Source organism: Photobacterium obscurum (assembly GCF_026191635.1).
Classification (GTDB): Bacteria; Pseudomonadota; Gammaproteobacteria; order Enterobacterales; family Vibrionaceae; genus Photobacterium; species Photobacterium obscurum.
Genome location: NZ_JAKRRW010000012.1, coordinates 1 through 115,343, shown reverse-complemented (window position 1 = coordinate 115,343; position 115,343 = coordinate 1). Strand labels below are relative to the sequence as shown.

107 protein-coding genes (1 of these 107 running past the window's edge) are annotated in these 115,343 nt (G+C 44.8%); 65 read left to right on the top strand and 42 right to left on the bottom strand.

Annotated elements, in window-relative coordinates; translation table 11 throughout:
• On the bottom strand, positions 1-762 hold the 5' portion of the coding sequence (locus tag MD588_RS15675) for a Preprotein translocase subunit SecY (RefSeq protein WP_265698355.1). Its footprint begins 291 nt before the window's first position; only the first 762 of its 1,053 coding nucleotides appear in the window; its start codon is at positions 760-762; its stop codon lies beyond the left edge, outside the window.
• Between the two features lie 415 nt (positions 763-1,177).
• Here MD588_RS15675 and MD588_RS15670 point away from each other — a divergent pair, with 415 nt between their 5' ends.
• The gene (locus MD588_RS15670) at positions 1,178-1,630 is read left to right on the top strand and encodes an acyl-CoA thioesterase (protein WP_265698354.1); all 453 of its coding nucleotides are present in this window, start codon (positions 1,178-1,180) and stop codon (positions 1,628-1,630) included.
• Between the two features lie 182 nt (positions 1,631-1,812).
• On the opposite strand, the gene MD588_RS15665 is transcribed toward MD588_RS15670, so the two are convergent.
• Entirely contained in the window at positions 1,813-3,321 is a 1,509-nt protein-coding gene (locus MD588_RS15665; protein WP_265698353.1) for a hypothetical protein, read from the bottom strand.
• Between the two features lie 405 nt (positions 3,322-3,726).
• Between MD588_RS15665 and MD588_RS15660 the strand changes: the two genes are divergently transcribed.
• The 8 genes from MD588_RS15660 to MD588_RS15625 all read left to right on the top strand — a co-directional run bounded on the left by MD588_RS15660 (position 3,727) and on the right by MD588_RS15625 (position 10,794).
• Complete coding sequence (locus MD588_RS15660) at positions 3,727-4,380, top strand: hypothetical protein (RefSeq protein WP_407676581.1); 654 nt, start codon at positions 3,727-3,729, stop codon at positions 4,378-4,380.
• A gap of 10 nt (positions 4,381-4,390) precedes the next feature.
• On the top strand, positions 4,391-5,089 hold the full coding sequence (locus MD588_RS15655) for an ABC transporter ATP-binding protein (RefSeq protein ID WP_265698352.1): 699 nt from the start codon (positions 4,391-4,393) through the stop codon (positions 5,087-5,089).
• Entirely contained in the window at positions 5,077-6,378 is a 1,302-nt protein-coding gene (locus MD588_RS15650; protein WP_407676580.1) for an ABC transporter permease, read from the top strand. Before MD588_RS15655 ends, MD588_RS15650 begins: the two co-directional genes overlap by 13 nt.
• The gene (locus MD588_RS15645) at positions 6,371-7,162 is read left to right on the top strand and encodes an outer membrane lipoprotein-sorting protein (RefSeq protein ID WP_407676579.1); all 792 of its coding nucleotides are present in this window, start codon (positions 6,371-6,373) and stop codon (positions 7,160-7,162) included. The genes MD588_RS15650 and MD588_RS15645 overlap by 8 nt, the downstream gene beginning before the upstream one ends.
• Position 7,163: 1 nt before the next feature.
• Entirely contained in the window at positions 7,164-8,462 is a 1,299-nt protein-coding gene (locus MD588_RS15640; protein WP_265698351.1) for a hypothetical protein, read from the top strand.
• A complete protein-coding gene (locus tag MD588_RS15635) occupies positions 8,462-9,532 on the top strand; it encodes a sensor histidine kinase (protein ID WP_265698350.1) in 1,071 nt (356 codons plus the stop codon). The genes MD588_RS15640 and MD588_RS15635 overlap by 1 nt, the downstream gene beginning before the upstream one ends.
• On the top strand, positions 9,525-10,340 hold the full coding sequence (locus MD588_RS15630; RefSeq protein WP_265698349.1) for a LytR/AlgR family response regulator transcription factor: 816 nt from the start codon (positions 9,525-9,527) through the stop codon (positions 10,338-10,340). Before MD588_RS15635 ends, MD588_RS15630 begins: the two co-directional genes overlap by 8 nt.
• A 205-nt stretch (positions 10,341-10,545) precedes the next feature.
• Positions 10,546-10,794 carry a hypothetical protein gene (locus MD588_RS15625; RefSeq protein ID WP_265698347.1) on the top strand — a complete coding sequence of 83 codons (249 nt, stop codon included), beginning with the start codon at positions 10,546-10,548 and terminating at the stop codon, positions 10,792-10,794.
• Positions 10,795-10,875: 81 nt separating this feature from the next.
• On the opposite strand, the gene MD588_RS15620 is transcribed toward MD588_RS15625, so the two are convergent.
• From MD588_RS15620 to MD588_RS15590, 7 genes are all read right to left on the bottom strand, one after another.
• Entirely contained in the window at positions 10,876-12,219 is a 1,344-nt protein-coding gene (locus MD588_RS15620; RefSeq protein WP_265698346.1) for a TldD/PmbA family protein, read from the bottom strand.
• The gene (locus MD588_RS15615; protein ID WP_265698345.1) at positions 12,219-13,604 is read right to left on the bottom strand and encodes a TldD/PmbA family protein; all 1,386 of its coding nucleotides are present in this window, start codon (positions 13,602-13,604) and stop codon (positions 12,219-12,221) included. Before MD588_RS15615 ends, MD588_RS15620 begins: the two co-directional genes overlap by 1 nt.
• A 128-nt stretch (positions 13,605-13,732) precedes the next feature.
• The gene (locus MD588_RS15610) at positions 13,733-14,716 is read right to left on the bottom strand and encodes a CobW family GTP-binding protein (protein ID WP_265698344.1); all 984 of its coding nucleotides are present in this window, start codon (positions 14,714-14,716) and stop codon (positions 13,733-13,735) included.
• 204 nt (positions 14,717-14,920) lie between these two features.
• On the bottom strand, positions 14,921-16,960 hold the full coding sequence (locus MD588_RS15605) for an acetoacetate--CoA ligase (RefSeq protein ID WP_265698342.1): 2,040 nt from the start codon (positions 16,958-16,960) through the stop codon (positions 14,921-14,923).
• A gap of 3 nt (positions 16,961-16,963) precedes the next feature.
• Entirely contained in the window at positions 16,964-17,587 is a 624-nt protein-coding gene (gene maiA, locus MD588_RS15600; protein WP_265698340.1) for a maleylacetoacetate isomerase, read from the bottom strand.
• Positions 17,588-17,597: 10 nt separating this feature from the next.
• Positions 17,598-18,620 (bottom strand): fumarylacetoacetate hydrolase family protein, encoded by a 1,023-nt coding sequence (locus tag MD588_RS15595; RefSeq protein ID WP_265698338.1) that lies wholly within the window; start codon positions 18,618-18,620, stop codon positions 17,598-17,600.
• A gap of 54 nt (positions 18,621-18,674) precedes the next feature.
• The gene (locus tag MD588_RS15590) at positions 18,675-19,835 is read right to left on the bottom strand and encodes a homogentisate 1,2-dioxygenase (RefSeq protein ID WP_265698337.1); all 1,161 of its coding nucleotides are present in this window, start codon (positions 19,833-19,835) and stop codon (positions 18,675-18,677) included.
• Positions 19,836-20,218: 383 nt separating this feature from the next.
• Here MD588_RS15590 and phhA point away from each other — a divergent pair, with 383 nt between their 5' ends.
• The 5 genes from phhA to MD588_RS15565 all read left to right on the top strand — a co-directional run bounded on the left by phhA (position 20,219) and on the right by MD588_RS15565 (position 25,517).
• Positions 20,219-21,031, top strand: a complete 813-nt coding sequence (gene phhA / locus MD588_RS15585; protein ID WP_265698335.1) for a phenylalanine 4-monooxygenase — start codon at positions 20,219-20,221, stop codon at positions 21,029-21,031.
• Positions 21,024-21,374, top strand: coding sequence for a 4a-hydroxytetrahydrobiopterin dehydratase (locus MD588_RS15580; RefSeq protein WP_265698334.1), 351 nt, complete (start codon positions 21,024-21,026; stop codon positions 21,372-21,374). The genes phhA and MD588_RS15580 overlap by 8 nt, the downstream gene beginning before the upstream one ends.
• 535 nt (positions 21,375-21,909) lie before the next feature.
• Entirely contained in the window at positions 21,910-23,223 is a 1,314-nt protein-coding gene (locus tag MD588_RS15575) for a paraquat-inducible protein A (RefSeq protein WP_265698333.1), read from the top strand.
• Positions 23,224-23,256: 33 nt separating this feature from the next.
• Positions 23,257-24,903: an intermembrane transport protein PqiB gene (gene pqiB, locus MD588_RS15570; RefSeq protein ID WP_265698332.1), complete on the top strand. Its 1,647-nt coding sequence runs from the start codon at positions 23,257-23,259 to the stop codon at positions 24,901-24,903.
• Positions 24,903-25,517, top strand: coding sequence for a PqiC family protein (locus MD588_RS15565; protein WP_265698331.1), 615 nt, complete (start codon positions 24,903-24,905; stop codon positions 25,515-25,517). The genes pqiB and MD588_RS15565 overlap by 1 nt, the downstream gene beginning before the upstream one ends.
• A gap of 134 nt (positions 25,518-25,651) precedes the next feature.
• Here the strand turns inward: MD588_RS15565 and MD588_RS15560 are convergent, their stop codons facing one another.
• Positions 25,652-26,647: an NADP-dependent oxidoreductase gene (locus MD588_RS15560; protein WP_265698330.1), complete on the bottom strand. Its 996-nt coding sequence runs from the start codon at positions 26,645-26,647 to the stop codon at positions 25,652-25,654.
• Between the two features lie 195 nt (positions 26,648-26,842).
• Here MD588_RS15560 and MD588_RS15555 point away from each other — a divergent pair, with 195 nt between their 5' ends.
• The gene (locus MD588_RS15555; protein WP_265698329.1) at positions 26,843-27,265 is read left to right on the top strand and encodes a MarR family winged helix-turn-helix transcriptional regulator; all 423 of its coding nucleotides are present in this window, start codon (positions 26,843-26,845) and stop codon (positions 27,263-27,265) included.
• Between the two features lie 97 nt (positions 27,266-27,362).
• Here MD588_RS15555 and MD588_RS15550 read toward each other — a convergent pair whose 3' ends face one another.
• Positions 27,363-27,578 (bottom strand): acetyltransferase, encoded by a 216-nt coding sequence (locus MD588_RS15550; protein WP_265698327.1) that lies wholly within the window; start codon positions 27,576-27,578, stop codon positions 27,363-27,365.
• 225 nt (positions 27,579-27,803) lie between these two features.
• Between MD588_RS15550 and MD588_RS15545 the strand changes: the two genes are divergently transcribed.
• Positions 27,804-28,709, top strand: coding sequence for an ROK family protein (locus MD588_RS15545; RefSeq protein ID WP_265698326.1), 906 nt, complete (start codon positions 27,804-27,806; stop codon positions 28,707-28,709).
• A 78-nt stretch (positions 28,710-28,787) separates the two neighbouring features.
• Here MD588_RS15545 and MD588_RS15540 read toward each other — a convergent pair whose 3' ends face one another.
• Both MD588_RS15540 and MD588_RS15535 read right to left on the bottom strand, forming a co-directional pair.
• Entirely contained in the window at positions 28,788-29,840 is a 1,053-nt protein-coding gene (locus tag MD588_RS15540; RefSeq protein ID WP_265698325.1) for a porin, read from the bottom strand.
• A gap of 4 nt (positions 29,841-29,844) precedes the next feature.
• Positions 29,845-30,327, bottom strand: a complete 483-nt coding sequence (locus MD588_RS15535; protein ID WP_265698324.1) for a hypothetical protein — start codon at positions 30,325-30,327, stop codon at positions 29,845-29,847.
• Positions 30,328-30,430: 103 nt separating this feature from the next.
• On the opposite strand from MD588_RS15535, the gene MD588_RS15530 reads away from it, so the two are divergent.
• A complete protein-coding gene (locus MD588_RS15530) occupies positions 30,431-33,109 on the top strand; it encodes a hybrid sensor histidine kinase/response regulator (protein WP_265698323.1) in 2,679 nt (892 codons plus the stop codon).
• A gap of 759 nt (positions 33,110-33,868) precedes the next feature.
• On the opposite strand, the gene MD588_RS15525 is transcribed toward MD588_RS15530, so the two are convergent.
• Both MD588_RS15525 and ylqF read right to left on the bottom strand, forming a co-directional pair.
• A complete protein-coding gene (locus MD588_RS15525) occupies positions 33,869-35,029 on the bottom strand; it encodes an MFS transporter (RefSeq protein ID WP_265698322.1) in 1,161 nt (386 codons plus the stop codon).
• A 924-nt stretch (positions 35,030-35,953) separates the two neighbouring features.
• Positions 35,954-36,910 carry a ribosome biogenesis GTPase YlqF gene (ylqF, locus tag MD588_RS15520; protein WP_265698321.1) on the bottom strand — a complete coding sequence of 319 codons (957 nt, stop codon included), beginning with the start codon at positions 36,908-36,910 and terminating at the stop codon, positions 35,954-35,956.
• A 415-nt stretch (positions 36,911-37,325) separates the two neighbouring features.
• Here ylqF and MD588_RS15515 point away from each other — a divergent pair, with 415 nt between their 5' ends.
• The gene (locus tag MD588_RS15515; protein ID WP_265698320.1) at positions 37,326-38,072 is read left to right on the top strand and encodes a hypothetical protein; all 747 of its coding nucleotides are present in this window, start codon (positions 37,326-37,328) and stop codon (positions 38,070-38,072) included.
• A gap of 397 nt (positions 38,073-38,469) precedes the next feature.
• Positions 38,470-40,524 (top strand): ATP-binding response regulator, encoded by a 2,055-nt coding sequence (locus MD588_RS15510; RefSeq protein WP_265698319.1) that lies wholly within the window; start codon positions 38,470-38,472, stop codon positions 40,522-40,524.
• A gap of 52 nt (positions 40,525-40,576) precedes the next feature.
• Here the strand turns inward: MD588_RS15510 and MD588_RS15505 are convergent, their stop codons facing one another.
• A complete protein-coding gene (locus MD588_RS15505) occupies positions 40,577-40,726 on the bottom strand; it encodes a hypothetical protein (RefSeq protein ID WP_265698317.1) in 150 nt (49 codons plus the stop codon).
• A 113-nt stretch (positions 40,727-40,839) separates the two neighbouring features.
• Complete coding sequence (locus tag MD588_RS15500; protein WP_265698316.1) at positions 40,840-41,841, bottom strand: YdcF family protein; 1,002 nt, start codon at positions 41,839-41,841, stop codon at positions 40,840-40,842.
• Positions 41,842-42,030: 189 nt separating this feature from the next.
• On the opposite strand from MD588_RS15500, the gene MD588_RS15495 reads away from it, so the two are divergent.
• On the top strand, positions 42,031-42,429 hold the full coding sequence (locus tag MD588_RS15495) for a VOC family protein (protein WP_265698314.1): 399 nt from the start codon (positions 42,031-42,033) through the stop codon (positions 42,427-42,429).
• A gap of 112 nt (positions 42,430-42,541) precedes the next feature.
• Here the strand turns inward: MD588_RS15495 and MD588_RS15490 are convergent, their stop codons facing one another.
• Positions 42,542-44,194 (bottom strand): AMP-binding protein, encoded by a 1,653-nt coding sequence (locus MD588_RS15490; protein WP_265698312.1) that lies wholly within the window; start codon positions 44,192-44,194, stop codon positions 42,542-42,544.
• A 597-nt stretch (positions 44,195-44,791) separates the two neighbouring features.
• Here MD588_RS15490 and MD588_RS15485 point away from each other — a divergent pair.
• Both MD588_RS15485 and MD588_RS15480 read left to right on the top strand, forming a co-directional pair.
• The gene (locus MD588_RS15485; protein ID WP_265698311.1) at positions 44,792-45,253 is read left to right on the top strand and encodes a TetR family transcriptional regulator; all 462 of its coding nucleotides are present in this window, start codon (positions 44,792-44,794) and stop codon (positions 45,251-45,253) included.
• 231 nt (positions 45,254-45,484) lie between these two features.
• Positions 45,485-45,676, top strand: a complete 192-nt coding sequence (locus tag MD588_RS15480; RefSeq protein ID WP_265698310.1) for a YtxH domain-containing protein — start codon at positions 45,485-45,487, stop codon at positions 45,674-45,676.
• Positions 45,677-45,792: 116 nt separating this feature from the next.
• Here MD588_RS15480 and sstT read toward each other — a convergent pair whose 3' ends face one another.
• From sstT to MD588_RS15445, 7 genes are all read right to left on the bottom strand, one after another.
• Positions 45,793-47,034, bottom strand: a complete 1,242-nt coding sequence (gene sstT, locus MD588_RS15475; protein ID WP_265698309.1) for a serine/threonine transporter SstT — start codon at positions 47,032-47,034, stop codon at positions 45,793-45,795.
• A gap of 292 nt (positions 47,035-47,326) precedes the next feature.
• Positions 47,327-49,048 carry a BatD family protein gene (locus MD588_RS15470; RefSeq protein ID WP_265698308.1) on the bottom strand — a complete coding sequence of 574 codons (1,722 nt, stop codon included), beginning with the start codon at positions 49,046-49,048 and terminating at the stop codon, positions 47,327-47,329.
• 8 nt (positions 49,049-49,056) lie between these two features.
• Entirely contained in the window at positions 49,057-50,916 is a 1,860-nt protein-coding gene (locus tag MD588_RS15465; protein ID WP_265698306.1) for a vWA domain-containing protein, read from the bottom strand.
• A complete protein-coding gene (locus tag MD588_RS15460; protein WP_265698305.1) occupies positions 50,909-51,874 on the bottom strand; it encodes a vWA domain-containing protein in 966 nt (321 codons plus the stop codon). The genes MD588_RS15465 and MD588_RS15460 overlap by 8 nt, the downstream gene beginning before the upstream one ends.
• Positions 51,867-52,394, bottom strand: a complete 528-nt coding sequence (locus MD588_RS15455; protein ID WP_265698304.1) for a DUF4381 domain-containing protein — start codon at positions 52,392-52,394, stop codon at positions 51,867-51,869. Before MD588_RS15455 ends, MD588_RS15460 begins: the two co-directional genes overlap by 8 nt.
• Entirely contained in the window at positions 52,387-53,328 is a 942-nt protein-coding gene (locus tag MD588_RS15450) for a DUF58 domain-containing protein (RefSeq protein ID WP_265698303.1), read from the bottom strand. Before MD588_RS15450 ends, MD588_RS15455 begins: the two co-directional genes overlap by 8 nt.
• On the bottom strand, positions 53,325-54,281 hold the full coding sequence (locus tag MD588_RS15445; RefSeq protein ID WP_265698302.1) for an AAA family ATPase: 957 nt from the start codon (positions 54,279-54,281) through the stop codon (positions 53,325-53,327). Before MD588_RS15445 ends, MD588_RS15450 begins: the two co-directional genes overlap by 4 nt.
• A gap of 522 nt (positions 54,282-54,803) precedes the next feature.
• Here MD588_RS15445 and urtA point away from each other — a divergent pair.
• The 22 genes from urtA (at position 54,804) to MD588_RS15335 (ending at position 76,510) form a co-directional block, all read left to right on the top strand.
• Positions 54,804-56,093 (top strand): urea ABC transporter substrate-binding protein, encoded by a 1,290-nt coding sequence (gene urtA, locus MD588_RS15440; protein WP_407676578.1) that lies wholly within the window; start codon positions 54,804-54,806, stop codon positions 56,091-56,093.
• An 80-nt stretch (positions 56,094-56,173) separates the two neighbouring features.
• The gene (urtB, locus tag MD588_RS15435; protein ID WP_265698301.1) at positions 56,174-57,847 is read left to right on the top strand and encodes an urea ABC transporter permease subunit UrtB; all 1,674 of its coding nucleotides are present in this window, start codon (positions 56,174-56,176) and stop codon (positions 57,845-57,847) included.
• Positions 57,848-57,850: 3 nt separating this feature from the next.
• Entirely contained in the window at positions 57,851-58,999 is a 1,149-nt protein-coding gene (urtC, locus tag MD588_RS15430; protein ID WP_265698300.1) for an urea ABC transporter permease subunit UrtC, read from the top strand.
• Positions 58,996-59,925: an urea ABC transporter ATP-binding protein UrtD gene (gene urtD / locus MD588_RS15425; RefSeq protein ID WP_265698299.1), complete on the top strand. Its 930-nt coding sequence runs from the start codon at positions 58,996-58,998 to the stop codon at positions 59,923-59,925. Before urtC ends, urtD begins: the two co-directional genes overlap by 4 nt.
• A gap of 2 nt (positions 59,926-59,927) precedes the next feature.
• Entirely contained in the window at positions 59,928-60,623 is a 696-nt protein-coding gene (urtE, locus tag MD588_RS15420; protein WP_265698298.1) for an urea ABC transporter ATP-binding subunit UrtE, read from the top strand.
• Positions 60,620-61,582, top strand: a complete 963-nt coding sequence (locus tag MD588_RS15415) for an urease accessory protein UreD (RefSeq protein WP_265698297.1) — start codon at positions 60,620-60,622, stop codon at positions 61,580-61,582. Before urtE ends, MD588_RS15415 begins: the two co-directional genes overlap by 4 nt.
• 34 nt (positions 61,583-61,616) lie before the next feature.
• Positions 61,617-61,919: an urease subunit gamma gene (gene ureA / locus MD588_RS15410; RefSeq protein WP_265698295.1), complete on the top strand. Its 303-nt coding sequence runs from the start codon at positions 61,617-61,619 to the stop codon at positions 61,917-61,919.
• Between the two features lie 8 nt (positions 61,920-61,927).
• Positions 61,928-62,317, top strand: a complete 390-nt coding sequence (locus MD588_RS15405; RefSeq protein ID WP_265698294.1) for an urease subunit beta — start codon at positions 61,928-61,930, stop codon at positions 62,315-62,317.
• The gene (gene ureC / locus MD588_RS15400) at positions 62,318-64,021 is read left to right on the top strand and encodes an urease subunit alpha (RefSeq protein WP_265698293.1); all 1,704 of its coding nucleotides are present in this window, start codon (positions 62,318-62,320) and stop codon (positions 64,019-64,021) included. It begins immediately after the preceding gene.
• A gap of 10 nt (positions 64,022-64,031) precedes the next feature.
• Positions 64,032-64,586: an urease accessory protein UreE gene (ureE, locus tag MD588_RS15395; protein ID WP_265698292.1), complete on the top strand. Its 555-nt coding sequence runs from the start codon at positions 64,032-64,034 to the stop codon at positions 64,584-64,586.
• A gap of 51 nt (positions 64,587-64,637) precedes the next feature.
• On the top strand, positions 64,638-65,258 hold the full coding sequence (locus tag MD588_RS15390; RefSeq protein ID WP_265698291.1) for a HupE/UreJ family protein: 621 nt from the start codon (positions 64,638-64,640) through the stop codon (positions 65,256-65,258).
• 50 nt (positions 65,259-65,308) lie between these two features.
• Positions 65,309-65,974 carry an urease accessory protein UreF gene (locus tag MD588_RS15385; RefSeq protein WP_265698401.1) on the top strand — a complete coding sequence of 222 codons (666 nt, stop codon included), beginning with the start codon at positions 65,309-65,311 and terminating at the stop codon, positions 65,972-65,974.
• Positions 65,975-65,984: 10 nt separating this feature from the next.
• The gene (ureG, locus tag MD588_RS15380) at positions 65,985-66,605 is read left to right on the top strand and encodes an urease accessory protein UreG (RefSeq protein WP_265698289.1); all 621 of its coding nucleotides are present in this window, start codon (positions 65,985-65,987) and stop codon (positions 66,603-66,605) included.
• A 616-nt stretch (positions 66,606-67,221) separates the two neighbouring features.
• Positions 67,222-67,962 carry an SDR family oxidoreductase gene (locus MD588_RS15375; RefSeq protein ID WP_265698287.1) on the top strand — a complete coding sequence of 247 codons (741 nt, stop codon included), beginning with the start codon at positions 67,222-67,224 and terminating at the stop codon, positions 67,960-67,962.
• A gap of 36 nt (positions 67,963-67,998) precedes the next feature.
• On the top strand, positions 67,999-69,207 hold the full coding sequence (locus MD588_RS15370; RefSeq protein WP_265698286.1) for an acetyl-CoA C-acetyltransferase: 1,209 nt from the start codon (positions 67,999-68,001) through the stop codon (positions 69,205-69,207).
• 83 nt (positions 69,208-69,290) lie between these two features.
• Positions 69,291-69,638, top strand: coding sequence for a phasin family protein (locus tag MD588_RS15365; RefSeq protein WP_265698284.1), 348 nt, complete (start codon positions 69,291-69,293; stop codon positions 69,636-69,638).
• 68 nt (positions 69,639-69,706) lie between these two features.
• The gene (phaC, locus tag MD588_RS15360; protein WP_265698399.1) at positions 69,707-71,527 is read left to right on the top strand and encodes a class I poly(R)-hydroxyalkanoic acid synthase; all 1,821 of its coding nucleotides are present in this window, start codon (positions 69,707-69,709) and stop codon (positions 71,525-71,527) included.
• Between the two features lie 257 nt (positions 71,528-71,784).
• Positions 71,785-72,672 (top strand): sugar phosphate isomerase/epimerase family protein, encoded by an 888-nt coding sequence (locus MD588_RS15355; RefSeq protein ID WP_265698283.1) that lies wholly within the window; start codon positions 71,785-71,787, stop codon positions 72,670-72,672.
• 179 nt (positions 72,673-72,851) lie between these two features.
• A complete protein-coding gene (locus MD588_RS15350) occupies positions 72,852-73,730 on the top strand; it encodes a DMT family transporter (RefSeq protein WP_265698281.1) in 879 nt (292 codons plus the stop codon).
• Positions 73,731-73,874: 144 nt separating this feature from the next.
• The gene (locus MD588_RS15345; protein WP_265698280.1) at positions 73,875-74,291 is read left to right on the top strand and encodes a universal stress protein; all 417 of its coding nucleotides are present in this window, start codon (positions 73,875-73,877) and stop codon (positions 74,289-74,291) included.
• 229 nt (positions 74,292-74,520) lie between these two features.
• Positions 74,521-75,789 carry an amidohydrolase family protein gene (locus MD588_RS15340; protein WP_265698279.1) on the top strand — a complete coding sequence of 423 codons (1,269 nt, stop codon included), beginning with the start codon at positions 74,521-74,523 and terminating at the stop codon, positions 75,787-75,789.
• A gap of 388 nt (positions 75,790-76,177) precedes the next feature.
• Positions 76,178-76,510, top strand: coding sequence for a DUF3332 family protein (locus MD588_RS15335; protein ID WP_265698278.1), 333 nt, complete (start codon positions 76,178-76,180; stop codon positions 76,508-76,510).
• A 353-nt stretch (positions 76,511-76,863) separates the two neighbouring features.
• On the opposite strand, the gene MD588_RS15330 is transcribed toward MD588_RS15335, so the two are convergent.
• The 6 genes from MD588_RS15330 to MD588_RS26145 form a co-directional block, all read right to left on the bottom strand.
• The gene (locus MD588_RS15330) at positions 76,864-77,862 is read right to left on the bottom strand and encodes a DUF4382 domain-containing protein (RefSeq protein ID WP_265698277.1); all 999 of its coding nucleotides are present in this window, start codon (positions 77,860-77,862) and stop codon (positions 76,864-76,866) included.
• Between the two features lie 138 nt (positions 77,863-78,000).
• Complete coding sequence (locus MD588_RS15325; protein WP_265698275.1) at positions 78,001-78,312, bottom strand: hypothetical protein; 312 nt, start codon at positions 78,310-78,312, stop codon at positions 78,001-78,003.
• A gap of 59 nt (positions 78,313-78,371) precedes the next feature.
• Complete coding sequence (locus MD588_RS15320; protein ID WP_265698273.1) at positions 78,372-78,905, bottom strand: GNAT family N-acetyltransferase; 534 nt, start codon at positions 78,903-78,905, stop codon at positions 78,372-78,374.
• A 31-nt stretch (positions 78,906-78,936) separates the two neighbouring features.
• Complete coding sequence (locus tag MD588_RS15315; RefSeq protein WP_265698272.1) at positions 78,937-79,734, bottom strand: class I SAM-dependent methyltransferase; 798 nt, start codon at positions 79,732-79,734, stop codon at positions 78,937-78,939.
• Between the two features lie 104 nt (positions 79,735-79,838).
• A complete protein-coding gene (locus MD588_RS15310) occupies positions 79,839-80,288 on the bottom strand; it encodes a DUF6232 family protein (RefSeq protein ID WP_265698271.1) in 450 nt (149 codons plus the stop codon).
• An 865-nt stretch (positions 80,289-81,153) separates the two neighbouring features.
• Positions 81,154-81,450: a DUF6404 family protein gene (locus tag MD588_RS26145; RefSeq protein WP_407676577.1), complete on the bottom strand. Its 297-nt coding sequence runs from the start codon at positions 81,448-81,450 to the stop codon at positions 81,154-81,156.
• A gap of 283 nt (positions 81,451-81,733) precedes the next feature.
• On the opposite strand from MD588_RS26145, the gene MD588_RS15305 reads away from it, so the two are divergent.
• On the top strand, positions 81,734-81,943 hold the full coding sequence (locus tag MD588_RS15305; protein ID WP_265698270.1) for a hypothetical protein: 210 nt from the start codon (positions 81,734-81,736) through the stop codon (positions 81,941-81,943).
• 49 nt (positions 81,944-81,992) lie between these two features.
• Here MD588_RS15305 and MD588_RS15300 read toward each other — a convergent pair whose 3' ends face one another.
• The 4 genes from MD588_RS15300 to MD588_RS15285 form a co-directional block, all read right to left on the bottom strand.
• Positions 81,993-83,999, bottom strand: coding sequence for a cation:proton antiporter (locus tag MD588_RS15300; RefSeq protein WP_265698268.1), 2,007 nt, complete (start codon positions 83,997-83,999; stop codon positions 81,993-81,995).
• A gap of 224 nt (positions 84,000-84,223) precedes the next feature.
• Complete coding sequence (locus MD588_RS15295) at positions 84,224-84,796, bottom strand: ester cyclase (RefSeq protein WP_265698267.1); 573 nt, start codon at positions 84,794-84,796, stop codon at positions 84,224-84,226.
• A 32-nt stretch (positions 84,797-84,828) separates the two neighbouring features.
• Complete coding sequence (locus tag MD588_RS15290) at positions 84,829-85,356, bottom strand: cytochrome b (RefSeq protein WP_265698266.1); 528 nt, start codon at positions 85,354-85,356, stop codon at positions 84,829-84,831.
• A 34-nt stretch (positions 85,357-85,390) separates the two neighbouring features.
• Entirely contained in the window at positions 85,391-85,999 is a 609-nt protein-coding gene (locus MD588_RS15285; RefSeq protein WP_265698265.1) for a short chain dehydrogenase, read from the bottom strand.
• Positions 86,000-86,102: 103 nt separating this feature from the next.
• Between MD588_RS15285 and MD588_RS15280 the strand changes: the two genes are divergently transcribed.
• Together MD588_RS15280 and MD588_RS15275 are read left to right on the top strand one after the other, a co-directional pair.
• The gene (locus MD588_RS15280) at positions 86,103-87,008 is read left to right on the top strand and encodes a LysR family transcriptional regulator (protein ID WP_265698263.1); all 906 of its coding nucleotides are present in this window, start codon (positions 86,103-86,105) and stop codon (positions 87,006-87,008) included.
• Between the two features lie 230 nt (positions 87,009-87,238).
• On the top strand, positions 87,239-91,612 hold the full coding sequence (locus MD588_RS15275) for a GlyGly-CTERM sorting domain-containing protein (RefSeq protein ID WP_265698262.1): 4,374 nt from the start codon (positions 87,239-87,241) through the stop codon (positions 91,610-91,612).
• A 97-nt stretch (positions 91,613-91,709) separates the two neighbouring features.
• Here MD588_RS15275 and MD588_RS15270 read toward each other — a convergent pair whose 3' ends face one another.
• Entirely contained in the window at positions 91,710-92,093 is a 384-nt protein-coding gene (locus MD588_RS15270) for a carboxymuconolactone decarboxylase family protein (RefSeq protein WP_265698260.1), read from the bottom strand.
• Positions 92,094-92,220: 127 nt separating this feature from the next.
• Positions 92,221-92,853 carry an HD-GYP domain-containing protein gene (locus tag MD588_RS15265; protein WP_265698258.1) on the bottom strand — a complete coding sequence of 211 codons (633 nt, stop codon included), beginning with the start codon at positions 92,851-92,853 and terminating at the stop codon, positions 92,221-92,223.
• Positions 92,854-93,374: 521 nt separating this feature from the next.
• Here MD588_RS15265 and MD588_RS15260 point away from each other — a divergent pair.
• Positions 93,375-94,994: a methyl-accepting chemotaxis protein gene (locus MD588_RS15260; RefSeq protein WP_265698257.1), complete on the top strand. Its 1,620-nt coding sequence runs from the start codon at positions 93,375-93,377 to the stop codon at positions 94,992-94,994.
• 116 nt (positions 94,995-95,110) lie between these two features.
• Here the strand turns inward: MD588_RS15260 and MD588_RS15255 are convergent, their stop codons facing one another.
• Complete coding sequence (locus MD588_RS15255; RefSeq protein ID WP_265698256.1) at positions 95,111-95,416, bottom strand: panthothenate synthetase; 306 nt, start codon at positions 95,414-95,416, stop codon at positions 95,111-95,113.
• Positions 95,417-95,848: 432 nt separating this feature from the next.
• On the opposite strand from MD588_RS15255, the gene MD588_RS15250 reads away from it, so the two are divergent.
• The 3 genes from MD588_RS15250 (at position 95,849) to MD588_RS15240 (ending at position 99,519) form a co-directional block, all read left to right on the top strand.
• Positions 95,849-98,122: a peptidase U32 family protein gene (locus tag MD588_RS15250; protein ID WP_265698255.1), complete on the top strand. Its 2,274-nt coding sequence runs from the start codon at positions 95,849-95,851 to the stop codon at positions 98,120-98,122.
• A 334-nt stretch (positions 98,123-98,456) separates the two neighbouring features.
• A complete protein-coding gene (locus tag MD588_RS15245) occupies positions 98,457-99,005 on the top strand; it encodes a TFIIB-type zinc ribbon-containing protein (protein ID WP_265698254.1) in 549 nt (182 codons plus the stop codon).
• A gap of 166 nt (positions 99,006-99,171) precedes the next feature.
• Positions 99,172-99,519 (top strand): RidA family protein, encoded by a 348-nt coding sequence (locus MD588_RS15240; protein ID WP_265698253.1) that lies wholly within the window; start codon positions 99,172-99,174, stop codon positions 99,517-99,519.
• Positions 99,520-99,591: 72 nt separating this feature from the next.
• Here MD588_RS15240 and MD588_RS15235 read toward each other — a convergent pair whose 3' ends face one another.
• Entirely contained in the window at positions 99,592-100,083 is a 492-nt protein-coding gene (locus MD588_RS15235; RefSeq protein WP_265698251.1) for a MarR family winged helix-turn-helix transcriptional regulator, read from the bottom strand.
• Between the two features lie 92 nt (positions 100,084-100,175).
• Between MD588_RS15235 and MD588_RS15230 the strand changes: the two genes are divergently transcribed.
• The 4 genes from MD588_RS15230 (at position 100,176) to MD588_RS26140 (ending at position 104,185) form a co-directional block, all read left to right on the top strand.
• On the top strand, positions 100,176-101,390 hold the full coding sequence (locus MD588_RS15230; RefSeq protein WP_265698249.1) for a multidrug effflux MFS transporter: 1,215 nt from the start codon (positions 100,176-100,178) through the stop codon (positions 101,388-101,390).
• A gap of 115 nt (positions 101,391-101,505) precedes the next feature.
• The gene (locus MD588_RS15225; RefSeq protein ID WP_407676582.1) at positions 101,506-102,672 is read left to right on the top strand and encodes an HlyD family secretion protein; all 1,167 of its coding nucleotides are present in this window, start codon (positions 101,506-101,508) and stop codon (positions 102,670-102,672) included.
• Positions 102,662-103,726: a DUF2955 domain-containing protein gene (locus tag MD588_RS15220; protein ID WP_265698246.1), complete on the top strand. Its 1,065-nt coding sequence runs from the start codon at positions 102,662-102,664 to the stop codon at positions 103,724-103,726. The genes MD588_RS15225 and MD588_RS15220 overlap by 11 nt, the downstream gene beginning before the upstream one ends.
• A 21-nt stretch (positions 103,727-103,747) precedes the next feature.
• The gene (locus MD588_RS26140; RefSeq protein WP_407676576.1) at positions 103,748-104,185 is read left to right on the top strand and encodes a DUF1496 domain-containing protein; all 438 of its coding nucleotides are present in this window, start codon (positions 103,748-103,750) and stop codon (positions 104,183-104,185) included.
• Positions 104,186-104,333: 148 nt separating this feature from the next.
• Here MD588_RS26140 and MD588_RS15215 read toward each other — a convergent pair whose 3' ends face one another.
• From MD588_RS15215 to MD588_RS15205, 3 genes are all read right to left on the bottom strand, one after another.
• Entirely contained in the window at positions 104,334-104,498 is a 165-nt protein-coding gene (locus tag MD588_RS15215) for a hypothetical protein (RefSeq protein ID WP_265698244.1), read from the bottom strand.
• A 371-nt stretch (positions 104,499-104,869) separates the two neighbouring features.
• The gene (locus MD588_RS15210; protein WP_265698243.1) at positions 104,870-105,169 is read right to left on the bottom strand and encodes a YfcZ/YiiS family protein; all 300 of its coding nucleotides are present in this window, start codon (positions 105,167-105,169) and stop codon (positions 104,870-104,872) included.
• A gap of 213 nt (positions 105,170-105,382) precedes the next feature.
• Entirely contained in the window at positions 105,383-107,311 is a 1,929-nt protein-coding gene (locus MD588_RS15205; protein ID WP_265698242.1) for a RecQ family ATP-dependent DNA helicase, read from the bottom strand.
• A 363-nt stretch (positions 107,312-107,674) separates the two neighbouring features.
• Between MD588_RS15205 and MD588_RS15200 the strand changes: the two genes are divergently transcribed.
• The 10 genes from MD588_RS15200 to MD588_RS15155 all read left to right on the top strand — a co-directional run bounded on the left by MD588_RS15200 (position 107,675) and on the right by MD588_RS15155 (position 115,073).
• Positions 107,675-108,619 (top strand): SPFH domain-containing protein, encoded by a 945-nt coding sequence (locus MD588_RS15200; protein WP_265698241.1) that lies wholly within the window; start codon positions 107,675-107,677, stop codon positions 108,617-108,619.
• Positions 108,616-109,068 (top strand): NfeD family protein, encoded by a 453-nt coding sequence (locus tag MD588_RS15195; RefSeq protein WP_265698240.1) that lies wholly within the window; start codon positions 108,616-108,618, stop codon positions 109,066-109,068. Before MD588_RS15200 ends, MD588_RS15195 begins: the two co-directional genes overlap by 4 nt.
• Before the next feature lie 461 nt (positions 109,069-109,529).
• Complete coding sequence (locus tag MD588_RS15190) at positions 109,530-110,060, top strand: GNAT family N-acetyltransferase (RefSeq protein WP_265698239.1); 531 nt, start codon at positions 109,530-109,532, stop codon at positions 110,058-110,060.
• Positions 110,061-110,184: 124 nt separating this feature from the next.
• The gene (locus tag MD588_RS15185; RefSeq protein WP_265698238.1) at positions 110,185-110,553 is read left to right on the top strand and encodes a MerR family transcriptional regulator; all 369 of its coding nucleotides are present in this window, start codon (positions 110,185-110,187) and stop codon (positions 110,551-110,553) included.
• A gap of 20 nt (positions 110,554-110,573) precedes the next feature.
• On the top strand, positions 110,574-111,053 hold the full coding sequence (locus tag MD588_RS15180; protein WP_265698237.1) for a methyltransferase family protein: 480 nt from the start codon (positions 110,574-110,576) through the stop codon (positions 111,051-111,053).
• 266 nt (positions 111,054-111,319) lie between these two features.
• The gene (locus MD588_RS15175; protein ID WP_265698236.1) at positions 111,320-111,787 is read left to right on the top strand and encodes an OsmC family protein; all 468 of its coding nucleotides are present in this window, start codon (positions 111,320-111,322) and stop codon (positions 111,785-111,787) included.
• Between the two features lie 138 nt (positions 111,788-111,925).
• Positions 111,926-112,339, top strand: coding sequence for an NUDIX hydrolase (locus MD588_RS15170; RefSeq protein WP_265698235.1), 414 nt, complete (start codon positions 111,926-111,928; stop codon positions 112,337-112,339).
• A 210-nt stretch (positions 112,340-112,549) separates the two neighbouring features.
• A complete protein-coding gene (locus MD588_RS15165) occupies positions 112,550-112,912 on the top strand; it encodes a DUF6404 family protein (protein WP_265698234.1) in 363 nt (120 codons plus the stop codon).
• Positions 112,913-113,129: 217 nt separating this feature from the next.
• Complete coding sequence (locus tag MD588_RS15160; protein ID WP_265698233.1) at positions 113,130-114,038, top strand: DMT family transporter; 909 nt, start codon at positions 113,130-113,132, stop codon at positions 114,036-114,038.
• A gap of 198 nt (positions 114,039-114,236) precedes the next feature.
• Complete coding sequence (locus tag MD588_RS15155; protein ID WP_265698232.1) at positions 114,237-115,073, top strand: alpha/beta hydrolase family protein; 837 nt, start codon at positions 114,237-114,239, stop codon at positions 115,071-115,073.
• Positions 115,074-115,343: the final 270 nt, after the last annotated feature.

The following is a 115,343-nucleotide window of genomic DNA, read 5'->3' as shown; positions in this document are numbered from 1 at the left end:
GGTAGCCGAGAACGCATTTATGGTGATTGGGTTCATGCTACGAAACTGGTTCCGGAAGCGTAGCTCCTCGCCGATCAAGCCAACAAAGAATGCGGCGAAGAAATCTAGCAGCACGGATAAGAAAACAACCAGGCCTAGCTGCGCAGTCTGGGTCTGTACATTGAGTGACTTAGCCAAGCTGTCGATAAGGCCAATGACCGAGCCCTGGCTGACAACTGGCAGGCTATCGCGTTCGGTAGCCAGATCTTGCTGTTGTTGACGTAGCTTGTCGTTTTCTCGCTGGATACGGGTTACCCCCGTAGCAATCCGCTCCATCTGAATGTATTTTTCGGCCGCAACATTGTTTAGTTCAATTTGTTTCTCGATTGCTTCGATCTGCATGTTGTAACTATTGATCTTACTCTGCTGAACATTGACATGGCTCTGCGCCTTGTTGGTTGCGCTGTTTATGCCACCGACTGAGCCACCAATTGAGATCGCTGCGAGAACCGCATAGAAGGCAAATGCCGAGAAAGCACCGGTATAGTTTCGACGAGCCCGGCGCTCACCAAATTCATACCAGGCAAAAAACTTACCCAGTTCAAAAATGACAGCCAGGCCACCAAAGAGAAGCTGCATAACCGGATTTTCGTCAATCGACAAAAACAGTAGCAGAGAGAAAATGATTGAAGCAAAAATGGATGCACCCGTGAAGCTGTATACCGTCCACATCGCAAATGACCCTTTCGGGTACCGTACCGGTAAATTTTCGTTGTAAAGCATAAAATTGGTTCTGTTTCTATGAGCCATCAGGTTCATAATTTCAGCTTGTCGGTATATGCCGCCAAGCGATAAAAAAAGGTGGCTAAGGATACCCTAAAATAGCCCCTGTTCCCTTATAAAATAAGGCGCTTAGCGATTTCTCGGCGGAAATTTACACGGCGCTTTCATAACTGGAGAAATCTTGACCAGTTCTAGACGGGGCTAAAATGCAAAACGTCGCTAGCGTGCTACAAGGTGGCCTATGGATATGTGGAGTTGGCGGGCTTTTCTGGTGAAGTGAAGCGGAGAACAAACATTGATTTTTGCCAAATTACGATCCCAGGTCTAGATTAAATACTCTAGGCCGCTATTCATTTGTCGGGGAGAGCATATTGATTTTGGCGGCAATATTTTACACCTATAGCAAGGAGCACAGATGAAAGAGCTTTTAAATGAGTATCCAGTGATCACCAAGGTGCCGGTTGCCTGGGGTGAGATGGATGCGTTTAATCATGTCAATAATGTGGTGTATTTCCGCTATTTTGAAACGGCTCGAATAGAATATTTTCGTGAAGTTGCCTTGATGGAAGAAATGCATAAAACGGGAGTAGGGCCAGTATTGAGTGAAACCAGTTGTTGCTATAAGTTACCGGTTACTTTTCCTGATACGCTTTATATCGGCAGTCGTGTTTCTGAGCTAAAAGATGATCGTTTTACGATGGAATACGCAATTGTGAGCCAAAAGCTTGGCGCAGTAGCCACAACAGGCACGGCGAAGGTTGTAATGTTTGATTTTAATACGAACCAAAAAGCGACTCTGTCGCAGCTTCTTGTTGATAGCATCCAGGCTATAGAAGCCCGCACAATAGTACAGCAGGAAATGGTTTAACCGACGGCCTAAACGGCAGCTTGAGCTGTCGTTTTGTACTATACCCAAGCATCTTGAGGCAGTTTGGGGATATCAGCAAATCGCCCTTCGAGTAAGCTGGTATTCTCCTACAGCCATAATTATATGCTAGCAAAGGAAATTTACGAATTAATCAATAAGGCTTAACTATAAGCCTATTGCTGTCATTTAAATACTTGTGATTTTATCTGCCTCAATTCATCTCGTTTTTCTGCAGATGTTTCAAGAAAAATAGAGGTATTGATTACTTTTTTAAATCGATCGTCATTTATATCTAATTTGTTTAATGACAAGCAGGTCGCGTGTAATAATTCGCTAGACAATGGGTATTGTTTATAATGATTGAAGATATCGTCTGCATTATTGCATGCTAAAATCGTTTTAATTTGTGATTTTACTTCTTTTTCTAATGTATCGAATGTTTTTGAAATATTATCTTTCTGCAGCTGACTAATCGCCTCTAGATTGTCATCTAACGTAATTTTTTTAGCGTAACTGTTTCTTCCAAGCAGGGAAAACATCAACGAATAAACAACGGCTTCTTTAGGTGATATGTCTGTATCTTCTAAAGAGCGGATTTCGCGTACTATTAATTCACTTGCCGCATAGGATTTTCCCGCCAACAATATTGGCATAATAGACAGTACGAAACCCGTTTGTTTTGAATGGTTTTGACTTATTTTTTTTGTGATATTTATCTTGATTCGCTTGTTGCTTAACACTTTTACAAAAAGCTTTCTCAGTAATTTTGGTTGGTATAAACTTCGGTTTGATGCTGATATAATTAGGTCTAAAATAGCATCTTTCCGTGCTAAAATATATTGATTTAGAATGTCAATAGAGTGGCTAGACTTATTTTTTGCCAGCAGTTCAAAGATGAAGTCAGGCTCTGTTTCACACAGCTTACTTGGATCTGTCTTTAAAAAATATGCCAGTGATTTTTCTGGTGACTTAGCTATGTGATACTTACTCAGCGTATGGTTTGCCCGGAACGACCAGGGGTTTGTTTTTAATAATTCTGCGGAGTATACAAGACCACGTTGGGAGCGGGTGTCCTCGACAAAGTAGTGTGTTAACTCAGTCAATAAACTAATTTTATTTGTCTTCTTATAGAGAGCTTCAAGGAGTGCAATATTGTACTTTCTTTCAATGTAATCTTTGAATATAAGTTTAACCAGACGGTGATCGGATATAAACTTAATAACAATCTGCAAATACAGTTTTTCCGTTATCTCTAGCTTTTCCAATTTGTTTGCCAGTAAACGCCTTGCTTTTAGTTTATTATAGAGAGGTGAAAATTTATTTTTAAAATCTCTTAACTGATAGCTATCATCTAAAATCAGATCGTATCCTTGTTCTACAAGGAAGTTTAATGACTGAGTATTCAATATTTTTGGAATTGCAACGATAATGGTTCTGAGGTTATCAGCGAGAGTTTTGTTTTTATATACACTATTAATGTTGTGATATATCTCTTTAATATATTCTTCAGAGCCAGCAACGAACATCAGCTGGATAGAGTGATGTTCTAAAAGGTGAATAACATCCCCTTTGCGGTTTGAGTGATAGGCTTCTACTTTGCATAGAGCATTCAAGCTGCTTCGCATCAGCAACCCAGCTGATTTATTTTCATAGCAAAACAGTGTTACTAGTCTCTCATTTGGCTCTTGCATATTTTTTAGTTATATCTTGTTGGATCGTTATGGTAGTTGCCTTAATTTATCATGATAATCCAATCATAAAAATATACTAGCTTAATATATTTACTATATGACTTTGAGTGCATTGCTATTTATATCTTATCTTGCGATGACCATCTTAAGAAGGGGATAAAATGATTGGACTGAGGCGATGAAACTCAGGCTTTAAGTATTTATCGATGAGTATTCAAACACTCCACGCCACCTCATGCCCGATTTCGCTCAAGGCGTAATAGGCAGTCTTCTAAAGAGTAAGACAATTCAGTCGCAATTTTCCCTTATTCGCGCACCTAAGTTGCAATTTATCGCAATGTGAATTTTCACCAAATCATCTTGTTTATTCTTGTCGTCATACCCAAACAATTGGAGAGACAGACAATGAAAAAGAAGATTACTTACAGGCTACAGGTTGTATTGTTCAGCATGCTCTTGCTTGCTCCTGCCTTTGTGCTAGCCACTCCATTAGAAGAGATGATCAGCCAGTATAATCAAGCGGCTGCCGGGGATAAAACCAAAGTTGATACGGTTTATCAACAACTAGAGAGCCTCATTGAAAGGGAAGGGGCTAAGCCCGTCACATTAGCCTATTTAGGTAGCGCCGAAACATTAAAGGGCCGTGATGCCTGGATGCCCTGGACGGCGATGAAATATGTCGAGCAGGGGTTGGCAAAAATAGATAAAGGGCTCAACCTACTCGCTGCTAATCCCATTCCGCTGCAAGAGCAACAGGTACTGCAAGGGGTGCCGGAATCCTATCTGACTCAGGCCATTTCAGCGTCTACATACACTTTGCTACCTGATATGTTTAACCGCTTCGAGCGTGGTTACGATATCTACCTTTCCTTGTTAGCCCAACCGGAGTTTTCGCAGGCGCCATTTGCAGCGACTGCTTGGATATACGGCTATGCCATCGAGGCGGCTATTCGGGCTGAAGATTTGCCTCAGGCTAAAACGTGGCTAGCCGTAATGGAGCGCAATGATGCAAACCATCCCCTAACACAGAAAGCCCGTGTATCAATCACTGAGGCCTAGGGAGAAAGGTATGATTCAGTTCTCTATGATTCAGAAGCGTTATTTGTTGGGAAAACAGGACGTTCATGCCTTAAACGGAGTGTCAGGCTCTGTCGGGCGTGGGGAAATGGTGGCACTGTGCGGGCCGTCAGGTTCAGGGAAAAGTACTTTGCTGAATGTACTTGGCTTGCTGGATATGGACTATCAGGGGGAAGTGCTATTTGGCCCCAACCCATCATCAATGCAACCGGCTCCGAAGACTCCTTTGGAAGCAGCTGCATTTCGCCGAGTCCAGCTAGGCTTCGTGTTTCAAAAGTTCAATCTCGTGCCGGTGATGACGGCGTTGGAAAACGTCGCTTATCCGTTGCATCTCAATGGGCTTACCAAGCAAGAACAACAGCGTCAGGCCAAACAAATGCTGGAAAAGGTTGGCCTTGGGAAGTATATCGACCATCGACCGGATCACCTATCTGGGGGACAGCAGCAACGGGTGGCGATTGCCCGGGCACTGGTGCATCAGCCAAGTTTGGTGATTGCCGATGAGCCGACTGCCAGTTTGGACAGCCAGACCGCCAATGGGGTAATCGACATCATGAAGGAGCTTGGTCACGAACAGGGAACAACGTTTATCGTAGCGACCCATGATCCTCGTATGGCCGAACATTGCGACCGAACAATCGAATTACTGGACGGGAAGATCCTGCAGGAGGCAATGAGATGGGTAAGTTAGAACTTGGTAAATTAGGGAGCGGTAACCTGACAGACCTGGTTATGCCATACCACCTCAAATTAGCATGGCTGAATCTACTACGAAACGGGCGACGTAGTCTGTTGTCCGTCATGATCATAGCCATTGCCATCTTTGCTTTGACGTCTGCAGGCGGGTTTGGCTTGTACACCTATGAATCACTTGAAGAGTCAACCGCCAGAGAGACGGGTCATATTACCCTGAGCCAACCGGGATACTTCGAAAAAGACGAGGAGATGCCGCTGAGCAATGGTTTGAGTCATACCCGAGCCATGATTAACGTGCTCATGAAAAACGACGATGTTCGTGCCGTTCAGCCACGGGTGTATTTTAGTGGACTGATTTCCAATGGCAGTAAATCGACGATTTTTACCGGTACAGGTGTCAACGACCGAGAGTTTGACCTCAAAGGCCCTTTTTTGGGTATGCGAGAAGGCAAAACATTATCTGATATCACATCAAGCCGCTACGATCCGCTGGAGCCGGAAGTGATGTTGGGTGCTGATTTGGCGAGAAATATGGATGTTGAGGTGGGGGACTGGATAACCTTATTAGTAACAACCAGTGATGGTGCGCTGAACGCGGTCGACTTTAAGGTTCATGGGACTTACTCAACAGGTGTCCCGGAGTTAGATAAGCGCCAGCTTTATATTCAAATCCAGTCAGCGCAAGAGTTACTGGCATCAGACAAAGTCAGCACTTTATCGGTTTTTTTGTATAGCACGGATCAGACTGAAGCCCTGTTGTCGGTTATTGATAGCCAACTCATGGCGATGGACTCTGAGCAGTTGATTGAGCTGACTCCCTGGCAAGACCGTGCGTTTTTCTATACCAGCGTGAAGAGCTTGTATAACCGCATATTCGGCATCATGGGAGCGGTTATGGGGTTGGTCGTGTTCGTTTCCCTGTTTAATACCATGACCATGTCGGTGACCGAGCGAACCCGGGAGATTGGAACCTTATCTGCGCTAGGCAGCTACCCGAGAGAGATTGTTGGTGGATTTATGCTGGAGTCGGGGCTTTTGGCGGTGATCGGTTCGGTGATTGGCGGATTGATGACGCTAGCAACGACATTGCTGCTGATGGTGGTTGAAATTAACATGCCACCACCACCGGGGCATGCTGAAGGTTATCCTATTCATGTTTATTTTTCATTACCGCTTGTGACGTATGCCACTGGCAGCGTACTCATCATTTGCCTGCTTGCTGCTTATTTCTCTGCGCGAAAAGGAACGAACAGATCCATTACGGAGGCACTCTCTTATGTATAAATGGTTTGTATGTAATAGGAAACGGATTCAACAAGCAGTGTTGATGGTTTTGCTGGGGTTATTGGCCGGTAATGTTAATGCACAACCGGAAAAGACAGTTGGCGAGATTTTAAAACGTGCAGATCAGTATCGTTTGGATGCAGATGCTGCAAAAGTCGTGTCACAGGTGTTGCTGTATGAAAACGGTGAGCTTGATAAAACCCGCAAATATAATGTTTATACCCGTCCTAATCGTGAATCGCTAGTGGTGTTCAAGTCGCAGGTGGAGGCAGGACAGAAAATGCTGATGCTGGGTGATAACTACTGGCTGCTGATGCCGAAAAGTCGTCGTCCGATCCGCATTACACCGATGCAAAAGCTGCTGGGAGAAGCATCGGTTGGCGACATATCGACTTTAACCTGGAGTGAGGACTACCAAGGCCAATGGGTTAAGGAAACAAAATTGCAGCTACCATCGACGGAGAGCCTGAACACTATTCAGCTGGAACTAACGGCCAAAACGTCTGGGGCCAGCTATCAGCGGATAGAGCTTTGGCTTGAGCAGGGCAGTGACTTCCCGATTAAGGCAAACTTGTACCTACGTTCTGGAAAATTAGCAAAAGAAGCGTGGTTTACCAAAGGGCTGCGAGATTCACTCACTGGGGTCGTCTCAATGACATTGCTAGACCGAATTCAGCCCAATAAGAAAACCGTGATTGAGTATCAGGAGATTGTACCGATGGCGCTGGAGGCGAAGTTCTATAACCCGGCCTATTTGTCACGAAATAGTGTATCGGAGCTTTAGCATGCGCCGAGTCACTGTATTCCTGTTAGCAAGCTTACTTCTGCCGAGGTTGGTCGATGCCAACCAACTGGAAGCCAATTGGGACTGGATGGTTAGCCTCGAGCATCAAAAGTTAAAGAGCAGTTTGTATTTTCCGGATAGCCAGAATGAAAATGAGAAGTCGATAAATGCGCTGTTGGATGTTGAGCTTCGCTACCTTGAGTGGCTCGGTGTACTGGCTCTGAAAGGCAACAATCTCTACTCCAGCCAACCAGATAACGACAGTGAAGCAGAGCTGGTGGTTAAAGAGTTGTTTTGGCAGGGTACGGCATCATTTTTAGATGTGGATCTCGATATTACGTTGGGAAAGGTAAGAGTTGATTGGGGTGTCGGCTATGGTTATCGCCCGCTGGATATTATCAAGCCTTATCGAAGAAACCCGATTGGTATCCAAGTCGAGGAAGGGGCGGGAGTAGTATCAGTTTCTTATTTTGATTATTGCTTTGATGATTGCTGGTGGAACACCGGTGAGTGGACGCTGATCTATGCTGATTCGTCCTGGGTATCGCAACAAGGCTCCGAACTGGAACAAAGCAGTGAACAGCAGGGTATTGGTATCAGGCGTTATTGGCTGGCGGGTGACAGTGAGTGGCAGGGGATCGGCTATTATGATGATGTCCGGCGCGGTTTGCTGGGCGGAAGTTGGGTTACGGTTCTGGACGAGGCCTGGGAGTTACATGCTTCAGCAATATACCAAAACAAGTATGAGAGTTTTACGATCCCAGATTCGCTACTCGAGCCAGTACAGCGAGATAAACAGAGCGATGGAGCTCAAGGTTTAGTCGGGCTGACATGGGCACATGAATCAGGGCAGAGTGTTGTGCTGGAATATTGGTACGACAGTCGTAGCTGGAGCAAGACCGAATGGGAACAAGCCTACCTGCGCGTGACCCAACTAAAAGCGGAAAGTATGGCCGATGGGCTGAGATATTCGCATGCCCAGGGTTACCAAGCGGCGAATTTAGTCAGCCATAATGTGATGTTTCACTGGACGCTCGACAGAAGTGCCTGGCAGCAATGGAGCTGGTCACAAAATATGGCATGGCTGCATGAGCTAACGCCAACCTTGGACGTGCTGTATTCCCCCCAAGATAACGGCATGATTGCCACACAGTGGCTTAACTATTCTGCGGTTGATACGGGCGCTGTGCAGTTCGATGTCGAAATTGCTGCCCGTTTTGTGACTGGAGACAAGCAGTCGGCCTACCGAAGCTTGGCCGATAACTGTATGATTTTATTAAATCTTAAAGGACGATTCTAATGGGGCAGATAGAGTATTCAGGCAATGCTTTTCATTGGTTAAGAACGGTAGGGGTGACCAGCGTTTTTTGTGTGGTTATCGCCGTCGCAACGAATTTTGTGTGGCCGGACAATTTCTATGACGATCTGATAATTAGCTTTGGCTATGGGTTCAGTGCAATAGTATCGGCCCGTTTGCTTAGCCATTTTTTTCCCGGTATGACCTTTCGTCAGGTCAACATTTTATCAGTGTCGGCGGCAATGCTCTTCGGCACGATAAATGCGTTTTATTGGTTAAGTGACTATGAGCACTTTCAGTCTTTTACCCAGATGAAACCGGTAATTTTATTGGCACTGATTTTTACTGTCGTCTGTTTTTATTACTTTTATGCCTACGAGCAAAAATTGGTTGCCCAACAAGAGATGGAGCAAGCAAAGCGCAAACAGTCGGAGCAGGAAAAAGCGCTGGCTTTAAGTCAGTTGCAGCAGCTACAAAGCCAGATTGAACCCCACTTCTTGTTCAATACCTTGGCAAACTCCATTGCATTGATAGATCAAGAGCCCGCGAAAGCCAAACGGATGTTAGAGCGTCTCACCGACCTGCTGCGTACTAATCTGCATAGAAACCGCGAAAGCCTAACTACCCTGGAAGAAGAGGTGGCGTTGATATCGGCTTACCTTGATATACAGCAAATTCGTTTAGGTGACAGGCTGAGTTATCAGGTAACCAATAATGGTGTAAACCTGTTTCAGTGTATCCCGCCGTTACTTCTTCAGCCATTGGTTGAAAATGCCGTTTACTATGGTATTGAGCCTAAAGGCGATGGTGGGCATATCGAACTACGCATCGAAGAGAACGACAGTGAGCTATTACTACAGGTAATCGATAACGGATACGGGATCCAGCCGGAAATGTCCTCTGGCGGGCATGGCTTGGGTTTGGAGAATATCCGATCAAGATTGGCAGCTCTGTTTGATAAGAAAGCCAGCCTGACAATAAAAGAGCCTGCTGCGGGGGGCGTTACCGCCACTATCATATTGCCAAAGGCACAACTCAATACGCTGTTAAAACAAGGAGAACATGATGGGTGAATTTGCTAAGGCCGTGATTGCAGATGATGAACCTATTCTTCGTCATCACCTTAGCCGCGCCTTGGCAGATGTGTGGCCAGAACTTGAAATTGTTGCCGCAGCGGGCAATGGCATCGATGCACTTGATGCTATTACCACTCATCAGCCGGATGTCGTTTTCCTCGATATTCGTATGCCGGAGCTTGATGGGATGGCTGTCGCCAAGGCACTGTCAAAGTTAGAGAAGAGTCCACATATTATTTTCACGACAGCTTATAGAGAATATGCGATTAATGCTTTCGAGCAAAACGCACTCGATTATCTGCTTAAGCCGTTATCGGAGCGAAGGCTAGAACAGGCGTGTGATAAGGTTAAAGCTCGATTGGCGGAACATGCAGGCCAACATATGGCCTCAACTTTTCAAGGGCACGATCAGCTTGGTAGTTTGATCCAGCAGATTAACCAGCTTTCTCAACCGAAGCCTGTTGAGTATCTGAACTGGGTAAAAGCGAGCAAGGGTGATGATATCTATCTGATTTCAGTATCAGATATCCTCTACTTCAAAGCAGAGGACAAATATGTCTCTGTATTTAAGAAAAACGATGGTGCGCCGGGTGGGGCTGATGAATATATTATCCGCAGTGCGCTAAAGGGGTTGGTGCAGCAGCTCAATCCGGATCATTTCTGGCAGATCCATCGCTCAACGATTGTAAATGTCGCCGCTATTGACAAGGTGCATAAGGATTTCACGGGGCGGTTCTCTGTGTTGATTGGGGCGAATAAGCTGCCTGTCAGCCGTAGTGCCCAGTCGTTGTTCAAAGGCATCTGAGTCATCCATACCCACGACTGAACCAGATTGGTATTAGACCAAGATATCCGCGCTTTGTTACTTATAAGTTCATGAACCATCCGTTCCTACGGGCATTGAAGGATTTTGCTATTACGAATTAAAGATGATCATATGATTATCCTAATTGATATAGCAGGCTGTTTGTTCCTCACTATACTTTTAGGTAGTAGATGGTGGAGGGGATATGTTTATCGCGATTCAACATGAGATCACCGACCCGGAATTATTCTGGCAGAAAGCGAGCGGAGCATTAACGCACCCGCCAGTAGGTATGCGTCTGCATTCGACTATGATCAGTGAGCACCAAAAGCTGTGCCAATGCATGTGGGAAGCGGAGTCTATCGATATGGTTCGAGAGTTTCTTGAACCGGAGTTGGCAAATTCATGTGTGAATACTTACTATCAAATTGATCCCGATAGAGCGATAGGTTAACCCTTTCAGATGAAAATACGGATATAAAAGTGGCGAGCAATAATGCTCGCCATTTTTATACTTTTATCTAGGTTCTACCTTCTATTTCCCCGCAATACTCAGTTTGTTAAAGCGGATCTGAGGGGCAAAGAAATCACGTTCGTAGTCGTGGGACAGTGTATTGCCAACCGCATCGATCTCTTTCAATAACTGGTAGAAGTTTCCGGCAACCGTAATGCCGCGAACGGGCTGAATACGCTTACCATCACGGCACAGGAACCCACTGGCTCCAAACGAGAAGTCACCGCTGACGGCATCGGCGCCAGAATGCACTCCTTGCAACTCAACCAGCTCCAAGTATTCACCGGCTGTGATTTCGGCTTCAGAGCTGGTTCCGGTCGCAATGACAGTATGGCGTGATGAGACCCCAAGGCCGCCTTTAGCAGAGCGGGAAGCATTGGCTGTATTGTCGATCCCGAAGAAACTTGCGGTGTGGCTGTTGTGTAGCAGGCTTTGCAGCTGACCTTCACCGATAAGGATAGTGTCGCGAGTCGCATAACCTTCGCTGTCGAATGCCTTAATTGCTGAGCCACCTTCAATGAATGCGGTGTCAGAGACAGTCAGTAGTGGGCTGGCAACTTGGGTATGAAGCGAATCGCGCCATGGGTTAATCCCTTTCATTGCCGACTGACCGGATAGGCACATACCGAATGCACCAAACAGGCTGCTCAGACAGCTCAGATCAAAAATAACCGAATAGCTACCGGTAGCAACAGGTGAACCATCAAGTAAAGCTTTGGCGATATCGTAACCATGGTTGATACAATATGTCGGATCTAGCTCATCGAAACGACGACCTGATGACATACCCCCATGCATGGCTTGCTTGTCGTCTTGCTCATACAGGGTATAGGCATAACAGTATAGCGAGCGCTCCTGATGCTGACACAGGGTTCCTTGGGTATTGGCGAGAATAACTTGGCTGTCTGACTCACCGAAGCCATTGTAAGGTGCCGATTTTGCGTGGGGTTTTGCGACTACGCCACTTTCCAGAGCCAACGCGAGCTCAATTTTGTCATCGACAGTCGCTTCATCTTGCTGATAAATTTCCGCCTCATCTGTCTTCAGGTGGCTGTTTACACAGCTAATGGTTTGGTGCTCGTCCTGTTTGGTGTAAAGGGCATTTTGCAGCGCCTGTTCGACCATGGTATCCAAGCTGGCGGATTCTAGTGATTCAGAGTAGCTGGTTGCGATGCGCTGGTCTTTGACGACACGAACGCCAATTACTTGCCCTGAGGTGACTTTGTATTCGTCAAGCTCGCCGGCGTTGGCTTTCAACGAGAAGTTATTGCTGCAGTTGGCAATAACATCGGCTTCAGCCCCCGCGGCTTTAACGCGCTCCAGAACTTGCTCAATTGCTTGTTGAAGTGTGTTTTGATCAGCCATTAGTTGCCACCTCCCACTAGAATATTGTCGACCTTCAGCGCCGGTTGGCCCACGGTTGTTGGGACAGAGCCGCTGACTGAGCCGCACATACCGGCAGCTAGTGCAAAGTCTTTGCCGACCATGCTGATTTCTTTCAGTACTTTCGGACCGGTACTGATGAGAGTGGCTGATTTCAGCGGCTTGGTTATTTGCCCGTTTTCGATCAGGTATGCTTCCTGTACGGCAAAGTTAAATTCTCCCGTACCTGGCTGAACGGAACCGCCACCCATTTTTTTGGCATAGATCCCGCGTTCAACGCTGCTTATCATCTCGTCGAGTGAGCTGTCACCCGGTTCGATAAAGGTATTACGCATGCGTGATGTTGGTGCATATTTATAGGACTCACGGCGGCCAGAGCCTGTCGGTGCATAACCTGTTTTCAGTGAGCCCATATGGTCAACCATAAAGCCGGTTAACTTACCGTCTTTGATAAGTTGAGTGCGTTGGGTTTCCATCCCTTCATCATCAATGTTGATTGAGCCCCATTCGTTGGCCATGGTGCCGTCATCGACCGCATTGACTACTGTGTTGGCAATCATTTCACCCATTTTATCGTGGAACACCGAGGCTTTCTTCGCGACCGAGGTGGTTTCAAGCAAGTGTCCGCATGCTTCATGGAAAATAACGCCACCAAAGCCGTTACCAATAATGACGGGCATTTCTCCAGACGGACAGTTATCGGCAAACAGCTTGACCATCGCCTGCTTGGCAACATGCTGGCCTAGTTCACGGGCATTAAGGTGGGTATTGAATTCCCAACCGGTTAACGCACCAGGTGCTTCGAAACCGGTAGACTGCTCACTGCCATTCTGGGCAATGGCTGTTGCGGCTACGCGGGTATAGTGACGGGTATCGCCGATATGCAGGCCGTTAGAGTTAAAGATTTCTACTTGCTGCTCACGTTGCAAGATGCGGCCAATAAACTGCGAGATCTTCTCGTCTTCACCGCGGGCCGATTTATCGGTTTCTTTCAGGAAGGCGATTTTTGCTTCAAGGTTGGCACCCTGGGCCAATGGCAACTGACACTGGTGTTTGCTGGCGTAGCGGCTAAGGTTCAACGCGGCGGCATTGGCAATCTGATCACGTTTGTCCTTGGCTGCAAGCAGGCTCGTTACACGCTTGAGCTCTTCTTCGTCGGTACTGTTGGTGTAGCCATAAAGCACTTTATAGCCGAAGAAAAGACGAACACCGATACCGAAGTCGATACCAGAGTTTACTTTATCGATATCGCCAGAGATAAGTTCAACGGAACTGGACTGGTGATGCTCAACAAATAATTCAGCAAAGTCAGCACCAAGAAATAGCGCATGATCTATGACTGCTTTCGCAGTAGCAGGGTTTAGCATACTTGCTCCTTGCTTTGGATTAAGCCCACAGAGAATAGTTTTCTCGATGGGCAAATTAGTACTGTTTGACAGTATCTTCTTTCCCAAATTTATTTTTAGCACGAAATTCAGGATGTTGAGAGGTTAACTTACTGGCCGCTTGATGCCAGTGAGCATAGAATTTGCTCCAGTTCGTCCCACGGCAGCAATTCTTTATCAATCACTTCAATTCGTGACTCAAAGCCCTCAAGCGACAGCTCGTTAACCGTAACCACTTGGTTGACAACATTGAAGGCAAAGCAGCCACGTTCTGTATTGACGACGGCCTTGACGCGCTGGGCGTTGATGTTTGAAAACAGAGTGAATAGCTTTGAAAAATCAAAAATTTGGTCGGCTGCGAAGAACCAGCCGCAGCTGCGGTAACCTTGACCACTGTTTTCTTTGCGTACGAAGGTTTCGCCCGGTGCCAGCTCAAAGCCCGGAAGCGGGGCGGCCTCATCACTCTCATGGTGGTGATGGCTATGTTCAGCCTGTCGCTCGATACGTTCTATATCTAGCCAGCTTAGCTCTAGTTCACCTTGCTCGACTTTGCCAATTTCGACCTTTGCCGGTTCGCATTGCTCGACATAGGTTTCAAACGCCAGAATATCGTAGTCAACGCATTCGTCTATCTTGTTCGCAACCACCACATCGGCCAGCGCCAATTGATCCTGGAAGTTCTGGTTGTCGGTATACAGGGTGTCGGCGAAGTGGCGAGGATCAACCACCGTGATGGTTGCCTTCAGGTCGATATAGTTACGGTAGGTATCTGAAGTGAGTTTGTTGATGATCTCTTTCGGGTGGCCAAGGCCAGTTGGTTCAAGCAGCAATCGATCCGGTTTTTGCGCCAGCAGGGCATTAATACCGACAGACATCGGTAAACCGGCAACACAGCACATGCACCCCCCTGGCACTTCTTTGACGAGCGCACCTTGCTGATCCAAAATCGCGCCATCAACACCGACATTGCCGAATTCATTGATTAGAATTGCCCATTTTTCGTTTTCTGGTTTGCGGGCCAGCAGGGAAAGAATAGAGGTAGTTTTCCCGGCACCAAGAAATCCGGTGATGATGTTGGTTGGAATGCGCTTCATGTTGGTAACTGTTCTCCTTGTAGCTTAATGAAGGCATGATATACCTAAACCGTTGCAATATGCGAGATTCAGAGCGTCTACTGAACGGCATTTCCAGTTAAAAGGCTAGAAATGACATCTTTTACTCTGTGTTTTTTCAGAAATTGTGCGCGCAGTCATTTTCGAACTGTCGTTATGTGTTGAGTCGTCTATTTTTTCCTGCTTCTACTTTAACTCCGGACGATCTTTATAATTATCTAGCGCCTGTGGGTTTGCCAGTGCCCCAACATTTTTCACGGGTTGATGGTGAACAATATTGCGCACCGCCAGCTCGACCAGTTTGCCCGATTTGGTACGGGGGATATCGCTAACAGATAGGATCACTGCAGGGACATGGCGAGGCGAGCAATGTTGCTTGATTCGCTGACGGATGGTTGCTTTTAGCGGCTCGTCCAGTTTATGGCCATCAGTCAATTGAACAAATAACACTACCCGGACATCATTTTTCCACTTCTGGCCGATCACGACCGAATCGACAATTTGCTTCAGTGGATTCACTTGCCGGTAGATTTCAGCCGTCCCTATTCGAACACCTCCAGGATTAAGTACCGCATCGGAGCGGCCAAAGAAAGTCATCCCACCGGTTTCGCTCAGTGCAACAAAGTCGCCATGATGCCAAGTGTTGGGAAAGGTATTCCAGTAAGCGTTGCAGTAGCGGGTGCCATCTGGGTCATTCCAGAACCCAATTGGCTGGTTGGGGAAGCTGTTGCAGCAAACCAGTTCGCCTTGCTGCTGAAAGATTGGCTTACCAGCATCATCAAAAACCTGGACATCCATGCCGAGCGCTCGTCCCTGACACTCGCCGCGATACACCGGGTTTAACGGATTACCGATGGCAAAACAGCCACATATATCGGTACCTCCGGAAATAGAAGCCAGCTGTAAATCAGGCTTGATGGACTGGTAGACATAGTCAAATTGCTCGGGTGCCAGCACGGAACCGGTTGAAAATAAGGTATTGAGGGATGACAGGCTGAAGCGCGATACCGGCTGATAACCTTGTTTTTCTAGTGCTTCTAGGTATTTTGATGAGGTACCAAACAGGTTGAGCGCCTCCTTTTCTGCCATGTCCCACAGTACATTGCCATCAGGGTAAAAAGGCGAGCCGTCATAAATGACCAGCGTTGCACCTGACGCTAATCCACTCACCATCCAGTTCCACATCATCCAGCCACACGTAGTGAAGTAGAACAACCGATCGCCGAACTTAATATTGCTATGCAGTTGATGTTCTTTCAGATGATTGAGCAAAGTCCCGCCAGTACTGTGAACGATGCACTTTGGCTGTCCGGTTGTGCCTGAAGAGTAGAGAATATAGAGCGGGTGATTAAAGGGAACGCGGGTAAAGGAGAGCTGCTGGGCTGGGTAGCGCTCAAGCAGCTCCGGCCAAGATGACAGAGTGACTGCGGGGTTTTGGCTGAGTTGTGGTTCTACATCTGTCTCTATTCCAACATATGGGATGATCAGAAGCTGCCGGACAGTGGGGAGTTGTGCCAGCATCGCGCTGACATTTTCAAGGCTGTGATGTGTTTTCCCGTTGTAGAAATAGCCATCCGCGAAGATCAGAATTTTGGGTTCCGTCTGGCCAAACCGTTCGACTACGCTATCGACACCGAAATCTGGTGAGGTTGAGGTCCATATCGCGCCCAGCGAGGCGGTGGCTAGCATCGCAACGATAGCTTGAGGAATATTCGGAATGTACGCGGCAACGACATCACCTTGCTTCACCCCGTTGTCGGCCAAAAATGCGGCCACTTGCGAGGTTTGCCGGTAGAGCTGTTGCCAACTCAGGTGCTGCCTTCGGTCAGGGTTCCCTTCGCTATGAAAGATAACAGCATCGGCTGCTGCATGGAGATTCCAGTTATTAAGCAGGTTTTCAGCAAAGTTAAGATTGGCATGAGGAAACCATTGGGTTTCTTTGGCGGGTACCTTGCTGTGTGGAGGGCAGGAGGTAATGGGCTTATGCTTTTCTCCCAGGACTTGGCAGAAGTCCCAGACTAAATCCCAGAATTCGTCACTATGCTCGACAGTCCAGTGATGGAGCTGATTGTAGTCATGAAACAGGGTATTTTTTTTTTCACTCAGCTCGACCATGAACTGGTAAAGCCGGCTGTCATGAATACGATCCTTTTCGGGCATCCACATTATTTGGGGCAGTTGCGTTGCACTTGCCTGAAAAGCTAGGTTATCACGGTTATCTGTCATTACTTATTCCTGATTATCTGGATGCGCTTTGATGAAAGCGTCTAGCCGTTGGCACTGTTGTTCGATATTGAGCAAGATGGGATAGGGGCTGACATCGAATCCGAATCGCCGGGCGTTATAGAGTTGGGGGATCAGGCAGATGTCGGCCATTGTCGGGGAGTCGGCGCAACAGAACCGGTACTTATTTTGACTAAGCAGGGACTCTAGTGTCTGGAAGCCGCGGCTTAGCCAGTGGTAATACCAAACCATTTTTTCATTTTGGTTTACCCCAAATTCAGTGTTGAGGTAGTTCAGTACCCGCAGGTTATTGAGCGGGTGGATATCGCAGGCAATGGCAAGGGCTATCTCCCGGCACTTAGCTTTTTCCCATTTGGATTCTGGGAATATTGAGGGCTCAGGGCAGATATCTTCCAGGTATTCCATAATTGCAATCGACTGCCCCAGTACGCCGTGATCGGTATTCAACCCCGGTACCAAAGCGCTAGGATTGAGAGCGGTATAGTGAGCACTGCTTTGTTCGTTATCCAGCAGCGATACTGGGCACTGTTCGTAGTTGAGGCCTTTGAGGTTAAGCGTAATCCTTACTCGGTATGAGGCCGACGAGCGGTAATAGTCATAGAGTTTCATTCTCTTCCCTTTATACCGGCTTATGTCGATTTAAATCTTCGTCATGATAGCGGTGTTCATAGCGCACCACTTTTTGCTCTATCGCCCCAAAAATTGAATGGCCGTTGTCATCAAACATCTCGATTCTCACCGTGTCGCCAAACTGCATAAACGGGGTTTCGGCAACACCACTGTCAATGATTTCCAGCATCCGGCGCTCGGCCAAGCAGCATGATCCACAGGATCTATCTTTGTTCGATACGGTGCCTGAACCGATAATCGTCCCAGCACTCAAATGGCGGCTTTTCGCGACATGCTGTACCAGTTCGGCAAAGTTGAATGTCATGTCGGTACCTGCGTGAGGGTGGCCAAATAACGTATTGTTATGATGGACGGTCAGGCGATGATGCAGTTTATAGTCGTACCAGCTATTGCTGAGTTCGTCGGGTGTAACTGCGACTGGAGAGAAGGCCGAAGCGGGTTTTGACTGGAAAAAACCGAAGCCTTTGGCCAGTTCAGAGGGGATCAGGTTGCGCAGTGAGACATCATTGACCAGCATTAGCAGCTTGATATGGCCGTGAACTTCTTCAGTCCGGGTGCCCATTGGAACGTCATCAGTAATGATTGCGATTTCACCTTCAAAATCGATGCCCCAGTTTTCATCTGCTACTTCAATATCTTGAGTTGGGGTGAGAAACCCGTCAGACATTCCCTGATAAATTAGCGGCTCTGTCCAAAAGCTTTCTGGCATATCTGCGCCTCGGGCTTTACGAACGAGTTCGACATGGTTGACATAGGCACTGCCGTCCGCCCATTGGTAGGCGCGAGGCAGTGGGGATGCACAGAGCTTAGGATTAAATGGGAATACATCATGGGCAACGCCATCATTGAGGTTGCGGTATAAATGCTGTAAATCAGCTTCTACCTGTTCCCAGTTGTCGAGGGCAAACTGTAGGGTTGGTGCAATGTCATGTGCATGAACGGCTTGGGTTAAATCGCGCGAGACAATAACCAGTTGTCCGTCACGGCCGTGGTTTAAAGAGGCTAGCTTCACTCTCGACTCCTTATTTACATTGTAAATATTTTAATTGACTGATCCCTATTGGTATTATTCGTTGTCACCTACCGGCTGAATGGTTTGTTTATTACTCAGCCATGAATAAACATAGTCTTTGTTTTCAGCGCCCTCAGGTAAATCTGCTATTTCTAATGGCCAACGGGTATCGATCATCACAGCCACTTCGTCGGTTTCCTTTTTGGGGTTTGCCATACTGGTTGCCAGCGCCTTGGGGTGGGGACCGTGCGAAAAGCCACAGGGGTGATGGGTGATCATCCCAGCCTCGATATTATCTCGGCTGAAGAAATTGCCTCTGTGGTAGAACAGTACCTCGTCGTAATCATCATTATTGTGGTAGAAGGGGACTTTCAATGCGCCGGGATCACTTTCAATCGGGCGGGGGACAAAGGTGCAGATCACAAAGCCGTCAGCCACAAAGGTGGTATGTGCAGAGGGCGGCAAGTGATAGCGGTGACTCATCAAGGGCCGTATGTCTCGCCAGTTGAGCTTGAATACGGTCAGGTTTCCCTTCCAGCCTTGGGCATCGAGCGGGTTGTACGGATAGGTGATGGTATTGAGCTGATTACGCGCTTTTAACAACACTTGCCAGCGCTGGTGGCTGCTCTGTTGCGCCAAAAATGCATCATCTATTCGCGCGTACTCCAAAACCGCCGGATCATAAACCGCATGCTGGCCAACCAGGCCGCGCTCTACCATTTGATACCCGCTATTGGTCGCTTCAATCAGTAGCACCGTAACCGGCTCTTCGACTTCAATTCGCCAACTGGTTGCCCGTGGTATGACGATATAGTCGCCGTCACGAAATGGAAGGTGGCCATAATCGCAATACAGCTGGCCGCACCCATGATGAATGAATAGCACCTCGTCACCGTCTCCGTTACGAACTAAGTGATCCATGCTTTGCTGGCTGTTCCAAACCCGCATCTTCAGGTTGTCGTTGAATAGCAATAACGAGGCATCCCAAGGGGTTTTCCCTTGCTGTTCCAGTTTCGTGGTATCAATAGCGCGGGGACGTAAAGGGCCTTCCCACTCTGTCCAGCCTGTAGGGGGATTAGCATGATACATGTGGCTGGCCGGGCCAAAAAAACCTTCTTTCCCGCATTCACGCTCAAACGTGCCATCGGGTAAATCACAGTGTGCCTGCCGGGAAGCCTTTCCCTCGACGATTGGAAACTGAAACCAGTGTCGCATTGTTTTATCCTTAGAGGTCAATATGCTCGGTTAATGCGTTGTTAACTCAATGTATTAACTCTGGCTGACGTCGGGCAAACAAGCAACTAAATCCTGATTTTAATATCATTCGTCATGTTCGGGAAAATTTACATAACTAGCTATTTATCAGGGTGATAGCTTTGATAACCAGAACCAGCCAAATACCTAGGATGAAAAGGCTAACACTGATAACGATGTAAAATTATTGTTACAGCTTTGGGTTTTTGTGATTCTGTTAATGTGGTTCCATACCAACCTGTAAAACACCTAACCTTAATTTAAGACAGAGGGATCCCGGATTATTGACGGGAATAATTGATAACTGCCAGGGCGAGGCAAGTAGATGTTAAATAGGTTGTTTTATGGGTAAGGCGACAAAATATATCTCGAAGAAGCCTGATGAAAATGGCTTTATCGACTGGAGCGATGAAGAGAATCTGGTTTGGCATGATTTGGTGATACGCCAGCTAAACTGTATTGATGGCCGTGCTTGCGATGAGTATATCAAGGGGCTGGATTTACTGGGCTTGCCCCATGATCGCGTCCCTCAACTTGAAGAAATTAACCGGGTATTGCAGAAAAGTACGGGTTGGGAGTGTGTCGAGGTACCGGCACTGATCAACTTTGACCGATTTTTCAGTTTACTTTCTAACAAACAGTTCCCTGTCGCGACTTTTATACGCCATCGTGACGAGTTTGACTATTTGCAGGAGCCGGATTTCTTTCATGAGATATTTGGCCATTGTGCGATGCTAACGAATCCGGCATTTGCCGAGTTTACACATACCTATGGACGGTTGGGGTATGAAGCCAGTAAAGAGGATCGGGTATACCTTGCCCGTTTGTACTGGTTTACTGTTGAGTTTGGGCTGATGCGTAAAAACGGGAACTTGCGAATTTATGGCGGGGGGATTTTATCATCACCCGCTGAAACGGAATATGCGGTTAGCAGTGACAAACCCATCTACCGTCCGTTTGATCCCGTAGACATAATGCGTACGCCTTACCGAATTGACATTATGCAGCCTATTTATTTTGTGATTGATGATATTAAACAGCTCTATGAACTGGCTCAGCAGGACATTATGAACATGGTCCAGGAAGCTAAGTCGCTAGGGTTACATGAACCGGTATATCCACCGAAAGATAAGGAGATTGTAGGGGACTATGTCTGATTTACATGAATTGAAATGCGAAGCCTGCCAAGTAGGCGCTCCAATGGTTACCGAGCGTGAGTTGGTTGAGTTGTCGCAGAGTACGCCTGAATGGGATGTGCATGAGCGTGAGGGTATTAAGCAGCTAGAGCGGATCTATAAATTTAAAAACTTCAAACAGGCATGGGCTTTCACCGATAAAGTGGCCAAATTAGCCGAAGATGAATTTCATCACCCTGCAATAACGTTGGAATGGCGGAAAGTGACGGTCTGTTGGTGGAGTCACTCGGTAAAAGGGTTACACAAAAATGACTTTATCTGTGCAGCTAAAACGGATTTGATTTTTGTATCTATGCAAGACTAAATGGCTTACCCAAACAAGTTCAGGTTGTTCATATGGTTACTTGGGTATATATGACATTGTTTTTAAAAAGCTAAAGGTATTGGGTAAGGTTTATATGGTTATATATAACCATAAGGTTTATATGGTTTATTGGTTTGTTAACTATACTAATCATTAATAGTGTTGCATGTTCATGCTTTCGGATTAGCACTTAAAATAGTTGCTATGAGGATCTAGGTGATTATTGAAGACTATGTACGGAAGTAGTTACATCTGTATTTGTTGTTGTTTTTATATTCATCCATATGAGGATTAGCTCATAAGAGCTTCGTAAGTAACTAGACGTTCACTTTATCTTTCTCATTTTAACCTCCTAATTAGGAGGTTTTCTTTTTTAATCAGTCTATTACGTCTCTCTCAGTTACGCTGTTAGTGGCAATCCTGTTTACGGGCTGAATTCTATCTGTTTGTAATTAGTCGTTTTATCTTAAATACGTTCGGGTATTTGATAGAGCTTTTCTATACTGAATTGAGAGGTGGTTAATAAAGGCTGACGATGAGCGAGCATCAGGACCCCCAGATTCTAGTGGGCTGTGAAGAGTGCGGCCTGGTTGTCGAATTGCCTGTTCTTAATGATGGCCAGAAAGCGTCATGTCCTCGTTGCGGTCATGTGCTGGCAAAACAGATCAGTCAGCCTTTGCAGCGTCCATTGGCGTACGGTGTTGCTTGCCTGATTATGTTGGTGCTAAGCATCAGCTTTCCGTTTATGTCTTTCAGTGTTCAAGGGATAACTCAAGAGATCACTTTGCTTCATGCCGCAGAGATGTTGAGTATCTTTAAAAATAGTTTGCTAGCGGCACTATTATTGTTAACCGTGGTGATCTTACCGGCTATTTATATCTTGACCGTGCTTTATCTATACTGGAATGCGAAAAAGTTAGCTTCGCTTCCGAAGCCATTGACAATAACTCCGTTTGAAAAACGGCTATGTCGTGGAATGTTTCGTATTGAGCCTTGGTTAATGGTTGACGTGTTTCTGATTGGCGTCTTGGTTAGCCTGATTAAGATTGCATCACTGGCGGATGTCGGCCTTGGCATGTCGTTTTGGGCGTTCTGTATCTACACTTTGCTGGTCGTTAAGTGTGTCTCGATGGTTGATCGCACCTGGCTCTGGTTACAGTTTATGCCGATGTATGTATTTCCGGATATTAAGGAGGGCGATAGCCATCACTCCGTTAACCATGTTAGTTGCCATATTTGCTCTCAGCTAAACCCAATGCCTGACAGCCATCATGCACGGTGTGTGCGATGTCATGGCGTTCTACATCCTTATAGTCCGCAGCAGAGCTTGCAACGGTCTTGGGCTTTGCTCATTGCGTCAGCCGTATTTTTTGTTCCCGCTAATTTATACCCGATGATGTTTACCGTGAGCCTTGGAAATTCAGAAGGCTCAACCATTATTGGCGGGGTAGTTTTGCTTTGGAACCTAGGGTCTTATCCTATCGCGGCAGTTATTTTTCTTGCCAGCGTAGTGATTCCGCTGGCGAAAATTTTTGCCCTTTCCTGGCTGTATATTAATGCACACCGTGCGAGCGATGAGCGCCAGGCCATTCAGCGACTACGTTTGTATCGGATGACGGAGCTGATAGGACGCTGGTCCATGATAGATATTTTTGTGGTTGCTATCTTAGTTGCCTTAGTTCAATTACAGAATCTTATGGCAATTTTTCCGGGTCCCGCGGCACTCTCGTTTGCCTGTGTGGTTATTTTGACTATGTTGTCAGCGATGACATTTGATCCCCGTATATTCTGGGCCGATAGCGAGTCTAGTGCACCTTCTGAGTTAGAGGGTATAAAACAACAAAAATAGTCAGTGGTCATCAATCAACAGAGAGCCCCAATTATGAGTGATAACAAGCCGGAAAAGGCGGAAGTACAAGATCTTAAACAGATTTCCTCGATTTGGCTCGTGCCAGTGATTGCTATTGCTATTGGTGTTTGGATGTTGGTTCAGTACGCCGTCAGTAAAGGCCCCGAAATCACCTTAATGTTAGAGACCGCTGAAGGCATTGAAGTCGGTAAAACCGAGGTGAAGGCACTTAACGTGAGGGTTGGGGTGGTTACCGATGTGACTTTGAATGATGATTATACTGCGATCATTGCCACAGCACAGATAGATAAAGATGCCGCCAGGATGTTGAAGGAAGATACCTTGTTCTGGGTTGTAAAACCGAGGATAGGCAAAGAAGGCGTGTCTGGGTTAGAAACGTTATTGTCAGGTGCCTATATCCAGCTTCAACCGGGCGTGAGGAAGAAAGAAAAATTGTCGTTTACGGTGCTTGAGGTGCCACCTGTTGCCCCGCCAGATGCAAAGGGGCTGAGGCTGGTTTTATATCATAATGAAGCCGGCAAATTGGGAGTGGGCGATCCGGTTCTTTATGAAGGTTTTACCGTTGGGCGGGTAGAGAAAGTAACGTTTGATCCAGAGAATAAAAAAGCAAACTATCAACTTTTTATCTTTGAGCCATACGATAGCCTGATCCGCAAGCGTACACGATTTTGGTTGACCTCTGGAGTGGATTTGCAAATGTCAGCCGAAGGCTTCAACCTGAAAATTGGCTCCATTGAATCACTGATCACGGGAGGCGTTAGTTTTCGGGTGCCCAAAGGCAATGAACCCGGCGAGCTGATTACGAAAGAACTGAGCCGGTTTAGGCTGTATAACAACTTGAAACAGGTCAAAGAGCGCTTCTTCGATGAGTATCTCGAATATGTGATGCTGTTTGATGAGTCCGTTCGCGGCCTAAATGCTGGTGCACCGGTGGAGTATCGTGGTATTCGGATTGGTACTGTAAGGAAAGTACCGCTTAGTTTGCCAAGTGAAAGAGATGGCTTCTCTAATAAACAAATTCCGGTTCTTGTGCGAATTGAGTTGGGGCGAATTTATGATCATGTGGATCTTGATAGTTTGCAGCAATTAAAAGTGAACCTCGAGCGAGAGTTCAACGTCGGGCTACGCGCGACGCTGAAAACCGGTAGCCTACTGACCGGCGCATTGCTGGTGGATACTGAGGTCTATCCTGACGAACAGATGCCGGTACTCACCCATTATCAAGATTACGATATCTTCCCGACCAAAGCTGGTGGTTTTGCTCAAATTCAAAAACAGGTGAGCTCTATTTTGACCAAGATAAATAACTTACCCGTAGAAGATACACTGTTGAGCTTGAATAAGAGTCTGGATGCTTCTCAAAAAACACTGTTGGCAGCTGAAAAGGTGGCTAAAGAGCTGACGGTTATACTGGCTCAGAAAGACACGAAAGCCATACCCAGTGAGGTCAGAGACAGTTTGCAGCAGATCCAGCAAACGCTTAATGGTTTTAGCCCAGATGCCGTGCCATACCGTAATTTGGAACAAGCACTATCACGTTTCGAGCAGGTCATGACCGAACTTCAGCCTGTGCTACGCCAATTGAATGAAAAACCAAATTCACTGATATTTTCCGGTGAAAAAGCAAAAGATCCAATTCCTGCCAGGGGAGCTCAATAATGAAGAGGTGGTCTCGATTGTTGACTGATATGTTATTGGCTGCGGTGTTGATGCCAGTAGTGTTGACGGGCTGTAGTAGCCAGCCGGAGGTGGTGAGCCGTACATATATGTTACCTTCTGATGGACAGGGGATTTCCACCATTGCAACCAATCAGCCGTTGTTAGTCGTTAGACCGGTGGAGATGGCAGAGCATTTATCTGGTACTGGCCTGGTTTATCAGCTTAGTGATACTGAAGTTGTACAGGCTCAGCAGAATCTATGGGCAGAAAGTATCGGCAAGCAGTTAACCCGCAGGATAAATTTAGATTTACGCAGCAAACAGAGCCGATACTGGCCTACGGAGTTGACCCCGGCGCTCGAAACCTCGGGGGTACCTCGCTTACAGGTCAAATTCAGCCAGTTCAATGGACATTATTCGGGCTCGGCGAAGGTGAGTGGTGAGTGGCTGTTACTTGATGGGAGCGGAGCTCTCCAGGGCGTTTATCCATTTGTCTTTGAGGTGCCGCTAGCGCAGGAAGGCTATGATGCCCAGGTGAAAGCACTATCCGAAGGCGTTAACCGACTAACATCTCAAATCGCTCAGCAACTGACGCGGCTTCCTACTGAGTCTTAATGAGTTAGACGAAATACTAATCTTGCGGGTAGGCAGAGTAACTATTCAGTTTGGTATGGGGCGGCACTTGCTGTGTTCAGTGAAGAGGGAGCAAAGTGTGCTCCCTAAGCATACTGGTACAAGTTAAGGTCCAATTATAATTTCACCAGCATTTTCCCTTTATTTTTGCCTTCAAATAGGCCGATGAAGGCTTCAGGTGCCTTATCTAAACCGTCATAGACCGTTTCTTCCCACTTGATTTTGCCTTCTGCGATCCACTGACCCATTTGCTGGGCAAACTCTTTATAGTGATCCCAGTGATCAAATACGATAAAGCCCTGTATCTTCAATTTCTTGATGATCACCATGGCTAGATTGCTAGGCCCTGGTTGTGGCTCGGTTGCATTATATTGTGATATCAGACCACATACGGCGATGCGACCGTAGTCGTTCATGTTGTTGAGAGCCGCCTCGAGGTGCTCACCACCCACATTTTCAAAGTAAACATCGATACCCTGAGGGGCCGCTTCAGCAAGCGCATCAGACAGATTGCCTGCAGTTTTATAATTGATGACGGCATCTACACCAAGCTCCTTGAGCAGGGCTTCTTTTTCATCGGAACCGACAGAGCCTACGACAGTACAGCCGTGCATTTTGGCAATTTGACAAGCGACACTACCGACGGCTCCTGACGCTGCAGAGATAAAGACCGTATCAGTTGGCTTTAGCTCTGCAATACGGAACAGACCCGTCCAGGCCGTCATTCCCGGCATTCCCATGATGCCCAGAAAACTTTGTAACGGTAGCAGGGTTGTTGGAATTTGGGTGAGTCCACCACCATTACTGATAAAGTGACTGCGCCAGCCGAACATACTGCTCACATTAGTACCAACGGGAAAGTCAGTGTTACGTGATTCAATGACTTCACCAATGGCACCGCCTTCTAGTGCTTTACCAATTTCGAAAGGAGCAACATAGCTTTTTTGGTCAATCATCCGGCCACGCATATACGGATCAACTGACATCCAAAGGTTTTTTACCAGTACTTCACCATCTTGAAGGTTCGGCAGTTTGCGGTCGACAAACGAAAAGTTATCAGTTGTTGGTGTACCCGACGGGCGTGATGCAAGTTGGATTTCTTGTATGTTCATAATCTTCCTTCCGATGAGACAGTTTATCTGTAGCTCTTTTCTCAACAAAATATTTGCGCGCAAAGCAATTGCGTTTTTACATTAGACTTAGAAATTGGATTTGGCAAGTGATTTGCGTGGTAAAGTTTTGCGCGCTAAATATTTGGCATAAACTGTATTTGAGGTATGATGCACAAGCTAGCCAAAGGAGATCTCATGTCACAGAAGTTGTCAGATAATGTTTGTTTTGCCCTGTATACTGCCACCAATGCGCTTATAAGAGCCTATCGACCATTGCTAGATGAGTTTGATCTCACTTATCCGCAATATATCGTGATGCACTCTTTGTGGTACAACGATGAAGTTAGTCTGACTGAGCTATCACAAGATACCCGGTTAGATCCGGGAACCCTGACGCCGATTGTGAAGCGCTTGGAAGGGAAGTTGCTGCTTACCCGCCAGGTATCTCAAATTGATGAGCGCAAAAAAGTTATCGCACTGACGGAGCTTGGTTTTGAGTTACGGGAAAAAGCTAAAAATTTAAAGCAGCAACTTGAGCAAAAATCCAATATGGATCCTGCCAAAGTTGAGGCGTTGAGGCTGCATTGTTTGGAGCTCACAAAAAACTTACAGCGTTAATTAACTTCTCGCCATCATAATACGCGATGGCGAGAAGTTAATACTACACTGAACAACTATCGCTGATAGATCATATAATTATTCAGTTTGGTATGAGTTATTTATGTTGGAAGCGGTAATAACCATTAACCCAACACTCAGGTAGCCCTTCTCCTGAAGGAAAAGCCAGATCATGCTTGTCTATTGTGACAGGTTCTGCAAGATCCTGCCCTGACTGAAACTGCACTGTAACGTTCTCTGAGAAAGGATTGATCAGTGATGACATATCGACAACGTCCACTAAATCTCCAGTCCGCGCCTCTTTCAAAAACATACCGAGAGTCTCCGTTGAAATTTGACCACTTGACGGTTTAAGTATGGCCGATTTTGTTTTTTTTGCGGTAAATGAAGATGCATCATCAGTAGCAAAGACCTTACTTGCGACTATTTTCTTGTCAAAATCACCTGTTTTGTTGGTGAGCTAACTGAATGACTTACCATCCAGCATTATGATGTCAAAAGATAATTTATCGTTTTTGGATACACCCGTGGAGTTGTTATGAGCCGTTATTATTGGGGCATTGATTTAGGCGGAACAAAGATTGAGTGCGCCGTGATGTCGTATGAAGATGATCAGTGTGTTCTGCGAGAGCGAATTGCTACAGAGGGCGATAAAGGCTACGAGCATGTTCTTCAGCGAATTAAGTTGTTGGTGGATCTGTGCACTGACAAAATAGGAGAGAAGCCAGAGAGTGTGGGTTTTGGTACGCCAGGGACTTTAGACCCTCAAACCGGGTTAATGAAGAACTGTAATTCAACATCACTTAACGGTAAGGCATTAGATAAAGATTTAGAAAAACTGCTTCAGGTTCCGGTCAAACTGGCTAATGATGCTAACTGCTTCGCGTTGGCAGAAGCGCAGCTGGGTGTTGTTCAGCAAGTCAAACCCGATGCCGAGGTGGTGTTTGGTATCATTATGGGAACCGGTGTCGGGGCAGGCGTTGTGGTTAATGGCAAACTGGTTAATGGCCGCCATGGCATCGCTGGTGAATGGGGACATAATGTCCTTGAGCCTAATGGTGCCCCTTGCTATTGCGGTAAGGCGGGGTGTCTCGAAACTGTTATCTCAGGTAAAGGGTTGGAAGCATATTATCAGCACCTAGCTAATCAACCATTGTCTTTGCCTGAAATCGTAGAGCAGGCTGAGTTGGGCGAAAGCTATGCACAGCATACTTTAACGCGTTTGATTGAAAAGTTTGGCCTTGCCGTTGCCCAGATTATAAATGTGATTGATCCTGATGTCATTGTTGTTGGTGGTGGTGTTGGCAACATTGATGCTCTCTACGAGCTTGGTCCAAAGGCTATTTTACGCCACTTGTTTAACCCGGCCCTTGATACAAAAATAGTGAAGCCAGCATTGGGTGATAGTGCAGGGGTATTTGGTGCAGCTATGCTAGTGAAATAAACACTGGCGAAATATGGTAGTAAATTTTGAATAAAAGAAGCAGCTATTACGCTGCTTCTTTTATTTTGTTTTTAGGATTTAGAATACGAAACTCAACATGAGGGTGTAGAGTTGAGCATCCTTATCTTCCCCAGTCAGCTTCGGCGGGATAACAAATTGTCCGGTTTGGAATTTATCATAGTCACTGCTGGTCATATAAACCCCTTGCCATTCTGCGTTGATTGAAATGGAGTATGTGATGTCATACCGTAGTCCTGCAGTCACGCTATTGGTTTTTCTCCGGTGGTGGCTTTCACCGTATACCAGATAAGGGGTGAATTTATCGAAATGATAGGCACCACTGACATACCAGTTTGACTGAATGTTATCTGTCTGTACTTCTGCCATAAACTGCCAGTCATTAAGAGAGTATTCACCACCCAAGGTGTAAAGGTTGATAATATTCTCTGAGAGGGCATTCGCAGGAAGTGTCGAAAATTTCGCATGCATATAACCCAAATGGACACGGTAATTGAAGCCGTTGAGATCAATCGAGACACCCGCAACCCGGTCAGTTTCAAAAATCAGCTTTTCATTACCAAGCTCGGTTTTATAATCATTCTCGAACGCATAGTAAGGTGACACTGTCACCGCTGCTTCATCAGATAGATCCATTCCCCAGGAGACAGAAAGACCATCATAATGGGTAAAGCCTAAAATACTGTCATAGACTTCCTGTGGCGGACGGGCCCAGTGGTATGCCTGGCCAACGTAATAGTATTCGGAGACTAAGAAGAGTGGTATCCGCAGCCGCCCTCCTTTGAAGGTAAAGTCATCATGCTGGTAGGCTAAATATGCCCATTCCACTTCAGGAGATGACCATTCATCCTGTGGGCGTTTTACAACCTGTAAAGAAGCATTGAGTTCATCAACAATTGATAGGTCTCCTTGAAGGCCAAATGTCGTGTCGCAGTCGTAACAGGTGTTATCAGTAATTTCGCGGTGGACAAATAGCGGCGTGCTATTATCTGATTTTGCAATTGAAGTCGAACCAAAACCGCTTATGGAAAAGTTATCTGTTACTTTAAGCGCGGCAGTTGATGAGAATGTAAACCCCAAAAGCGGCAGTATAATTAGTTTTGAAATTTTCATAATCTTACTCTCCCTGTAAGATTGTGATAAGGATGTTGGCATTCTCTGGCACAGCGCTTACTGGCGCGTAGGCAATACCGTTTGGGTTTTGGTTTAACCATTCCAAAATATCTTTTATATCGTCGCTGTTGAGTTCTTCCGGCGGGGTACCTTTGCCAGAAAAAGATAAACTGGCCCAATAACCATTCATCTGCGATATAGATTTCCCAAGTAACATACTATAAAAATCTTCTCGAAGAATTGAGTTTTCTGGCAAATCAACCAGAACAATTTTAATGCTGCCATTTAGTTTTTTTGTTCTACCTTTATAAAGCATCCTTGTTTTGCTTTTGCTAAGAGCAGGAATATCTTCGTTAAGAGAAAAAACAGCAAACTCGACATCTTTCCCTTCTTTATCGGCAGAAAATGACGAAAATGAATGGAGCAATAGCAATGTCCCGGCTGCGACAAGGGATATAAAACGTTTATAGTTCAGTCCATTGCACATCAAAAAATTCCATTTATTCTTAAATAATCCTATTATAAAGAATAGTATACATAGATGTAACTACAAATAGTCAGCAAAGAAGGTTCTCATTCAAGGAGATGATATGAGCCTACTAAATAGAATATCGATAAAAACAAGGCTCTTGGTTTTGGTGGTTTTTCCGCTAACTTTTTCCTTATTTTTCACAGTAATAGAGCTTAATGGGCTCTATGATAAAGTACATTCTTTAAATGCTCTGACTGCTCGAGTCGAGCTATTAGGTAAAACATCCACTTTTTCGACATCGATCCACAAACTGCGAATCAGTACGCTTCTTGGTAAAGAAAACTCTCAAGATAAAACGCAAGCTATTGAAGCTGCGTCACAATTATCAGATTTTGTTGGTGCTGCATTCAGTTTACCTGAGAGGGACGAGGCCTTGTCTGTAGGTTCAGACATGCTTGAAGTTTTAAGTGATTACGATGGTGTTGGTAAAGAAGATATCAATGACTGGTCAGACTGGGCGTCAGACTTGGTCACGCAATCGTTAGAATATTTAGAAAAAAGCCCCGTAGATGTTGGTAATGCGCAGATCGAGCAAAAAATTTCTATTTTGTACCATCTTCAATGGTTAGAGTTTTGGGCGCAACAAGAAAATTGGTATATCTATCTATTAAGTAATGAAGATACTTATAATGAAGATTATAGAACGTTAATGGCTGAAAACATTGCAAGGCAGCAGCTTTTTATTGAGCGTTACTTATCAATAAATGCGACACCTGAACAAATTGATCTATTAAGTGAAACTTTTGCCAACCCGGCTTTTGCAAATAGTTATAAGTTGCGTAATACAATAATGGATGGCAAAGAAACTGGGATCGATCTCACATATGGGCTAAAAGCGTTTGATGAGCGATTTCGACTTATTCACTTTGTGGTCTATGGAATTAGCCAGCAACTAGTGACGGAAATTGATTCATCGATTAATCAGGCAAAACAGCTAATGTTGATTTATCTGATCATTATCGTAATTTCTCTTATTGTAATGTGTTATTTAGGAGCTAACTTAGCAAAGAGGGTGCTTTCATATCTTGGCCGTATTCTGAGGACAATGTCTCAAATTGAAGGTGAGACTAACAGTGACTTAAAAATCAAAGAAGATGGGAATGATGAGTTTACCATTTTTACAAGACAATTAAATGTCTTGCTTGAGGAACGCTGTCAAAGTCAGGCCAATCTATTACAAGCCAAAGAACAAGCAGAAAAAGCTAATATTGCCAAAAGTTCATTTCTGGCCAATATGTCTCATGAGATTCGTACGCCGCTAAATGGCATAATTGGAATGTCAGGGATTCTCTCTGATACTGTTCTTAATCCGTCACAGGCCGAATATCTGCAAACAATTGAGACCTCATCACAAACGTTGTTGTTATTGATTAATGACATCTTGGATTTATCGAAAATCGAATCTGGCAACTTGGTATTAGCTCCTACTGAATGTGATATTAGTGAAGTTGCTTATGACACTATAGCTGTTGTATTGGCTAAAGCCGCAGAATCAGGACTGGATTTGCAGGTTAAACTTGATCCTAAGTTACCGCAATCTGTTGTTGTTGATGAGCACCGCCTGCGTCAGGTGTTGATGAACTTGTTGTCTAACGCCGTGAAATTTACCCAAGCCGGTGTTGTTACCTTGTCCGTAGACTGCCAGTTATTACTCCAAAACAAAGCGGAACTCCTGTTCTCGGTTAGTGATACCGGAATTGGGATTGCCAAGGAGAAGCAAGATCAGGTATTTGCTCCATTTACTCAGGAAGACGGCTCAATTACACGTCAGTACGGTGGCACTGGCTTGGGCTTGGCAATCTGTCGCCAGTTAGTTGAGCTTTTGGGCGGGGAGATACAGTTACAATCAGAGAAAAATATTGGCAGTAATTTTTACTTCTCGCTTGAAGTTGATATAGAGCCGGAAAAACCGGCAGTCGATGAAGGTATCAGAGGATTACAGGGATTATTGATTGTCAATCAAACCACCATGACGACCAGTATCAAGGACGCGTGTGAAAAAGGGGGCGTTTTACTGGATATTTGTGATGAGGTGTCTTTGGCCAATCACGAGCCGCAGGCATATGATTTGGTTTTTTATTGCCAACAGGAACTGAACCGAACTCTGAAAGAACTTCCAGTAGTTAAACAGAAGTACCCTCAAGCTGCGCTGCTTATCTGTGACAATCATCATCAAGGCCATCATGATTTTGGTAATGCAATTGATGGCCTTGTGACCCTACCACTTCTTGGTAAGAGGTTTATCAAGGCGCTGAATTTCGCTCTGGCTAGGGTAAAGGAGCGATCTTTAAACCTTGCTGTCTCGACAATCGCTGAACCGCCGTCAACTGAGCCTGCAGCTCTAGGTACGGATCTGATTTTGATTGTTGAGGATAATGTTGTGAACCAGAAAGTGGCCTCCCTGTTCCTTAAAAAAGCTGGATATCAGTTTGACTTGGTCAACAATGGTAAAGAGGCGGTTGATGCTATTTTGTCGGGAAAACAATATGGCGTAGTTTTGATGGACTGTATGATGCCGGTAATGGATGGGTTTACTGCGACTGAAGAAATAAGACGTTGGGAGCAGGGCAATAGTGCAGGGCGTCAACTACCTATCATTGCTTTAACAGCAAGTGTACTGGATGAGGATATCAGTAGGTGTTACGAAGTCGGTATGAATGACTATATTGCTAAGCCATTTAAAAAAGAGATGCTGTTGGAGAAGCTGGATCTGTATTCTCGCTCTGAAACGGCATAAGCAATAGAGGTTATCGCTAACAGCAAATGAGGGTAATGCTTGTTTTCTAGAATCTATTACAGGTTACAAGTAGCTTTCCTTTAAAAAATTGAGACTGGATGTAGTTTTACTGGTGGATTTCGAGTTTGTTTTTTGCCTCTTAAGAGTTTAACAGCAAGAGCTTGTAAGAGATCTCTCACAAACACGTGGGAAATCGAGTTTAGTATTGTTCAGATGTATCGTGCCTTGGAAATAAATATCAATAAAATCAATTGATTATGGTTGTTGTATTTTATTTTATAAAATGCATCATAAAAAGTGTGATCTCTATGTGTTGCTTAGATTCTCAATTAACGTAATCTTTAACCCGTCGGAAGGAACTGACGGAACGGAACAGGAAAGCGCCAGGGATGTTGGCAACCTCAGGATGAGGACGGTGAATCAGGATGATTTGTCGAACATGGACTGTGAAGGGATGATCGGAAGGAACCGATATAGTAAGTAGGATACTTACTAGTCAGGACGACATAAATGGACCACTTCAGGATGAAGTAAGGGACACCTCCAGGAAGGAGAAGAGAGTCGAGACAGGACGTTTTGACGGGTCAAGGTTAGACCAAAGGACATCTCTAGGATAGAGACTAAAGGACTGCGCTGAAGGAATCAGCAAAATCATGGAATGATGCAGGGAGCACTATAGTAGCGGGATTGCTGCATGTAAGACCTAAGGGCGCGACGAAAGTCGCGCCCGTTCTTTTTGTATCGACAAAGAAAGCATGATTAGCTTGCCAGCACAGAAGGTTTGCGCTTTGCACTTACCAGCAGCATGTAAATAGCTGTCGCCAACAGTACCAGGAAGAAGAAGTCCATTAGTCCTGCTTTCTCTGCCATAAATTGATACGCAAGCATAGGGCCGGAAGCTGACCCGACACTGTAGCTAAAAAGCATTACCTGGGTGGCGGATACAATATAGTTCGCATTTAATTCATCACAAGCAAGTGTAATAGCAATAGGGTAGAGGGCAAAAGCCGACATACCCATTAGAGCTAGCATAGCTGCATGGGTTAGGTAGTGATCGCTTAGGTTGAAAATCCCCATTGCAAAAACACCAATCAAACATGCAAGCGCCATAAGCAGGGATTTGCTCATCAGGCATGATAACTTACTTACAATTGGTTGAATGACCATTCCTCCTAATACTGTTGCGGCCATCATAACGCCAATCTGCTCCGAGTTGGCTGTAGTTCCCTTTAAAGCTAATGGCATCAATCCATAAATAGTTCCCATCACGATACCTGATACCAGGCAGCCAATGATTGCAGGTTTGCTCAAGCGAAGGACTTGCTCGATGCTAAGGCTGTGGTGGGTATCACATGGAGGTTGTGCGTTTTTTCCCAGTAGGGCTGGTATAGTGGCAAATATCAGTAAGGCAAGAATAGCAATAAACGGCATCGCCCCTTCTGCACCGATCGTTCCAATACCGAACTGTCCAATTGCCGTACCGCCGTACAGAGCTGTCATATACAAGCCTAAGTTTTTGGCCCGCTCTTCTTTGCTATCACCGATTAGCAGCCATGATTCAATAACAACAAAAATGCCTGCCACTGCCATGCCAGCAATGAATCGTGCGAGTAACCATATTTCCGGTGACGGGAAAAGAGGCATAATCGCAACGGAAAGCGCCAGCAGAGATAGAAAGCCGATGAATGATACTCGGTGTCCTATACGCCGGATCACCGACTCAATCATCATGGAGCCAATTAATAAGCCGATGTAGTAAATACTGGCTAGCCAATTGGCAAGTCCAGTTGAAATCTGAAAACTGGTAAGCGATAACGGCAACAAGCTCATTAAATAACCAGAAGCAATGGCAAAAATTGTTAGTCCTGCAACAGGCACGGCAATGCTATGTTGCGTTTGGGAAGTAGTGTGCTTTGTCACTACTGTTGTCTCCGATTGTCGGTTGTTCTTAATATGGAACAACGATAAATTCAAGGAATAAACTGCTGAATGAAGCAGCAATGATGTTGGTGGCGAGGAATATGAACCTAAAAGATGAAGGCGTAAAATGAATTAATTTAATGCCAAATATGACTTATTTTAATGTATTTAACTGATAAGATAGTAAGATTATTGCTGTATTGGTTTGTGTTCTATGTAATTCAGTGTGTCTGTTTTTAAAGCTTTGTTTTGTAGGTGTTTTTATTCTCTATTTGTGCGGATAAATATTGCTTTTAAGGTGAATTGTTTAGGGGTGTAATTGATTTTAATGGGCTATTGCCCCATATTTTTATGGAGTGGATAAATGCGGTTTATTGCTGGTGGTGAAAATTGTTAGATCAGAGTACTCAGACAAGCAAGGCAGAGGGGGAAGTAGACCTAGACTGAAACTAGTTTGATTAACACTATTGGTGCACTTTTTCCCTAATAGGGTGCGGAGTGAAGTATTGATATTATCAAGTTATTGTTTTTAATAGAGGTAAAAGTTGGTATCAGCTTTGCCTATTAAATAAAGCAGCATAACTGATTTCAGGTAACTTCTCTCAGTTTATGTCACCTGGAAAATGCTGTTGCAGTAAGGGTACATAATCACCATTCACTTTGTCACTGGACGTGAGGCGCTATACCAGTAGCGGGGTATAGCGCCTACTTTTCTGTTTTACGCGCTCAAATCGTGACAAATAGCGACTACCTCGAGAGAAGAAGACAATCTTACGGGTTGTATCGTTCTTGTATTGCTTCATTTTTGTCGGTGGTTGTTGATAATAATATGTTTGTAATAATTATTTTGTGAATTATGCAGGCGTATGGGAGAGCAAGGTAGGAGGGGAAAAAGCCGACAGGTTGCCGGCTTTATAATTTTGGTTAGCGCTTGTTTTTAAGATAACGCTTACGGCGCTCTTCTTTTTTCTTCGCCTTTTCTTCGGCTTTGCGCTCTTCTTCAATCGCCACGTTGATCAGCTCTTCAGTGATCATCTCAGGACGCTCCATGGTGATCTGGCCCAGCGTACCGTTACGCAGTTCGTTGATCAAAATTTCGGAGGCCTTATGCAGGTCGACGCGACCACCACCTCTTAGGCATCCGCGTTTGCGGCCGATCTCTTCCATCAACTCGATTTCAGTTTCTGGTAAATCGTCATCAAGGTTGTAGCGAGCCTTGATCAACTCCGGATAGGCTTCTCTCAGGTACTCGACAGTGAAGAAAGCCACATCGATGTAATCCATCGCCGTATCTTTTACTGCGCCTGTTGCTGCGAGGCGGAAGCCACTGTGCGGGTTTTCAACCTTCGGCCACAAAATGCCCGGAGTGTCCGAAAGCACAATACCGTTTTGCAGGTTGATTCGTTGCTGCTGACGGGTAACGGCCGGCTGGTTGCCTGTCACCGCAACAGTTCGGCCAGCAAGAGTATTGATAATCGTTGATTTGCCAACATTCGGGATCCCCATGATCATGGTACGAATGTTTTTGCCCATCTCTTCGCGGTTTGGTGCCAGTTTGCGACATAGCTCTGTGATTTTCTGCACTTCAGAGATATTTTCGGTAGTGATGGCAATTGCTTTGACACCTTGTTCTTTTTCGAGGTGCTCAATCCACAATTGGGTCATTTCAGGATCGGCCAGGTCACGCTTGTTAAGTACCTTCACAACAGGCTTATCGCCATTTTGGCCCCGGAAAGACTTGATTAGCGGGTTCTCACTACTGAAAGGAATACGTGCATCAAGAACTTCAATAATGACATCGACTTTAGGAATTGCTTCTTCAATTTCTTTGCGAGCCTTGTGCATATGGCCCGGGAACCATTGGATTGTGTTGCTAGACATTTGATTTTCAACTCTTCTTTAGTTCGGCATGCGATCTTGGGGTACCTGTTGGGGTACTAAAATTGTTGGTTGGCCGAATACGTTGAGCAAGAGGGTATACATTCAAGAACATGTTGGCTGTTGAACCCCTCATGGTGAAGACTCTTACTCGTCTATGATTGTCAGTTGATGTGAAGTTTAACGTAACTGGCGAAATACATAAACGATTTAGATACTCGCTTACGGTTTATGATAGGGATTCATCAGCATATGGCGAAAAAGCACACATAGGGGGAGAATGTTGTGGATAGATATAATCTTAACAACCATAACAAGTGTGTTGATGCTCACTCTGAGCAATTTGAGGATGAAATTTGGTTTCAGACAGCAGGTTATTTCGACAGCGGCTAAAAGCTTCAACTTCTAATGTAAGCTAATGTTTTATATAATTATTGCAAAATTGAAAGTTGGATATATGGAAATGACGTATTCTGATGTCATAGCTCTACCAGTAAAAGAGCGAGGGCCTTTACTTAAATCTTTGGCTGAGTCCGGGGATAATGATGCCTGCTTAGCGTATGCAAAGTTAATTTTTGCTGATAAATATAATGGTACGCCATCTGCGGGACAGTCGAAAGATGAAGCAAAAGCAGAAGCACGTTCAAGCGCAGTAACATTTCTATATGACGCAGCTCTACGTGGGCACCTGCCAAGTATTATCTTGGGACAAGATGCGGCCTTTTTAGGTCGCCAAGGTGCGTTTAACAAAGTACTCTGCAAGGTGAGTTTTACTAAGGCTATTGAATTCTTAGATCTTTGGTTGGCACAAGAGCCTGAACCGGATGATCGTGCACTAGCGCTGTTCCGAAAAGGTCTGTGTCTGAAGCTGATGAATGCGGAAACACCTTGGGCTGAAGTTGAGTCACTTTGGGAGCAATCAGCAAGCCTCGGTGGGGAGCATGGCATTGCAGCCTCTGCACAACTCGGAGCCCGGCACTTTGACAATGGACGCTATGATGAAGCGATCCCGTGGCTTGAGACCGCAAAAAACTCATCCATGATGGCTGCTTCACTCCTTATGTTGATTCACAAAAATCATACTAAGTCTGAGGATGATTATAAAGAATGCTCAGATATTTGCTCAGTGTTATGCAGCACCAAGCCTAAGCCAGGTCAAACCTAAAAAAGTTAATTGCAACATTGAAATGGCACACAGTGCTTACTGTTACGAGTATTAAGTTAATTAACGGAAAACTGACAGCTTGAAGTCCAATTAACTCCGGTTCAGGGTATCGAAAGATGCCCTTTGGGCGCACTCTAAAATCAGTAAAGATATCACCCCATCTGAATCATTGTAATTGAATTATTAATCCTTTAACTAATTAAAAAAGAGCTAGATACTGCTAAGACGTGTAAAATAAGTAACTTATTGATTGAAAGGGAAACAGTCTGTATGCCGGGTGCAATCTTTACTTCCCTGTGCCATGCCTACCAGTCTATTGATGGGCTAAAGAGGCGTCAATAGATGGGCATTACCGTTACCCAAATCCGGTTTTTTTGGTTGAGTACTGGTTTAAATCATGAGTATTAAAGCTGCAATACAAAAAGTCTACCAATATGCAGAACCCAATATTTCTCTGGTTGGTTGGATGGGGTTTATTGGCTTTCCCGTTTACTATGTCATTTGGAAGTACTTATTTCCCCAGCCTTATGAAAACCTGACTCTCAGGCTTGCCTGCTCGTTACTTTTTTTCGTGGTTATAATTCGAAGAAAGCTAAAACCTCAATGGCGTAACCGTATGCACCTGTACTATTTGGTCGTGATAACACTGTGCCTGCCATTTTTTTTCTTCTATATGTTGCTCATGAACAATTGGTCTACTGTCTGGCTAATGTCACTGATGTCTGCAATTTTCCTGCATATCTTGCTGGTACACAGTACCCGGGTTATGTTCGCACAAACAGTCATTGGAATTGTACTTGCCGTTGCCTGCGCATGGATAGCGAAAGGCTTCCGCCTGGATGTTACAGTTGACTGGGCACATGTACCTATATTCCTATTTATCTATATTTTTGGGAACGCATTTTATTTTCGTAATCAGGTGGAGCACGAAACTAAGGTGTCGATCGCAAAAATGTTCGGTGCAGGAGTTGCCCACGAAATGCGAAACCCATTGAGTGGCCTGTACTCTTCAGTTGGCATTATCCAGTCTCTCATCCCTAATCTAAAAGAAGAAAAAAAAGAAATCTATCAGCTCTCCGCAGAGGAGGTTTCGCTACTGCAAGAGGTCAGCGATGATGCAATGAAAATCATCCATGACGGGAACGAGGCGATAGATTTGCTTCTTGCTTCAATTGATGAAAGCCGGGTGTCTCGAGCAACGTTCAGGCATCACTCTGCCCAGAAGGTGGTGGAAAGTGCTGTTGAAAGTTTCAGTTACAGGCGATCCCAAGATCGATTAGCTATTTCTTTTGACGTATGCAGCGATTTCGAGTTTCTGGGCAACAGTACATTACTCAGATACGTCATGTACAACCTGTTAAAAAATGCTTTTCAGCACTGTACTTCAGAAGGTTTTCAGATACATGTGAAGCTTGAGGCTGGGGAGAAGGTAAACCGAATCGTAGTGACAGACAACGGTCCGGGTATCGCCCCTGGTGATATTGGAAAAATATTCAAAGATTTCTATACCACGGGTAAGTCTGGGAACTTCGGGTTGGGATTGCCATTCTGTAAAAGGGTGATGTGTTCATTTGGCGGAGATATTCAATGTACATCTGTACCTGGCGAGTGGTGCCGGTTTACGATGACATTCCCGTCTATTCAGTCGGAAACTGTCAAAGATATTCGCTGTGAGCTAATTTGTCAGAAATCTCTTTTATTAGTGAGTGACAACGATATCTTAATAGCCGTAACGAAAGACCGGATCCGCTCCTTGGATCTAAAACTGACGTTGCTGGATGTGGCGACCGTGCTGAACAAGAGAGAACATGAATTTGAATATGACCTTATTCTCATTGATCTCAATAGTATTGGCCAGGAGCACAATCATCTTGATTTTATCGAGTCGCAGCTGCCAATGACTGAATCCCAAATTGCTTATTTGTCCCATAAGCCGGTAAAAAAACATAAAAAAACGGAGTTCAATCCCGTCTGGATAAAGACGGAAACATGGTTGAAGAACACTGATTTAGTCATTGAAAGTTTGCTGTTTGACTTCCATGCAGATGTACGTGAACCGGCTCAACCAAAGAAGATAGTTCAACGCTCCAGAAGCACGATTATGATCGTGGATGACAGTGAATCTTTGCGTAAACTCACGGCAAGGTTACTGGAAACACAGGGCTTTGACGTCATCCAGCATGAAGACGGCAAGAAAGCCATAGAAGCTCTGGATACTGATCCTGTTGACCTGATACTCATGGATATCGAGATGCCAGAAATGAATGGTATAGAAGCCTCGCGCTATATTCGAACATCAGGCAAGGAGTTTTCGACCGTACCAATTATTGCCCATACAGGAGATGTCTCCCCGGTGACTCTGGATAGTATCAGGTCATCAGGAATGTCAGATTATATCGTCAAGCCCGCAGAAAAGAGCCAGTTGTTAGAAAAAATCTCTAATTGGATTTGATAGGAAGATCCTATGTGCCATGCTAGGCTTTTACTTACGGCTTACTGTTCAATCAAATAAATTCTAGCGTTGAGTCATCAAAAGTGATCTGGGGCACAGCTAGCGCATGGTCAAAATCATTTTCATAGTTTGACTTACGAGACCTAAAATTATCGACATTGCCGAGTGTTGGCGAGAGATGGTTCAGGTTCTCAGATTTCATACTGCCATCCTGATAGTTTAGAATTGGCGAAGTCACTTACTCGTTAGAGTAACTTGTTATAGGTGGAGTGAGATTGAGTGGCACCTTGTGCACTATTGCGATTTGGTTTCGGATCACAAGCAGATCAAAGGCGCACAATTAAAAGCGGGTAGGCCATAGGCTCTCAATGCATCGATGTAACAATTGCGCCTAATTTGGCCCGTCGGATTTACTTCGGTGGATAAACCATCTTCGACAGCACAGTGAGAGAAGTTTATCGCTGTTGTGTCAAATTTCATCTGCAGCGTTTCAAAAAGGAGCTGCGAGCGATGTACATGGATTGAAGCGCTGACCAGCGTTGCGCGCCGGATCTGGTGTTGGGACAGTAACTCCAGACTTAGTGTGGCGTTTTCAATGGTGTTGATAGCTTGGTCTTCTTCGATAATCTTGTTTTTCTCGATGCCGTGAGCAATCAGCCAGCTTTTCATTAGCTGTGACTCTGTTTTACCTTGTTTGGCAAGCCCGCCGGTAACGATGATCAGGCTTTCAGGAATACGTCGCCATAGCTTCAGGGTCAGTTCCAGCCGCCGAATTAGAGCTGGGGCCATCGAACCGTCGTCGTTGAGTACGTAGCCGAGGGTTATTATTGCATGGCCGGGCCCTGACGAAAATGTAACAGGGTGGCCTTCCGGTTTAGGCTCATCGCTTGAGGGGGCCCCACAGAGAGGCTGTGACAATACTTCGTCAATCTTATTTAATAATGCACAGATTCGAAAAAACTCCTCGGTACTTATCTGTTGTAGCAGATTGAGGTAGTGTGCAACATGCCGGGCATTCCCTGAATAGTGATACCAAACAATCAAATAGCATAATGTCTGGCGTTTCTCTGCATCCGAACTGGCAGTCGACAAACATAGTTGATAGCCGAGTAGCGCCTCATCCACCTCGCCGCGAAAAGTCAGTACATTGGCAATGGTCATCGGCAGTCCGAAATGTGCGGGTAAATGAGTGATTGCTTCTATCAGATAATATTCAACTGCTTCTAGGTTAGTCACAACCTTGCCGTTAAGCGGATAACGCGATCGGTTAGTACTGTTGTAGGCATCAAGTGCGTGCTGCAGGCATGAAGGGAGCATTGGGTCTAAATATCCTTATTCGATTTTTAAGTATCAGAATGCTATAGGAAAAGATTCAGTTCAATCGGAACCTTGCTTTGTCATCATCGACCTTGAATTTATAAGTAATAACCCTCCTAGTATATGGCTAATTCGACTACGTTTAACTAGGTATTAGTTATGGTGTTCAAAGTAAGTGAGGAGTGTCGAATGAATGATTCATTCAAGCAACACGGTGCGTTTAGCTGGTCTGAACTTGTCACCGATGATCCCGAGAAAGCAATTGCGTTTTATACCAATGTAATTGGCTGGGAAGTCGAGACGATGGAAATGCCGAATGGGCAGTACCATGTTTTGAAGGCGGGAGGCGAACCCGTAGGAGGGATCATGGCTAAGCCGGAGGAATGCGGTGAAGAGGTTCCGAACTACTGGGGAACATATATTACCGTGGATGATGTTGAGGTCACGTTGGCTAAGGCCGAGAGCGCGGGTGGCAAGGCGGTGTATCCGCCGATGGACGCTCCCGGCGTTGGGCGAATGTGCGCGATATCCGATTCCGAGGGGGCAATTGTGTCAATCATCACCTATGAAGATAAAGAATGCGAGTAGCATTAACGTTTCACTATGACTAATAGAAAAAGAAAACCGCCTGAAAGTTCAGGCGGTTTAGGTTTATCTGCGTTCTATGGTTGCTGGATAATCAGGAACTGTGCGCGAAAATTTAATTTTCCCATTGAACTAGCTTACCTTTAGGCCAGTTGGCACCAATATCATGGTATTTTTTCTCTAGCAGGTGGCGCTTAATTTTCAGCGTCGGTGTGAGGATACCGTTTTCGATACTCCATGGTTCTTTCATCATCAGTACGCCTTTGATTTTGGCGTGCGGTTCCAGCTCCTGATTGATAGTCTCTATGACATGATGTGCTTTACGTTCATATCGTGCTTTATCAAAGTTAGGGAAATCATGGGGAATTGCGAGCAGGATAGGACCTGGCATACCAGAGCCAACCACGCACATCATCTCGATATTACTAAGCTCAAACAGTCGCTTTTCGATAGGGACAGGGGCGACAAATTTGCCTTTGGCCGTTTTGAAAGTATCGTTTTTACGCCCTTGAATCGAGAGGTAGCCTTCATCGTCTAGGAAGCCGATGTCGCCGGTGTGGAGCCAGCCATCCTCATCAAAAGAAGCTTTACTTGCTTCTTCATTCTTGTAGTAACCGGAGAACATACCGGCGCCGCGAACCAGAATTTCGTCATCAGCAGCAATCTTCACCTCGACGCCTGGGCCTGCATTACCCACAGTACCGATTTTATCGCTACGGAATGGGTGGTTAATGGTGCTATAAGCAAAAGATTCTGTCATGCCCCATGCTTCAGTAATATTCAGGCCAATACTTTCATACCAACGCAGTAGAGCAGAGGAAACTGGCGCCGAACCACATCCGAGCATTCGAGCCTTATCCAAACCGAGCCCTTTAGCGAGTTTGCGTTTTATCACTCCAGAGACAAACGGGATTTTAAGCAAAATATTAAGCTTTGCTTGCGGCAGTTTTTCAAGAATACGCTGTTGGAACAGTGTCCATAAGCGCGGAACTGAAATAAAGAGGGTCGGGCGATGCATTTTCACATCTTCGATAAATGTATCGAGAGACTCTGGGAAAGCGACTTGCATGCCAGCCATTACCGATGTGCCAAAAATATAAACTCGCTCAGTGATGTGGGCTAGCGGCAGGTAAGAGAATAGGCGTTCGCTATCTTGCATACCTATATGATCAACCAGGCGTTGAATAGACCAGGAAAACGCGCCATAAGTCAGCATCGCACCTTTCGGCAATCCGGATGTACCAGAGGTATAAACAATCGACATTAGATCTTCTGGTTTATGCTTAGGACGCTCTGTTGATGGCTCATTTTCCGCGACAAGTTTACTGAATTCATATTTGCAGGGCGGAGCACTTGGGTAGGGAAGTGAAATTGTTGGTAAGTCAGGGTGGTTTTCTAAAACTTCATTGACGGCTTTGTCGTCATCGAGCTTACCAATAATAAGAACTTTCGATTCACTATGGGTAACACAGTGTTGGACAGTCTCAGCACCAGCGGTCGGGAAAATAGGAACACTGATGTAACTGCCTAGCATAATCGCCAAGTCGGTAATGAACCATTCGGCACAGTTTTTTGACATCAAAGCGACGCGATCACCAGGTTGAATTCCCATACTGCGCAACGCACTCACTAGCCTTAATGCCTTGTCCGCAACTTGCGCATAGGTAAAGTCTACAAACTGTCGGTTAATGATTTGACGAAGGTAAACTTCATTTGGGCGCTCTTCTGCCCATTTCAAAATCATTTCATTAGGTAGAGGCTCCGTCATGAGTGTTTCCCTTAAGCGTTCCGTGGGCAGAGGTAAAGTCATAGTCTCATCCTTGTGGTGTTGTCAACTTGTTAATCAGGTGTTTTTTTTGCTTTGCTCTCGGTCAAGTTCCTGTTTTTCATTGAACTCCTGTCATTCAGTATGAAAATTGTAAGCAACTTGTCAAATAAAACTGCCTATCTGCTGGAAAATTAAGCACAAAATCTAAACCTGTATGTGGTTTTTAAATCTAAGAACAAATATCTCAAATGGCTGATTTTTAATTGATTGTTGTGTTTTTGTTGCTTTTTGTGAGGTTGGGAAAAATATTACGTAATAACAAATTGTTATTACTTATGCAGTTAGTTACTTAGAGATGAATTGGGGAGGTAAGATTCACTGATAGTGTGCTCTTTAACGAGCATTTTTGTAATTTGAACAGGCTTTATATGCAAAGTTATGAAAAAATGAAAAAAAAATCAGTAAGAGTACTGGTTAACGGAATAGCATTTTGTAATACTGATAGCAAATATAAAACCAATATCGTTTCAGTATGTCATCGGGTATCTGTCCGATGGAACTTTTGTTGATGTGATGAAGATATAGAGTCAACTCATTATGCCAAAGCGTAGTAAAGAAGATACAGAGATTACGATCCAGAAAATCATGGATGCCGTAGTAGATCAGATTTTGACACTAGGCTATGACAAGATGTCATATACTACCCTAAGCAAGCAAACTGGGATTTCAAGAACGGGTATTAGCCATCATTTCCCGAAAAAGCAAGATTTTGCAAATGCATTAGACGGCCGTATTTATCGTTTGTTTGTCGAGAAGCTAGACTTGGACAACGGCCTTGAAGGCTTTGTAAATAGCTGGCTGACCGCTCTTGATGACGAAAAATTCCGTGCCACCCTGCGCCTGTTATTCCACCATATTGCCGCTTCTGAAATTACCGGCGAGTTCGCTAAGCGTGGTATTGAGCGTTTGTATGCTCTGTGTAAGGAGCGCTTTGGTGAGGGCAGTGACAAAGAGCTTGAATGGCTGCTTGGAAAGTCATTGATTAGTCTGGTGAAGTAAGCTGGATATATCCATATTTACGAAAAGCAGCCATTGATTGGTTGCTTTTTTGTTTGTGTTCCGTCCTGAGATAAGTCCCCATGTTGGTGGCTTATCCGTGAATCCTTGTTTACCAAATAAAATAGATAGTAATCTAAAACTTAGAAGCATTTTTTTGAAGATAATAGGCTAAGTGGCCAGCGACTGTGTATAATTGCATTGTTTGGTAAAAAGTTAAGATACGAGAAAAGTATGTTGAAATATATTGTGATCGCGCTGGTTGGTATCGGTATTTATATTGGTGTGACTTATAAAGATCAAATTGAAGATATGACCAATTCACGTCCAATGGAAGATGTTCAGGATATATTTGAAGATGCTAAAGAGCATGCATCTGATAAAGCGGACGAGTTAAGTAAGCAGCTTGAAGAACTGAGTAAATAACCATTTATGATGAGAAAGGCTGGTCGTTATAACGGCCGGCCTTTTTATTGAATTCCTGACTTGAAAAAAAGCAGCCAATTGGCTGCTTTTTTGATATTACGCTTCTGCCTTGTTGCTTAGGATTGCGCCATTTCAGGCGCTGGCATCTTTGCTTCAGCGGCCTTACAAGCTGCTGCAGTAAAGATAACGTCCGTCGAGCTGTTTAGTGCGGTTTCAGCTGAATCCTGAATGACACCGATGATGAAGCCAACAGCGACAACTTGCATTGCAACGTCATTAGGAATACCAAACAGGCTACAAGCTAGCGGGATTAGTAGTAGGGAACCACCAGCAACACCAGATGCCCCACAAGCCGATACGGCTGCAACAACACTTAGGAGTACTGCCGTTGCAATATCTACCTGAACGCCCATCGTATGAACTGCAGCAAGCGTCAGTACAGTAATAGTAATCGCTGCACCGGCCATGTTGATAGTTGCCCCCAGCGGAATAGATACAGAGTAAGTATCTTCATGCAGGTCTAAATCTTTACACAGTTGCATGTTTACTGGAATGTTCGCCGCAGAGCTACGGGTGAAGAAAGCCGTGATACCGCTTTCACGAATACAGCGTAGCACCAGTGGATATGGGTTTTCTTTGGTTTTGTAGAAAACAATCAGCGGGTTGACGACAAGGGCAATAATCAGCATTGAACCCAGTAATACAGCCAGTAGATGGCCATAGCTTGCTAGGGCTGCAAAACCCGTTTCGGCGAAAGTGTTGGCAACCAGACCGAAGATACCAACTGGCGCCAGGCGGATCACGAAGCGGACAATTAGAGTGATGCCGTTAGAAACATCGTGGAAAACCTGCTTGGTTGCATCGCTTGCTTGGTGAAGAGCAAAGCCAAGTGCGATTGCCCAGGCAAGGATACCGATGAAGTTACCTGTCATTAGTGCATTTACTGGGTTATCAACGATTTTGAATAGCAGCGTATTCAATACTTCGGTGATACCTTCAGGTGGAGTAGCACTTGTTGCACTAGCTACCAGAGTTAAAGTGGTCGGGAAAAGGAAACTCATGGTAACAGCGGTGAATGCGGCCATCAGTGTACCAAATAGATACAGGATGATGATTGGTTTCATGTTGGTGTGAGCGCCTTTCTTTTGGTTAGCAATAGAAGAGGCGACAAGGATGAAAACCAGAACCGGTGCGACAGCTTTCAGGGCGCTAACGAATAGGCCACCAAGAAAGCCGACTTTAACTGCGGACTCTGGAGAGACGGATGCGAGAAGGATACCAGCAATGATACCGATGAGAATCTGGATAACCAGGCTTCCACTCGCGACTCGGGCTAAAAAGGGTTGTGTTTGATTCATATTACGTCCTGCATAACTTTATTATATGTGTGGAAGGATTATATTTCGTTCCAGAAACAATTTTTAACAGGAACTATACTAATTTTCCACCATTCTTTTCATAAACTTTTAGCTAACGCAAATTTAACATTATTTTGAGCTTTTTAAATTGGTCGCTGATTGCAGGGGATTGTGAAAAGAATAAACGTTAACAACTGGCGCGGAAGCCCAAGATATTTTGTTAATAAAAAAGCTCGCGCCGAGGCGCGAGCTTTGCTTTCTAAAGGATTTGCTATATGAATAGGTTGGCAGGTTATTCAGGCACCAGTGGGGCTAGCGAGGCTGATTTCGACTTTTGTTTGTCAATATTAGCCCCAGCCTGGCTAATGGAGCGGATAAGTTTTACTAATGCTTTGTTGTCCCATTGTTCAGGGTGCTTGCTAAAGTAGGCGGCCATCATTCTCCCAATTTCTTGATGCAACTCGGCCTGTAGAGAGTGATTTGGGCTCTCTTTTATCCATCGCTGGTAGTAGGCTTGAACCTGGATAGGTTGTCTGTTTTTTGCTGCTAGCTCCATACCTGTAAGCGGTGCAACGTTTACTGCTCTGCTTCCGGCAGGAGGGATAATTGGAGCCTGTTGCAAGGTTCTAAGTTTGAGCCATAGGCGCAGTAGTAAAAATAGCGTCAATAACCACAGCGCAGCAAAGAGGGCGGCCAGCCATGGCCACCATCCGGCATCAGAAACAACTTTAACTTCAGTAGCCGTAGGGATTACCGGTGTATCTGAAGCTAAATTGGGTGTTGATACCAATGGAATATTTGGACTATTAGTACTGTCACCAGGAAGTACATTGAGTTTCAGCCCGTCAATCTTGCTTGTTTCCTGCTGGCTGGTAGCCGTATTCCACCAGTTGATAGACAGCGGCGGAAGAGAAAGCTCACCTTCACTGCGTGGTAGAATAACCTGTTTGATTGTCATTATGGTATAGCCGTTAGCACTACTATAGACCGGCTTCTCATCATAGACCCTCACCTGATCCGGGTACTTCAGGGTCAGATTTGGCAGGCTACTTTGTTCAGCATTTTTTATTCGGAGAGTAATTGCTCGAGTCAGGGGCTCTCCGACTCGGATCTCCTGGCCTTCAGGTTGCCATTGCTGCTCTAACTGCAAATCTTGGGTTGGAAGCCAAAGTCCCTGATAGCTTGCAGGCTTCCCTTTGACTTCAAGGTTGAGGCTTTCTGTTTGCTCTGCTACCGGAATGCGAAGGGTGGATCCAAACCCTCGGCTACCTTTAACAACACTGCCCTTGAATTCTGCTCCGTGCAGTTGAATCGTCCCGGCTTTGTTGGCGGTGATTTGATAGTCACGGGTAATGATGATGTAGCGGCGCCCGTTCAGTACGGTTTCAGCTTGGCGATCCTCTCCAATTTGCTTTACTTCTAGCCCGTCACCAGATGGCGCGACTAATGACGCCTGGCTCATTTGCTCACCAATACTTATACGTACGGTGTAGTGAATACTTTCACCGATATAAAGTTGCGTTTTGTCGATGTCGTAGCTGAGTTTAATCTCCGGTTTGGATTGCGCCTGACCATTAGCGTTACTGCTCTTTAATGAGCTGATGACGATGGGCTCGGTGGTCGTGGCACCAATTCTGAAGCTTGGAATGGTAAAATCACCAACGGCTTTAGTTGCCAACGCGATTTTCCACTCGGTATTTCGGCTGACGACGCCGTTGATCATTGAGGTTCCACTGCTAATACTTGGACGGCCATAGCTGAAGTCTTTCTCAAGAGGAGATAAATCCAGTGCATTGCTATTGACGTTGTCATCAACGGTAATAGTTAGCTGGAACACTTCATTAACGGCGACAATATTTTTTGAGACAGTCGCCACCGCCTGTGCAGCTGTCGCTACAGAAGGCAACATTGCTAGGATCATGATCGAAAGACCGACTAAGCTTCCCCAGAAGCCTTGTGCTCCGCTGTATTTCGCATTAAAACGAGGTATGTGATTGTTGTTTGTCATATCCATTTAAAGCCTTACCATGAGTTCGCTGTTGCTTCTGGCGCCTGTTTCTGACGGGCCTGTAGTAACAGTTGGGCGCGGATCAATGCGCTGGTGTCATCCGGCACCTGCTCTAATTTTTTCAATACAGGATCACTCGCTGATAGCGAGTTAGCTAACTCTTCGCTAGCGGCTACAGCTTGTGTATTTTCCTCGGACGAATCATCAAGCTTGCCTTCCTGTTCGGTAGCTTTTGCCTGCTGCACTGATTCTTGTTCATCCGTTGGCGCTTGAGCCTGATTTTGCCCTGATGAGGATTGCTGCTCTGCCTGATTCTTTTCTTCTGCAGATTGCTGGTTGTCAGCCTCATCCGAATTATTAGACTGTTGCGAGTCATTGCTTTCGTCGGCATTTTTCTGCTGATTCTGCTGATTCTGCTGATTCTGCTGATTCTGCTGATTCTGCTGATTCTGCTGATCGCTTTGAGACTGCTTGTCATCTTGAGATGAGTCAGAAGATTGATCCTGGCCTGAGTCCTTGTTCTCATCAGACTGCTGTTGCTGTTGCTGCTGTTCAAGAGCCTGCTGCACAATCTCTAGATTCTTTTGAGCATCAGCATGATCGGGATTGTCAGCAAGGACGGACTGATAGCGTTCAATTGCCTTTTCAAACTCTCCAGAACGCGCGTAGGCATTCCCGAGGTTATACCGAGATGTCAGATCATTGAGTGGTTGCAGCGTTTCAATGGCCTGCTCGAAGTTGCCGGCTTTATACTGGGCAATACCTTTCCATTGCGGCGATGCGAACTGCTCAGCGGCAGGCTCATAGTTTTTTTGCTGAAAGGTATCGTATCCCAGTTGATCCTGATTCACCCACGGAGAGGCAAAGGCATTATCAACGGGCATCAACACCAGCATAGCTGCAATGACAACACCACGACGAAAGCCAAACAGAGACAAGATTACCAAAGGAAACAGCAGCCAGAAGCCGTTATTGATCCGTTCTTCTAATTCTTTTTCCTTCTCTTTATTGGCATCTTCACGTGGTTTTGCCGTCGCAGCAACAAGGTTATCAACATCACGGTTGGTTGGTTGTGAAAGCTGTAACTGTCCCCCTGTTTGTTTGACCAAAGGAAGCAGGGTATCAAGATCAACCTTGGCGACCACGGTTTTTCCCACGCTATTGGTTAGCAGCCTGCCATCGGGCATTTGCACTGGTGCACCTTGTCGGGTGCCGACTGCAAGGATGGACACTCGGTACTCGGTCGCTTTTAACAAGTCGCTCGCTTGTGTGGCCTCTGAATCATCTAATCCGTCAGTGATCAGAATGATATCTCCCTGCGGGTGGCCGGCTTGCTTCAGCAGATTGATAGCCTCTTGAATACCTGCTGCAGCATTACTGCCTTGAATTGGCATTATTTCGGGAGACAGGTGAGGGATCAGGTTAGCCAGTGTACTGCTGTCCTGAGTTAACGGACTAACGACATAGCCATCAGCTGCATAGGTGACTAGCCCTGTGCTGCCTTCTTTCCAGCCAGGTAGCATATCCAGTGCCTTGTAGCGAGCCTGGGTAAGCCGGTTTGGCGCGATATCGGTGGCATACATAGAACGCGACATATCCATAACTAGTACCCGGGCGCCTGTGATGCTATAGGCCGGTAGCACTGACTTTTGCCAACTGGGGCCGGCGAGAGCGATAACGGCCAATAACCAGCCACAACCTAGTAAGGGGATGAAGGCGGAGTTGGCTTGTTGTCGACTTAGGCCGAGTTTTTCTGCAAGGTGCGGAGCAATAAGCCCGCTTTGTTGCTGCTTGCCTTTAAGCCATGGTAGCAGCAGGCCAAGAGGTAGCAGTGCTAGCAGCCAATAGGGGTGAAGAAACGTAAATTCAACCATGACGCTTCCTCATCAGTACAATAACGACAGAAAAAAGCAGGGAGAGAGCGAGTGGATAGCGGAATAGTTCCTGACGCGGCCGCCAGGTCTGCTGCGCGGTGTTGATAGGTTCCATTTGATCGATTAACTGATAGATGTTTTCCAGCTCTTGCGGATTCCGGGCCCGGAAATACTGACCTCCAGTCATGTCGGCAATTTTGGTCAGCATTCTTTCATCCAGATCCTGAGAGGGATTAACAGTACGGGTTGAGAAAAATGTGCGTTGCTCCATTTCTTCGGCACCGACACCGACGGTATAGATAGTGACATTGCTTCTTGCTGCCAATTCAGCCGCCTCTACCGGATCGATAACTCCGGCGGTGTTGGCTCCATCACTGAGCAGAATGATCACCCGTTGCGGGGCCTCACTGTCGATAAAGGTCTTGGTGGCGATACCTAGCCCTTCACCAATGGCGGTACTCTGGCCGATAAGGCCGAGTACGGTTCTGTCGAGTTGTTCCTGAACTGTGTTGCGGTCGAATGTTAGCGGTGTTTGTAGGTAGGCGTGATTGGCGAACAAGACCAGACCAACCCTGTCTCCTTGACGATTACCGATAAAGTCATTCAATACCTGCTTGACCGCTGTAAGGCGATCAATACTTTGCCCGTTTGAGGTCACCATGTCTTCGATCGACATGGATCCAGAAAGATCGACGGCCAATAGCATGTCTCGGTGTTCAGGATTGATTTCTATGGGATCGCCATACCAAACCGGACGCGACAGGGCGCCTAGCAGACAGAGCCATGCCACAGCCATAATTGCTTTACGCCAGCGGGTATCAGGCTGCTGTTGCCCGATCCCTTCTGGGAGCTTGGGAAGGCGTATTGCTGCCGATTGGACGGCCGGTTTAGAGAAGCGATATACAAACCAGGGAAGCGGGAGCAGCAACCATGCCCAATGCCAGGTGAATTCAAACATTGCTCACCTCCTGACTGGCTGGTTTGAAGGTTCCTCTTGCGGGAAAGTGCGCTTTTTTTAACCATCGCTCGGCTTGCTGATAGCAGTTGCTAAACGCAAGTTGCTCTAGCCCTTGTGGCGAGAACAGCCCTTGCTGCCAGTTATCTGAAAGAGCGATAAAGCCCCGGTGCTGTTCTTTAAGCTGACTATCTAGAAAAGCGAGCCAGTGCTGGCCGGTAAGGCCGGCAACCTGTTCGCGGGGATAATACGTCATGGCAGTTTGGCGAAGCAGCAAGTTGATCTCATTAAATTGCGAAGGGTTGTTCATTTTTTTCAAATGAAGCAGTGCTTCTTTGCGTGCTTCCTGTTGCTGCAGGTGCTGTTTGAGTTTGAATATCAAAAAAAATAAACCCGCTAAGGCGATTAAGATACACAGCCACCATCCCCATGCTAGCGGCCAGAAACCGGGAGCTGGAGGAAGGTGAACGTCAGCAAGCGGTAGCGAAGCTGCCATATTATTAGCAGAGATGGGATCAGCCATGACGCTTCTCCTGCTTGCCGAGTTGCTGCATCAGTGGCAGCGCGGCTGATATTTGATGAAGTGGAATGGCAAGGCTCAATGTCATATCGTGAACGAATTGCTGATGGCTAACATACTGCATGTTCAGCTTCTCACGAGTTTTCTTCGCAGAGAAGTCGAGCCAGGTAGACTGGTTACTATCTGAGACATGCTCCGTGCCGTTGAACGAGGTTTGTCCTTGTTCGAGCGGATCATGTACCCGAACAAACTGGATCCGGTTATGCTGGCGCAACTGGCTTAAGCGCTGTTTGTCTGTTTCCTTTAGCTGATAGAAATCGCTAATTATCACAATTTCACTGCCTTTGGGACATAAATGGTGCAAATGCTTCAAGGCGGCAGAGAAAGCCAGTGAGTCTTGAGCCTCTGGACTATCTTGATGGGCGTCGATTAGTGCATTGATAACCTGCAAGGGGCCTTGACGCCGAGCTGTTGGTTTACATTCAACCAGCTTGTTGCCGGTATAGATGATTGCGCCAATGCGGTCATGCTCGCTGACGGCCAACCAGCTGAGCAGGCTGGCAAAATGGGCGGCCTGAACCGATTTAAGCAACAACTGCGAGCCAAACTTCATGCTAGTGCTAAGGTCAATCAGCAGCATCACCGGTTGTTCGCGCTCTTCGGTGAATAGCTTGGTATGGGTTTTTCCTGTCCTTGCGGTCACCCGCCAGTCGATGGTCCGAATGTCATCGCCAGCCTGATAGGGACGAACTTCGGAAAAATTCATCCCACGTCCTTTTTTCCGGCTCATATGCTGCCCATTGAGTTGCGACCACACGCTCTGTGCGGGTGGTAGCCAACGTACAGATTGGTTCTTGTACTGCAGCAATTCAGCCAGACACAGGTTAACCCCGTCACTGTGTGACGGAAGTACTGGTGTCATGGATGTCTCGGTCATGCGCAGGCTACCTGTGCAATCAGCTGGCTGACAATGGTATCTGCGGCAATGCCTTCTGCCTGTGCTTCATAGCTCGTTAACAAGCGGTGTCGCAGTACCGGGTAGGCCATCTGCTGTACATCCTCGGGAGTGACAAAGTCACGACCATTTAGCCAGGCATGGGCACGGGCACAGCGGTCCAAAGCGAGTGTTGCTCGTGGGCTGACGCCAAGCTGCAACCAGCCGGCCAGCTGATCACTGTAGCGCTCAGGCTGGCGGGTAGCCATGGTGAGGCGAATAATATAGTGCTCAACTTCTTCAGCCATATGAATATTCAACACTTCCTGACGAGCCGAGAAAATTTCCTTTTGGCTAATTTGTACGGGTTCAGCTTTATCCAGCCCTAATGCTTCCCCACGGTTGAGGCGAAGTATTTCTAACTCGCTGTCAGCATCAGGATAATCTACGTTGAGTTGTAGCAGGAAGCGGTCCAACTGAGCTTCTGGAAGAGGATAGGTACCTTCTTGTTCGATTGGGTTCTGAGTTGCCATTACCAGAAATAACTCAGGCAGTGAGTAGGTTTCACGGCCAGCAGTAATTTGTTTTTCTGCCATTGCCTCAAGCATTGCTGCCTGTACTTTGGCCGGGGCACGGTTGATTTCATCGGCAAGTACCAGGGCATTGAATATCGGCCCCGGCTGAAACGTGAATTCACCTGTTTCAGGGCGGAATATATCAGTACCGGTCAAATCGGCCGGAAGCAGATCTGGGGTGAACTGAATGCGGTGGAAGCTGCCTTCAATGCAGTCAGACAAGACTTTAACGGCACGGGTCTTGGCTAGTCCCGGCGGCCCTTCGACCAAAATATGACCATCGGCAAGCAGTGCAATCAATAGTTGTTTAACAAGATCAGGCTGACCAATTACCTGGCTGTCCAGGTAAGTTTTAAGGCGTTGGAAAGTCGACGTTAACATAGAAAGATAATGTCCTTTAAAAACAGAGAGTCAAACAAAAATGATGCATTGTCTGACTAATAAAAAGTGTATTAGTTCACATTTCTCGGCTGTTTGGTTATTCATTGTACAACCGACATAAAGGTCTATGCCTTCAGTGAGCTATACCCAGGCTCAATTTGAATGCTGTGTCTTTAGTTAGCTTGAGTATAGATGTGAATTATAGCGTATTCATAGGGTTAGCATTAAGCATCACTAACCCGATAAACTCCTTGATTGCTTGGTTTAACTGGCGCTGTACCTAACCCACTATAAAGGTGCTCGTTTGGGGATAAAGGTACCAAGATGGTGCATGAGCGAATGTTCAATGCACCAATATACAGTGCTTAACCTGCACTAAAATGTATCACTTATAGTCGCCTATGAATTAGTGATCACTTAAATTGTTGATTTTTAGTAGTTAATATAAAAGTGAGAGGTGGCTTACATCTTGGCTTGATGCTTGCTCTAGTTTGAATGATTATTCACAAGGAGCTATTCAATATGTCAACCAAGATGTTTAAAGGTACATTTGCCGGAGCTGCGGTATCACTGGTTTTGTCATTTAACGCAGTGGCTGCGCAGGACACGATTAAAGTTGGGGTGCTGCATTCGCTGTCGGGCACGATGGCCATCAGTGAAACGACATTGAAAGACACCATTCTGATGCTGGTCGAGGAGCAGAACCGGAAAGGCGGGGTATTGGGTAAAAAGCTAGAGGCGGTTGTTGTCGATCCGGCATCAAACTGGCCGTTATTTGCTGAGAAAGCCCGTGAACTGATCGAAAAAGAGAAAGTTGATGTTGTGTTTGGCGGTTGGACGTCAGTTTCTCGCAAGTCAATGCTACCCGTATTCGAGGAGTTAAATAGCTTGCTGTTTTATCCGGTTCAGTATGAAGGCGAAGAGTCATCTAAAAACGTTTTTTATACTGGCGCAGCACCTAACCAGCAGGCAATTCCTGCTGTTGATTACCTGATGAATGAGTTGGACGTTAAACGCTGGGTTTTAGCGGGGACGGACTACGTTTACCCTCGTACCACCAACAAAATTCTTGAGGCATATCTGATATCCAAGGGTGTTGCCAAGAGCGACATCATGATCAACTACACCCCTTTTGGCCACTCTGATTGGCAATCCATCGTTTCTAATATTAAAAAGTTTGGTGCTCAAGGTAAGAAAACGGCCGTTGTTTCGACAATCAACGGTGATGCCAACGTTCCGTTCTATAAAGAGCTGGGTGCACAAGGGGTATCTGCCGAAGATATTCCTGTGGTTGCCTTCTCGGTTGGTGAAGAAGAGCTCTCGGGAATGGACACCTCGCCACTGGTTGGTCACCTTGCGGCCTGGAACTATTTCATGAGCGTCGATACCGATGAAAACTCGGAATTTGTCGAGAAGTGGCAGAAGTTCATCAAGGACGACAAGCGTGTATCTAACGATCCGATGGAAGCGAGCTATATCGGCTTCAATATGTGGGTAGAGGCCGCCGAGAAAGCCGGTTCTACTGATTCTAATGCAATACAAGAGGCAATAATCGGCATTACCGTACCTAATCTTTCTGGTGGCTACGCGACAATGATGCCAAACCACCACATTACCAAGCCAGTCTTGCTCGGTGAAATTCAAGATGACGGCCAGTTTGAGGTGGTATGGGAGACTCACGGTGTGGTTGCCGGCGATGCCTGGTCAAATTTCCTTCCCGGTTCGAAAGATCTCTATGCCAGCTGGTTGAAGCCGCTTGAATGCGGCAGCTTCAATGTTGTAACCGGCAAGTGTGCTGGTTCAAATCAGTAAAACTTCGCTAATCACTCCTGCACTTGCCGAAATGGCAAGTGCAGGGATGTGTTGAACTGATTTTATAGATGAGTACCCACATGAACAGAAATTGGTGGCGTGCACCGAAGAAGGTGGCGCAATTACTAAAATCAATTCTGGCAGCCTGGTTAGGGTTGGTTCTGCTGATATTTCCTGCTGCTTCCTCGTATGCCGACACTGGCACAATTAGTACATTTGCAGATGTTGAAAGACATTTGTCACAACGTAACTTCAACAATAAACAACAGGCTATTGAGTGGCTGATTGAATCTCGGCCCCCCTATACTCGGCAGATTCTAACAGGTTTACTTGATGGACAGGTGTTCTATCAGCGGCAGACTAAGCGCTTGTATCTAATTTCGGAGCTCGCAGCTGGTCAACCAGCACAGTCTGTTGAGAGCAATGACGTTACGATGATTGAAAGCAAGCGGAATTACAAAAAGGTAGGCCTGAATAACCGATTGAGAACAGCCATTCGTTTGGGTATTGCCCAGTTGGATTTGGAAGCTGAAAGTGAATCGCTTCGACTACAGGCTGCAAAGGGGCTAGTCGGTAATACAGACCATAGTGTTCAGGCCTTACTGAATAAAACATACCAAACAGAAACGTCTGCTGAGGTTAAAAACGTAGTGGCCTTGGCACTCGCGATTGCAAATATTCAGGCTCCAGATGAGGAAGTCCGACAAGCTGCGATTGAACAGTTAAGCGGCTCCTTAGAGCCGGCCGCATTTCGTGCTTTGAGTCAGGCTTTGGACTTGGAAATGGCCAAAGAAGACGGTGACGCTGTATTAATCTTACAGCTTGAAAGGACCATTAATGCCTACCAGCAAAGCCAACGCTTTTATGATGTTGCGGAAACCCTTTATTTTGGCTTAAGCCTTGGATCGGTGTTGGTACTTGCCGGCATCGGCCTGGCGATCACCTTTGGGGTGATGGGGGTGATCAACATGGCTCATGGTGAGCTGATCATGCTCGGTGCCTATACCACCTATGTAATGCAGCAACTGTTGCCAAATAATATTGGTTTGTCACTGGTTCTCTCGATCCCGGCGGCATTTATTGTTTCAGGGTTGGTTGGAGTTGCTATTGAACGTGGCGTGATCCGGTTCCTGTATGGCAGGCCACTGGAAACCCTACTGGCGACATTTGGTATTAGCCTGATCTTGCAGCAGGCAGTACGTAGTATCTTTTCTCCGCTTAACCGTTCCGTCGCCACGCCGGACTGGATGAGTGGCATGCTTGAAATTAATCCAATGCTTTCCCTGACCTACAACCGCCTCTATATCATCTTTTTTTGTTTGTTCGTGTTTGCCGCCTTGGTGTTTGTCATCAGGAAAACACCACTAGGGTTACAGGTTCGGGCGGTATCGCAAAACCGTGCAATGGCCCGTGCAATGGGAGTGCGTTCTGAGTGGGTCGATGCGATGACCTTTGGGTTAGGCTCGGGCGTCGCCGGTGTCGCTGGTGTTGCACTGTCTCAGCTTACCAATGTTGGTCCGAATATGGGGCAGAGCTACATTATTGATTCTTTCATGGTTGTGGTGTTCGGCGGTGTTGGCAACTTGTGGGGGACTTTAGTCGCCGGTCTCAGCCTCGGCGTATTTAACAAGATTCTAGAGCCCTGGGCGGGCGCGGTGCTGGCCAAAATTCTGGTGCTTATTTTCATTATATTGTTTATTCAAAAGCGTCCTCGCGGATTGTTCCCGCAGCGCGGCCGGGCTGTGGAGGGGTAGCACATGCTTAAAACACTACTAAAGGGTGACCGTGGCGGTCAGTTGCTGCTGACTTTGTTGTTGATGATGGGCTTTGCTATTCCAGCGCTTAATATCTTGGTACCACAGGGGCATTTCTTTCATGTTGAAACCTACACGATAACCTTGCTGGGTAAATATCTTACCTACGCCCTGTTGGCTCTGGCGGTCGATTTGGTCTGGGGATACCTAGGTATTCTGAGCTTAGGTCATGGTGCCTTTTTTGCCCTCGGCGGTTATGCCATGGGAATGTACCTGATGCGACAGATTGGCGATCGTGGCGTTTATGGTGATCCGGTTTTACCTGATTTCATGGTTTTCCTTAACTGGAAAGAGCTGCCGTGGTTTTGGCATGGCTTTGATATGTTCTGGTTTGCCTGTTTGATGGTGGTGCTAGTACCGGGCGTGTTGGCCTGGGGATTCGGGTATCTGGCCTTTCGCTCACGGGTGTCAGGAGTCTATCTGTCAATCATGACACAGGCGCTGACCTTTGCGCTGATGCTCGCATTCTTCCGTAATGAAATGGGGTTCGGGGGCAATAACGGCCTTACTGATTTCAAAGATATTCTGGGCTTTAGCCTGCAATCGGACAGTACTCGAATCATATTATTTATAGCCTCGGTAGGGGCGCTTGTCTTGGGGTATTTAGTCTGTCGAGCTGTTATTTCCAGTCGGTTGGGCAAGATAGCCATTGCGACGCGAGATGCTGAATCGCGGGTGCGTTTTATCGGTTATAACGTCGACCGATTCAAGTTGTGGATTTTTATTTTGTCAGCGGTGTTGGCAGGTATTGCCGGGGCGCTTTATGTTCCCCAGGTCGGCATTATCAACCCTGGCGAGTTCGCGCCGCTCAACTCCATCGAAATAGTCGTGTGGGTTGCTCTTGGGGGCCGAGCAACGCTGTTTGGGGCTATTGTCGGTGCGCTGCTGATTAATTATGCCAAAAGCTGGTTCACCATTGAGTTTCCGGAAGTGTGGTTATTCGCACTGGGCAGCCTGTTTGTGTTGGCAACCTTGTTTCTCCCCAAAGGGGTTACGGGATTTCTTTCCTCACGACAGTTCTTTATTCGAAACAAAGCTCCGACGCCTCAGAATTTACCCCCTAAAGCATCTCAGAAGGAGGCGGCATTATGACCACGATTCCGCAGCAGCTTTCACCACAAAAGCTATCGCCGCGAGATCTATCGCCACAAGAGCGGCTTAACAATGAAAAGCAGACTCTGGTTCCGAGTCGGTTCCGAAAGGCGATACAAAGCTTTGTCCGCCGTGATCAGGTTTTTGATTTCCTTAAGCCCCAGCACCATCCGTTGCTTGATACCCGGCACAATATATTGCTGTATCTCGAAGGGGTGACTAAGTCATTTGACGGCTTTAAGGCCATTGATGATCTCAATTTGTACGTAAAAGAAGGCGAGCTACGCTGCATCATCGGCCCCAACGGTGCGGGTAAAACTACCATGATGGACATTATTACGGGTAAAACTCAGCCTGATGAGGGCCAGGTCTGGTTAGGTTCCAATATCAACCTGCTCAAGATGGACGAAGCCGAAATTGCCAATGCCGGTGTGGGGCGTAAGTTTCAAAAGCCAACGGTATTTGAGTGCCTGTCGGTGTGGGACAACCTAGAACTAGCTATGGCGGGGGAGCGCAGTGTGTGGGGCGTTTTCCGCGCCAAACTGAGTGGAGAGCAGCAGGGTGAAATGCAGCGGGTTCTCGAACTAATCGGCCTTCAGTCACATGCTGGATTGTCTGCCGGTAACTTGTCGCATGGTCAGAAGCAGTGGTTGGAAATAGGCATGTTGTTAATGCAAAAACCAAAGTTGCTGCTGGTGGATGAGCCCGTTGCTGGTATGACCCATCAGGAGATGGATCGCACTGCTGAACTTTTAACATCACTGGCAGGAGATCATTCTGTTGTCGTGGTTGAACATGATATGGATTTTGTACGTTCCATTGCGAGTACGGTGTCCGTCTTACATCAGGGCCACTTGTTGGCAGAGGGATCAATGAACGAGATCCAGTCCGATGCGCGGGTTAAAGAAGTCTATTTGGGAGAGTAGCGATGCTAGAAATCAAAGGGCTGAACCAATTTTATGGCGAGAGTCATACGTTATGGGATTTGGAACTCACGATCCCTGAAGGCCAATGTACCGTGCTAATGGGACGAAATGGCGTCGGAAAAACCACGTTGTTGCAATGTGTCATGGGACTGTTGCCTATCGACAGCGGCGAGATAGTCCTTAAAGGCAGAGATATCAGTTTGCTTCCTGCTGAAAGTCGTCCCCGTCATGGAATCGGCTATGTGCCACAGGGACGGCAAATATTTTCGCTGCTCACCGTAGAAGAAAACCTCCAAATTGGCCTACCTATCCGTAGCAAGGGGGATCGAATTATTCCCGAGTATATCTATGATCTATTCCCCGTACTTCGACAGATGTTACATCGACGGGGAGGGGATCTTTCTGGTGGCCAACAGCAGCAGTTGGCGATTGCCCGAGCGTTGGTTGTTAATCCTACCTTACTGATCCTTGATGAGCCGACAGAAGGGATCCAGCCCAATATTGTGCAGGAAATCGGTGACATTATTCGCAAGCTAAACCGTGAACTCGGACTGACCGTATTGCTGGTTGAGCAGAAGCTTCCATTTGCCCGCAAAGTGGGAGATAACTTCTGCCTGCTTGATCGGGGGCGCGTCGTCGCTAATGGTGACATGGAGCAGTTGAGTGAGCAGTTGATTAGGGAGTATTTGACCGTATGACCATGATGCATAAAAGATCCCCCTTAACGAGCCGCACTATTTTTCCGTTAGACGGGATAACGGCGGTAACTCCAAAGCCCACCGCAGGTGAGTTGGAAAACGATCAGGGTTGGCGGGCGCAGCTGGAACTGGGTTTTTCTAACTCATCCTCTACCTTATCGAAAACCATACTCAAGCATAGAAAGCAGCTTGGCCCGTTGGCAGTTCAACGCCCGCTATATCCTGAAGGGGATATCTGCCATACCTATCTGCTTCATCCGCCGGGCGGGGTTGTCGGTGGCGACAAACTGCTGATTATGGCTCGCTGCGAAAGTAGTGCCAATGCGTTAATTACGACCCCGGGGGCAACCAAGTTTTATCGTACGACAGGTAAGTTTGCTTATCAGAAACAGCAACTCTCGGTAGAAAATGGAGCTGCGCTGGAGTGGCTTCCTCAGGAAAATATCTACTTTCCTGAGGCCAGAGTCCGAATGGATACTGAGATCAATGTTGAGCCGGGCGGGCGTTTTATTGGCTGGGAGATGCACTGTTTTGGTCGACCTGCACTAAAAGAGGGCTTCAATAAAGGCAGTGTTATCGGTTGCACCCAGCTACGTATTGGCAATGAGCTGCTCCTTGCCGAGCAATTGAATGTTCAGGGGGGGGATCAACACCAGCAAAATGCAGGCCTGCGGGACTATTCAATGCTTGCCACCATGATAGTGACTGATTCCAGTGAGCCATTGCTCAATATGGTACAGACCTTGCTTTGTGATTATCAGGAATACTTATTAGAAAACAACGTCGTGGCAGGTATATCGGAAATCGGTGATATCAATGATGAGAATAAAGTCTTCGTAGTTCGAGCAATGGGAAATGGTACTGAGCCGATTATGGCACTGTTTTCCCAAGTGTGGCTTTCGGTCAGAAAGCATTGGTCGGGTAGGACACCGAATCCGCCGAGGATATGGGCAACCTAAGCCCAACATTAGGAGCAATCGCTGGAGGATATAGATGGAATTAACACCCAGAGAAAAGGACAAACTGTTAATTTTCACCGCGGCTTTGCTTGCTGAGCGACGGCGAGATAAGGGCTTGAAGCTGAATTACCCTGAATCGGTAGCCTTGATCAGTGCCGCCATTATGGAAGGCGCGAGAGAAGGGCGAACCGTTGCCGAGTTGATGGATTTTGGTCGAACCATTTTGACGGCAGAAGATGTCATGGAGGGTGTACCTTCAATGCTCCATGACGTTCAGGTGGAGGCAACGTTTCCTGATGGTACCAAACTGGTCACTGTCCATGATCCGATTGTGTGAGGTGAATGATGTCTGAAATAAATCCAGCGACAGTGACGCCTTTGGTTCCTGGCGAATTACAGTGCGGAAGCGGAGAGATTGAGATTAATGTAGGCATGCCTGTGGTATCGGTATCTGTCGCCAATCATGGCGATCGCCCTATTCAGATCGGATCACATTACCACTTCTTCGAAGCCAATCAGGCCTTGGAGTTTGAGCGTGATATCACCCTCGGTTATCGGCTAAACATAGCGGCAGGAACCGCCATCAGGTTTGAGCCGGGGCAAAGCCGTACGGTGGAGTTGGTGAGTTTTGGTGGCACTAAAACGATTTATGGTTTCCAAGGGAAAGTAATGGGGGCTGTGGAACCGCCATTACCGCCTCATGACGATCATGATAGCAGGGTAGCGGAGAGTTAAATGGCAACGATATCGAGACAGGCCTACGGAGAAATGTTCGGCCCAACAACCGGAGACAGGTTACGCCTGGCGGATACTGAGTTATGGCTGGAAGTTGAAAAGGACTATACCAGCTACGGCGATGAAGTGAAATTCGGCGGCGGCAAGGTGATACGCGATGGTATGGGACAAAGCCAGTTGCCATCAGAGTTTACACCTGATTTAGTCATCACCAATGCGGTTATCCTCGATTACTGGGGAATCGTAAAGGCCGATGTTGCTATAAAGGATGGTCGGATTAGTGCCATAGGCAAAGCGGGAAATCCCGATGTGCAAACCGGTGTGAATATTGTGATTGGTCCCGGTACTGAAATTCTGGCTGGAGAAGGGGCAATTCTTACTGCCGGTGGCATTGATTCACACATTCACTTTATCTGTCCGCAGCAAATAGAGGAGGCACTGTGTTCGGGGATCACGACTATGTTGGGTGGCGGTACTGGTCCCGCGACCGGTACCAATGCGACCACCTGTACTCCGGGGCCATGGAATATCCACCGTATGCTGGAGTCACTTGACACCTTTCCGATGAACTTTGGTTTGCTGGGTAAAGGCAATACCAGTCTTCCGGAAGCCCTGTATGAGCAAGTAGAAGCCGGAGCAATTGGCTTGAAGCTGCACGAAGACTGGGGAACCACACCTGCTTCGATTGATAACTGCATGACGGTTGCCGAGGACACGGACGTACAGGTCGCAATTCACACCGATACCCTAAATGAATCTGGTTTTGTGGAATCAACGCTGGCAGCAATAGGAGAGCGGGTGATCCACACTTACCATACTGAGGGGGCGGGCGGCGGTCATGCGCCGGATATTATCCGTGCCTGTGGTGAGTCAAACGTGTTGCCGTCTTCTACCAACCCCACACGTCCCTATACGGTTAATACTGTCGATGAGCATCTGGATATGCTGATGGTGTGCCATCACCTGTCGCCATCTATAGCCGAAGATGTAGCGTTTGCCGAGTCCCGGATCCGCCGCGAGACTATCGCTGCGGAAGATATTCTTCACGACTTGGGAGCATTTTCGATGATTGCCTCGGATTCTCAGGCGATGGGACGGGTTGGAGAGGTGATCACTCGTACCTGGCAAACCGCACATAAAATGAAAGTACAGCGCGGTAGCTTGCCTCAAGACTCCAGCTATAGCGACAACTATCGACTGAAACGGTACGTTGCCAAATATACGATCAATCCAGCCATCACCCATGGTATCGGTCACGAAGTTGGCTCGGTGGAAGTCGGCAAACTTGCTGATCTTGTGCTTTGGAAGCCGGCTTTTTTTGGGGTTAAACCAAGCACAATAGTCAAAGGAGGCATGATCGCTGCTGCGCCAATGGGCGATCCCAACGCCTCGATCCCAACTCCTCAGCCTGTGCATTATCGGTCGATGTTCGGCAGTTATGGTAAGGCCAGTCAAAACACATCAATGCTTTTTGTATCAAGTCAGTCGAAGACTGCAGGTGTTGCCGAACAGCTTGGCCTGCAGAGCTTGATAGGTGTCGCAAAAGGTTGTCGGGATATTCGTAAAGCCGATATGGTACTGAATGATTGGCAGCCAAATATTGAAGTTGACTCACAGACCTACCAAGTGAGAGCGGACGGCGAGTTGCTGATTTGCGAGCCTGCTGAGGTGTTACCAATGGCGCAACGATATTTCTTATTTTAGGGGAACGTTAATGATTGTATTAACACAGGTTGTATCAGTTGAAGCGATATCTGCAGAGCTAAAACCGACACAAGAGGCAAGGGCATTGAAGCCGGATACAACTCTCAGTCTGCCAATTGATTCACGAATAAAAAGCCGGCTTAAGGTCAAGCTGGATGATGGGCGAGATGCCGGGTTGTTCTTGCCAAGAGGAAAGATCCTGCGTGGTGGTGATGTACTGCAAAGCGAGCTTGGGGTATTGGTGCAAGTACTGGCTGCTGATGAGAGCGTATCGACTATATATTGCGAAGATCCACATTTGTTGGCCCGGGTTTGCTACCACCTTGGCAACCGCCATGTTCCCCTACAGGTAGAACCCGGGTGGGTACGCTATCAGCATGATCACGTTCTCGATGACATGGTGAAGGGACTGGGTGCCGAGGTAACCTCGGAAATGGCCCCTTTCGAACCAGAGGCTGGTGCGTATGGCGGTACCAGTGGAGGCCACTCTCATGGTCATTCGGATGAACTCCCACTTAGCCATTCACATAATCACCCACATTCAAGCTCTCATCATAGTCATTAATCGATACGCCGGAGCATGATGCTCTGTCACAACATATTAAGGGAAAACAGTATGGCCAAACAGTTACTCACTTGCTTCGCATCGGCGGCAGTCACCGGTCGACTTATCGCGTTCTTTACAGTCTTTGTATCGGGGGCGGCCTTGGCACACAGCGGTGGTGCCCACTTTGACACCGGTCTGCTTACTTTCTTTTTATCAGGTATAGCTCATCCCCTGACCGGATTTGATCATTTAGTGATGCTTATTGGTGTTGGCTTTATAGCCGGACAGATTAAACCGCGTTCTCAACAACTTAGTCTGATGTTTGTCGCTTTGCTCAGTCTGTTGCTCGGTTTGGGTTGTGGTGCGTTAACTGGATTTTCAATAGGAATCGAGGCAATGATTTTAGCCTCGGTGTTTGTGGCGGCCGTGGCGATATATCAGCTTCAGAGCTCTAAAGCCGGTCAGCTAGCCAAAGGAATGGCTGTCGCAGCAGTGGCAATGGTAATGTTCCACGGTTGGGCGCATGGCCTTGAAGCGCCGGTCGATAGCCTAATAGGCTTTGCCCCTGGGATGCTAGTTGGTGCCAGCTTACTGATTACTGCTGGTTACCAATTAGGCCGCATGGTGAATCCTAAATGGCAAAGTGCATTGTTGGCGATCAGTGGTGTATTGCTTGTCATTGCAAGTTGATTGTTACGGTGATGGTCATGGATAGCAATGAGAGGGGTAATACCAAGAGTTTGTTGGCGGATTTTCGCTTGTACCAGTTAATGAGTCCGTCATTACCGATTGGAGCATTTACCTATTCACAAGGGCTTGAGTGGGCGGTCGAGAGGGGGTGGGTAACTGACCAAGCCAGTTTGCAAAATTGGTTAGCGGATGTGCTTTACCATAGTTTGGTGACGCTGGAGCTGCCGATATTGCAACGGCAGTATCAGGCTATTGGCATGCAGGATGTAGTTGCTTTAACCCACTGGAATAAATGGCTGTATGCAAACCGTGAGACAAAGGAACTACGGTTGGAAGAACGACAACGTGGCAAGGCGACAGCCAGGCTGTTAAAGCAATTGGACGACCAATTTAGCCCCGCAATGATCCGAAATGTTGAAGCCAACCAGCTTGCGGGTTTTGCGTTGGCGGCAAATTACTGGGACATAGAGGATGAAGCGTTATGCGCGGGTTATCTATGGAGCTGGCTTGAGAATGCAACAATGGCAGGGGTGAAGCTAATTCCGTTGGGACAAACGGCTGGACAGCAAATACTCCTGTCGCTATCAGAACAACTGCCCGTCGCTTTGGCGGCCTCGAAAGCTGTTAAGGATCATGAAATTGGTAGCTTTACCCCGGCACAGGTATTAGCGAGTAGCCGGCATGAAAGTCAGTATACAAGACTATATCGCTCATAAGGATAGAGACATGACTGAATATAAATCTCCGTTACGAATAGGTGTCGGTGGCCCAGTGGGATCAGGGAAAACGGCACTGTTGGAAGTGCTTTGTAAAACTATTCGCGATCAATACAACATCGCTGTTGTCACCAATGATATTTATACTCAGGAAGACGCAAAGATCCTGACTCGGGCTGAAGCTCTTGATGCTGATCGTATTATTGGTGTTGAAACAGGGGGATGTCCACATACAGCGATTCGCGAAGATGCATCAATGAATTTGGCGGCCGTTGAGGAGCTGGCGGAAAGGCACAAGAACTTAGATGTTGTATTTATCGAAAGCGGCGGAGACAATCTGAGCGCGACATTTAGTCCCGAATTGGCTGATTTAACCATTTACGTAATTGATGTAGCTGAAGGCGAAAAGATCCCACGGAAGGGGGGGCCTGGCATTACGCGATCCGATTTGTTAGTGATCAATAAGATTGACCTCGCCCCCTACGTAGGCGCTTCATTGAAAGTTATGGATCAAGATACCAAACGAATGCGACCAAATAAGCCCTATGTGTTTACTAATTTAAAAGAAGGAAAAGGGCTGTCTAAAATTATCGACTTTGTGGTGACTCAAGGAATGCTTGATAATAAGTGATGAAGTAAAATTTATCGATAATTAAAAGCCATGTTCATTGAACTTGGCTTTTTTACTATTTGTTACTATCAAATCGTTCGATTCATAAAAAGTAATGATAATCAAAAATTACTCTATTATTGCTTTGATTAATAACCAAGCTCAATGTCTTACTCATTTCCCCTCAAGAAAAGAGCTACTTTAAAGTTGTGCAAATATGCAGATGTACAATGCAAAAATTCTTCTTTTCTTAAGTTCCCACACCATACATTCCGTATTGCATATATAAATTAGGTTGAACTTTCTAGTTGGCATTATTCCTGCAGTAAATATGCAATATAACAATAACATTTGTCGTTTTGGTTGTTACATCGGTTAAATGTGATTCTATGCAGGAATATTGGTACGACCATTGATGCAGTGTGTTGATATTACTATGTGCGTATGCTCTTATAATATTTATGCAACACGAAGGTCACGGAAATGTAGTTTTAGACCGTTACGATGCAAGAAACTTTGAGAATAAAACTGAATTAATAGTATTGGTTGGTTAGTGGTCTTGAATGTCAATAAGCTTGTTTTGGCTTTTGTTTCAAGGTGTTATGTCATCATTTGTGATGGAATGGAGTCTTCTGTAATGAGTAAAAAAGCATTAGTAACTGGTGCGAAAGGTGGTATTGGTTCTTCAATAACAAACGCTTTGGTTGAAGCGGGTTATAGAGTCATCGCGACATACTTTCCTAATGGGGAAGCTAACGCGAAAGAGTGGTTTAAAGAGCATAATTATTCAGAAGATCAGGTTAGGCTATATCCTTTAGATGTTACAGATACAGCGCACTGTGAAGAGTCGCTCGCAACATTATTGAAGGAGGAAGGTAACATTGACGTGCTGGTCAATAATGCTGGTATCACCCGTGATACCACTTTTAAGCGTATGACTGCGGAGCAATGGAATGAGGTTATTACAACAAATTTAAATAGCCTATATAACGTAACGCACCCACTATTTTCTTCTATGTGTGAGCACGGAAATGCCCGCATTATTAATATCTCTTCAGTAAATGGTTTGAAAGGTCAGTTTGGTCAGGCTAATTACTCTGCAGCAAAAGCAGGGATGATTGGTTTTACCAAGGCGTTAGCTGCAGAAGGTGCTCGTTCTGGTGTTACAGTCAATGCGATTGCCCCTGGTTATACAGGTACACCAATGGTTCAAGCAATTAAGCCGGAAGTACTCGACTCTATTAAAGCTGAAATTCCAATGAAGCGTCTTGCTGCACCAGGTGAAGTGGCTGCGGCGGTAACTTTTCTTGCAAGTGACGCAGCGGCTTATATTACAGGCGAAACACTGTCTGTGAATGGCGGTTTATACATGCACTAATTGCTAGTTTGAAAGTTTAAGAAAGGACGCTAAAAAATGACTAAAGTATATATTGTTGCAGCAAAACGTACCCCTCTAGGTAGTTTTAATGGTGCACTTAAATCTGTTTCTGCCGCCCAATTGGCAGCGGTGGCAATTAAAGCCGCTTTGAAAGAAGCCAGTGTTGAGCCTGCAAACCTTGATGAAGTAATTCTCGGTAACGTCGTTGGTGCTGGACAGGGAATGGGCCCTGGCCGTCAGGCCGCTCTCTATGCCGATATTCCAAACGAAGTACCTGCCTATAGCCTAAATATGGTTTGCGGCAGTGGAATGAAGGCGGTTATGGATGCCGCATCTCACATCAAGGCAGGCGATGCCGAATTGGTTGTTGCCGCTGGTGCTGAGAACATGTCTCAAATTCCATTCTGTGTGTCGTCGAAGGTTCGCGACGGGCAGAAAATGGGTAGCCTTGAAATGTCAGATCTTCTGATTGCCGATGGCCTGACTGATGTCTTTAATAACTACCACATGGGTGTAACAGCTGAAAATGTTGTTGCCAAGGTAGGCTTGAACCGTGAGCAGCAGGATAACTTTGCACTTGCTAGCCAGCAGAAAGCTGTGGCAGCCATTGAGCAAGGCAAATTTGTTGATGAAATTGTACCGGTTGAAGTGACTGTTCGCCGTAAAACGAGTGTGGTAGATACCGATGAATATCCTAAGGCCGATGCAACAATTGAAGGCTTGGCCAAACTGCGCCCAGCCTTCAAGAAGGACGGTGGTTCGGTAACGGCTGGTAATGCTTCGGGTATCAATGATGGTGCAAGTGCAATCATCGTAGCTTCAGAGGCCGCGGTAGAAAAATACGGTCTAACGCCACTGGCTGAAATTGAGAGCTATGCTCAAGCCGGAATTGCCCCAGATATTATGGGACTTGGTCCTGTTCCTGCCGTGGTTAAAGCGTTGGACAAGGCGGAACTTAATATCAACGAAGTAGGCCTATTTGAATTCAATGAAGCATTTGCTGGTCAAGCACTAGGTGTGCTGCATGAACTGGCAGATGAATTGAATACTCAAGTTGAAGATTTAGCTGAGCGTTCAAATGTGAATGGTGGTGCGATTGCACTGGGTCACCCTTTGGGGGCATCAGGTAACCGTATTATCGTAAGCCTTCTTCATGAAATGCGTCGTCGAGGTACTGAGCATGGTCTTGCCACGCTTTGTGTTGGTGGTGGCATGGGTACGGCAGTTGTACTGAAGAGCGTTTAATCGCAAGTGTTTCAGATTGTACCTAGATACACATCATGGCCTAGGTACGTCACTCATTACTTTTTAATTGAAGGAAACAAGCTATGTATACGGAAATGTTTAAATCTTTCTCTGAGCAGACTGAAAAATCTCTGGCACCATACGTGAAATTCAACAAGCTATTTACTAAGAATGTTGAAGAATTGACTGAGCTACAACTTGCTGCGGTACGTGCTTATAGCGATCTTGGTTTGTCTCAGCTTAAGGCTGTTAGCGAAGTTAAAGATGTTCAGTCTTTCGCTGCTTTCAACAGCCAGCAACTAGAAACGCTAACAAAGCTTTCTCAGCAGCTAATCGACGATAGCAACAAATTCAACGCTGTTGCCCAGTCGTTTAAAACAGAAGTTGAAGAGCTAGTTGCAGAAAACGTAAAACAGGCAACACCAGTGTAAACAAAATGACCATTCAGCCGCCCCTTTCTGCGGGCGGCTTTTTTAGTCCAAATGCTGAGGTCATTGTAATGAACTATAACTTCTTTGCGGACTACTTTGCCAAGCTCCAGGATATGAACCAAGTATGGTGGAAAGAGCTGGATTCCGGCAAGGCAGCCATGAATACTCCCCTTAATAAAGCGCTCAATGAAATAAACATAGAAGATGCTACCGAATTATTAGAAAAAGCATCAGCGCAGCCAGCTGTTTTAGCCAAAGTGCAAATGGACTGGTGGGAAAATCAAATGAAGATCTGGCAAAACGTCACTATGAATTCAGGTGATGTGTCTGATCTTGTTAAGCCTGAAAAAGATGACAAGCGCTTCAGCGATCCGGCGTGGGATAATGAGGCGTTTTACCGTTATATCAAACAGTCTTATCTGTTATTTAGCAACACGATGAAAGAGAGCATCGACTCAATTGAAGGGTTGGATGAAAAAGCCAAAGAACGCTTAGGTTTCTTTTCTCGACAAGCAATAAATGCACTTTCACCGACCAATTTCGTTACTACGAACCCTGAGCTGGCTAAGCTGACGGTTGAAACCAATGGTGAAAACCTTGTCAAAGGGATGGAGCTGCTTCAGGAAGACATGCAAGCCAGTGCCGATGTACTGAAGATTCGCATGACCAATGATAATGCCTTCGAGCTAGGTGATAATGTAGCCAATACTGCGGGTGATGTTGTATTCAAGAATGACTTGTTCGAGTTGATTCAATACAAGCCGCTAACAGAAAAGGTCAATGCGACGCCGCTTCTCATCGTGCCGCCATTTATCAATAAGTACTATATTTTGGATCTTCGCGAGAAGAATTCGATGGTACGTTGGCTGGTGGAGCAAGGGCATACCGTGTTTATGATGTCCTGGCGTAACCCAGATGCCAGTATGGTGAATGTTGACTTCGATGATTATGTGCTCGATGGCGTGGTTAAGGCGGTTGAAGCCATTGAGGATATTACCGGCCAGAAGCAGATTAATGCGGCGGGTTACTGTATAGGTGGTACTTTGCTGGCAGTGACCTTGGCCTATTATTCAGCCAAGCGGATGCGGAATAGGATAAAGTCAGCGTCGTTCTTTACAACCTTGCTGGATTTCTCTCAACCGGGCGAAATTGGTGCCTATATCAATGATCCGATAATTTCTGCGATTGAAGCGCAGAATGAAGCGAATGGATATATGGATGGACGCTCTTTGAGTGTGACCTTCAGCCTACTGCGTGAAAACAGCCTGTATTGGAACTATTACATTAATAATTACCTGAAAGGAAACAGCCCGATCGATTTCGATCTGCTGTACTGGAACGGTGATAGTACCAATGTTGCTGTAGCATGCCACAGCACTTTGTTACGTCAGTTCTATCTTGAAAACAAGCTGATGGATCCGAAAGGCTTTAAGGTCGGTGGTGTTTATATTGATCTGGCTAAGGTTAAAGTACCTAACTACTTTATCTCTACTCAGGAAGATCACATTGCACTTTGGCAGGGAACCTTCCGTGGTGCACAGTGCCTGAATGGTAAATCGACATTTGTTCTCGGTGAATCAGGCCATATTGCAGGGATTGTAAATCACCCAGCGAAAAATAAATATGGCTTCTGGACCAATGACAAGAAAGTTGCTGATGCTGAAAAATGGCTAGAAACTGCGAAGCGTCAAGATGGCTCTTGGTGGAATCACTGGAATGCTTGGCTAGCTGATTTTGAATCAACCGAACAAGTTGATGCGCGTGAGGCGGGTAGTTCCAATTACCCCGCGACAGCGGCTGCGCCGGGAAGTTATGTGTTGCAGACGTTACCAATTGAAGTATCGAATGCCGTCGAACAGCATAAGAGCAATAAGGTAGAGACTGCTTAGTACGTACCGGTATAGTATCAATCGATACGGTATCTACATCTAGAATTTGTTGACGCTTTTTAAAGCCAGTTGGAACCCCAGCTGGCTTTTTTTATTGGTTTTTAAAAGGAGGGTTTTATAGCCAAAGAATCAAATCAGATTTGCGAAAATGCAAAAATAAGCTGGGGCAATCGTCACGTAATTAAACTGGATTTCACTCTAGGCTTGGCAGTAATTAAATACGTTTGATGACTACGGATATTAGAGAGGATTTGTCCATGAGAAATTTGATTGCATATGCCCCATATCGAAGGGGAATCGAGTCTGCTACTAATTCACATTTCCCATCCTGGATGGGGGGATTGTCTGAGGCTAGACAAGCAGGATTTGTCGGTATCGAGCTTGAGCCATATGGCTTCTTGCCTCTAGATGCGGATACGGTAAATATGGCTTTGTACCTAAAAGAACTGGAAGTGTGCGCTGGTACGATTTCTGAACCCTTATCAATGAGAAGCAAACAAGCCGAAATTCTCGAAAAAACAGAACGATTATGTGCGTTTCTCCAGCAAATTGGTACAGGAATATTGGTAGTGAACGACAGGGTGAATGATGAACGTAGCTACTATGCCGGGCTCAGTGATGAGGCTCCAAGGCTGAGCGAGGCGCGGTGGGTGCATATGATGGAGACAATCAGCAAAATGAGCACGATTGCCGGTCAGTACCATATTCGCGTTGTCGTTCTTCCTCATGTCGGTGGATATATCGAATATGAGGATGAAATAGAGCGTATGCTGCAAGATTTACCTCGTACAAATGTCGGTCTATGTCTCGATACTGGGCATCTATATTATGCCGGAATGGATCCTGCCCAAAGCCTTATTCGCTATGCGGAACGACTGGAGCATCTGCACTTTAGTGATATAGATATTGCCAAGCAATATAACGCAGTTCAAAACCGAATTGGTTACTGGCAGGCTTGCACTGAGGGGGTCATGTGTCCGCTAGGTGAAGGTGGCGTTCTCTTTGGTGAAGTTTACAAAGTACTTGATGATATCGGCTATAAAGGCTGGATCGCTATCGAGCAGAGAAGGGAGCCATGCGACACATCTACCATCTTGTCTGATTTAAAGAAAAGCCGTCAGTATTTGGTTGATAGAGATTTTTAGCTTAATAAAATACATTGCTTTTTCTCGGTGACTGGCAACCAAGCTCCTTCATATTTGGTGTTAGAAAAAGCTGACGGAAGCCGGCCTTTTACTGGATAATGTTCATATTTGCGATAGAGTGGTTGTTCTTTCAATTACTGATACCGCTGTATATTTTATTCTTTTAACTCAGGGACACTATGACACTAGAACACCGTGCAGACTTTATTCTGGTCGCGACCACTATGCTGGCTGCTGCAGGATGGATTTTTTCCAAACAAGCAATTCAAGGGCTACCGCCATTTGGGTTTATTGGCTCACGGTTTGTTTTGGCATCGGTATTTTTGTTGCCCTTTTGTTATAAGGCGCTGAGAAAGGTAAACAGAGGTGATCTTCTCCGTGCCATGAGTGTAGGCTGTTTGCTGGGGAGTGCACTTCTGCTGTGGATCTACGCCATTTCGGTTAGCGATACGCTAGGGGAAGGGGCATTCATTATGAGTCTCTCCATGCTCTTTGTGCCCTTGATTGCCTGGCCGCTGTTTAAGCAGCGACCTCCCCGAATGTTTTGGTTTTCGTTACCGATTGCAGTAGCCGGTCTGGTGCTGTTGTCTTCGGCTTCTGGTTGGCAGCAATCTGCTAGCCAGATTTGGTTTGTTTTGGCTGCTGTTATGCTGGCTGTTCATTTCAACTTCAATAGCCGCTTTTCCCAGCGAATACCGACCTTGCTACTGACTTGTACTCAATTATTTGTCACAGGTTTAATGGGGCTGGTGGCTTCTCTGGCCTTTGAAACTTGGCCGGAGCAGGTCAGTATCGATATCTGGGGATGGTTTGCCATGAGCGTATTGATAGCCACCAGTCTGCGCTATGTGATGCAAACTTCAGGGCAAAAGCACACTACCGCAGCGAATGCTGCGATTATCATGGTTCTAGAGCCGGTTTGGACAGTAGTGTTGAGTATGGTCTGGTATGGCGAACAGATGCCTATGAATAAATTACTCGGCTGTAGTCTAATTTTACTGGCGCTGCTTTTCTATCGCGGCGGGGCAAAGATTATGGAGAGGTTAAGCACGGCATAATCAGTTATTGTTCATGTTTTAACTGATTCCTGCTAGACGGGATTTTATCGAATCTTCGAATTGGTATTGCGTATATACGTTAAACTTTGCTGTAAGTCTCTAAAAGTGATCGCTTTTGATAATGCATCTACAAAGGAGTAAGCAATGTTTAACAGAATTATGATGCCCATCGATTTAAGGCATTTGGAAAAAGTAGGCAAGGCACTGGATATCGTTGAAAAGTTGGCAAATACTTACGATTCGACGGTTATATTTGTCGGTGTCTCGGCCTCTGCACCTTCAGATATTGCGCGTAACCCAAAGGAGTTCTCGGCGAAACTTGCCCAGTTTGCAGAAGAGCAAAGCCAAAAGCACGCAATTCCAACTGAAAGTTTTCCGATCATTAGCCCAGATCCTACCGCTGATTTAGACGATAAGCTGCTGGATGCTATCGCCGCGTTAAACACGGATCTAGTAGTTATGGCTACCCATGTCCCCGGTGCTCGTGACTATCTCTTTGGGAACAATGGTAACTATATTTCTGACCATGCAAAGGTATCGGTATTTTTAGTTCGCGGGTAGGTAGCTTCCCGCAAGCACTCACCCTTTAACGAGCATATTCTCTTATCGTTTTGTTGTTGTCCTTAAAGCCATCATGGAATCTCTCCGGCGTCGCTCGTATGTTGCTCGTGGCATATTGATGCTCTTTCGCAACATTGCTGGCGCGAAATGATAAATATAGGTCTGGCTTAACCGATAAATTGGCTTCGTAGAGAGACATTATGAATGTGGTAAATATAAGGACCTAGTTATGATCTTGATTAAAAACGCGAATGTATTTAACGGTACCGACGACAAGCTTATTCAAAACGTTAATCTAGTGATTGAAGACAATATTGTGACGAAAATCACTCAAGATGTTGTTGATGAAAGTAATGCGGATAAAGTGATTAATGCGAATGGACACACGGTCATGCCAGGCCTTATCGATGCCCATGTACATATTACGATGTCAGCCCCGTTTAACGTGATTGACGGGATGCCACGAGAAGAGATCGCGATTCGTTCAGCAAAAGTTGCCGAAGGTATGCTGATGCGTGGCTTTACAACGGTTAGAGATGTAGCGGGTAACACTATAGGACTAAAAAATAGTATCGATAATGGATATGCGACAGGTCCTCGTATATTGCCATCTCAGGCGGCAATTTCTCAAACGAGTGGCCATTCTGATTATCGTCAAAATAGAGGTCAAGAAAGAGTTGGTCAGCATGAAGATTCCCCGTTAATGAAAACGGGAGCATTTCGTGTTGCTGATGGTCGACCGGATGTACTAAAAGCGGTACGAGAGCAGCTGTTTATGGGGGCTTCTCAAATCAAAGTTATGGCAGGTGGTGGAGCATCGTCAACATTCGATCCACTTGACACATTGCAATATACATTAGATGAGATGAAAGCGGCGGTTGAAGCAGCTTCTGACTACGGTACTTATGTAGCTGCACATATTCATACCGCTGATGCAATGCGCCGAGCGGCTGAAGCTGGTGTGATGTCTTTTGAACATGCGACTATCATGGATGACGATATTGCGAAAACAATTAAAGAGAAAGGGATATTTGTTATTCCGTCATACTTTACTTCGTCGCTAATCGCAGAGCGTAAAATCCCTCTACCAAATGAGGAAACGTACCGCAAGACTGAGCGCGTAGGTAAAGCGATGCTGCATTCCGCTGATTTAATCAAAAAATATGAGATTGAAAATATCTGCTTCGGCACAGACTGTGTTGGTACGCTAGACGTTCATGCAACTCAATCCAATGAACTGGAAGCGATTGAGAAAGTATTCGATTCTATCACTGCGCTGCGCATGGCAACGTCAAACTGCGGTCGTTTGTTTGAAATGTCTACCTACCAACACCCATATCAAGAAGGGAAGCTTGGTCAATTGGTAGAAGGTGCTTATGCCGATCTGCTGATCATCGATGGTAACCCATTAGAAGGTGTTGCATGTGTCGTAAATCCAGATACACAGAAAGTCATAATGAAAGATGGTGTAATGTACAAAAACACGCTTCCTCAATAACCTCAATTTAAGTGGGCTATATGTAGGTTAACTTGAATGAACTATTGTTAATAGCCGCAGAAACCCAGGGCGGCTATTTTAGTGTGTAAGAAATGTCAGAGTAATGTCAGGAAAAATCAATTGGCACGAAGTGGTAATTAGTTAAAGAAACAATATTTTATTATCAGCACGCGAATTTTATTAAAGGACTTTTTATGATTAAGGATGCTGCTGTTCCGATTATCACATTGATGATGAGGGTACATTTACTAAAGCGGACGTAGGCTTACGAGCGCAGTGGCGTATCTTGTATGCTGATTTTCCAACTTCAGTGTTGGGTTAGCTTTTTAATACGACGTTACTAATTGAAGTTAATTATTACCATTTCAAGAGTTAAATAGGGTTTAGAATGAAAATCAAGAAAGGAAAAGTAATTGCCGCTGCATTATCGGTTCTAGTGCTATCTGGTTGTGCAGGTCAAATGGCTGTGACAGGCAAGGCAGTAAAATTTAATATGGATGCTGTTGATAACCGTTATGCCAGAGCGGGGTTGAATGTGGTGATGGCACCTGTATATGCTGTTACGTCGGGTGTTGACTACGCAATTCTCAATCCTATCGAGTTTTGGACTGGAACGAATATTCTGACAGACCAACCATCAATCTTTGATGCCAAGGGCGAAAACTATATTGAGATTAACGATCAGCTTGATGATTCATTAACTACAGCGCCGATTAAGTAATAATTAATAACAGAACACCACGACATAGCTGCTTAATATAGTGTGTTTACTTACATCTGACTGATATGGTTAGTCGTAGGGAGGGGTAAATGTATTCAAGTGAAAAGATAAAACAAAGGGTCTTCGTTATTTCTAGAAGAACGAGAAAAAAATATATTGCACATTATCAAGATAATAACAGCATCAAGTAAATCAAAGTTTTCATTGATGTAATCCTGGTCATAGTTAAGACCATTTGGTTCATCGTCGCCCCGGAATGTGACGATGAACCCTTTTTGTTTTTTATGCCATATAACTAACGAGTAATAGCCTCTATGAAGAGACTATTGACCATTTAGCAATCTGCCGCTACTTCATTCATTAAAGTCATAAGTTGTATTATTTCCAGAGCTAACAGTAACTTCTCCCCATGTATATGTAGGGTTTCCAATCGGGATCTGATCATAATATTCAGGATCATCACCAGTGAGTTCGTTCTGATTAACACCAACATCATTACAGCTAAAGGCTAGGGTATAATCTCCAGCCGGAAGGTATGCAAAGGTATAGTCACCGTTATCTTGGTCAAGTAATTTTGATGCATAAGGCATTAAAACATTTTCAGGCACATCGGTATCAACACTAGGATCATATTCATCACCCAAAGTCATGTCGAGGGCTCCGTCAGTACTATGCCAGCCTTGATAGAGGTAGACAACATTACCACTGTCAGTAGGGCAGTCACCTGCGCCATATAGGTTCATATCGACCGTGCCGCTAATGCTGCCTACCGCAGCGCTTTCAACAATACTGACTCCATGAGGTTTGAGGTTGTAATTGCTGCCCCCCCCATTATTAACCAAGGCGGAACGCAATTTAAACTCAAGAGTATAGGCTTGATAGTCCTTTTTGCTGACGTAAAATTCGCCGAGTTTCAGTTTATTGCTGGGCGTTTTCAACGGATAGATACTGTCATCATATTTAACTACTGAGCAGTAGTCAGTTGAGCCAGTACCGTTAGCACTTTGCGCACAACCGTAAGTATTTAAGACTAAGCGGTAGCTACCTTTAGCAATGACAGCATTTTCGATGATGAGCTTAGTATCACCATTTTGATAGTCCATCAGGTTGATGTACATTGGGCTGTTTTTGCCATTTTTATCGGTAATCATTATGGTTTGTGTTTTGGATTTCTTGCTATCACTTTCTAAGGTAACAGACTCGAGAGTGACCCATACTGCTTTCATGTTGTCTACAGGTGCATCGGCAACGGAGAAGGATACATTAGCAGTTTCTTGTGAATCGGAACCACAGCCACTAAGCCCCAAAATAGATATGACGGTCAGGGTCGATAACGGGAATAACGAGCGCATATGCATCTCCTTGCTTCAATATTAGCTCGCAATAAGTGTAGATTATGTAGTGATTTACGAAGCGGCTGTTGAGCGAAAATGGCCGTTATCTTGGTCCATCGATTACGATTTGGACCTAATTATGATTGTTCAGCGCGGTTAAAAACAGTCAACAGAGTACCGTTTTTTACCTGAAAAAAAACCAACTCCAACACTGAATGTTACTTGTTTATCATCTTGATAATTTTGACAATTTGATAGGGCTGTAACTTTTTTATCTTTGACTTGGATTATGTTGCTATAGCATACAGAACCGTGAGCCAGAGTTTGGCATTTGGTATCAATAATTGTTCCTGTCTCAGTTTTGATATTAATGCCAATAAATTCCAGCCAGAGGCTGCCGAGTACGATGCCAATTGTAAAAAGTATTGTTGATAGCAGTTTTAGTATTTCCAGATACTGATTTTTCACTTTCAGTTACTCGTACTAAAAAATGAAGCCCTGAAGTTAGAATTATAGCTGCAGACTACCTATAAATCGTTGGGGCGTAATGTGTATTCGTAGAAGGCAACAGAGGAGCTCTTGTCTATGCATTCAATAAAACCGAGCTTACGTAATAGGTGGGCAGAGGCAGTATTATCTTGCTCGACACCCGCAATGAGAGTTGAAACTGAACCAAGCTCTCGACACCAATTAATAAGCGCATTCAAGAATTCTTTCGCATAACCCTGTCCCCAATAATCCTCACCTAGTAGATAACCAATCTGGGCTGATTTATCATGCGCCTCGTAAAGGAAGATGAACCCAATGACAACATTAGTTTCAGAAGACTTTACAAGTAGGCATTGGCTCTCCGTTATCATGCGCTTTAGCCAAAGATCTGCTGAATCTAGTGATGATATATTTTGGAAGTGTGGTGGAAGCGATTTGACCACTGGTGGCGTAAGCAGATCTACGATTCGGCTTAGTAAGCCAGAGTTTGAGTCAAGACTGAGGGATGCATCTGTTATGATTAACCGAGGTGTTTTGAACAAATATTCTCGTTCATTATGGTTCTGTTTCATAGAAGGATACCTCGAAATCTGTAGTGTCTTGTTAATATGCTTTTTTCGCGATCACCAAACCATGGTTACTTGAACCTAAAAGAGATGGTTCATCGCAGGTTTTAAGGTGATAGGCCAGCCAACTGGCATATTGTTCTGGACTAAAGTGATTAACACCTGACGCAATATATCGACCAAAGCCATCAGTAGCTACATGACGTAATTTGGTAAAACCATGTTCACTTACAAGCTTTTCCATTTCAGATGGAGTGGCAAAGTAACCCACGTTAAAAAAGCTATCGGCTAACTTACTCGGAACCAAACCAGACTCAGACAGAGTGGATAGAACCTTTGGAGTAACAAGCTGCGGGAATTGCTGCGCAAACATGCCAGCTACAAAGTAACGCGAGATGTAGGCAACGGCCAAAATGCCACCAGGCTTTAGAATCCTATTAGCTTCTGATATCGCTTGGTTGCGCTGCTCTTGAGTTTGCAAATGGTACAGAGGGCCAAGAATAACGCAAAGATCCTGTGAGTGACTTTCAATAAACGGAACTGAACAGGCATTACCCTCATAAATTGAAAGTGCTAAACCTTGCTCTTTCACTTTACTTCTTAATATACTGACTTGATCCGGTACAAGTTCGACAGCAGTGGTTTTACATCCCATTTTTGCAAAGTGGAGAGAGTACCGCCCGGTTGCAGCTCCTTGCTCTACTACCTTTGCTCCAGGTACAAGATACTCTTTCAATACATGCATTGTCGTATCAAATTCCATCTGAGTTATGAACTGTCTTGTAAGACGCTCATCTTCGTCTGCATCCGTATATTGATCTATTAATTCTTGCATGATGGTCCCTGGTATTGTGAGTCGTTAAAGCAAAAAACGTATGTCACAACGAGCACTGTTACTTACTATAATAACTGCTGTAATGGCAATCTTGTTATCTTCCGCTATATGATGGCTTGAGCTATTTTATTTGCTTGCTCTTGAAACAGTTTAAACTCTTCTTTCCGCCTGCCTTTAGCTACCGATACCCACTGAATACCTGTTTCGTCGCTGTGTTTGAATTCAATGCGAAGCTCGTATTTCCCGCATTGGCTTAAGCCATATATCGCCCCTACAGAAAATAACACTGCACCCAATATGAAACCAGGAAAAGTTACAGATAAGGGGTAATCTTCTAACACTAACAACGCAGCAAACCATATGGCATAAGATAGTAGAAAACCCCAAAAAATAATGCGGCCAGCATTATCCCGCCAAGTTAAAGCCCTTGCTTCAGCACTAACAATTCTCGACATGGGGTAAGTGTCTTTTTTAACTTTCAGCTCTTGATTACTTATTTTAAAATCAGTTCTTCGATACATCTTTATGCCCTTTATACACATAATGATTTTCATGAGGCGCACCATTTAAAAGCAATAAATTGTATGGTAATTAAACGGAGAGGAGAAGAACAAAATAACATTATAGGCGTATAAATGTATCCAATGAACTGAGTTCGGGTATTTTTTAATCTATAAAGCAAAAGGTGCTAAATTTGACTATTCTGGAGTAAACACTAATTACAAAATAGTCAATTATAATTTTTTCTTTTATTAGGTACGGATAAATCGGAGATGATGGTACAGAAACAGGTGGAAAAGCTTCTTCAGATAAGCGCAGTCGTTAGACTAACTCTTTAGCGGTAACGATAACTGAGCTTCAGCTTTGCTTATTGCTTCAAAAGAAGCCACGCCGCAAAGACATAACCTAAACCCTGTCGAACCCATGAGCAGGTATTCACATGAACCGCAAACTGGACACCTTTGTATTCTTACCATAAGACGTTCCTCTTAGGTTGCTGACCGTTGTTGACTCTAATTGACTATATAGAGAAGGGTGATGGTCGCCAAAAATAGATTCGAACTTTGGGAGATGAATCTCATGATAAGTTCGCAGGCCATGTTGATGAATCATGTTCTGTAGACTTTTCATCCTGAATTATTAGACGGGATTACTTACTATAATAATATATATTTGGTTATTTCTAGCTAATCCAACGAGAACTATTAATAAACTTAATCACTAAATTAAACACGAATATCTCTGCTCTATTATTCCTGAAAATTAATTGCTTCAAATTTATTATATATTTGATTAAGTCATGAGAAAGATACCTTTTAGGCTAATAATATACTCGGCCCAATATCCTACATGCTTGCCTATGGGAATACATGCATTGTTTGGCTGAAAGTTTAGTGCAATTTTATGCACGACGTAGGCTTAAAGCGCGATGTACCAACTGTAAGTGGCAATCATGAACAATGAACTTTGTAAGGCTACAGTTGCATCTGTATCAAATGGGAACCAGCATATAATTACCATCATTATGCACCATGGTACGGCAAAACCCAGGCAGCCAATGATTAGGTTAATGCCAATTGAGTTGTAGTGAGATGGACGTACTTTAAAGCCTACACATCTTAAGCCTCGGAGGTAAATTGGATTGTAGTTAGATTCCCGCAAGCTATGCTGTTTCAATTCACAATGGGCAAGCGTAAGCCGTTCGTTAAAGTACATATAAATCCTTTTTATATTAACTAACTTTATATAAGTATGATTTCATATAGCCTTGATAAACCATTCCATTCAGAGATAATTAAACGACCATAGGGTATATGTGCAAAATAATTGCTCAATTTTAACACTACGAGTTAAGTTGCTACTAAATAAAAAGCCTTATTTATCAGCTGATTAGGCATGAGGGTTTTAGTGGTATCTAATAAGTTGAATTTTTTGTTTAAGAATCCAGAATTCCTGCCGCAAATATAAACCAACGGAAATGATCGATAGGTATGTATAAATGATCCGAATGTACGCGCAATTTGCTTTTAATAATCCTAAGTTGCATTTTTTGAACTTATGCCTGTTGGCAATGGTTATCATGGTAAGTACGTATCAGGTATTAGCGAATGAAGAATTAGTCTTCTCTATTGGTCTGTTACTGCCGGTAGTCCCATTTTTTGTCTTCGCCAAAGCTTCTGATTACAAACGCAAATACCTGCACGGATAGTTTACTTAAGCGGCTTGTTCCTTGGTCTTGCATCAGAGTCGCCTAGTCGTTAGATGTCCATAGATTTCAATAACTTTTTGATTCGTTCTGCATCTTCTTCTGAAATCAGGCATTGCTGGACATACTGCTGCAAGTGCTCGGACTGGGCGGTTTTAAGGTAGTTTCTCAATAACTGACGTTGCACCCGAGCTGCCATAACAGGTTGCTGTTTTTCTATTTCTGCGATTTTTACCTCGCAGCTTTCTAGCCAGCCAAGCCATATTTTGGCGACATTATCGGCTACGGTTGGCGGAATACCTTCCTCTTTGGTTATCGTCTCTAACCCTTCGAGAACATTCGTACAGCTTATAAGCCTAGCCCAGGCCATTTCGTATTCGTGTTCCACCAGTACTGGATGCGGGCTTGCTACCTGCTGTCTGGCACGGTGAAGCAGGCTCGATACTTGTTTGGGTAAATGTGAAAATGTTGGTCGTTGGTATTGATGTCGGATCGCCTCCATTTGTTCATCGAGCGAGTTCTTGAGTTGTTCAAATACCGAAGCTTTGATCAGCCCTCCATCAAAAAGTTGATAGAGGTAGCCGATCTCTATACTGGCACAGCGTAGCATCAGGCGATTCCATAAACCGATGGGCCCTACTTCGACACTAAACCAGTGGCGTAATTGCTTTTCCTGTTCTTCGATGATCGGGCGTAATTTAAACGTCAGTTCTTGCGGCGCTCCGGTTTGAGCAAACGTTGACTTGAGCAATGGTTGTAGTGCCTTCCGGCTATAATGCAAAGCAGAGAGAGTTAGCTCTGTGGTTGCGATGCTGTCATTAATATCCCGTTCCTTCAGGCTTAGATGCGAAGCCAGCGGTCCTATTAGCAATCCCTGTAATATAATGGTGATAAACACCACGTTGATAGCAATGGATAAGATGGTTTCATCTCCGGTCATGGTTACCAATCCCATTGCCAAAGCCATGGTTACCGCCCCGCGCATACCGCCAACATAGACGAGGTGACGAAACCCCATGGGGGTCGGCTTGGCCAGCCTTTGCAGGTGACCTATTTGCGGGAGCAGCCCGTAAGCAATCAGCGCCCGCGATAACCATAGCGCTGCTAGTACTACCAGCGAAATACCAGCATTATCCCAGATTAGGGCAAAATCCATCCATAGTCCGACGATCATGAAGATGATCGCCGAGGCGATAAATGAAAGGTAAGACCAAAAGTGATTGAGATACTGCTGAGAATTTCTCGAAATGGGCAGCGGTGCGTTGGTAGCGAGAGTGATGCCAGCGATGGTTGTTGCCACGATGCCACTGGCATGCAACACCTCTTCGGCAAATAGATAGCTCCCAAACGCCAACAGCAGACTTAGGCTGATTTCCAGGAAGGGATCATCGGGCAATTTGTCTAGTACAAGCAGTAATAGCCGAGCAAAGAGCCAGCCACAGATGATACCGCCGCCTAGGGTGAGCAAAAACAGACTACAGCTATACCATAGGGTAGACCAGGCACCGCCTGCAAGGGTAAAGCTCACAAACAGTATTTTGGTTAAGGTAATCGCTGTGGCGTCATTGAACAGACTTTCACCTTCGATAAGCATGATCAGATCTTTGGGCGCGCCGAGTTGGCGAAAGGCACTAATAACGGCGGTAGGATCGGTCGCACTTAATATGGCCCCGAGCAGCAGGGCAAAATGCCAGCCTAGAGAGGTAAATCCGCCAACAAATGTCGCCACCACCAATGTCGAAATGAGAACCCCGGGCAGCGCGAGTACAAAAATAGCCAGTCGGTTGGCGGCTAGTTTGCTGATATCAAGGTTATAGGCGGTTTCAAATACCAGAGTAGGCAACAGCACTAACAAGATAATATCGTGTGCAACTTCTTTGGTTGTCAGGGCTTTTAGCGGCAGAGAGAGAGGTTCTTGGGCGAGATTAAGCAGTACACCGGCAGTCATCAGCAGGATGGGATAGGGGATCCTGGTTAGCCTGCTCAATGGCTTGGTAGCAACGGCAGCAAACAAAAAAATGAACAGTGCCATGATGATTGAATAGCTTGAGTGATTCACATCAAATGACTCCCTATGGGAAAAGAATCTCTCTCTGAATAAGCACTTTGAAGAGACTCGGGTATAAGCCGTTTTGACGGTGCTCTATATACATTAGTCGTATGGTGTCAAAGATGATGTTAGTTACTGCACGGTTTGATTAGTATTAGCATATTGGTAGTCGGCTGATGATACTTCTCAGTAAGGGCGGCTGATGGCTCGACCTTACTGAGAGAGGTAAGTTGCTATTCTAAGCCGATTTGTCTATTCCAATCGGCGTTATCCCAGAATAAGTACTCTTCGGCTATTCGACCGTTCTTCCAGCGGGCGATGGTCGCAATTTTGATCCGTACATGTTGGCCAGTTGGCTGTTTGACAGTACCGTCTGGAAGGGTAAGAGGCTTAACCCATTTTCCTTCGGAGATACTAATACCTGCAGTCCATTCACCGTGCCCAAAACCAACAATATGGTCGGTTACTTTGAATTGGAATACATCAAATAGGTATTGCAGCTCTTCTGAGTGTGGTTTAAACGGTGACGTTTTCGTACCGTCTGGATTATGAACAATCACATCGTCGGCATGTATTTCACCAATACGTTTCATATCTCGGTGGTTAAATGCCTCTAGGTCAAGTTCGTCGAATGTAGCAAGATGCTTGGCGGTTTGCTCTCTTTCGGCTTTGTGGGCATCAACCTGTAATTGTAGCTCTGCTATTTTCGCTTTAAGCTCGGTAATATTTTCAGATGCAGATGCTGTGTTTAATGTCAGGCCTAATGCGAGTGATGCAATCAATAAATATCTAAAACGTACTTTCATGAGTATCTCCTTTCCATTGAGTTTTATTTCCGCTAAAGAATTCGGTTAAGGACGTCATTCTCTTTGTCTAAGAACCTGTGTTTAAGTGCGCCAGCTACATGTGCGACAAGTACAGCAATAAGCGAATAAGAGGCCCACTTATGCAAGATATTCGTGATTTCAAATATGGCATTGTTATTTGGTACAAGCTCCGGTAAGTCAATTCCAAAGAAATGTATGCCACTGCTGAATTCATAAGTACTTGATTGCAAATAACCAAGGACTGGAACCACTATCATTAATAGGTACAGTGCTGTATGGGCAAATTTAGCCGCTAGCTTTTCGTGCTTAGGCATGGTGGTTGGCAATTCGGGCAATGCATGTCGGCGTTTGTTAATAATTCGGACGACCACAAACAGGAATGAAAGAATACCGAATGACTTATGCCAGAAATATAATGATTCTGAATGTTCAATGTTGGCTATATCATAGGGCGTCATATATACCCCAAGAATGAGAAGGCCAATAATAGTTGCGGCACTTAGCCAGTGAATTGCTCGGATTGATAATGAGTATTTCATTTGATGATCCTACTTAGACTTATCAAACTAGAGGTTACTTAACTGGAGCTGGAAGCCCCCCCCAAGCACGGAATACATTGCCTGTTGCATTGCCTTCAATCGCTTCAATATAGAAATTGGCGGCCTGCTCGGCGCTGATCAGTCCTTTGCCTGTTCGTTCAGGTTCAACGACCGGGGCAGGGCTAACGACATTCAATCGAATACCGCGATCAAGTAAGGGGGCAGTGTGCTGAACAAAAGTATCGATGGCGGCATTAAATGGGCCGGTGGCGATACTGTAAGCGTTTGGGTAATGGCTGAGGAAACCGCTAGTCAGGGTGATCGAACCATTTGGTTTTAGGTGTTGTTCCGCGATATGGGCAATTCGGAATTGGGCTACTAGCTTTCGCTCTGCACCGTAACGGAAGTCATCATCTGTAAGCTGGTGATATGGCTTGAATATGCTGTCGCTGCCTACAGTAACGACAACCGCATCAAGCATACCAAGTTGTTCAAATACAGAATGGATCTTTTGGCTATCGGTATAGTCAGCAATTATGTCACCTGACCGGGAGCCAATTTTAATTACTTTATGCTTAGTTTCTAACTGATTAACGACGTTACGACCAATTTTTCCCGATGCACCGAATACTGCAATTTTCATGATCTTTACCTTGTCTTTGTTTTCGATATGGGGAGTGTAGGTGGTTTACTTGTTTTCCAGAATACGGTTAAATCTGAAATCACTTTTTCTAAATTGCGAAATTATGGATAAGCTAAAAGCGATGGCGATTTTTGTGGAAATTGCCGATCAAGGTTCAATGTCTGCGGCTGCGCGAAAGTTAGGTGTGGTGAATTCTGTTGTAAGTAAGAATTTGACCGAGTTGGAATCTTGGCTTGGAAGGAAGCTAGTTAATCGCTCGACACGCAATATGCGCCTTACGCAAGACGGGCATAAGCAACTTGTCCGATTTAAGGAAATTCTTGGTCAGGTAAATGAACTTGAGGCTCACGCGGATGAAGACTTGGAGACAATTCAGGGTGTAGTGAAAATCACGGCGCCCACCTTCCTCGGCCAGCAATTGCTTGTTCCTCATATCCCACGTTTTCATCAGCAATTTCCTCAGATCCAATTGCATATTGTTCTGAATGATGATTTTGAAAATATGATCGATGAGGGTTTTGATGTTGCTCTACGGGCGTCACAAATGTTTGATTCTAGCTTTATCTCCCGTCCTCTAAGTGACGCGTCGTTGCGCGTTATTGCTAGCCCTGATTATATAAAGCAATACGGTGTACCGTCATCACCTAAGGATCTGACCAAACACCAGTGTCTTGTTGAAGGCTCTCTGGGTAATCAAAGGCGTTGGCGATTCAAAAATACACGGAACGAACAAATATCCGTATCTGTTGACGGTGCTATATACACAAACTCAGGAGAGAGTATTAAACATTTGTGTGAAGCGGGAATAGGGATTGCGCAACTGCCAAGTTTCTTTGTAGATGGCAGCATAGCTAGCGGTAAACTAATCGAAATATTGCCCGAATATGTACTGAGTAATTTTTGTCTGCATTTACTCTATCACCAGAAAGGAACCAGTAACCCGGCCATTAGAGTTATTGTCGATTATCTCGTTGCTCAGTTATCTGGTGATGAATTGATAAGGCAATAGGTCATTATTGGTTAGCCTCAAGTCCCAAGGGATGTAGCTAACTACTTAACGGTTTGGTCTGTACGTCAACCATTAATAATTTGTCTTTTTCTATTAATAAATTCCGTGAAGGAATGGTTTATTATCAGCTTTAAATATATTATACGCTGTTCAAAATGGTTGTACGACCAGTTAATTCGCTGTTTCTATGGCGGAAACAAGTACAGGTTAGAGTTTAAGGTTTATCGATAATGCTGAAATTGAATATGTCTTTTCTTTTGCTACTTGCCGGCTCGGCACATGCGGTGCCATTGCAAGAGACAGAAGCAATGGCCTTTCCAAAAGAGCTAAGTTGTCCGGCTGGCCAGTCGGCTGGTGAGGCTGAAGGACGTGTTTTGCTAGGGGAAGTCTTGTCTCGTGTCGGTAGCAGTTGGCAGCCAAATGACTTTCTGTATCTTGGGCAAATTGATGGCGTTGATAGCCACCATCTGGTTTTCAACCTGCACCATAACAATGTACCAGTAGAAAAACAGGAGCTGATTTTATCTATCGACAATAACTGTCAGCTTTTTCGTTATCAGTACAGGGTTGTTGATTCGCTGCCAAAAGAAGATGCAGGTAATAACAGTGTAATAAAAAATATTGATGAGGCGCTCAGTGAGTTAAAAACTCTTGCTGCCGATCCTGATTCATCACTGTCTCGCTCACTCAGCATTCAAGCCAGTCGGCTCCAGCTGTTAAATAAGGCAGATCAAACCCAGCTACAGGAAAGCTATGCGGTAGATGAGATCACGGGATCACCGCTATATCGTATTATGGCGGATAATACACTGGTGCTTGGTTATCAACTTAATCTGCCTTCTCGTAATCCAGACGGTGTATTGGAACTATGGTGGAATAGCCAAAAATCAAGTCCAGACTCTTTGCAACGCTTTCCCTACACGAAGCGCAGTAGCGAAGATGCAATACCTGCATTGTCTGCTTGGACTTGGCAAAGTTATGAGCAGCATCCTCAAAGAACGTTGGATACTGATTATGTCTCGAACTTTTGGGATGTATGGCCTCCAATCTCTAAGAGCCTACCAATAAATATGGCGGGTAAAGTCCGAACGGCGAACCTTGTCTATCTCGATAGTATTAATTTCCCATGGAATTATGATGCTCGTCCGTTTAAGGAACTGTGGGACGAGTCTGATATTGACGGCAAGTACAAATTAACCAGCATTATTACCAATATTGGCTACGCCGATAAGGGGCTGGACTATGCCGCCAATACCTTGGGTTATTCGCATCTGTTTCCCGCCAAACCCGGCTTAGTTTTATCGGTTAATACCGGCAGCAGCATCTACCGAACGGCATTCGACGTTATCCAGATTTCTGATAATGGTTGTCCGGCTTCTTTGTATGATCCCGGCGCAGTTCTCCACGAACAGGGACACTCTATTTTTGTTCGCCTACAGCCGTTGGCACGAACAAATTCCGTGATCACGGCAATAAACGAAGGTTTTGCGGATTATTGGGCAGGAGGTTTTCTACGGCAGGACTCAGATTGGGATGGTGTTCTGGCTGAATTTCGAAATGATGTCTGTACTGGTGGGGCTAAAGGTGCGGGTCGACAGCTTCTGACTCCGCAGTATGATTATTTTGAAGGAATGGAACAGGCAATTTCCGGCTCCCACGGTGGTATTGATGGTCCGGACGGCAAGGTCTTTTTCGAGCCGATGCTTGCTCAACCGTTGCTCGCGGCAATGCAAGATTTGATCAAGGTTCACGGTGAGGCTGAGGGACGAAAACTGGCTGATCATATTGTGCTGGAGTCTTTTGCTGGGCTTTCTGCGGATGTTTCTTATCGCGAGTTATCTCAGGCTTTGTTGGCTACGGCTCGTCGACTGGATCCAAGCCTGCAGGCAGAAGCGTTCTATCGTTTGCACCTTACCAATTCAAACTTGCTTCCACGACAGGTTGAACCCGAATCACGTGTTGCGTTAGTTTCGCCACTAACTTCTGGGACCAAGATAACGCTGGTTAATAATGATTCAGGCGAAAGGGCAGAAGGCGTAACCGTCGCTTTCCCTGAACAGGCTGAAATGGATATCAATTTAGCTGCCAGTGAAAAGCAAACCTTGATACTTCCTACACCGCAATTGGTGTGTGGTGAAGCCAGCTCTCAACCTTTAACATTGCGCCATTTTCAAGATGGTAGGTTGGTGCAAGATAAAGCGTATCCGTTCACATTAATCGGAGGCCAGCAATCGAAAACTCAGTCTTTTGCTAAACAGGATAACTCATGGTGGCTGGATCTTAGCGAGACGCTGGGGTGGGAAAGTGATAATACACGTCATGTTTTGCGCCTGAGCAGTGACACGCCAATCAGCTCTATGCCTAAGCTGACTAAAGATGGGCAAACAATAAATCTGACAACCTTGGCACATAGCGGAAATACCTTGTGGCTAGGTGCTGACAGTGCTGCGGAGCTATCTTCAGGTAAATGGAAACTTCAGACATATACCGATTATAAGAGTGCTGAGTTACTGACTTTGGATTGTGTTCCTGCTTTCACCATTGAAGGCCCGGTTAAGGCCTCCGAGATGTCGACGATTTCATTCACTGCAATGATGGATGGCTATCCAGTAGCGGTTAACTGGCAGATTGTCGGTGAAAGTAACCAGTCTGAAGGAGAATATTTTAACCTGAGCATTCCAAACCTTGCCGAATCCACTAGTTACGAGATTGAAGCATCGCTGACACTGGGCGGAGAGGCGCGCACAGTTCGGCATAAGGTTGAAATCGACGCGGTAAACCAGCCTGCAACGTTTGAAATAAACGCTCCGTCAGAAGTGAAAGAAGGTGAGAGCGTAACGTTTACTGTTGAGGCGCTATCGGATTCGGACAGCGAAGGCTATCTGATGGTTGAATGGTTTATTGACAGCCAGGGGATTGGCCAAGGAAATTCTGTTCAGTGGACGGCACCTGAGTCTGATACGGATAAGACATTGACGCTTTCTGTTCGCGTCAGGGATGGTCGCGAGCCGGTGGATAAGGCTGTCATCAAAACCAGAATTATTGAGTTGAAGCACATTAACACGCCACCGACTATTTCCCTTAATGCGCCGGAAGAGGTTCAGGCCGGCAAGTTACTGAATTTAGCAGCACAGGTTTCAGACCAGGAAACCTCAGCAGATAAACTTACTGTTAGCTGGAAAATTACCGGAGTCGATACCCCGGCGTTGCCAAATGGCCCAAGTTTATCGTGGACAGTGCCAGCTGCGACAACGGCAACGTCTGTTACAGTCACGGCAGAAGTTAGCGATGGTGAAACGACAGCGACGGCGACACGGGTGATTAATGTTAAACCTGCGAATAAAGCTCCGGTATTGAGCTTAACTGGTCCGGCGAATGCTCAAGCAGGCCAGCAGGTTGAAATTAAGGCCAGCTGGCAGGATGAAACTGCAGATAAGGTAACACTGAATTGGCAGGTCAAAGGGCAGGCGCTTCCTTTTGAGCAGCTAAGCAAGGATAAAATCCGCCTGACGATCCCCAAAAGTACTGAGGCGGGCTCGGTACAAGTTCAGGTTAGTGCCAACGATGGCGAGGCGTCCTCGACTGCAACTCATCAGCTTTCATGGGCGCCTTATGTGAATCAGGCTCCGACCGTCACGATTACAGGTCCGGCGCAAGCAAATGTTGGTGATCAGATCACGCTTGTGGGTAATGCCCAGGATCCAGATGCTTGGCCTGCGTCACTTAAGCTAACTTGGCGACAAGTGTCAGGCGCGGATGCTGCGTGGACCGCTAATGGTTCAAGCCTGCAGTTTAAAGTACCGGCTAGTGCGTCAGACAGTACATTGTCTTTTGAAGTTGACGCATTCGATGGCGAAACTCATACCAAGAGCCAGTGGCGAATTGAAGTTGCCGAGCAAGTGATTCCTCATCCGGTTATTGTATTAAAAGACTTCAGTGCTGAGCAGAATGAACTTAGTGAGTTAGTTCTTGATGCGTCGGGTTCTACCGGGGTTGGTACTGGAATACTTTCTTTTAACTGGAAGCAACTAAGTGGCCCGTCATTGTCCGGTTTTCCGCAGCAAGGTATGCAGATTAAAACGGCGTTGCCGGAGGTGAGTTCATCTTCTGCGGTAGAGCTGGAGCTTACCGTCAGTGAAGATAGCCGAGAGAGCCGAAAAGTCATCCGATTTGATATCCGCGATATCGGCCCAACGCCAATTGATGTTGAGACTGAAGTTAGATCTGCTGGGTCTAAGTTTATGCTAGAGGCCGACAGCCTGGCAGAGCTTCAAGACGGTGTGGACTATCAGTTTAAGTGGGAACAGGTTAAAGGTCCTGAAGTAACGATTCTAGAGCCTGAAGCAAGAACGCTTACCGTTGGACTTCCTTCATCGAGCAATGAGGAGGAGCTGGGTTTTGCATTGACGATCACGACTCCGGGTAAAGGTACGCGTCAATACGCATTTAATCTAAAAGTTGCGGCAGCTCCTGCAGTTAAGCCCGAGGAGGCAAAAAAACCACAAGAATCTTCGAAGAAAGGTGGAGGTAGCGGTGGTTCCATTAACTTCTTTGGCCTTTTAGCATTATTTGGAGTGATGTGGTCTAGAAAGAAGAAAAATTAAAGTGTGATGGGCCGTTGTGAAACGGCCATTACAGCATGTTCTGAAGCAGCATAGGTAAATGTACCTATGCTGTTTTTTTATATAGGAGCGTGCTTCACTATTCCGAAATAATGTCACGAGACAGAAAGACTTCTTTTGCGACGTTCATACCATTCAGTGCCGCAGGAAAACCAGCATAGACAGACATCTGAAGAATAACTTCGGTGATCTCTTTGGGTGTGCAACCGATATTCAGCGCGCCATTAATATGTCCATTGAGCTGGGGCTGGCAGTTTCCCATGGCTGTCAGAGCAGCAATTGTAGCAAGCTCACGGGTTTTGAAATCGAGTCCATCCCGCTGTAACACATCGCCAAATGGATACTCAATTGTGTACTTGGCAAGATCCGGACAAATATCTTTGAAGCTATTGATTAACCCTTCAGCGGCATTGGAATCTAATTCATTGAGCTTGTTTAGGCCTTTTGTGTATCTTTCCGTCATTTTGAAACCATGTTGGTACTGTCAGTATTTCTTTGAAAAATAACACTATTGACTTGGGTTACCAATGAAAACTTTAGGCAAGATTGAAAATTGCCGAGAAACAGTCCAGCTTGATAATTGGTATCACTCACGCTATTTCCATTTTGAAAGTTGCCTGCAATGATAGAGTGAGCTTTCTAAACGCTTTTTCTTGTTTAACAAAGGCCAGTACGATATTCGGATCGAAGTGGCTACCGCTGTTTTCACAGATAATGTGCTTGGCCTTTTCAAAGCTATAAGGAAGCTTATAAGAACGTGGGCTGATCAGCGCTTCGAACACATCTGCGAGAGCCACAATACGAGCGGCTAGCGGTATATCAGTCTCGCTTTTTTGTTGCGGGTAACCAGTGCCATCCCATCGCTCATGGTGATATAAGATCACATCTTTAATCATGTGATAACGAGGAGTGTCGATATGGTGGCATGTCTCCAAAAAATGCTGATGTCCTTTGGTCGTATGAGTTTTCATTATTTCATACTCATCCTGCGTTAAGAGCCCTTTTTTAAAGACAATCGATTCTGGAATGTAGCGCTTACCGATATCATGCATGATGGCCGCGATATCAATGTCAGCAATAAATTCATCATCAATTTCGCTGTAATCATTTTTTAATACTTCGAGCAATAATCGAGTAAATAACTGTGTATGTTCAATATGGCTTTGGTACTCATCACCTTTAAGCGTATAGGGGTTTATGAGACAACCTGGCTCCGGCATCATTGTTTGCTATGGTTACCTTGTTATTGGTTTGGTGTATGGTTATGTCTTATTTAAGGTGCAACAATGTATGACTATATGTGCACACTGTAAAGTAATTACTCAAAATGAATAGGTAAAGTGAGGTTATGGTTGCCTTTTAATACACCAATGTTCGATTAGTCGCAAAAAGCTCCCAGACTTTTTGTTGTTGGCACTTGAGTATAACGAAACCAGGAAGTGTGAAAGGCCATTAACAGTGTAATGGCTGAAATTTAATTCAGTACAATACATAGAAACCGTGATCAACCTTACTTCCAGCGATGATTCTTTGTCAGCTCAGTACAGGTCTGCTTTCTCATTGAGACAACCTAATTTGGCAGCACGATAATCAGTTGTAATATTCCGCGCCAAGCAGCATTTCTAGACTGTAATTCCATGAAATAACAACATCAATTCTGAAAGTTGCTACTAACCCATGCAAAAGTATTTTAGCTGTCTATTATAAACCTTGTGGCATATAAGAAATTATTATAGGAAAGGTAATGGCTAGGTTAAAGGATTACTCCGTTTCAAGAAAAATCATGCTGATAGAAGTTATTTCAGTCTTTTTCCTCATTGCACTATGCGTGTATAGCTTAAACAGTCAGCGAATAAGCTCGTTAGAAGACAGAAAGGATAAGCTCAGTTCATTAGTGGAAAATGCTGTTAGTACGGTGAAATACTTTCATCAGTTGTCAGATGAGATTGGTGAAAGTCAGGCTCAGCAACAGGCTAAATCAACGTTGGCAGCGATGCGTTTTGATAACAATAATTATTTTTGGATTACTGACTCTAATTCAAAAACGCTTATGCATCCACTAAAGCCGGGCCTGGTTGGGCAAGACGGTAGTACGATGACTGACGGCAATGGAAAATATTACATGGCCGAAATGACCCAGCTGGCTAACCGGGAAGGTGCAGGGTATGTCGAATATAGCTGGCGCTCTCCAAGCAATGAGCTGTATGACAAGATCTCTTATATTGAGCGAATGCCTGAATGGGGTTGGATTATTGGTACGGGGATCTTGGTCGAAGATATCAATACCGCGTTCTGGCATGACGTATGGACACAGGTACCAATGGCATTTGTTGCAGGTTTTCTACTAATTGTCGCGACTTACTTCATTGGTAGAAATATAACTCAGCCATTAAATCGGTTGGTTGAGCAGCTAAATGCTATCGCTGACGGTGATATTCGGATCAGGATGAATGAAGATCGCAAAGATGAAATTGGCATTTTGTGTAGAAAACTAGACAGCATGTTAGACAGTATTCATAAAACACTGCGACTTAGTATGGATTCAGCCGTGAATTCTTCCGATATGGCAAAAAATATAGCCGTTACAACGGAGCAAAGTGCAGCGAATACTGAGTCACAGCGAATTCAGTTGGAGCAATTGGCTACATCGATGAATGAAATGACGGTCACGATTGCTGATGTTGCCCAGAACTCAGAAAAGGCAGCGGCAAATACTGATCAAGTGGTCTCTTTGGCTCAAAGCAGTGGCGAACATATGAAGCAGACAGCTAAGCAGGTTAACAGGCTGGCTGAGAATGTGGAAATTGCTGATAGCCTGGTAGATAAATTACGCCATGGTGTGACTGATATCAGTGATGTGGTGATGGTGATACAGGGGATCTCGGAACAGACTAACTTGCTGGCATTGAATGCGGCGATTGAAGCGGCGCGGGCTGGTGATCAGGGGCGAGGCTTTGCTGTTGTTGCTGACGAAGTTAGAGGGTTAGCAAGTCGAACTAAGGATTCGACTGGGGAGATCCAGTCAACGATTGAAGCATTGATTGCGAGTGCAAAACTAGCTTCTGAGGCAATGCAGGCTTGCCATGCCGAGGTTAGTAGCAGTGTTGAGTCTGTATCGGTGACACATCAGGAAATCGAGAAGATGGTTGAGGAGTTGCATGCCTCCAATGACATGATTGCTCAGATTGCCTCTGCATCAGAAGAGCAAGGTGTTGTAGCCGAAGAAGTTAATAGCAATGTAGGTAGCATTCATCACTCAGGTAATGAAATCAGTGTAGCGGCATCGGCGTTGGCTGAACAGAGTCATTCGCTGGCCGAGCTTTCTGCTGACCTCAATGAGCAACTAAAGTTTTTTAAGGTCTAATGGCTGAGCTTATAGAAACGGGTGTTGTTAACCTTAACGGTCGGCTAGTTATCTAGTCGGCCGCTATTTGTGGTTATTAAGCTGTTGTGATTCGCTTTGAGAAGGTTCTTTCGTTGTTACAACCATTTTTTTCCTAATCCGTCTAACCCTGATGCTCCAAGATCTTCGGGAGTCATTGCGATTCGAAATCGGCAGTCGGCATTAAATATCAAGAAAAACGGTTCGGCATAGCGAGGTATCTGTGATGAATCGGTGATGTTGATGACCAAGACAGCACTTCGTGTACCATCAAGCTCAGTGAAATACGTATTTTCAGGTTGAAGATCTTCAAGAATCCGCTCAATTACAGCGCCCACTTTCCCTTCTTTTACTAATGTGTTGAAAGGTTCATGAGGAAAATCGACATTCATTAACATTTTCATAGCGATGTGTCCGCATTGTTATGGTTAGCGAGATAAGTTAGATAATTTCACTACTGATCGTAGTTGAATTTTCATTGCTAGAGGTTGCCCTGAGAGAGTTACCAACGAAATAGAAAAATTCACATCTGATATTTGATTAGCCAGAATAGCTGAAGGGGATACACCCTAGTGTTAGCTTTTGTTATATGTATTCAAGGTGTTACGTTATTGGTGTGCAATCTCCTAACTTGTGTCTATCTAGGTAGTATCATTAACATGGCAGTATCATGTTAAACGCGAATCTTGTGTTTTTTGCTGAAAGCACCATCGGTAATGGTACTGGTACTTAGTATCGGATAGTGACAAGCCTCTCATTTATGGACACTGTGCAAAGGATACAGGTAGAATACGTCCTCCGAAATTGAGTTGAAGAGACTAGTGGGTCATATCGCTATGAAAAACAAATTTGAATTATTGGCACCTGGTGGCGATATTGAATCGATTAAAGCAGCAATAGTAGCAGGCGCTGATGCTATATATTGCGGTCTGGATAATTTCAATGCCAGAAATCGTGCAACTAACCTGACGTTCGATAATTTAAATGGAATTGTAAGGCTTGCCCATGAATATAATTGCAAGATCTTTTTAACACTAAATATTATTATCTTGGAAAGTGAAATTCCTGCGATCATACGATTGCTGAATAAGTTAGTAAACACAAAGATTGATGGTGTTATTGTTCAGGATCTAGGCCTGTTTTATATTTTAAAAGAGCATTTTAAAGATCTTGATGTTCATGCTTCTACTCAGGCGAATACCCATAACGAGGGTCAAATTTTATTTCTAAATAAATTGACTGCAAGTCGAGTCAATTTATCTCGAGAATTAAACATTAAGGAAATTAAGCACCTCGCTCAATTCGGACATCAGCATGATGTCTTAATGGAAGTATTTGTTCATGGTTCATATTGTATCGGCTTCTCTGGGCTCTGTTATATAAGCTCAGTTCGTAACGGTAATTCAGGTAACCGTGGCCGCTGCAGCCAGCCGTGTCGTGATAAGTATGCAACAACAGCGGCAGGCAAGGATTATCCACTCAACTTGAAAGATAACTCTGCATATTCTGATATGAAGGAACTGGCGGATGCAGGGGTGTACTCGCTAAAAGTTGAAGGTCGAATCAAAAAATCTCATTATGTTTATACTGTGGTAGATAACTGGAGAAAACAGATCGACAGTTACTGCGAGAATAATGAACTACTGACCGATACGACTGAGTTTTATACCGTATTTAACCGTGACTTCTCAAACTCTTATCTTAAAGGGGATATCAGTAAAAATATGTTTATTGATAATCCGCGAGATAATGCCGTTAAACACTTTTCTAAAGTATATGGCTGTGTAACAGAAGAAAGTATTAAGGGTGTTAAGAAGAAACTGTACGATGATAAAACAGATATCATTAAAACAGTTGAAGAAAAAATTAAAGATTTAAGTATAGATAAGCATCCTATAACTATTAATCTTGCTGGTGAGGCGAATAATCCTTTAACTGTTACAGTTAAAACACCAGATAGCTCATTTGATGTGCTATCAGAAACAGTGCTTATCAACTCGGACAAATATACGATTGATGTTGACGCGATAGAAAAGAAACTAAACAGCTTAAATAATGCTGAATATTATATCGAGTCGATGAATACCAAAGGCCTTAAAGATGGCTTGTTCTTGCCATTTAAGGATATTGCGGCCATTAAAGACAAAATTGCCTTTATATTAAATGGCTCTAAAGCTCTGGTTGCACCGATTAATACGCCAATGCTAAAGAAGTCGAACTTAGATAAGCCTGGTTTGCATCAGCAGGGCGGGGGAGAAACCAAGCCAACGCTTTCTGCCCTGATCTCGACTAAAAAGGATGTGGAACTATGCAATACCACATCAGCTGATATTTATTACCAACTGCCTGACTCGATTAGTGGCGAGCTATCCCAGTTGATTGAGTTGTTTACCAATAATGAAAAGCTGATCCCTTGGTTCCCTGCAATATTGATTGGTGAGAACTATACCGCGGCGCTTGAGTTTCTTGAGCAGGTGAAGCCTAAACTGATTGTTACTAACAATACAGGCGTTGCTTACGCTGCATACGAAAAGGGCATAGATTGGGTTGCCGGCCCTTACCTGAATATTACCAATTCTTTTAGCCTGCAATGCATGAAAGAAGAGTTTAACTGCTGTGGTTCGTTCATCTCGAACGAAATCAAGAAAAACCAGATAAAACACATTATAAGGCCTGACAACTTCAAGCTGCACTACAGTATCTATCATCCGATTATGCTCCTGATGAGCCGACAGTGCCTATTCCATCAGACTGTTGGATGCAAAAAGAAGAGCTTTGATGCTAAATGTCTGAAGAAATGTAAGAAATCAGCCTCAATTATCAACTTGAAAGAGTCATCTTTTGTCCTAGATAAGCAAAAGGGTGATCACAATTCTTTGTATGGCCAAAGTAATTACCTCAATACTGATGTTGTCGATGATATTCCAGAGACGTTCTCTAACTTCTTTATTGATTTGAGAGATATAAAAACTGAAACAGTGGTAGATGTGGATAAGGTTAGTCTTGTAGAGCTTTTCCAAAATCTGATTAGCGGAGATGTCGATGCTAAGCAGGAGATTGCAAAAGTCATTTACCCAACAACCAATAGTCAGTATGTAAAAGGGCTTTAGGGACACCCCTGGTGATGGCGGGAAGTGCCGCCATCACTACTTTCATAGAGGCTTGAAGGGAACCATTGCTCCTATAGCTCCCTTCCCTGAACAGCTTATACTGATATTACCTGAACCTTGCATTTTGAACAGATTATCGGCTGTTTGAGCCTGATTAATACCGCCCAATTTCCCCCTTGTGAAAATTCACTCTATACCTCTCATTTTGTACTTAACTAATTGATAAACATTGGCTTTGTTTCTCATGTTCGCGTATGGTATTCATCCTGATATGCAACGTATTTTCTAATTTGTTGCTAGAGGGTTTGGGTTTCAATTAAGGATGTAACAAAGAATGAAGTGTACGAGTTGTAAGGTTGGTGTTTTATCGCCGAGTTTTATTGATGGCTTGTTCCGTGCGCACACCTGCACGCATTGTGGAGGGAACTGGATTCTGATCGAAGATTACGTGTCATGGAAAGAGAATAATCCTGAGTATCAATTTTCTACCGAAGTTTCGTGCGAAGCCGTTGATACAGATACTGCTTTACTTTGTCCTCAGTCTGGAAAAATCATGCGGAAATTCCGTATAACATCGAAGAGTTCACACCGATTGGATTATAGCTCTTTCGTTGGTGGTGTTTGGTTGGATAAAGGTGAGTGGGATCTGATCAAGAAGGGAGGCTTAGCGGGTTCACTGAATGCGGTATTGACAGCGCAATGGCAAAAAAATATTCGGATGAATACCGCGAAGGAGAACTTTGCTGAGATATATACTGATAAGTTTGGCAAAGAGTCATACGACAAAGCGAGAGAAATCCGCCAATGGTTGAATGAACACCCTAATAAAGCAGACCTTCGCGCTTACATCCTGGCAGAAGATCCTTACTCAGCAGAGCGGTAAGTTTGTACTTATCTGGATATATAATGCACATTAGCGGTAATCGTTTGAATTATTGTGCTAAAGGTCTGCCGTAGATCGTTTAAACGCAAATCAATTACCGCTAGAATACTTGCTCTTTTCGCCCTGTTTAGGGCTGTATTCCTTTTCTAAAATGTAAGGCAACGTGATGATCGAACGTCAGGAAACCAAGCAACGTATGAGCCGTATCGTAAAGCACAACGGTACGATTTATCTATGCGGACAAGTTTGTGCCGATGCGACTCAAGGCATCAAAGAGCAGACTGCAACAATGCTAGATAAAGTTGAAGCACTGCTGGAGCAAGCGGGCAGTGACAAGGAGCATATGTTGTCAGCCACTATCTATATCAAAGATATGAAAGACTTCGCTGAAATGAACGAAGTGTGGGATAACTGGGTTCCTGCTGGCCACGCACCTGCACGTGCTTGCGTAGAAGCAAGCATGGCTCGTGAAGCGCTGTTGGTTGAAATTTCTGTGATTGCGGCAGAAAAGTAATTTTCAACCAACCATGATGCTTTAAGTAAATCAGGCCTCAAGACATCGGGCCTGGTTTACTCCCTACACATTCTACTCCCTTGCCGAAAGAAGCTTTTCTAGCAGCGCGTTTAGTTGCTCTTGTTCCTGCTCAGATAATACCGAAATCCTTTGTTGCTCATGGTTGTGGAGCTCCTGGATAACCTTATCAATCAGTACCTTACCTTTCTCTGTCAATTGGACTAATTTGCTTCGCTTATCTTCTGGGTTATCAAGACGTGCAATGAGGCCCAAGGTTGTCACTCGGTTGAGTACTTTCGTTAAGCCCCCAGAGCTGAATAACATTGATTGGTAGAGTTCTGTGGGCGATAAGCAGCAGGAACCGCCTTCTCTTCGCAGTGCTGCCAGCACACCAAAGTCAGCGCGTTGAAGATCATTTGCTTCAACAATCTTAATTAAATCTTGTTGATGATAATCGTGAATACGGTGTATTCGGAGGATCGCAGGTGAGCATTTTTCAGCTGATTGAGGCCAGTTTTCTTCAATTTTTTTCAATATGTTAGCGATGCTTTCTTGCTTCGTCATCATCTTCTCCTCCAAATGATGAGTTAAATATATCTTGCTGGAAAGATAAATGCCAGCTAATATCTTTCTAGAAAGATAAATAAGAGGTATCTATGAAGAAAAAGATGTCAACGTCGTTGCTGGTATTGCTTGCTGCCGTTTTTGCCATGTCTCCTTTTGCAATTGATAGCTACTTGCCTGCTATTCCGGTTATGGCTGCTGACTTAAATATCGAAACATCGATGGTGGCGGTTACTGTCAGTATCTACGTACTGGGTTTGGCCATTGGCCAGTTGATCGGAGGGCCGTTATCGGACCGTTTGGGCCGGATGCCGATTATGGTGACCGGCTTACTGGTTTTTGCTATTGGTAGTCTGCTGCTTGCCAGTGCGCAATCATTAGAAATGTTGTGGACGTGGCGTGTCTTGCAGTCCATTGGTGGAGGGATTGCCGTTGTAGGGGTGCCTGCAACTATTCGTGATAATGCCGAAGGCAAAGAAGCTGCTCGGTTATTTTCTCTGATCGCATTGATTATGATGTTGGCGCCATCTATTGCCCCGACTGCAGGGATGGTAATACTGAAAACACTAGGCTGGCATTGGATTTTTATCATGCTTAGTGCCGTTGCTGTGGTTGTTGCCATTAATGCGGCTGTTGTGATGCCTAAAACAGAGAAAGTGCAAAAGCCTAAAGCGAGCGGAGGCTATTTATCAGTATTTAAAGAGCGCCGTGCGCTAGGTTATTTGTTTGCTCAGGCTTTCGGCTATGCGGTACTAATGACTTTCATTACCAATGCACCTTTTGCCTATATCGAACACTTTGGCGTAGGGGTTGAGTTGTTCTCGGGTTTATTTATTGCCAATGTGACAGGTATCGTAATTGTAAACCGGATCAACAGTATGTTGTTAAGAGCCTACGAGCCATCAAGCCTGCTGAAAGCGTTTTTGGGAATGCAGCTTATCGGCGGCTTGGTATTGGTTAGTGCTATGATTATTGCCCCAGAGAACCTTTGGTTTGTCGTTGCTGGGTTTGTAATTTCCATCGCAGCCAATGGCGGTATTATGTCCAACTCCAGTGCTTGTTTCATGCGCTACTTTGGTAAAAACGCCGGAGTTGCGTCAGCACTGCTTGGGGCGACGCAGTACGGTGTTGGTGCAGCAGTGAGTGCGTTAGCTGCGATGTTAAGCACTGAAACGCTTTGGCCTATGATCTTGGCGATGATGTTTTCGACTCTAATCGCATTGACCGGCGCCTTTGTCAGTTCGCGTTCTGAGCCCGAAGGAAGTATTGATAGTGTTTCTCCTCCAATTGAACATCAGCAGAAGTAATATGTTGTAGCATTTAGTGTGTTTCTCTTTGTTAATGCATGCTGAATTTCTGATGTGGCTATTCTTAATATCGAGTTAAGACTGTGAGCGGAGCCATAGTATGTCAGAAGAGAACATGCCGAATGTTCAGGCTGAACCCGGTGAGCGAATAGCCCCAAAAGGAGCCAAACCTAAACGCGTTAAAAAAGAGCGTTTAGGCAGGACCAAGAAAGAACCGTCACCGTCGGATAAGGTGAAAAAGATGACGGTGGTGGTGCTGCTTATTTGTATTGGTTTGTTTGTATTTTATGTTCTGGCTGATCGTTATATCCCGTCTACTGATATGGCACGTGTTCGTGGTTATGTAATCCCGGTAACCCCTTTGGTGTCCGGTCGGGTGGTCGAAGTGTCAGTTGAGCCCAATGATGTTGTCCAGGCTGGGGTGCCGTTAGTTAAAATTGATCCTGCTGACTATCAGTTGGCTGTGCAGGAAGCTGAGCAAGGATTAGTCAAAGCAGGGCAAAGTGTTGGTGTTCAAACGGCTTCAGTAGCCTCGGCTCAGGCCCAACTTTCCGATGCGTTAGCTAATCAGGCGCATGTTCGGACTCAGGCTTCACGTATTCTTGCGTTGAGCAAAAAAGGTATTGTTCCCAAGGCTGAAGCAGATAAAACCCGTGCAGCACTGGAAAGTGCTAAAGCACAGGTTGCAACGGCACAGGCAAATCTGGAGCAGGCCAGAAAACAGCTTGGTACCAGCGGCAAGGAAAATAGCGCCGTGAAATCTGCCTTGCTTAAGTTGCAAAAAGCACAGATCGATTTGGAGCGAACCATATTACGAGCCCCGGCTATGGGAGGGGTGAGCAACTTTCGGTTGGATGAAGGTTTTTACGCTCGTTCTGGACAGCCACTACTGACATTTGTTTCCGGTGAAGATGTATGGATCGATGCCTATTTTCGCGAGAATAGTTTAGGAAAAATGATTGTTGGCGATGAGGCTGAGATAGTCCTCGATTATGCGCCCGGTAAGGTATTTAAAGGGAAAGTGGCCAGTATTGATTGGGGGATTAGCTGGGGCCAGAATGAGCAGGCGGGCCAATTAGCCTCAGTGACCGGGCAAACAGGATGGTTGCGGCAGACTCAACGGTTTCCGGTAACGGTACGTTTTGATGATGATACTGCGAGGGGATTCCGTCGGGTTGGCGGTCAGGCAGACGTGATTGTCTATACCCAGGATAGCTCGATATTGAATGTTTTTGGCCGCGCTTGGATCCGTGTTATCAGCTGGCTGTCTTATGTCCGATAGTGAGATTACTCGAGGGCGGGAAGAGCAGGCAGAACAGTCGATATATTATTGTCGTGTTTTGCGCTATGTGCTGGCGGTTTCGGTTAGTTGTGGACTTGCATTTGGTATCGGCTGGGGCTTATCTTTTATCTTTCCGGTCTTTCTAGCAAAATTCTTGGCTGATTATTCATCACCTAGTCACGAAATCTATCAGCAGCTGATCATGGCAATGGTCTTAACTGTTCTGGTTGGGATGGCTCTTGGGTTAGGCGCAGCCCACTATCCATTGGTTTTGTTGCTGTTGGTGGCGCTGCTAATGTTTTGGGCCTATTACCTTTTCCTAGACCCTCGATGGAATTTCTTCGCCACGATATTGATGATCGCTGTGATGTTGTTGCCTTACTTGGGTATCACTAATCCGGGGTTAATTCTGTATGTGGGCCTGGGGTTGAGTGTTTCTGGCGTTCTTGCTGTCCTTGCGTTTATCATTCTGCATTGGCTACTGCCTGAAAAAGAACAGCCACAGACCACTAGTTCAATAAGTAGTTCGCTTCCCACAACTCAACGTATCCAAGATGCCTTGCTCGCACTGCTTATCGCCTACCCAGTGATTGTCTTTTTTTATTACTTCCAGATTAATGGCGCAATATTGACCATGGTGTTTATTGGCATTTTGTCATTGCAAACAACAGGAGTTAAAAGTATTAAAGTTAGTCTCTTCTTGCTCCTGACCAACGGGGTGGGTGGGGGATTTGCCGTATTGATATACGAGTTGCTGGTTACAACACCATACTTTGTCTTTTTTATGGCTTTAATCACATTGGTTAGCCTGGTCATTGGCGCCAAAATTTATCAACAACCACAAAAAGCGCCTATTTGGGCTGGGGTGATGTCCGCGCTGCTTGTGGTTCTCGGTGGGACAATTTCTTCAGACAGTAAGTTAATTGAAGTCAGTTTTTACGGTCGAGTTATTCAGATAATTTTGGCCTCCGCCTATATGATTGCGATTTCGATGCTGATTGATTTTTATCAAAAGTATCGTACGTTAGAATCATCTCGCCCAGCGATCAAATAAAGCTATAGTTTGAAACTATCTATGGATCATCAATGGGTATGTAACACTTATTTATTGATATTGAAGCAGGTATTGTTTCGGTTCTTTCTGGTACATTTGGTTGGTATGAGCCTTAGAAAGTGGTTATCAATGTTCACAATAGGTGTGAGACATAGCTTGTTGGCAGAGAAGGTGCTTATGATAAGCAGGATTATAATCAAGCCGTTGTCGGTATTGCTACTATTGCTGGTAGCAGTATCTTCGGTAAATTTATCGGCAAAAGAAGTTTCAGTAAAACATAGGCCGGAAATTACGGTGCAGTCTAGCTCATTCAATCACAGAGTGTGCATGTATGAGGGGAAGGATTATTCTCTCGGTGCTGTGTTAGTTGTCGATAAGATTGTTTTGGAGTGCAAGCCTGAAAATGATTTTGAGTCAAACGGTAGGTTAAAGTGGCACAGAATCAAAGCTAAAGATTAAGATTTTGCGCTTGGGGGGGAAACGCAGTGTTAGTGATAACACTGCGTTTTAATAACAGTAGGGGAAACTGAGATATAGATAGATTGGCTACTAGTCTTTACCCATCTAAGCCCTATGTTTACCATTATTTATAATTAGCGAAACAATTTTAACGAACCATACGGCCTGAGTTGGGTGCCAGCTTGCCTGTCCCCCCTTGGTGATGTTCTGTTGTTGCCCCCATCTCTTGCATCAGCAACTCTTTCATTGCCGCTGACTCGCGTGAGTTGGTTGGCTTCCAGTTTGCGATCACTTTTGCTTTATTAGTATTCATCGAACTATTCCTTTTCGTTCATGGGGTTACAGTTAACACCATGTGCCTAATGATTCATAATATGCTGTTATTTTCATACAAAATGAGTTCATTTACCAGTCTTAAATGCGCGAAAGGCATCCATGTGCGCGTGGTTTAATACTACCTACAAAAGAATAACTTTACATATCAGACCAGTTAACTGGTTAAACATCCTTTGTTTACGATAATTTGTCGTGCTAGTTGTAAATATAGTTTGTTACGAACATAAAAAAAGCCAATTCCTTATGGGAATTGGCTTTTGTTCTTAACTAAATGTTTTGTAAGGAAACTACATAACAACCATCAGTTCAACTTAATGCTGGCAAGGCTGATGTGGCTTCCTGCAACCATTACTTAGCAATTGAACGGCTCTTTAGTTCAAAAATAAGCTTTTCAGCGCTGCACTCGAACTGGATACGTGCAGTTAGCTCTTGGCTGTCATCAGTAAGTGATGACGCTTCATACTTGAAGTTTGCGTTTACTTCTTTTGCAAGTGCAAGGTAGTTGTTTAGTTCAGCTTCTAGCGCGGCCTTACCGTTTGCGTAAATATGAACCTGAGCAACATCATCACCTTCCTTGATGATGAAACCCATTTCAGCTGAAACACCACAAGCTTCACATGTTTGGTAATCTAGTTCTTCGTTTGACATGACTTAAACTCTTTCCCCGTTGATATTATGCGGTTATTTTAAAACTTCGTGACCAAGATCGCTATTCATTAATGTTGAAAAGTATGTTTGCTTAAGCCGACTGTTCAATCTAAAGCCGACTGAGAACTGATCTGTATGCGTTACTAAGTCAATATTGCTAAGCCTGATAATTGAATCGGCTCAGCAACATATGACTAGGGGAGAGGAATGGGCTTATCTAACTAAGTGTGGATAAACGTGAGTAATTAACTCTTGAGTTTGTCGGAATGGGTAAGCTTCTAGTTTCGCAAAGCCTGACATTTGCCGCGCTTTGACTTTGGTATTCAAAGGCGATGTCATGCCGCAAAGAAAACGGGTTACGGCTGCCGCTGAAGGTTGTGTAGAACAAGCTGATATAAAGGGATCGCACCAGGCTTTTAATGAGTTAGCTGAAATTTCTGGCAATTGTTCGTTACCGGGTAACGAGGCAATTTGCCCCCGGCAAACTGAGCAATGCCCGCATTGTTCAGGCGCGTTGGCATCCGCAAAATAACTGGCCAGTGTATGGCTCAGACATTGACTGCTTTCAAAGAAGCTAAGCATCCGCGTAATACGTTCAATCTCGCTACTTTCTTTTTGCAGGAATAGCGCATACAGCCCCGCAGCTTGCTCACAGATATCAAAACGAGGATTTTGTACGCGGTAGACATCTGTCATCTGTTTGCTTTCTAGCTCTATCCAGCCTTTTTCATTGAAATAGTCGATAGCGGCAACGACTCGCTTTCTTTCTGTTTGATTACTTTGCCAGAGGGCGTCGAAATCAACAGTATGCCAAGTTCTTGCTTTTGGCGAACAAGCAAAAATGTTACTGACAAACTGTCGACGCTCTCCCTCAAACTGAGCAATGATATCTTGTTGAGCTTTGAGCAACTTGAATCGGTAATCTGCAAAATAGGTATATTGCGGTTCGATAATTTGGTGCATTTCCAAATAGACGAGCAGTGTCTTAAGTGGCAACAAACGAATGTTTGTATCTTTGGAAAGTCGTGACAGCATCACTTCCCATTGCCCCTGACTTGCTTGAATTTGGGCCAAAACGGCTTCAATCGCAGCTTGATCCGGTGTATCACCGTAGACAAAGTTTTCGAGGACATTCAAGCCAGATTTGTTAGCCAGAACGGTACACTGCGAGGGGGCTCCATCACGTCCGGCACGACCAATTTCCTGGCTGTAGTTTTCTATGGATTTAGGCAGATCGTAGTGAACAACTCGTCGGATATCAGACTTGTCGATCCCCATTCCAAAAGCGATGGTGGCAATAATACAGTGGTGTTTACCTGACATGAAAGCTTGCTGGATCTGCTGCCTTTGCTCGCTATCCATTCCTGCATGGTAGGCTTGTGCACGGTAGCCCTGCTGATTTAACCAGCTTGCCAAATTCTCAGCAGCTTTTTGTAATGTCACATACACTATCGTTGGTTGTTCGGGACTTTCCTCTAGCTGAGCGAGTAAGGCCTGCGACTTATCTGTATCTGTTGTCGGAGCGATGCTCAGATCGAGGTTATGACGGTAGAAGCCAGTAACGACGACATTGCTCTTCTCAATCGAGAATTTGCGGCTCATATCTTCGATAACGGCAGGCGTTGCGGTCGCTGTTAACAACAGTACCTGGGGGATGTTGAGCCATTGTCGGTGATGGGGAAGCTTCAGGTAGTCGGGACGAAAGTTATGCCCCCACTCAGAGATACAGTGCGCTTCATCAACCACCAGTAACGAAATCGGAACTTGTGAGATGAAGTGACGGAAACGTTCGTTGTTGAGCCTCTCGACTGAGATCATTAGTACTTTGATCTCGCCGTTTCTGACGCCTTGCATCACCTGTTGGCTTTCTTCCCAACTCTGGCTGGAGTCTATCGAGGCGGCAGGAATATTCTTGCTATGGAGAAAGTCGAGCTGATCTTTCATCAATGCCAACAAAGGTGAAATCACTAAGGTTAAATGAGGCAACTGAACAGCAGGTAGCTGGTAGCACAGTGACTTTCCCGAACCGGTAGGGAAAATAGCACAAGCTGATTCGCCATTTAAAATACGTGTGATGACTTCTTCTTGCCCCGGACGAAGGCTATCGAAACCAAAGTAGTTTTTCAGTGTTTGCTGGTACATGAATCAAGTGAGCTCAAAACAGGGTTGGGTAGAGATAATAACGCACCCGGCTAGGGGAGTGCACCTGAACAAACGAAAAAGCATTACTTTTCGGCGAAGGTCATGGTTAGCGCATATAGGTTGCTGCCATAACACACTGAGTTGTGCCATCGCGGTGAAGATATTAACCAAAATGTACAGAAAATTGCGGATAAGAGTCAGGTTATGGTTAGTAAGGTGCAAACTATCGAACAGGCCCCCCAATCGTGAGGTAGATTACTTTTTAGACGATAATCAAGCACTTCTTTACTCACATGAGTACAATTACTCACTTGTTTAAGGTATTGTTTATGTAAATGAACGGTGTTTATTAAGGAGATTAGAATGCCATACGATACGTTAGTAACCGTTGGGGTGTTTATTGTTGTTGCAATTGTTTTTATTGCCTCGGGGGTAAAAACAGTTTCCCAGGGGAATGAATGGACTGTAGAACGGTTTGGCCGTTATACCAAAACATTGCGGCCGGGGCTGAATCTTATCGTTCCATTTGTTGATCGCATCGGCAATAAAATAAACATGATGGAGCGAGTGCTTGATATACCCGCACAGGAAGTAATCTCTCGTGATAACGCCAATGTGATGATTGATGCCGTCTGTTTTGTTCAGGTTGTTGATGCGGCAAAAGCGGCCTATGAAGTCAACGATCTAGAACATGCTATTAGAAATTTGACTTTAACCAACATCCGTACTGTCTTGGGTTCGATGGAGTTGGATGAAATGCTGTCTCAGCGTGACCGTATAAATAGCCAGCTATTGAGCATTGTCGATCAGGCTACAAACCCATGGGGAATTAAAGTAACCCGTATTGAAATAAAAGATGTTCAACCGCCATCAGATTTGACTGCGGCAATGAACGCGCAAATGAAGGCTGAACGTAACAAGCGTGCTGAAGTGCTAGAAGCGGAAGGTATCCGTCAGGCAGAAATTCTGCGTGCGGAGGGCCATAAGCAATCAGAGATTTTACGAGCCGAGGGTGATAAGCAGGCTGCGATTCTTCAGGCCGAAGCTCGAGAACGTGCCGCCGAAGCGGAAGCTCGTGCAACGGCGATGGTTTCAGAAGCGATTGCAAAAGGTGACTTACAGGCGGTGAATTACTTTGTTGCACAGGGTTATACTGATGCACTTAAGACAATTGGTCAGTCTGAAAATGGCAAAGTGATCATGCTACCATTGGAAGCAACGGGCTTGATGGGGTCGATTACAGGTATTGCTGAGCTTCTGAATCAGCCCAAGCAAAATGAAACTGTAAGTAAAGGAACGAATGTATGATAGCTTTGCTGGAACAGATGAACTTCTGGCATTGGATAGCATTGGGTCTGGTACTCTTGCTGCTTGAACTCCTGGGCACGGCGGGGTATCTACTCTGGTTAGGTGTATCAGCCTTACTGGTCGGTGCAATATTGTCGGTTATACCTTTGAGCTGGTCTTTGCAATGGCTGACATTTGCCGTGTTTTCGCTTTTTGCCACCTGGCTATGGTGGCGGTATCAGCACAAGAAGGATCGTGTTGATGACAAAGACAGGACGCTCAACCAGCGAACTGAACAAATGATAGGGCAGACTTGTGTTTTGTCAGAGGCATTACCTGTTAGTCAAGGGCGAATTCGTCTTGGTGATACGTCATGGCTAGCTAAAACAGAAAAGCCCTTAGAGGCTGGCACACTGGTTGAAGTGGTCGATGTCGAGGGAATTATTTTGGTTGTTAAAGCCAAACAATAACTGTTTTGGAAAGTAAAAAGAGCTATGTTTAACATGGCTCTTTTTTTATCTACGGATAATGTCATCGCTTGTTTGTTATATTAAAGACTAAGCAGTTTCAACATGCTTTGTTATCGATTTGGAAATCTATATTCGTTTATACAACGAAAAGAATCTTGTAATAAACCAGAGAGATTGCCTTGCATAACTATATGGTTATCGTAATATGTATTTATGTTGCTAGGGCTATCAATCAATGTAAATTTAAAGGTGTTTATTAGCAAGGGTGAGGAACCTTTGGGAAATTAATATCTTTTATAGTAACCGTAAAGAAATGAGCAGATATGTTCTAACTCAGAGTGGTTCCTTATTAATAGTGTGCGTTGGTTTGTTCATAAATAGCCCCTGAATATATACAGCAATGTAGGTAGCTTGAGTAGGGAACTTAGTTCAATTAGCAGTAAAGAAACAGGAGTATTCTAGTGGAAAATTCTCGAATAAAGCTTGTTCCGCCATCAATGGAGCGCGCACCTTCAATGCTTGAGGCGATTATAGAAAGTGAGGTTGAGTTGCGTCAGTACCTTCCTTGGGTTGATTCTTCGCTGACTGAAGCTGACTCAATATCAAATACCGAAAAAGCGATTGAGAATTTTGAAAGTTTTACTGGTGAGCTCCGCTATTCAATAATACGGAAGTCAGATGATCATTTTCTTGGTGCAATAGGCTTAATGATCAGAGATAAAGCAGTTCCTTTTTTTGAAATTGGTTATTGGATAAGGACCAGTGAAACCGGTAAAGGTTATGTTTCGGAGGCGGTATCTTTAATTGAGGAATATGCCTTTAATGAATGTAAGGCAAGACGCATCGAAATAACTGCTGCATCAACAAACTTTAAAAGCCGCTCAGTAGCTGAGCGGTGCGGTTATCAATTGGATACCGTATTTGCCAATGCTCACCGTTTACCGTCGGGTGAACTGTCGGATACCGCTGTATATTCAAAAATATGCTCTTAGCAATCTATGCCAAACTAACAAACAGGAAGTACCTACATGCTTCCTGATTTACCAGTGCGTAGCCATTAGGCGAAGCTATATGAGCCAGCCTAATTAAACTCAGATTCGTAATAAGGATAGTACGATGAGAATTCATGAAGCGGCTGAAGTTAGCGGGCTAAGTTGTCATACACTTCGGTTTTATGAAAAGAGCGGATTAATATATCCCATTCCCAGAGATGCATCTGGCCATAGATTTTACCGTGAACATGATATTCGCTGGCTGCACTTTGTACAGTGTTTAAAAAGCACCGGTATGCCGCTTAAAGATATTCAGCGGTTTGCTGCCAAAGTTGGCGATGCGGAAAATCAAGCAGAACTGTTGCTGAAAATCTTACAACAGCATAAAGTACGTTTGGAGCAAAAACTCGAAGAAACGAAAGAGTTTTTAAACCATATTGACTGGAAGATAGAACATTATCAGGCCATTATTACCGAGCAGACACTTTGCTAAACTGTTAGATTGTAGGCGATATGACAAGAGAAAATCACCTGAATAAACTGAAGCTCAAGATTCCTCCTATAGCATTAGTTATCATTTTTTCTATATTAATGTCTGGAGTGTCTAAATTATTACCTAGTCAAGGTATTTTTGGCAGTATTGATATTACAATTTCTATCTTATGTGTAATTTCAGGTAGTGTTATTTCACTATTGGGCGTTATGGCTTTCCGCCGTGCTCAGACGACCGTAAATCCAATGTTACCGCAAGGTTCGAGTACCTTGGTGACATCTGGTATTTATTCAATATCAAGAAACCCAATGTATGTCGGTTTTTTACTTCTACTTATAGGTTTGGGATTTTTCTTGTCTAGTATTTATTCCCTGATGTTATGTGCCGTTTTTGTGTTATACATGAATCGTTTTCAAATTCAGCCAGAAGAAGAATTTCTGGAGTCATTATTCTTCGATGATTATAGGCGTTATAAAGCGAATGTTCGTAGGTGGTGTTGAGTACCATATTACCGGTAGTACTCCGATGTAAACGCCGGGTTCAATCTCAATGCACATTAGTGCATACCTGTTCTTTCACTCGTGATGAAAGAAAGCCCACGTTCACCTTCGGAATATTGCCCTTCAACAATGGCAACACCATTGGGATGGTATTTGGTTTAGCTGTGAGTATAGTGTACTGAAAGAACCAGTGCGGTAACTGCGTGAAAGCGAGCATGCAGACTAATACACTGTTATGCAACCGCGTTGAAATCAGGGAGGAGGAAATGTCAGAACATTTTGCGACAGTTCGTTGGAAGCGAAAAGAAGGGGAAGGCTTTAACGATAATAAATATAGTCGCGAACATTTATGGGAGTTTGATGGTGGTATTGTTGTTCCAGCGTCGCCTTCTCCGTTGGTTGTGCCTGCTCCTCTTTCAGTTGAAGAGAATGTCGATCCGGAAGAGGCTTTTATAGCGTCTTTATCGAGCTGTCACATGCTGACGTTTCTTGCGATAGCAGCAAAACGACGGTACATCATAGAAAGTTACATCGACAGTGCGGTTGGTACTTTGGCCAAAAATGAGAATGGCAAAATGGCAATAACGGAAGTCGTGTTGCGTCCAAATATAGTATTTTCAGGCGAACGACTGCCAAGTAATGAGCAACTGAGAAAAATGCACCATTTGTCCCATGAAAATTGCTTTATAGCGAATTCAGTGAATACAAGAGTAATTACAGAAATCGTTGCATAACAAGGCGTTTAAGACAGATTCGTAACGCTGGGCGGTTCTGTTTCAAGGTGGAGTTTTGTGTCTAAGGAACAATGTATTAAGTTAGGTGTGGACACTGCTCACGACTTAACGCGGCGTTATGTGACAATGAGGTAATAAATGGAAAAAATAATTGATAAGTTAGCTTGGTTATATATTCGTGATGGGAAGCTTTTAGCTGTGCGTTCCAAAGGGAAAGATATGTTTTATATACCTGGCGGTAAGCGCGAAGAAGGTGAAAGTGATGAGCAGGCACTTATCCGAGAAGTTAAAGAAGAGCTATCAGTAGATCTACTTCCAAATACAATTCAATATGCAGAAACATTTACAGCCCAAGCTGATGGTAAAGATAGTGGTGTATCAGTAAAGCTAACATGTTATTTTTCAGACTTTAATGGTGGCTTACTCCCAGACGCTGAAATTGAAGAGTTAAGATTTATTGATGGTAGTGATGAAGCTATTTGTTCATTGGCAACGGTCATTACAATGAACTGGCTCAAATCAAGATCACTAATATCGGCAAGAAATGCCTAACAAGGCCAACAAGTGTGACGCATTACACTCCGCAGTTTTGGTTTGAAGTCCAGCTGGCTTGGTGAGTTCGGTGGGGCGCAGCTTATGCCCGGCGTTATGGCTATCGAAATCTTACTTTTCATATGCTAGGTGAATACGTGAGTTATATATCACATTTGGTGTAAATCTGATGTGATTAGCTAGCGTATTATTAATTACATATAACTGATTATGCATAAGAAAGAGTTTATAGAAGTTTATTTACGCCAAAAAGGTGCGAGTAGAGCAGTCGTAAAACCTTATCCTTTTATATGGCACTGGCTGTTTAAATCGAATGCAAAACCTTGTTTATTTGAATCACCGTTGAAACTATTTTTTTTGCAATTGGTCTTTGGAACAGTGACCTGGGGTGGTTTTATGTGGTTAATGGTATGGCGTCTACAAGAGCCAAGTATCAACAACTTATACATATCGTTATTTTTTGGCTTCACCTCAGGTTTATGGTTGAGTTTGGAAGTTTTGTATTACTCAAAGAAGCTTAAACTCACTTCATCATGGGAAGAGTGGTTAAAGGAACATCATTTACCTGAATAGCCATAACAAAGGCATCTAGTGTGACGCGTTACACTCGGCGGTTTTTGTCGGGAGTTCGGTGTGCTTTGTTGGTTCAATGGGGAGCATCTTAATGCGGCGTTATGTGCAACCATACCTTTTGATTCACTATACGTAATGTATTATTCAGAACAGTTTCATTTCTGTGATTTGTTTAATAGAATAATCCCCCTTAATTATATGAAATTAAATCGCATTTATGTCTGCTCAATTTATAAATAACGTCCCCGTTGGTGTAAGGTATATGTTGGTATCAGCATTTGCTTTTGCTCTTATGTCTAGTTGCGTTAAATTAGTTAGTACTTATGGTATACCTGTTTTTGAAATCGTTGCAGCTAGGGCTGTTGTTTCATTAATAATTAGCTATGTGGATGTTAAAAGAAAAAGAATTTCAGTTTGGGGGGGTAACAAAAAATTACTTATAGCAAGGGGTGTTGCTGGCTCATTAGCCTTGATTTGTGTGTATTATGCAATATCTACTTTACCTTTAGCTGAAGCAACAATTTTACAGTATCTACATCCTGTATTTACTGCTGTTTTAGCATTACTTTTTCTTCGGGAAAAAGTTCAGATATCAACAGTTATTTGTATTGTTTGTTGTATCGTTGGACTGTTTTTAATAGTAAGTCCGAGGTTAACATTTGAAGGTGCAACGGAATTACCTTTGCTTAGTGTTTCTGTTGCGTTATTGGGAGCCTTTGGGAGTGCTGTTGCTTATGTGATTGTAAAGCGACTCAGTACTAGTGAAGATAGTTCTGTCATTATATTTTACTTTCCACTGATTGCTTTACCTTTATCTGTAATCTTACTTGGAAGTGATTTTGTGATGCCAAATACAGAAGCTTTCCTGTTACTGTTATTCGTTGGTATTTTTACTCAAATAGGGCAAGTAGGTCTAACAAAAGCAATGCAAACTGAAGTCGCAAGTAGAGCAACAGCGTATTCTTATGCGCAGGTGGTTTTTTCAGTCATACTTGGCTGGTTATTGTTTAGTGAAACCCCATCAGTATGGACTTGTGCTGGCGGTATTTTGATTATTGTTGGTGCTTTAATAAATGTATTCGGAAGTATGAGAGCGAAGGAATTAAAATCGCAACAAGCGACATAACAAGTTGTATTGATAGAATGCACATGAGGCGGTTTTGGTACGGAATTCGCTGCGCTTTGCGGGTTAAGTGGTGCACACCTTAATGCGGCGTTAGCACTATCTCCAATTGTAAGGAATTGTTCTAAACACTAAATGGCTCACACATTGTATATGCCTGATTATGCTCATATTATGATTTGTACCTTGATGAGTAGTTCGATGAATAGATGGTTTGCGTTAGGTTGCACTGTGATTTTTGCGTCCGGTTCTGTGTGCGCGAATAACCTGGGTGAAAACGTTAGAATACCAATAGTAGAAAAAGGAGTTCTTTGGGATAGCAATATCGAGTTAGAGGCAACGATATACAAACCCAAAGGGGATGGGCCTTTTCCCACAGTGATATTTAATCACGGCTCCACTGGACCAAATGTTGTTCCTGAAGAATACACGATAAATCCTTGGGGTTTTGGGCAATATCTAGTGGATAAAAATATTGCTTTAATTGTTCCAATGAGACGCGGTCGAGGAAAATCAGAAGGTAGTTACAGTGAGTTATATTCCTGTAACCCTGATGATATAACAAAAGGTATAGCTTACGCCGAAAAGTCGCTGGATGCGACCTATAGCTATCTTTTGAAGCAACCATGGGTAGATAGCAAAAAATTAGTTTTATCGGGAAATTCGAGAGGAGGGGTATTGTCCCTCGTCTATGCATCCCATCACCCTAACTCATTTGCGGGTGTAATTAATTTTTCTGGTGGCTGGGTTGGTGACGTATGTAATGTTGGTTCGCAATCTCAGAATGTTGAAATTTTTGAGGAAGCTGGAAGAGCAGTTAAAGCTCCAGCGTTGTTCATTTATGGTCGCAATGATTCATATTATTCTGACGCAACAATAGAAAGCCTGGCCAATGCATATAAACGTGGCGGCGGAAATGTGGATTTCAAGTTTTATCAATTAGGAAGTTCGGCTTCGGGGCACGATGTATTTTATAAATACTGGGCTCTATGGTCATCTTCAGTCGATGATTACCTTGGAAAAGTGTTAGAAAAATAGTGCTAACAAAACGCTCAAGAGTGATTCTCAACGCACGGTGCTTTCGATTTTACTTAAGTGTTTACGGCACAATGGTTTGGTCTGATGATTGTGTTGCTCACCTTAATGCGGTGTTACCCCTAATTAAACTAATGCCACCCAGCCACAATAGAAAACAACTGTAACGCATTTCTGTCCAGGGCTGTCTTAGCTTGGACATTATGCGCCCTTTCCTGCAACCCTAACTGACCAACAGCACTGAAATGGAGGTCATTATGAGGAAGCAGCAAT

Excerpts from the sequence above, each read along its gene's own strand:
- MD588_RS15330 (WP_265698277.1), bottom strand. The coding sequence starts at position 77,862 with ATGCGCTCGTTATTCCCGTTATCGACCCTGACCGTCATATCTATTTTG.
- MD588_RS15240 (WP_265698253.1), top strand. The coding sequence starts at position 99,172 with ATGATCGAACGTCAGGAAACCAAGCAACGTATGAGCCGTATCGTAAAG.
- MD588_RS15515 (WP_265698320.1), top strand. The coding sequence starts at position 37,326 with ATGTTTTATATAATTATTGCAAAATTGAAAGTTGGATATATGGAAATG.
- ureG (WP_265698289.1), top strand. The coding sequence starts at position 65,985 with ATGACTGAATATAAATCTCCGTTACGAATAGGTGTCGGTGGCCCAGTG.
- MD588_RS15510 (WP_265698319.1), top strand. The coding sequence starts at position 38,470 with ATGAGTATTAAAGCTGCAATACAAAAAGTCTACCAATATGCAGAACCC.
- MD588_RS15315 (WP_265698272.1), bottom strand. The coding sequence starts at position 79,734 with ATGCAAGAATTAATAGATCAATATACGGATGCAGACGAAGATGAGCGT.
- MD588_RS15220 (WP_265698246.1), top strand. The coding sequence starts at position 102,662 with ATGTCCGATAGTGAGATTACTCGAGGGCGGGAAGAGCAGGCAGAACAG.
- MD588_RS15415 (WP_265698297.1), top strand. The coding sequence starts at position 60,620 with ATGACCATGATGCATAAAAGATCCCCCTTAACGAGCCGCACTATTTTT.
- MD588_RS15255 (WP_265698256.1), bottom strand. The coding sequence starts at position 95,416 with ATGAAAATGTTAATGAATGTCGATTTTCCTCATGAACCTTTCAACACA.
- ylqF (WP_265698321.1), bottom strand. The coding sequence starts at position 36,910 with ATGTCTAGCAACACAATCCAATGGTTCCCGGGCCATATGCACAAGGCT.
- MD588_RS15535 (WP_265698324.1), bottom strand. The coding sequence starts at position 30,327 with ATGTGCAATGGACTGAACTATAAACGTTTTATATCCCTTGTCGCAGCC.
- MD588_RS15660 (WP_407676581.1), top strand. The coding sequence starts at position 3,727 with ATGAAAAAGAAGATTACTTACAGGCTACAGGTTGTATTGTTCAGCATG.
- MD588_RS15170 (WP_265698235.1), top strand. The coding sequence starts at position 111,926 with ATGGAAAAAATAATTGATAAGTTAGCTTGGTTATATATTCGTGATGGG.
- MD588_RS15275 (WP_265698262.1), top strand. The coding sequence starts at position 87,239 with ATGCTGAAATTGAATATGTCTTTTCTTTTGCTACTTGCCGGCTCGGCA.
- MD588_RS15580 (WP_265698334.1), top strand. The coding sequence starts at position 21,024 with ATGTCTGATTTACATGAATTGAAATGCGAAGCCTGCCAAGTAGGCGCT.
- MD588_RS15235 (WP_265698251.1), bottom strand. The coding sequence starts at position 100,083 with ATGACGAAGCAAGAAAGCATCGCTAACATATTGAAAAAAATTGAAGAA.
- pqiB (WP_265698332.1), top strand. The coding sequence starts at position 23,257 with ATGAGTGATAACAAGCCGGAAAAGGCGGAAGTACAAGATCTTAAACAG.
- MD588_RS15160 (WP_265698233.1), top strand. The coding sequence starts at position 113,130 with ATGTCTGCTCAATTTATAAATAACGTCCCCGTTGGTGTAAGGTATATG.
- urtD (WP_265698299.1), top strand. The coding sequence starts at position 58,996 with ATGACCACGATTCCGCAGCAGCTTTCACCACAAAAGCTATCGCCGCGA.
- MD588_RS15355 (WP_265698283.1), top strand. The coding sequence starts at position 71,785 with ATGAGAAATTTGATTGCATATGCCCCATATCGAAGGGGAATCGAGTCT.
- MD588_RS15465 (WP_265698306.1), bottom strand. The coding sequence starts at position 50,916 with ATGGTTGAATTTACGTTTCTTCACCCCTATTGGCTGCTAGCACTGCTA.
- MD588_RS15655 (WP_265698352.1), top strand. The coding sequence starts at position 4,391 with ATGATTCAGTTCTCTATGATTCAGAAGCGTTATTTGTTGGGAAAACAG.
- MD588_RS15625 (WP_265698347.1), top strand. The coding sequence starts at position 10,546 with ATGTTTATCGCGATTCAACATGAGATCACCGACCCGGAATTATTCTGG.
- ureC (WP_265698293.1), top strand. The coding sequence starts at position 62,318 with ATGGCAACGATATCGAGACAGGCCTACGGAGAAATGTTCGGCCCAACA.
- ureE (WP_265698292.1), top strand. The coding sequence starts at position 64,032 with ATGATTGTATTAACACAGGTTGTATCAGTTGAAGCGATATCTGCAGAG.
- phhA (WP_265698335.1), top strand. The coding sequence starts at position 20,219 with ATGGGTAAGGCGACAAAATATATCTCGAAGAAGCCTGATGAAAATGGC.
- MD588_RS15340 (WP_265698279.1), top strand. The coding sequence starts at position 74,521 with ATGATCTTGATTAAAAACGCGAATGTATTTAACGGTACCGACGACAAG.
- MD588_RS15490 (WP_265698312.1), bottom strand. The coding sequence starts at position 44,194 with ATGACGGAGCCTCTACCTAATGAAATGATTTTGAAATGGGCAGAAGAG.
- MD588_RS15485 (WP_265698311.1), top strand. The coding sequence starts at position 44,792 with ATGCCAAAGCGTAGTAAAGAAGATACAGAGATTACGATCCAGAAAATC.
- sstT (WP_265698309.1), bottom strand. The coding sequence starts at position 47,034 with ATGAATCAAACACAACCCTTTTTAGCCCGAGTCGCGAGTGGAAGCCTG.
- MD588_RS15305 (WP_265698270.1), top strand. The coding sequence starts at position 81,734 with ATGATCCGAATGTACGCGCAATTTGCTTTTAATAATCCTAAGTTGCAT.
- MD588_RS15285 (WP_265698265.1), bottom strand. The coding sequence starts at position 85,999 with ATGAAAATTGCAGTATTCGGTGCATCGGGAAAAATTGGTCGTAACGTC.
- MD588_RS26140 (WP_407676576.1), top strand. The coding sequence starts at position 103,748 with ATGGATCATCAATGGGTATGTAACACTTATTTATTGATATTGAAGCAG.
- urtB (WP_265698301.1), top strand. The coding sequence starts at position 56,174 with ATGAACAGAAATTGGTGGCGTGCACCGAAGAAGGTGGCGCAATTACTA.
- MD588_RS15565 (WP_265698331.1), top strand. The coding sequence starts at position 24,903 with ATGAAGAGGTGGTCTCGATTGTTGACTGATATGTTATTGGCTGCGGTG.
- MD588_RS15155 (WP_265698232.1), top strand. The coding sequence starts at position 114,237 with ATGAATAGATGGTTTGCGTTAGGTTGCACTGTGATTTTTGCGTCCGGT.
- MD588_RS15545 (WP_265698326.1), top strand. The coding sequence starts at position 27,804 with ATGAGCCGTTATTATTGGGGCATTGATTTAGGCGGAACAAAGATTGAG.
- MD588_RS15375 (WP_265698287.1), top strand. The coding sequence starts at position 67,222 with ATGAGTAAAAAAGCATTAGTAACTGGTGCGAAAGGTGGTATTGGTTCT.
- MD588_RS15335 (WP_265698278.1), top strand. The coding sequence starts at position 76,178 with ATGAAAATCAAGAAAGGAAAAGTAATTGCCGCTGCATTATCGGTTCTA.
- MD588_RS15370 (WP_265698286.1), top strand. The coding sequence starts at position 67,999 with ATGACTAAAGTATATATTGTTGCAGCAAAACGTACCCCTCTAGGTAGT.
- MD588_RS15200 (WP_265698241.1), top strand. The coding sequence starts at position 107,675 with ATGCCATACGATACGTTAGTAACCGTTGGGGTGTTTATTGTTGTTGCA.
- MD588_RS15390 (WP_265698291.1), top strand. The coding sequence starts at position 64,638 with ATGGCCAAACAGTTACTCACTTGCTTCGCATCGGCGGCAGTCACCGGT.
- MD588_RS15540 (WP_265698325.1), bottom strand. The coding sequence starts at position 29,840 with ATGAAAATTTCAAAACTAATTATACTGCCGCTTTTGGGGTTTACATTC.
- MD588_RS15590 (WP_265698337.1), bottom strand. The coding sequence starts at position 19,835 with ATGCGACACTGGTTTCAGTTTCCAATCGTCGAGGGAAAGGCTTCCCGG.
- MD588_RS15630 (WP_265698349.1), top strand. The coding sequence starts at position 9,525 with ATGGGTGAATTTGCTAAGGCCGTGATTGCAGATGATGAACCTATTCTT.
- MD588_RS15205 (WP_265698242.1), bottom strand. The coding sequence starts at position 107,311 with ATGTACCAGCAAACACTGAAAAACTACTTTGGTTTCGATAGCCTTCGT.
- MD588_RS15645 (WP_407676579.1), top strand. The coding sequence starts at position 6,371 with ATGTATAAATGGTTTGTATGTAATAGGAAACGGATTCAACAAGCAGTG.
- MD588_RS15650 (WP_407676580.1), top strand. The coding sequence starts at position 5,077 with ATGGGTAAGTTAGAACTTGGTAAATTAGGGAGCGGTAACCTGACAGAC.
- MD588_RS15505 (WP_265698317.1), bottom strand. The coding sequence starts at position 40,726 with ATGAAATCTGAGAACCTGAACCATCTCTCGCCAACACTCGGCAATGTC.
- MD588_RS15165 (WP_265698234.1), top strand. The coding sequence starts at position 112,550 with ATGCATAAGAAAGAGTTTATAGAAGTTTATTTACGCCAAAAAGGTGCG.
- MD588_RS15605 (WP_265698342.1), bottom strand. The coding sequence starts at position 16,960 with ATGACAGATAACCGTGATAACCTAGCTTTTCAGGCAAGTGCAACGCAA.
- MD588_RS15250 (WP_265698255.1), top strand. The coding sequence starts at position 95,849 with ATGAAAAACAAATTTGAATTATTGGCACCTGGTGGCGATATTGAATCG.
- MD588_RS15295 (WP_265698267.1), bottom strand. The coding sequence starts at position 84,796 with ATGAAAGTACGTTTTAGATATTTATTGATTGCATCACTCGCATTAGGC.
- MD588_RS15500 (WP_265698316.1), bottom strand. The coding sequence starts at position 41,841 with ATGCTCCCTTCATGCCTGCAGCACGCACTTGATGCCTACAACAGTACT.
- MD588_RS15245 (WP_265698254.1), top strand. The coding sequence starts at position 98,457 with ATGAAGTGTACGAGTTGTAAGGTTGGTGTTTTATCGCCGAGTTTTATT.
- phaC (WP_265698399.1), top strand. The coding sequence starts at position 69,707 with ATGAACTATAACTTCTTTGCGGACTACTTTGCCAAGCTCCAGGATATG.
- ureA (WP_265698295.1), top strand. The coding sequence starts at position 61,617 with ATGGAATTAACACCCAGAGAAAAGGACAAACTGTTAATTTTCACCGCG.
- MD588_RS15365 (WP_265698284.1), top strand. The coding sequence starts at position 69,291 with ATGTATACGGAAATGTTTAAATCTTTCTCTGAGCAGACTGAAAAATCT.
- MD588_RS15470 (WP_265698308.1), bottom strand. The coding sequence starts at position 49,048 with ATGGATATGACAAACAACAATCACATACCTCGTTTTAATGCGAAATAC.
- MD588_RS15610 (WP_265698344.1), bottom strand. The coding sequence starts at position 14,716 with ATGAAGCGCATTCCAACCAACATCATCACCGGATTTCTTGGTGCCGGG.
- MD588_RS15455 (WP_265698304.1), bottom strand. The coding sequence starts at position 52,394 with ATGGCTGATCCCATCTCTGCTAATAATATGGCAGCTTCGCTACCGCTT.
- urtA (WP_407676578.1), top strand. The coding sequence starts at position 54,804 with ATGTCAACCAAGATGTTTAAAGGTACATTTGCCGGAGCTGCGGTATCA.
- MD588_RS15310 (WP_265698271.1), bottom strand. The coding sequence starts at position 80,288 with ATGAAAATCATTATGTGTATAAAGGGCATAAAGATGTATCGAAGAACT.
- MD588_RS15550 (WP_265698327.1), bottom strand. The coding sequence starts at position 27,578 with ATGTTTTTGAAAGAGGCGCGGACTGGAGATTTAGTGGACGTTGTCGAT.
- MD588_RS15345 (WP_265698280.1), top strand. The coding sequence starts at position 73,875 with ATGTTTAACAGAATTATGATGCCCATCGATTTAAGGCATTTGGAAAAA.
- MD588_RS15480 (WP_265698310.1), top strand. The coding sequence starts at position 45,485 with ATGTTGAAATATATTGTGATCGCGCTGGTTGGTATCGGTATTTATATT.
- MD588_RS15175 (WP_265698236.1), top strand. The coding sequence starts at position 111,320 with ATGTCAGAACATTTTGCGACAGTTCGTTGGAAGCGAAAAGAAGGGGAA.
- urtC (WP_265698300.1), top strand. The coding sequence starts at position 57,851 with ATGCTTAAAACACTACTAAAGGGTGACCGTGGCGGTCAGTTGCTGCTG.
- MD588_RS15555 (WP_265698329.1), top strand. The coding sequence starts at position 26,843 with ATGTCACAGAAGTTGTCAGATAATGTTTGTTTTGCCCTGTATACTGCC.
- MD588_RS15460 (WP_265698305.1), bottom strand. The coding sequence starts at position 51,874 with ATGTTTGAATTCACCTGGCATTGGGCATGGTTGCTGCTCCCGCTTCCC.
- MD588_RS15620 (WP_265698346.1), bottom strand. The coding sequence starts at position 12,219 with ATGGCTGATCAAAACACACTTCAACAAGCAATTGAGCAAGTTCTGGAG.
- MD588_RS15615 (WP_265698345.1), bottom strand. The coding sequence starts at position 13,604 with ATGCTAAACCCTGCTACTGCGAAAGCAGTCATAGATCATGCGCTATTT.
- MD588_RS15230 (WP_265698249.1), top strand. The coding sequence starts at position 100,176 with ATGAAGAAAAAGATGTCAACGTCGTTGCTGGTATTGCTTGCTGCCGTT.
- MD588_RS15635 (WP_265698350.1), top strand. The coding sequence starts at position 8,462 with ATGGGGCAGATAGAGTATTCAGGCAATGCTTTTCATTGGTTAAGAACG.
- MD588_RS15225 (WP_407676582.1), top strand. The coding sequence starts at position 101,506 with ATGCCGAATGTTCAGGCTGAACCCGGTGAGCGAATAGCCCCAAAAGGA.
- MD588_RS15575 (WP_265698333.1), top strand. The coding sequence starts at position 21,910 with ATGAGCGAGCATCAGGACCCCCAGATTCTAGTGGGCTGTGAAGAGTGC.
- MD588_RS15185 (WP_265698238.1), top strand. The coding sequence starts at position 110,185 with ATGAGAATTCATGAAGCGGCTGAAGTTAGCGGGCTAAGTTGTCATACA.
- MD588_RS15195 (WP_265698240.1), top strand. The coding sequence starts at position 108,616 with ATGATAGCTTTGCTGGAACAGATGAACTTCTGGCATTGGATAGCATTG.
- MD588_RS15665 (WP_265698353.1), bottom strand. The coding sequence starts at position 3,321 with ATGCAAGAGCCAAATGAGAGACTAGTAACACTGTTTTGCTATGAAAAT.
- MD588_RS15280 (WP_265698263.1), top strand. The coding sequence starts at position 86,103 with ATGGATAAGCTAAAAGCGATGGCGATTTTTGTGGAAATTGCCGATCAA.
- MD588_RS15450 (WP_265698303.1), bottom strand. The coding sequence starts at position 53,328 with ATGACCGAGACATCCATGACACCAGTACTTCCGTCACACAGTGACGGG.
- urtE (WP_265698298.1), top strand. The coding sequence starts at position 59,928 with ATGCTAGAAATCAAAGGGCTGAACCAATTTTATGGCGAGAGTCATACG.
- MD588_RS15260 (WP_265698257.1), top strand. The coding sequence starts at position 93,375 with ATGGCTAGGTTAAAGGATTACTCCGTTTCAAGAAAAATCATGCTGATA.
- MD588_RS15290 (WP_265698266.1), bottom strand. The coding sequence starts at position 85,356 with ATGAAATACTCATTATCAATCCGAGCAATTCACTGGCTAAGTGCCGCA.
- MD588_RS15265 (WP_265698258.1), bottom strand. The coding sequence starts at position 92,853 with ATGATGCCGGAGCCAGGTTGTCTCATAAACCCCTATACGCTTAAAGGT.
- MD588_RS15215 (WP_265698244.1), bottom strand. The coding sequence starts at position 104,498 with ATGAATACTAATAAAGCAAAAGTGATCGCAAACTGGAAGCCAACCAAC.
- MD588_RS15560 (WP_265698330.1), bottom strand. The coding sequence starts at position 26,647 with ATGAACATACAAGAAATCCAACTTGCATCACGCCCGTCGGGTACACCA.
- MD588_RS15350 (WP_265698281.1), top strand. The coding sequence starts at position 72,852 with ATGACACTAGAACACCGTGCAGACTTTATTCTGGTCGCGACCACTATG.
- MD588_RS15270 (WP_265698260.1), bottom strand. The coding sequence starts at position 92,093 with ATGACGGAAAGATACACAAAAGGCCTAAACAAGCTCAATGAATTAGAT.
- MD588_RS15530 (WP_265698323.1), top strand. The coding sequence starts at position 30,431 with ATGAGCCTACTAAATAGAATATCGATAAAAACAAGGCTCTTGGTTTTG.
- MD588_RS15210 (WP_265698243.1), bottom strand. The coding sequence starts at position 105,169 with ATGTCAAACGAAGAACTAGATTACCAAACATGTGAAGCTTGTGGTGTT.
- MD588_RS15320 (WP_265698273.1), bottom strand. The coding sequence starts at position 78,905 with ATGAAACAGAACCATAATGAACGAGAATATTTGTTCAAAACACCTCGG.
- MD588_RS15495 (WP_265698314.1), top strand. The coding sequence starts at position 42,031 with ATGAATGATTCATTCAAGCAACACGGTGCGTTTAGCTGGTCTGAACTT.
- maiA (WP_265698340.1), bottom strand. The coding sequence starts at position 17,587 with ATGAAACTCTATGACTATTACCGCTCGTCGGCCTCATACCGAGTAAGG.
- MD588_RS15180 (WP_265698237.1), top strand. The coding sequence starts at position 110,574 with ATGACAAGAGAAAATCACCTGAATAAACTGAAGCTCAAGATTCCTCCT.
- MD588_RS15445 (WP_265698302.1), bottom strand. The coding sequence starts at position 54,281 with ATGTTAACGTCGACTTTCCAACGCCTTAAAACTTACCTGGACAGCCAG.
- MD588_RS26145 (WP_407676577.1), bottom strand. The coding sequence starts at position 81,450 with ATGTACTTTAACGAACGGCTTACGCTTGCCCATTGTGAATTGAAACAG.
- MD588_RS15640 (WP_265698351.1), top strand. The coding sequence starts at position 7,164 with ATGCGCCGAGTCACTGTATTCCTGTTAGCAAGCTTACTTCTGCCGAGG.
- MD588_RS15670 (WP_265698354.1), top strand. The coding sequence starts at position 1,178 with ATGAAAGAGCTTTTAAATGAGTATCCAGTGATCACCAAGGTGCCGGTT.
- MD588_RS15405 (WP_265698294.1), top strand. The coding sequence starts at position 61,928 with ATGTCTGAAATAAATCCAGCGACAGTGACGCCTTTGGTTCCTGGCGAA.